This is a genomic window from Algibacter sp. 2305UL17-15 (genome assembly GCF_040720935.1).
GTDB lineage: Bacteria > Bacteroidota > Bacteroidia > Flavobacteriales > Flavobacteriaceae > Jejuia.
In genome coordinates, this window is record NZ_JBFDAE010000012.1 from 1 (window position 1) to 115,343 (window position 115,343).

The window sequence follows — 115,343 nt, forward strand, 5'->3', positions numbered from 1 at the left end:
CAGAGTTTAAAAACGCCAATTTAAAAATAGGTAGAGATACATTATTCAACATACTTAGAAAACACAATATGCTGACACTTAGAAAGAAATACAGTTCAAGAACCACTAACTCATTGCACAGGTTCTACAAGTATAAGAACATCATTAAAGATATTGAGGTTACTAGACCTAATCAAGTATGGGTTAGCGATATAACTTACATAAGAACTATTAAAGGGTTTTGCTATTTGGCATTAATAACCGATATGTATAGCCGTAAAATTGTTGGTTATGACATCAGTAATAGTTTAGAATTAAAAGGCTGTGAAAGAGCTTTAAACAAAGCTTTATATCAAGCTAAAGACACTACTGGGCTTATACATCATTCTGATAGAGGTATTCAGTATTGCAGTAATGTTTACACTCAAATTTTAAAGAGAAATAAGATCGGTATTAGTATGACAGAAGAAAACCATTGCTATGAAAATGCTATCGCAGAACGTGTAAACGGTATATTAAAAGACGAGTTTTATCTCGACCAGACCTTTGATAGCCTACAACACGCAAAAAGAGCAACAAAAAATGCAATTAATCTATACAACGAAATAAGATTACATTTATCTTTAGACTATAAAACACCTAATATGGTATATTTAAAAACAGTGTAAATCAATTTTAACCTGTAGCCATATTTCAGGACAAGACATTCTACAATTAATTTTTTATTCAACAATAATGTAAGTAAATTTAGGGTTTAATAGACTACTATGTTAAAATTGCTGAAAATGAAACCGAATTGGGTAAAAATAATCTTTACACTAAAAGTGAGATGATTATTTTTGTCATAAAGGTTACATCTGACAATTTAAAAAAAATAAAAATGAACAGATGAAAAAATTAAACGCCCTAGTATTAATTGCTGCTGCCCTATTTTTAACAAGTTGCTTTGAAGACGGAGATGACAACACCATACAAAGAATTAGTATAAATGATTTTGTCTGGAAAGGTATGAACTATGGCTATTTGTACAAAAGCGAAATACCCAATCTAGCAGATGATAGATTTGTCAATACAAGTGAATACTCAGAATACTTAGACGGATTTTCTTCTCCCGAAGCCTTATTTGAAAGTTTAATATACCAAAGACAAACAGTTGACAGATTTAGCTGGATTGTAGATAACTATTTTGTGTTAGAACAAAATTTTGAAGGCACTTCAAAAACAACCGGAATGGAACGCATTTTATTTCGTGCACCAAACAGTTCAAACCTTATAGGTGTTGTTCGGTTAGTTTTACCAAATACTGATGCAGATATCAAAGGTGTGAAAAGAGGCGATATTTTTTATGCCGTTAACGGAACTGAGATAACTGAAGCTAATGCTTTCAATTTATTAAATCAAGATGAATACACTATCAATCTTGGTGTTTTTAACGATAAAGGCACTCCAGAAACAACCGATGACAGTATAGATCCAACCGGCGAAAATATTACGCTCACAAAATTTGAATACACCGAAAATCCAATTTTTATATCTGATATCTTAGAAGTGCAAGACGAAAAAGTAGGTTACTTGATGTATAACGGATTTATTGGAGATTCTGAAAATGCACTAAATCCCATTTTTGGTCAATTTAAATCGAATAACATTCAGCATTTGGTTTTAGATTTACGCTACAACCCAGGAGGTTCTGTACCTACAACAACGGCTTTGGCCAGTATGATTACGGGACAATTTACAGGTCAGGTTTTTGAAAAATTAATCTATAACGACAATTTGCAAAGCCAAAATACCGATTATGTTTTTGCCAACAACTTAAATGGAGGTGCTCTTAACAGTCTTGGTTTAAATAAAATTTATGTGCTTACTTCACGAAGTTCCGCATCTGCAAGCGAAGGTATTATCAATGGTTTAAAGCCTTATATAGATGTGGTACAAATTGGTACAAATACAAGAGGTAAAACCCAAGCTTCTAGAACATTTTATGATTCTCCAAATTTCACGCGACAAGGTGCAAACCCTGCACACACCTATGCCATGCAACCTCTTGTAGCTATAGGTCTTAATAAAAACAACGAAACAGTTCCCAGTACTGGTTTAGTGCCTTCCATAGGATTTGAATATCAAGAAAGAGCTTTTAATCTTGGTGTTTTGGGTAACGAAAATGAACCCATGCTCGCTTTGGCTTTAGCAGATATCGCCAGTTCTACAACCAAAATGTCCAAAATAAAATCCGAATCTGGATTACAAAGGCAATTTGAATTAGTAGTGGATGAAAATGATTTTAACCCACGTGAAGGAGGAATGATCATCGATTAATCCTTATGGCTTTGAAAAAACACAAAACCTATTTCAACTGGAGTTCTGGAAAAGATTCCGCTTTGGCGTTATATCATTTATTAAAAGATGAGCGTTTTTCGGTGGAAGAATTAATTACAACAATAAATAGTCATTACAACCGTGTGTCCATGCACGGATTAAGGAAGGAATTACTAATCGCTCAAACCGACGCCATAAATATTCCTGCCAGTTTAATAGAGCTTCCAGAAATGCCAAGTATGGCAATTTATGAACAAAAAATGCTTGAAACGGTTTCAAGATTAAAAAACGATGGGTTTACGCATACTGCATTTGGCGATATTTTTTTGGAAGATTTAAGAGCTTATAGAGAAGAGCAACTTGCAAAACAAGATATAAAATTAGTATTCCCAATTTGGAAAAGAGATACCAAAGAATTGCTAAACGAGTTTTTGGATTTGGGATTTAAAACCATTATTGTTTGTGCAAACTCCAAATATTTCGGCGAAGACTTCGTGGGAACCATAATAGATGAAAATTTCATAGATAACCTACCTGAAAGTGTTGACCCATGTGGCGAAAACGGAGAATTTCACACCTTTTGTTTTGATGGTCCTCTTTTTAAAAACCCCATCAAATTTTCAATTGGGGAAAAAGTATATCGGGAATATGATGCCCCGAAAACAGATGATGATGCTGTTTGTAAAAATGATGCTGAAAAGTATGGTGTTTGGTATTGCGATTTAGTTCCTGAATAAAAAAAGACCTGTCAGCCCCGAAACTTCGGGATTAAAAACATACGTGTTCTGAAGTTAATAATTTGCGATAAGCTGTTCCCCTCCGCGGAGGGGACTAGTGGTGGGTTTTATATCTTCCACCTCTTAAGCTAACTATTTTTATTAATTTACCCACACATAACCGCTCCAAAGGAGGGGAATTAAAATGCGGTTTGGTTTTAAATAAATAAAGACCTCAGGTTAGATACTGAAACAAGTTCAGCACAGGAAACCTGACAGGTCTGAAACATAAATCATTAAGGCTTCTCTCTCACTAAAAATCTATTTTTAAGCCCAACCTATAATTTCTTCCTAATGTTGAAAACCCAAAAAGTTCTTGATAATCTTCATTAAAAATATTACTAATACTGCCATATACTTTTAATCTATTTTTAATAATTGAGTGATTCATATTAAAATTTACCAAACTATAACTGTCTAGAATTAAATTCTCTGTAAAATCTGCATTAAAAGCTGTAGATGTTCGCGCTCCATTATATTGATAATGTAACGATGCATAAGTTACCTTTCCAATAGCGTAACCTAAACTTACATTCGCTTTATGCTTAGGCGCTCTAAAAATAACACCGTCTTTTCGTTCTGTAAAGGTGTAATTTGCATCAAAATCCAGCCCTTTAATGGGCTTATAATTTAACTCCACCTCTATTCCATTTACTTTAAATTCATTTGAATCATTTTGATATTCAGCTTCAAATGTTGTAAAATCCAGGGTTACAAACTCAATAACATTTTCTTGGTCTCTATTAAAATAGACCGTACTTAAACTAAGCTTTTTTCCAAAATTAAATACAAGACCTGCTTCAATAGTTATATCTTCTTGCGGTTGTAAATTTACATTCCCATAATCTGGTGAAAACAATTGAAATAAAGATGGTGTAATATACGATGTGCTATAAGATGATATAATTTTCAAACTTTTAGCATCATTAAATTTAAATACATACGAGGGGTTTATATTATATACTAAATTGCTACCATATTCGCTATGGTTATTTAAACGCAATCCAGCATTAACGTTAAGTCCAAAATCGGACAAATAGGTGACATTAACATAGGGGTCTAAAATATTATCCGTCGCTATTTCCGAGGTTATTGCCGGTTCAAATTCTGTTGCGCCAAAGGGCACGGTAAATGTATCAATTTCATTATCTACGTAGTTTAAACCAACTATAGTATATAACTGGTCATTAAATTTATATTTATTAAATACATCTAAAACATAAGATTTCCCTTCGGAAATTGAACCTGTAAAAAACTCAAATTCAAATTCTCTATCTATATTATTTACCGCAGCATTAAGATGAACACTTCCTTTTTCGTATTTAAAATTTGATCCAAAGCCTAAACGATATTGCTTATTACTAGAGGAATTATTTTGGTCAACAAAACTAAACCCGTCATCGAACTCGGTATCATATTCATCAAAATTCCCGAAAAACACCACATCAAACGCAGTTGAAAATTTATAGCCTAATTTAATATTTCCCGCTATTTTGGAAAATCTATCACTTTCATTTTTAACATCACTCCCCGGTGTTTTTGATGCGGACAACCCATCGGTGTTTTGACTGCTAAAACTTGCTAAATAATTAAATTTACCTAAAGTACCATTAAAACCTACGTTATTAGTAAAATCGGCTACATCTATTCTTGAATCGTCCTGGGAATTATTGGTGGCTAAATAAGTAGCAAAAGTTGCTTTTAATCTATCTTTAGAGGCTTTCTTTAAGGTAATATTTATAATAGCCGTAGATGCCCTGTTACCATATAAAGCACTCGATGCGCCTTTTAAAATTTCTATGGATGCTATCTGGTCCAGAGATAATAGCTGTAAATCATAATTGTTTTCAATTTGAGATGGATCACTTACTGCAATGCCATCAATCAACACAAGAACCTGTCTGTTTTGACCTCCCCTAAAAAAAGTGCTTAAATTTTGCCCAGCATTACTCTGGCTACCATTTATAGTTATTCCCGATTTGGAATTAATAATTTGAGCCACGGTACGCCCTTGATTTCTCTCCAATTCTTCCGCAGAAATTTTAATAACCGTTTTACCTGAATTTTCACGTTTTAATTCGAATCGTGAATCTGAAATTACAACTTCATCAAGTTGCTCTACTTTTGTTGAATCTGCTTTTTGTTGTGCAAAACCAACCAATGAGAATCCTAAACATAGGATGCCCAAAACATTTGTTTTTTTCATTTTAATGAATAATTACTCGAGAATCGCATGGATTATCATACGCAAACTTTTATCCCGAAAGTTTAACTTATTTGTTTTGAAAATGGCAGGTCTCCTGACTTGTTTTTTGCTATTACACCTTCCCAGCATAAAGCCAGTGGTATTGAAGTTAATAACATCCTCTTTTAGAGGTGCTGAAATAAATCCAGCATAAACTTACAGTTGCGGGAACAGCTCAAGAATGAAGCCTAACAAAACTCGATTTTTTGATTTTTGAATTCTTAACTCGTTAATCATCACTCGTTAATCGTTAATCTTTTCACTTGATTCCCTTTTAATCGACGCAGTCGTCTCGAACTTGTTTCGGGACCTCTTTTGAGATTCTTCCACTCGTTCTTAGTGACAACGTCAAACCAAAATTCGCTGCAAAAGTAAACATTCTGTTTAATGTTTCATTAAAAACGTTAAATAATATTACTTTTGAAACAGATTAAAAATTGAATTTTGAAAAAACTCATTATCCTATTAATTTCAGTACTTTTTGTTTCATGTAAAAATGATAAAGAGGCAAAACAAACACATATTTCCTTAGAAGCTGAAACAAGTATCTTAAAATATGCCAAAGGGTTTTCTATAACTAAATATAAAAATTATAGCATAATTGAAATAACCCAACCTTGGCCCAATGCTGAAAAGAGTTATAAATATGTAATAGTTCCAAAAGAAAATGCAGCGAAAACGTCTTTTATGAAAAATGAATTTGATGGCATTATTATAACTCCAATAAAAAAAATAGTTGTCACCTCAACAACCCATATTCCAGCTTTAGAATTATTAAATGTAGAACGAACATTGGTTGGGTTTCCCGGAACAGATTATATTTCTTCGGAAAGGATAAGACATCGCATAGAAAATGGAAATATCAGGGAACTTGGTAAAAATGAAAGCTTAAATACAGAAGTGCTTTTAGAATTAAATCCAGATGTGGTTGTAGGTTTTGGAATTGATGGCGGAAACCGCTCATTAGAGACCATTAAAAACTCTGGAATCCCCGTAATCTTTAATGGCGATTGGGTGGAGAGTTCTCCCCTAGCAAAAGCCGAATGGATAAAATTTTTCGGGGTTTTATATCACAAAGAAAAAGAATCAGATTCCATTTTTAATCGCATTGAAAAAAATTATTTAGAAGTGAAACAACTAGCCCAAAACACAACAACTAAACCACCTGTTTTGAGTGGCGCCATGCACAATGATATTTGGTATTTACCAAATGGAACAAGTACTGAAGCACAACTCTTAAAAGATGCCAACGTCAATTATCTATGGAGCGATACAAAAGGTTCTGGGAGTTTGAAATTGAATTTTGAATCGGTTTTTGTAAAAGCGAAAGAAGCCGATATTTGGTTAAGCCCATCGAATTATACCAGTTTGGAAGCTTTAAAAAATGGCAATGAAAATCACGCGATGTTTAAAGCGTTTCAAAATAAAAACATTTATACATTTACAAATACAACTGGCAAAACTGGAGGTGTTCTGTATTACGAATTAGGCATGACAAGACCCGATTTGGTTTTGAAAGACATTACAAAAATTTGTCATCCAGAACTATTGGAAGATTACGAACTATATTTTTTTAAAAAATTAAAATAATTGAAAATACAGACCCTTCAGGTTTTAAAAACCTGAAGGGTCTTAACAAAGTCACAGAATCATTGCAATGGCAAAAAACTATACATATTCATTTCTTGCACTCATCATCATTTTGATACTGTGTTTTCTAGTGAATATAAGTTTGGGATCAGTATCCATTCCATTAAAAGACATCTTTAACGGACTTCTTGGATATCCCACAGCACAAGAACCTTGGCAACACATTATTCAAAATTACAGATTACCAAAGGCCTTAACTGCACTAATTGTGGGTTCTGGACTGGGTATTTCAGGTCTGTTAATGCAAACCTTATTTAGAAACCCCTTAGCTGGCCCATTTGTTTTAGGTATCAGTTCTGGCGCAAGTTTGGGTGTTGCTTTAGTTATCCTTGGTTCTGGAATTTTTGGAGGTGCTTTGGCTTCGGTTTTTATATCAAAATGGGGCGTTGTTATTGCAGCAAGTTTGGGCAGTTTTTTGGTTTTACTGGCAGTTCTTATGGTCTCTTTAAAAGTACGGGACACCATGGCTATTCTTATCATTGGGCTTATGTTTGCTAGTATCACAGCGGCCATTGTTAGCGTACTCTCCTATTTTGGTTCTGCAGAACAATTGCAACACTACATTTTTTGGGGCTTTGGAAGTTTAGGGAATTTAACTTGGGAAGATCTCGGTATTTTATTCTCAATTTATGGTTTAGGAATAATTCTCGGAATTGCCGCCATCAAATCTTTAAACACATTGCTTTTAGGAGAAAATTATGCCAAAAGTTTAGGATTAAATATTAAGCAAAGTCGTCTCACAATAATTATAGCAACGAGTTTACTTGCTGGAACAATTACGGCATTTACGGGCCCTATTGCGTTTATTGGTTTGGCCATTCCGCATTTAACCCGACAGGTTTTCAATACTTCAAATCATAAAATATTATTGCCTGCGGTATTTTTATTTGGAGCTATTGTCATGCTTATTTGTGATAGTATTGCGCAGTTACCAAATAGTGATTTAACTTTGCCCATTAATGCGATTACATCTTTAGTTGGTGCACCTGTTGTGATTTGGTTATTGGTTAGAAAACGGAAAATGGTGTTTTAAATAATGACAGAAGACCGATGACCGATGACGGATGCAGAGACAGAAAATAGACAATAGTTAATAGACAATAGTTAATAGACAATAGAAAAATAGAAAAATAGAAAATAGAGAATAGAGAATAGAGAATAGAGAAATTCGTGAATTAGTGGAAAACAAACACCAACATATCATTTTAAGGACCAAAAATCTATCCATTGGGTATGCTTCAAAAAAAGCAAAAACGATTGTAGCTTCAAATATTAATATTGAACTAAAAAAAGGAACGCTTGTTGGATTAATTGGTGCAAACGGTATAGGTAAGTCCACACTTTTAAGAACCCTTACTAATGTTCAAAACCCTTTAAGCGGACAAGTTTTTATCAATGATACCGACTTATTAAAATATGCGCCACTTGATTTGGCGAAAGCCATGAGCTTGGTGTTAACAGAACCTTTAGCTTCAAAAAATTTATCTGTTTTAGAACTCGTTGCTTTAGGAAGACAGCCTTACACAAATTGGGTTGGAAACCTTTCAAAAGAAGATATTCGAAAAGTGAATGACGCTTTAGATCAAACTAACATTGCCAACTTAAAACATAAAAAGTGTTTCGAGTTAAGTGACGGTCAACTTCAAAAAGTTATGATTGCTCGTGCCCTAGCTCAAGATACCGATTTAATTATTCTAGATGAACCTACTACGCATTTAGATATGTATCATAAAGCGTACATTTTAAAATTACTTCAGAGGCTGGCTAAGGAAACAAATAAGACCATTTTGTTTTCATCTCATGAAATAGATTTGGCGATTCAGTTATGTGATAATTTAATTGTGATGACTGATACTGAAGTAGTTTCAGATGCACCATGCAATTTAATTACTAAAGGTACTTTTGAAACTTTATTCCCAAAGGATTTAATTGCTTTTGATGAAAAAACGGGAAGTTTTCGAGTGAAGAAATAATAGTTTACTATATTTCTAAACCTTCAACCAAAAATTCTTTTGGCAAAAAATACTCACTAAATTTTTGTTGAAAATGACAAAACCAAATTACCTTGAAAAGTTGTTTACAAACTATCCTTTTAGGTTCTCGATTTGGATAAAATAAATCCTTTTGTTCTTCATTTCTAATTCCTGAAACAATAAAATCTGGTGTTTGAAAAGATGTACCGCTAATTTTTTCATTATTTAAAGCATAAGATTTTCTATGTTCTAATTTCTTTGTTTTGAATTGAACCTGTTTTCCATATTCATAATTTAAAACAGGTATATAACTAGAAACTTCAGTTATTAGGTCTATACTATCTTTAGGCTTTTCAGTTTTTTCTTTTTTAAAATATTTTAATTCTTTATATGATTGAAGGAATGAATGATATATTGTTTTTTCAACAAATTCACTTTTGTTAGCATTAAAATATACACAAGAGTATTTTACTAAATCAGCAATTCTTGAGCCTTCAATTTTATCATCAAATTGAGTTTTGGTTTCTTTATTCTCAAAAACAACTTCTTTTATCAACATTAACGGAGGTACTTGGGCTGAAAATTCACTTATTTTCTGAGGGGTTTTATTTTTCCCTACCCTAAAAAGCGGATGTGATTTTAGAGTAACTATATCACCAATATTAAAAATATCCATTTTTATAAATTAAATTCCGCATAAAAGTAAGAGAAAAATACTATTTTCACATCAAAGTAAGGGAGTTCTTTAGTTAAAAGGAATAAAACATTTGTTGAACTATTGTATTGATTTTTAATCAATCACTTAATCCAACCTTTTTTTAAAAGGGATAATAAATATGGAGATTAGGAAAATTGTATTTCTGTTAACTTTGTTACATTTAATATAAGAAATTATTTTCGGAAGTAACGTTACTACCTCATTAATTCTTATAAAGTCCTTTAGGAACTCCAGAATTTGGTTTATATCTAAGGTCTCTAAGACTAAGTTGATTGTTAATTTAATGAGTGCTATCATATTAGTTATTTATTATTTGACGTAAAATTGCAGCGTGAGTCGAGAATTCGGCTAATGGTTCAATCCTTTAAAAGGTGTAAGTTCTATTCTGTTACAAATACGTGCGAGGACTCCTTTTACTTTTATTGTTTATGAGAATACATAAAGACTGGTATAAAGACAGAGGTTATCCGCATTTTACTAATAAGACACCTATGTCTATTAGGAAAAATATAGAGCGTTATATTACCAATAATAAAAAGGTAGCTCAACATTCTTTTTCCCCACTTATTTTTAAAGAAATAAAACAAAGACGCTATAAGCTATCTAAATTTAAAGGCATTCAAAGGCGTTCTCATAAAAAAACAAAAAAAGGCAGAATAGTTACAAATAAAAAAATAAGAGAAATACTATATGCAACACATATAGATGCTCATATATATTCTTATTACACCCAGCAAATAATATCTCCTAAATACGAAGCTTACATACAAAAAAACGATATATTATCGGAGTCAATAACTGCTTATAGGCAAATTGAAACTAAAGACAAATTAAAATTTAAAAACAATGTTAATTTTGCAAAAGATGTTTTTGATGAAATTAATCGAAGAGAAAACTGTGTAGCACTTGTTTTAGATATTGAAAATTTCTTCCCTAGTTTAAATCATAGAAAATTAAAATTAGCGTGGGCAAAAGTGTTAGGCTATAAAACACTACCAAAAGATCACTTTAATCTTTTTAAAGCAACTACAAGATTTTCTTATGTAAAACTTAAAGATTTAAAAACTAAAAACGGTCATTTTGATGAAAAGGAATTATCTAAACACAGAAAACAAGGAAAACACACCCTTTTTGAAAGCATAAAAGACCTTGTTAATTCTGATATTATTATTCATAAAAATCAAAAAAAAGATGATACCAAAAATTTAATGGGAATACCTCAAGGCTTACCCATTAGCGCCATATTAGCAAATATCTACATGTTAAATTTTGATGAAGCTGTTATAAATGAATTAACTACAAAACACAACATATTTTACAGAAGATATTCTGATGATATTGTGATGCTTTGTAAAGAAAATCAAATAAAGTTAGTTGAGGAATTTGTAAAAAAAGAAATGGCGAGCAACAAATTAATCGTTTCAATAGAGAAAACCGAAAAAACACTTTTCAAAATAAATGATGGAAGATTGCAATGCTATAAGATTAAAAAAAATGGAAAATTAAAAGAGAATATACCTCTAAATTATTTGGGCTTTGAATTTTATGGTTATCAAACATTAATTAAGTCCAAAAACTTAGCTAAGTTTTATAGAGAGTTAAAACAAACTATAAAACGAAAACATAAAAGAGTTGAATCTGTTAAAGAAAAACATCTATTGGATGAAGCCCCTTTATTTAAAAGAAACATATATAGACTTTTTTCTTACAAAGGCGAGAAATCAAGAATATTACCCGCAAAAAGAACTTCTTTTATAGACGAAAAAGCAGAAACTAAATATTTTGAAAGAAAATTCAGAGGTAATTATCTAAGGTATGTATACAGAGCTGCTGATGAATTAAATGCACCCGAAATAAAAAGACAATTAAGAAATCATTGGAAAATACTTCAAAAAACCATGAAAAAATATGATTTCTCAAATGTTAAAAAAGACTATTAAGGAATAAATACAAAACCTATAATTTACTACTTTTACAGTATTAGACTAAAATATTATGAACGACAACCTTATACTTATAATTTCAATCCTAATATCAGCAGCAATTGGCGCATATCTAGGCATGCTTTTTACAAAACTAAAAAGTAAAAGCGAACAAAGCACACTTGAAGAACGCCAAAATCAAATGCAATTAACTATTGATGAGTTAAAGCAAAATTCAACTAAAATTGAAACTGAACGTGAAGAAATTCGTAAAGAGAAAGAGTTTTTAAGTACAGAGTTAGCAAGAAGAAATTCAGAATATGAAAATCTTCAAGAACAAAATTTAAAACGTGATGCTGAAATAGAACAACGCCAAGAACAACTCCGAAAAGATTTTGAGCTGTTAGCCACTAAAATTCTAGATGAAAAGTCTGAAAAATTTACACTTCAGAATAAAGAAAACATCAAAAACATTTTAAATCCGCTTCAAGAAAAAATTCAAGGATTTGAAAAAAAAGTTGAAGATACCCAAATGAGAAGTGTCAAAATGCATTCTGCTTTGGAAGAACAACTTAAAGGCTTAAAAGACCTCAACCAACAAATGACTAAAGAGGCTACCAATTTAACCCGTGCCTTAAAAGGCGATAGTAAAATGCAAGGAAATTGGGGCGAATTGGTTTTAGAGCGCGTTCTTGAAAAATCTGGTTTAGAAAAAGATAGAGAATATTTTGTGCAGCAAAATTTTACAAGAGTGGATGGTTCTCGCGTTCTGCCAGATGTGGTTTTACATTTACCTGATGGAAAAAAAATGATTATTGATAGTAAGGTATCTTTAACCGATTATGAACGTTTGGTAAATGCAGATGAAGATGAAAGACCTCTATTTTTAAAAGCGCACGTTAATTCCATTCGAAAGCACGTAGATCAACTTTCCGCAAAAAACTATCAAGATTTATATGATATTGAATCGCCCGATTTTGTACTCATGTTTATTCCCATAGAACCCGCTTTTGCCATTGTTGTTAATGAAGACAACTCTATTTACAACAAAGCCTTCGAAAAGAATATCGTTATTGTTACACCTTCTACCCTACTGGCAACACTTCGTACTATTGATAGCATGTGGAACAATGAAAAGCAACAACGTAACGCCATTGAAATTGCGCGACAAGCTGGTGCGCTTTACGATAAATTTGAAGGATTGGTAAGCGATTTAACTGGTGTTGGCAAAAAGATTGATGCTGCAAAAAGCGATTATTCATCAGCAATGAACAAATTAGTTGATGGTAGAGGAAACCTCATCACTAGTGTTGAAAAGCTTAAGAAAATGGGAGCCAAAGCTAAAAAATCACTTCCTGAAGCTATAATTAAACGGGCTCAAGAAGATGAATAAGTCACTATATCGCATTTAAACGTGATATATTTGTTTATCACACAAAAACATGATATATTTAACATTCCTTAATTAAGGAATATTTTAATTTATGCTGTTAATATGGAATATTTTAATTTATGCCATTAAAACGGAATGTTAAAACAACAAGTATGACTAGCGTTATTACAGGCGACATTATTAAATCTAGAGTTCGGGAAAACCCCGAGGTCTGGATAAATGCGTTGAAAAATGCATTAACCACTTTTGAACCCAATAACTCCTATTGGGAGATATATCGTGGCGATAGTTTTCAAATAGAACTAAAGGACATCTCTAAAAGCTTTATAGCTGCGGTTTATATAAAAGCTTGCGTTAAAATGATAAAAGGCCTGGATGTAAGACTTGCTATTGGCATTGGAAACAAAACATATCAAGGTAAAAAAGTGAGCGAATCTAACGGCGAAGCTTTTGTGTATTCAGGAGAAACCCTAGAATCTTTAAAAAAAGAGAAACAAAATTTAAGGATTAAAACTTCTGATAATAAGATAGATAAAGAGTTAAACCTCTATTTTAAACTCGCTTTGAGCACCATGGATAATTGGACTGTTAATTCTGCTGAAATTATGAAGTTAAGTATCGAAAACCCTGATGCATTACAACACGAACTAGCAGAAAAAATCGGCACGAAACAAGATGCTATTAGTAAACGACAAAAACGTGCCGGTTTAGAACATATTTTAGAACTAGACGCCATGTACCGACAAAAAATAGCAACGCTATCATGATTTTAATTAAACTATTATTAGCACACCTCATCGGAGATTTTTTTCTTCAACCTCAAAAATGGGTCAAAGAAAAAGAAGAAAAAAAACTAAAATCACCAAAACTCTATGTTCATGTTTTAATCCATATTGCTATAACTGCGCTGTTGCTCTGGAACATCAAACTTTGGCCAATTATCTTAATCATCGGTGTTTCCCACTTTATAATTGATGCCTTAAAACTTTTGGTTCAGAAGAAAAAAACAAAACGTTTATTCTTTTTTATCGATCAGTTATTGCATGTGCTGGTTATTGTTGTTTGCTATTTTATCTTTTCAAAACAAGTATCTATTACACAAATTAGCTTCTCTGAAAACACTCTTATATTAATCACTTGTTTTCTGTTTTTAACAATTCCGGTATCTATAATTATGAAAACCATTTTTTTAAAGTGGAATATTTCAGAACTTACTAAAAATAACCAATCACTTAAGGATGCTGGGAAATATATTGGTATTTTAGAGCGTATTTTAGTGTTTATTTTCATCATAGCAGACCATTGGGAAGCTGTTGGTTTTTTAATTACTGCCAAATCTGTTTTTAGGTTCGGCGATTTAAAGGAGTCCAAAACCAGGCAACTTACAGAGTACATTTTAATAGGCACTTTAATCAGTTTTGGAATTGCAATAATTACGGGTATCATCTTTACCACAATAACCTCATAAGTCATGTTTAAACACGCCAAAGTATCTCAAGTAACAATTACAGAACTAATGCTGCCTTCGCACTCTAACTTTAGTGGCAAGATTCACGGTGGGCATATTTTAAACCTCATGGATCAGATTGCATTTGCCTGCGCTTCCAAACATTCTAGAAATTATTGCGTAACGGCTTCTGTAAATCGTGTTGACTTTTTAAACCCTATTGAAGTTGGCGAATTGGTTACCCTAAAAGCATCGGTAAATTATACGGGCAGAACGTCTATGGTCATTGGTTTAAGGGTAGAATCTGAAAACATTCAAACGGGAAAAGTAAAGCATTGTAATTCTTCATATTTTACAATGGTCGCAAAGGATGAAAATGGAAAAAATGCCGCTGTTCCTGGTTTAATTTTAGATACAGAACAAAGCGTAAGGCGTTTTGCAAGAAGTATTGCCAGACAAGAGCAAGCTAAAAAACGCTCTAATAATTTCAAATCTTCAGAATTTAAAATTGAAGAACATATTGAGTTTATTAAAACCCAAAATGCCAAGGTAGAGTTGCACTAAAAATAGACTCTAAGAAGAACGTTTGGAGTCATCCCTAGTGAAGTCTGTAGCGTTTCGTTAACACTCCCATCTCCTAGCCTAAAAAAATTATTGATCTGGTTTTTCCTATCAAAAACATTCCATATTGAAGCACCAATATTTACTCTAGAACTGTTTCCTATCTGAAAATCATATAAGGCAGAAATATCAACTTTAAAATAACTTTTTAAGCGATTACCATTACTTGCACCAAAATTAATTTCATCATTCAGAATTTCACTCCCAGCAATTGGCAAGGTTGTTGGCTTACCAGAAAACCAATTACACCCAGTTGAAATTTGCAAGTTTTTAAAATTATAAATTGTTCCCAAAGTAACGGCGTGGGTTATATCATAATTACTGCTAAATTCAATTTCAGGTAAGGATTTAAATGTATAGTCATTATTTAAATATGCGTAACTAAGCCATGTATTAAATTTCCTTAATTGCTTTCTCAAAATAAAGTCTATACCACTTGCTTTATAACTTCCACTCGTTTTTACAAACTCATATTGGTTTTGAAATCCTTGACTTTGAGTTGTAATTCCATTTACATTTTTAACATAAATATCCGCCCCTATTTGCCAGCCCCTTCTGTTGTAATTTATACCCAATGAAATTTGTTTACTCGTAATTATTGGAATATCCCTATTGTTTGAAAGTTGCCATCTTCGTTTTTCAACACCCAAAAAATCATTTTGAAAATTGATAATCTGAGATGTATTTTGATGTTTCACTTCGCCCAAAACTTCTAAGCTGAAATTATTAAGAAATTTATGCGTAAAACTTAAGCGAGGTTCCAAAATTTGTTTTTTAAACTTGTTGATATGGTTAAATCTTATTCCTGCTGACAGACTTGTTTTTGCATTAGAAGACAGGTAATTAATTTGTGAAAAAAGTCCATGGGTTATTAACACCTCAGATACCAAGGATTTAAAAATGGGCGTGTCAACATCATCTAAATTGGATACCTTAGTTTCCACTACATGATAGCCGCTCAGTAAATTAAACTGGTCGTTAATTTTATAATTCGTTTTCAGCTTAAAACTGGTCTCTGAAACTTTGTTCTCTTGCAAAAACCGTTGTGAGTCCAAGATATTTGCATTGGTCGCTTTTAGGCTATAATCCGTCTCATAAAGTTCTAGTGATGATTTCCATGAATTATTCCAAGTTCTCGTAAAATAAACTGCACCGGCAATACTGTTTTGATTTATACTGCTTCTTCGTGATTCCTCTAAAGTGTTTTCATTGAATATCAATTCATTAGAAACATTTATAAAATTTATCCTTAGTTCGTCTCTATCATTTAGCCTATAAAGCCATCGGAAGGAAGCATCATAAAAATCGAATTTTTTGTCTGAATTCATAATAGAACCCATACTGTTTTCAACTTCTGTATCTTCTGATATTTTATCGAAAAAGTTACTGTAAGCTGGGGTTTGTACAAAATCGCTAATAGACTTTCGCAACGCCACCTGAATTGATGACTTTCGGTTTATAGGCACATCAACAAAACCATTTGCGTCAATAAAATTAATTCCAACATTGCCCTTAAATTTTGGGTTTACTTTTTTACTGGTTTCCATTGAAATAGTTCCAGAAACACCATCGGTAAAAGAGACATCAGATCCGTTTTTAATTAATGAAACACTTTGGGTAATTTGTGGGTTGTACATCGAAATCAATCCGAAAAAGTGTCCAGATTGATACATTTTAATGCCATCCCAAAGGATAAGATTCTGGTCATGACTACCGCCTCTTATATTGATGTTTGAAACATTTTCATTGATACTCTGTATCCCGGGAAACGCCTTTATAGATTGTAAAACATCTGCCTCTATAAGCCCTGGTAACATTCTAAATTTTGAAAAGTCTATTTTAAAAGAACCATTATTCAATTTTCTGATGCCCCTTATAATATAACTCGGCACTATGATCTCTGGAAGTGCTTGCAATGCTTCTTCTGAAGGTAATGCGCCAGCTTCACTAATTATTATAAAACTATCATTTATGGGTGAAAACTCTAAACCAGTTTGTTCATGCAGATACCCTAGCACTTCGGCAAATGTAAGCTTTTTTAAAGGTGGAATAATTTTATAGTCTTTTATGGTATCCTCTGCATAGTTAAATTGATAGCCATACTGGGTTTGGATACTTTCTAAAACAGAAATCAGAGGCAGTATATTTTTACCTTCTTGTGCTTTTGAAACAAAAGAAAAACTAAAAAATATTACTAAAAGTGCAAAAAACTGGTTAGTTGGTCTTGTCATGGATTACAACGTCTTTCAACGTACTCATTTCATAACCTAATCCCATAGGTTTAGTTATAGAAATAAGTGCTTCATCTATATTGTTGTGTTTAAATCCACCCGAAAACTTTCTTGTTATATCACTGTTTTTCAATGTGATTTCAACATTGTATTGTCGCTCTAGCTCTTGAATCACCAAATGATATGGAACGTTTTTAAAAGTACTGATCTCGTTTACCCAAGTTGGTGCTTCCAAAGTGGTTTTCTCTTCTTGTAAAGTACCATTTATTATCTGGAATGTATCGCCTGCGTAAAGTGTTTTTTCATTTTCATCAGAGTTCACTTTAACCATGCCTTCAAAACATTTTACTTCAAAATAGTTTTTGCGCTGCTTTACATTAAACTGAGTTCCCAATACAGCTACGCTACCATCATCGGTGATGACTTCAAACTTACTTCCTTTTTCTACAATAAAGTAAGCTTCACCCTTAAGTTTTACAAATCTTTTATCATTCCAGTCACGCTTATCATATTCAATATTCGACCCTGCATTCAATACAACTTTTGAATGGTCCGGAAGTTCAATTTTTGTTTTTTCGCTTGCTAAGGTTTCAAAAGTTACAGAACCATCATTAAACGCATAATAATAAACTCCAAAACCAATTAGTAAAACAGCTGCAATACGCAATAAGGGAGTCATCCAATTAGATTTGGTTGACTTTCCTTCTGATTCTATTTTAGTGTTTAAATTATCAAAATCATCAATCTTAGAAAAATCAGAAGCCTTAAAATATTCAGCTGTATCAACAATTTTTTTATTCAATTTATAGTCATCAAGATTTTCAAAAGCCTCTTTCTCCGCTTCTGTCAACTCATTATTCAGCCATTTCTTTACCAAAGATTCTCTATCCATTGTTTGTAGCTTTATAATAAAACAACTTACACATTAAAAATCCTGATTATTTTATATTAAAATTCTCTAAAGTTTCTTTCATCTTGCTAAAAGCACTATAAATTCTATACTCAACAACCTTTTTGGTAACGCCCAATTGGTCTGCTATTTCACTATGCGACTTCCTTTCAACTTTATTTAACAAAAAAGCCACACGCTGTTCTTGGGATAAATTGGACAATGCGTTTTTATATTTTTCCAGAAATTCGCTGTGCTCCATAATAAACTCAGGATGTTCGTTTGTGTGATTTTTTTGGGGATTATTTTGATAGTTTAAAACTACTTTTTGATGTTTTATATCATTAAGTGCCATATTGTTAGCAACAGTAAACAAAAAAGATTTTGCCTTATCCGCGGTCACCCTTTTACAATTGTGCCAAAGCTTGATAAAAGCATCCTGTACCTTATCGTTTGGGTTTACGCGCGTACCATACTTATAGTATAAAAAATCATGTAGATCTTTTGAATACATATTATAAACACGCTCAAAAACTTGCTTTTCGCAAATAGTATGGTTAAGTTTTTTTGGCAACAGCTAGAATAATTTTTCTAAAGGTAAATAAATATTTTAATTATTATTCAGGAGTTTTTAAAAGTCGATTGTTATATAATAAAGTAGAAAAACCTTTCCTTTTCATAAGAATGAATAAAATAGCTCTTTGTGTTAATGTTCTAATTCTTTGCATGCTCTTTGAGTCTTGCAGAAAAGAGGAGCTAGTATTGATTGAAGCTCCTGAAGAAGAAGTATTGGAGGCTAATTCTACTATTGCAGGTTTAATGCAAAAAACTGTGAGTAATGATGGTTCTAATGATAATATTTTAGACAAATCTAATTGCTTCAATATAAAGTTTCCTGTTAGCGTTACAGCAAATGGCGCCAAAATAGATGTAATTTCTAAAAAAGATTACAAGGTTGTTGAATATATTTTTGATGATGACGATGATGATATTGACGTTTTAAACATTATTTATCCAATTACCATAATAATGGAGGATTTTACCGAAATAACCATTAATAACAATTCTGAACTAAACACCTACTCTAGTGGGTGCAATGGTGAAAATGAATTTGATGAAGATATTGAATGTATAGATTTTCAATACCCTATTGAAGCCTCAACATTCAATAAGAATAATGAATTGATAACTGTTGAGACTTTTAAATCGGATAATGAACTTAATGCGTTTCTTAAAAACTTAGATAGTGATAAACTTGTAACCGTAAATTTCCCTATCGAAGTCATACTTTTTGATGAAACCGTAGTTACCATTAATAATTTGCCTGAGCTCGAAAGCACTATCAACGCTCATAAAGACGACTGCGATGAAGATGATGATTATGATTATAATGATGATGATTGTGATGACTGTACTACTGAAGAACTGATTTCCATTTTGACAGATTGTGGTGGTTGGACGGTTGATAAATTGAATAGGGATAACACTAATTACGATAGTGTTTATGACGGCTATAAATTTCACTTCTATCCAAATGGTGGACTAAGAGTGTATTGGGCGGGTCAGAATGAGTATGGCACTTGGGTTGCTTCTGGCACTAAAAACAACATTATTGTTACTATAGATTTACCAGATTTACCGCTTTGCAATAACAATTGGAGACTTCATGAAATAGCTGAATACTCTAAAACAAGAGTAGATTTGCGGGTCACCGATACTGATAGATTGAGATATAACAACCTATGTAACTAAAAATATTAAGCTAGTATTGAGCATCTATGAAAAAGAAAAGATCAATACCGAGGAATTAAAACACTTGGAACTAGCACATCTGCTTCGGTGTTAAAACCGAAGCAGTATTTAACTCAAAAAAAATGAAAAAGAGAATTGGTTTTAGTATTTTACTGATAATAGTAGGCATCTTTTTATATAACTATATATATCAAGACCATAGAGATGTTAAAGCAGAAACGCCAGAGTTTGTGGTTAATTCTAATGATTTAATTTCTCAATTTTCAAACAATTCAGAAGAGGCAGAAAAAAAATTCTTAAATAAAACCATTCAAGTTTCAGGTTTAGTTACAGAAATAAGCAATGAAAAAACTATCGTTATCGACAATAGCATATTTTGTCAATTTAAAAACCCAATACCCCCCAATACTGCTGTACTAAATAAATCAATAGTTATAAAAGGCAGATGCATCGGTTTCGATGATTTGCTGGAAGAAATAAAATTAGATCAATGTTCAATTATTAATAATTAAAATCAAAAGTCATGAAAACAAAATTACTTGTACTGTTATTATTAGGTTTTGCTCTGAGCTTGAAGGCTCAAATTCGATTTATCGAAGTTAATACGTCAACAAACATCATTAAGATTAAAAACTTTGGTGCTTCTACTATTGACATTGGGAGTTATCAATTATGTGATTTCCCTGCATACCCAGCCCTAAACACTCTTACTGTAACTAGTGGTTCTCTAAACTTGGCCGCTGGCGCAGAAGTTACCGTAGATATTTCTAGTGGTATCACAATGAATACCGCAAATGGAGAATTAGGGCTATATATTGGTGGTCCTTTTGGTACAGCTTCCAATATGAGGGATTATATTCAATGGGGCTCTCCAGGACATACTAGAGAAAATGTGGCAAATAATGCTCTTATATGGGTTACTGGCACATTTATATCGCCAAGTGCGCCTTTGCCTTATCAATATACTGGAAATGGCGCCACAAACAATGATGGTGTAGCATACTGGGATCCCACTTTGAGTATAGAAGATTTTGATACCAAAACTAAGTTCTCATTATTCCCTAACCCTGTTGCTTCTAAATTAAACCTGAAATTTTCTAATAATACGGAAAATGAAACAATAACCATTTATAATCTTTTAGGTGAAATAGTATTACGAAAAGAATCAAACACCAATAATTTCTTAGAGATGGATGTTTCCGGTTTAAGCTCGGGTTTATACATGGTAAGAGTTAATACTACAAATAAACGCTTTGTAAAACAGTAAATCAATATCTAACCAACCTTTATTAGCATATGAAAAAGTATTTAATAGCCGCTGTTTTTTTAGTTCCATTAGTGTTTTTTTCGCAAGAGGACTTATTAAATGAAATTGATACAGATTCCGTGATCACACCATACGAAACAGCGGTATTTAAGGGATTAAAAATCGTGAATTTTGAATCCACCAAACTGGTTGCCAAAGACGAATTGAATTTTATTGTATCCCACAGATTTGGAAGCATTAAAAATGGTATCAATACTTTTTTTGGTTTGGATGAAGCCGTAACAAGATTGAACTTTGTGTATGGCGTATCCGATGGATTCAATATTGGCGTATCAAGAAGTTCTCTGTTAAAAATTTATGATATTACTTTTAAATATAGGTTGGTGCGTCAAGAAAAAAATGGGTTTCCTTTTACTATTGTAGGCTATAATGCTATTTTAATAAACACCGCTCTTGATAAAGACAATATGCCTCTCCTAAAGTTTAAACACCGTTTAGGTTACACAACGCAGCTGCTAATTTCAAGAAAAGTGAATACCAATTTATCCTTCGAGCTGGCACCTACTTTTTTTCATGATAACTATGTTGCTGTTGGGAGTCAAAACAACTCGCAATTTGCTTTGGGATTTGGAGGTCGTCATAAACTGGGCAAACGTTGGTCCATAAATGCAGATTATGGTTTACACTTAAATAGAGCGAGTAATTCCCCTTTTAAAAACCCCATATCAATAGGTATGGATTTAGAAACTGGAGGTCATGTATTCCAAATGCATTTTACAAATGCACAACCCATGAACACCAATGGCTTTTTAGGTCAGGGATCTGGAGATTGGGCAGATGGAGATATCTTTTTTGGATTTAACTTAAGCAGACGATTTTAAACATAAACATATTAATAAACACTAAAAATAAATAGCTATGAAATTTAAAAATTTAATTTATGTATGTGCTTTTTCAGTTGTATTATATACCTGTTCTAGTAGTAGTGGAGACGATTTAAATGATGATAAAGGACAAATGCCTGCGGAAAAAGTTACCTACCTCGACGACACTAAATCTATTATTGATAATAATTGCACCCAATGCCATGGTAACACTCCTACAAATGGAGCACCGTTTTCTTTAACCACTTTTGATGATGTAAAAAATAGAATCGACCGAATTATTGCCCGAGTTAATAGCGCTTCTAATCCAATGCCTCCAAGCGGACAAATAAACGCTGATTTAAGAGCTCAAATTGAACAATGGAAAGCTGATGGTTTGTTAGAAAACTAAACTTGGCAGCGTATTTGTACTTACTTATAAAAACAATAAAATGAAAAAGCTACTATACCTCTGTATATTATTATGTCTAAACACATATTCGCAAACCAAGTACATTACAAAAACCGGGACCGTGAATTTTGAAGCTTCTGTTCCTTCTTTTGAGGAAGTTAAAGCGTCCAATAATTCTGTAACAGCTATTATAAATACAGAAAATGGAGAATTTGCTGCTTTGGTTTTTGTTAAAGGATTCCGATTTAAAAATGCCTTAATGGAAGAACATTTTAATGAAAATTACGCAGAATCTGACATGTATCCAAAGGCAACATTCAAAGGAAAAATAGAAAATTTTGATGTTTCTAAATTGAATGAAAAGACCTCCTATAAAATTAGTGGAAAATTAACTTTCCATGGAAAAACAAAGGAACTTAAAGATGTTTTAATTCAGATAACCAAAGAAGGGGACCTCATTAATTTTACTGGAAATTTTAAAGCCTTAGCGTCAGACTATGCTATAAAAATCCCAAAAATAGTGAGTAGTAAAATTGCAGAAGATATTGAAGTCAGTTTTGATTTTAGCATGAAAAAGAAATAAAAATAGCCGCATGTAGCGGCTATTTTTATATATAATTTATATCTTCTTATTTCTTTACAAACTTGAAGATTAAACTAGCTGTATCCGTTTTTAATTTTAAAAAGTAAAATCCACTTGGAAGTTTTGAAACATCAATACCTTCAATAGTATTCACTATTTTTTTTGAATTTAGTTGCTTTCCTGTGATATCTAAAATCTCTAATCTTTTAATTTCAGAATTATTTTTCGATGAAATAGTTAAATAATCTCCAACTGGATTAGGATAAATTTTAAATTGGGACTTTACAAAATCTATAGAATTTAAAGTGTTTGTTACAGTAACCCCATAGTCATCTGCTCTCTGAATAGAGCCACCTCCACATAAGGTTGGAGATTCTAAATATTCAGAAATAACACGCATTCTTAATAACGTTCCCAATGTAGCCGTAGCAGGAGGTGAAATACTTACAGTAGGAGAACCAGTTGCACCTGCCGCGATATCATCTACTAATACTTGCTCATTCTCACCATTACTATTAGAACTTTCAAAGGCTCCGCTATTATCCCAATCAATCCAAACTTCAAGAAATACTGCGCCAGTATTTACTGTTGAAGTTGTATAGTCAACAGTTAAATCATATGAGGTTCCTATATCAAGAGTTGTATTATCAGAGCAAATAAAATTATTTATGGCGTTTGGAGGAATACTCAAATTAGTGTCATTATCAATTGTATTAAAAGAGACATTGGTAACTCCAAGACCAAAACCACTAGGGTTATTGGTAGTATTAAAACTTGTAGGAATACAAGTTGTGGGTTCTACAGCAGCATCAATTATAACAACACTTTCAGTATCTGTACAACCATTTGCGGCTGTTACTGTAACCGTATAAGTTCCTATAGACGTGATAGATGCTGAAGCATTATTGCCCAATCCATTATCCCAACTATAACTAGCACCTCCAGAAGCTGTAACGCTTATAGAAGTTATATCGCAAGTTAGAGCAGTAGTACCAGTATTATTTGTTATTACTGCTGTTGGCAGCGGTTTATTTTCAGTAATTACAATACTTTCATCATCTGTACATCCATTTGAATCTGTAACAGTTACGGTATATGTTCCTGGTTCGGTTACTGAAATTGTAGGCGTTATGCCCATATTGTTATTCCAACTATAACTTACGCCTCCTGTTGCGGTTAAGCTAATTGAAGGTGCCATACAGGTTAAAACTGTAACACCACTATTATTTGTAATGCTTGCTGTTGGCGGTGTGCACGCTGCTTTTATGGTAACACCGTAATCGTCTGCTCGTTGCCCAAATCCGTTTCCACAAACACTAGGAACTGCACTAGCGTTAGAAATAACCCTCATTCTCAGCAACGTGTTTAGGGTTGCAGTTGCGGGTGGGGTTACACTTCCAGAAGGGGTATGAAAACCTCCCGAACCTGATGGTACATTATCAGTTAAAACGCGTTCATTATCTCCATTACTATTAGAGATTTGGAACACCCCATCATTATCCCAGTCTATCCATACTTCTAAATATTGCGAAAAGCCATTTATAGATTCATAAATAACATCCAAATCATAAGAGGTTCCTACATTAACCGTAGTGCTGTTGGAACAAGTGAAATCTTGAATTACAGGATTTACAGGTATAGACGTGCTAGTTGCATTGTTTAAAGTATGAAATGAAACATTAGTTACCCCAGTACCAAAATTGCCATCGTCATTACTGCTTGTAACATTGTTGCATCCCGATGCTCCTGCTATAACTCCAGAACTAGCATTTATGCTTCCCATTTTTGTTAAGCTCGTAGTTCCTTGTGGGTTTGTTACGGCAAGGGTTACATCATAAGTTCCTGCATTATTAAATGTAATGGTAGGGCTTTGAACAGTTGAAGTATATGGTGCATCTACACCATTATCAATGGTCCACAAAAAGGATGCATTATCATAACCACTATTTGTGTATGAATTTGGAGTACAGGCTGATTCATCAGTAAATTCTATAGACTCGCCTAAGCATACGTTGGTTTTATCAGAAGTAAAAAATACAGTTGCAAGAGCAGGAGGTGTTAAAGCTGGACTTGTTAAAAAGGAAGACCTAACTCCGTTAAGTGCAGCCGTAGTTACAGCCCTCTGTCCACCAGTAAACTCTGATGTACAACCTGAGTAATCCATATAGTTATGCATATGATCCTGACGTGTCCCTGTATCCCTTCTAAACCCGGTATCTGGATTTATTTCTTCATCAAAAGTAGGGTCACAAGCATTTGCGTCCATATTATCACAATCATTATAAATTGTATTACCAAAAGCTAGTGTTCTGATATGCTTTGGTGTGTCAGCAATGCCATCGTCACCACCACTCGGACAATTCGTTCCACTATCGTCTCCACTAAAAGTATGCGGCAAATTAAATGCATGCCCCATTTCATGAGCCCATATTGAAGAAGATTCGTTTAAAAAAGTACAAGTTAAAACCACCGATCCATCATTGGGTTGACCATGTGCAGAAGCAAATAATGCATATCCCGCGGTAAATGGACCTGTACTTGAACAATTTTTATTATCAATTTCATCTACCAACCAAACATTATAATATTCGTTTGAATCCCAAATACTGTATTCTTTAAGTGAATTTATACCCCCAGAAGAATCATAATCTGGAAGACCTGTAGAACCACTCAACCTTACACCATCGCTAACATAAGCAGGCACTCCACTCATATCAACACGGTCTATACCATCGGTACAATTACCATTTTCATCTTGAACTGCTAAAACAAATTCAATTTTCATATCTACACCAACACCATCACCTTGTGAACCAGCTACTTTTCTCCAATAATTATTTAAATAACGAAGGCCGTTCTTTACATCTTCGTCTGAAATGTTAGTACCCACGCCTATTGCCTCACCCTTATGCATCACATGTATCACAACGGGCACTTGTAAAATGCCACCTATTAGTGTTCTCTTTTGAGAGCTAATCTTTTGTATGGACTTCATGGCTTTTGTGTGTCTTGCCTTATACAAAGGATTATTATCCATGTTTTGATTATGTAAAAAATCAGTACCACAAAAGTCTGGATTTTCCGGTTGCAGCGTTTGTGCATTCATAAAGAAATTTGAAAAAACGACTGAAAATATCAACAATAAAAAGTAGCTTTTGGTTTTCATTTGGTTAGGTTTAATTAGAGTTTAAAAAGCGAATATATGACATAATTTTATAAAATATCCACAAAAAGCAAAAATATCAGCTGAAATGCTTGTTTTGCATGGTTTTAGATGAATAGACTTTCATAAATAAATCTAAACTATTATTAATTTGTGCAAACAAAAAAAGCCGCAAATTGCGGCTTTTTGATAAAATCTTAAAATACTTATTTACTCAAGTACATTTTTCGTCTAGAATACAAATCGTAAAAGGCGTCATCTTTTAGTCCGTCAATAAATAAGATGCTTTCTCCGGTACTTTTCATTTCTGGCCCCAATTTCTTATTTACATTATGGAATTTATTGAACGAGAATACGGGTTGCTTAATGGCATAGCCTTCCAGTTTTGGTTGGAAATTAAAATCTGTTACCTTCTTCTCTCCAAGCATTACTTTTGTTGCATAATTTACATAAGGCTCTCCATATGCTTTTGCTATAAACGGTACCGTTCTAGAAGCTCTTGGATTGGCTTCGATAATGTAAACCGTATCGTCTTTAATGGCAAACTGAATATTTATCAAACCTACCGTATTAAGTGCCAATGCAATCTTATGAGTATGGTCTATAATTTGTTGCATCACTAAATCACCTAGATTAAAAGGAGGCAATAACGAGTTACTATCCCCTGAGTGAATACCACAAGGTTCAATATGTTCCATGATTCCTATGATATAGACATTCTCTCCATCGCAAATCGCATCAGCTTCAGCTTCAATTGCACCATCTAAATAATGGTCTAGCAGTAATTGATTCCCTGGCATTCTACTTAATAAATCAACAACATGTTTTTCTAACTCTTCTTTGTTGATAACGATTTTCATGCCTTGACCTCCTAATACATAAGAAGGACGTACTAAGATTGGAAAGTCTAATCGATCTGCAATTGCCGAAGCTTCATCTGCAGTAGTTGCAATATCAAATTCTGGATAAGGAATATTATTTTCTTTTAACAATCTTGAAAAATGCCCTCTATCTTCAGCTAAATCTAGAGATTCAAAACTGGTGCCTAAAATCTTAATACCGTATTTCGTTAATTTTTCAGCCAGTTTTAAAGCTGTTTGCCCTCCTAACTGAACAATAACACCTTCAGGCTTTTCATGTTTGATGATGTCATATATATGTTCCCAAAAAACAGGTTCGAAGTATAACTTATCTGCAGTATCAAAATCGGTCGAAACTGTTTCAGGGTTACAGTTTATCATGATGGTTTCGTAACCACATTCAGCGGCAGCTAAAACCCCATGAACACAACAGTAATCAAACTCAATACCTTGACCAATTCTATTTGGACCAGAACCTAAAACGATTACTTTTTTCTTGTCTGTAACAATACTTTCATTATCTGCATAACGCTTACCATCCACAGTTTCCATATCACTTTCAAATGTAGAATAATAATAAGGTGTTTTTGCTTCAAATTCAGCCGCACAGGTATCAACCAGTTTATAAACCCGGTTTACACCCAATTCTTCCCGTTTAGAATATACTTGACTTTCCAAACAACCCAACATGTGCGCTATTTGTCTGTCGCCATACCCTTTTTGTTTCGCCTCAAGCAATAATTCCTTATCAATAGTATCAATAGTGAAAGTTGAAATTTCGTTTCGCAAGAAATGTAACTCTTCATATTGCTTTAAAAACCACATGTCAATTTTTGTAATTTCATGAATTCTACTTAATGGAATTCCCATTGCAATAGCATCATAAATAATAAACACCCTGTCCCATGACGCATTGGTGAGTTTTTCTATAATCTGATCGTAATTCTTGTTTTCTTTGGCATCTGCTCCTAATCCGTTTCGCTTAATTTCAAGAGATTGTGTTGCTTTATGAAGTGCTTCCTGAAAAGAACGACCAATTCCCATAACCTCTCCAACAGATTTCATTTGCAATCCTAATCTTCTATCCGATCCTTCAAACTTATCAAAGTTCCAACGTGGAATTTTAACAATCACATAATCTAAAGTAGGCTCAAATAATGCCGAAGTTGATTTTGTAATTTGGTTTTTCAATTCATCTAAATGGTACCCCAATGCTAATTTGGCTGCAATTTTTGCAATTGGATATCCAGTAGCTTTACTCGCCAATGCCGAAGAGCGCGATACACGAGGGTTTATCTCAATAGCGATGATATCTTCTTTTTCATCTGGAGAAATGGCAAACTGTACATTACATCCACCGGCAAAATCCCCAATATTACGCATCATATGAATGGACATATCGCGCATTTTCTGATAGGTTTTATCGCTTAAGGTCATTGCTGGGGCAACAGTAATGGAATCTCCTGTATGAATCCCAATTGGATCCATGTTTTCTATAGAACAAATAATAACAACATTATCATTTGAGTCTCTAAGTAACTCTAACTCATACTCTTTCCAGCCAATTAAGGCTTTATCAATCATCACTTCATGAATTGGGGAAATCTCTAATCCACGGGTTAATAATTCATCAAATTCTTCCTCTTTGTAAACAAATGAAGCACCTGCGCCACCTAAAGTAAAAGAGGCCCTAATGATTAAAGGAAACCCAAATTCCTGGGCAATTTCCTTACCTTTTAAGAAAGAATTGGCAGTAGCCTGTGGCGCCATTGGAATACCAATTTTAAGCATCAATTCCCTAAATTGTTCTCTGTCTTCGGTAATATTTATGGCATCAATATTAACACCAATGATTTCAACATCAAAATCTTTCCAAATCCCTTTTTCATCGGCTTGAATACATAAATTCAATGCGGTTTGTCCACCCATTGTTGGTAAAACAGCATCAATTTGCGGATGGTCTTTTAAAATTTGAATGATCGATTTTGTAGTCAAGGGCAACAAATAAACATGATCTGCCATAGAAGGATCTGTCATGATGGTTGCAGGATTAGAATTGATCAAAATCGTTTCTATTCCTTCTTCTCTAAGCGAACGTAATGCTTGAGTTCCTGAATAATCAAATTCGCATGCTTGTCCAATTATAATAGGACCTGAGCCAATAATTAGTATCGATTTTAGTTTTGGATTTTTCGGCATTTTTACTGGTTATATGTTGAATTTCAATTTTTTACAAAAATAGTCATCAGTAGATATAAAAAAAGGCGTTACCGTTAAGTAACACCTTTTAATTATCAACAATTGTTAATCATTATTTCTTATGTCTAGATTCAGTTGAAACAGACAATTTTTTTCTTCCTTTTGCTCTTCTTCTAGCAAGTACTTTTCTACCATTGGCAGAAGCCATTCTTTCCCTGAAACCGTGTTTGTTTCTTCTCTTTCTTTTTGATGGCTGAAACGTTCTTTTTGGCATTGTCTTATGTTTTTAAATCTGAATAGTAATTTTTCTGAAATTTTTGACCCGTAGTCAAAACTGGGGGCAAATATACAAAGCTTTTTTATTTCACAAACCTATTTTGAACTTTTTTTTAACAGAAGTAATTTAAACTTTTTTAGGGTGTTAAAAAATGAACTAACAACTTCAAGTTCTCCTATATATCACGGGCTCATTATAATCAACGTTACTTTTTTTTTGGCCACGAATTTTAATAATTGGCACGAATAAGCTAGTTAAAATTTGTGAGATGATTGTTTAAAATGATTGCACGACTAGAAAAATCTAAAGATTTTCAAAAATCACTAAAATTAACAACTTACTGTTTTTATATATTTTTCCTGTTAAACACAAAAAGTTTAAACCAGTTCAGAGAAAAATTTAGTTTCTTTGCAATTCGAAATAAAAAGGGTGGTTTTTCTATGGAAAACAGCCCAAAATCGTAAAATAAACAACAAAATGTACAATAAAATTATAAAGTTAATTATAGCTGCTGGAATTATAGCCTATGCGGTTTATCAATTTACTGAGGGTAATATAGGAAATGGTATTTCACTTATTTTGTTATCAGGAATTTTTATATTTCTTTATTTTAAAAATGAATTCATACTGCTTGCTTTCTTAAGGTTACGTAAACAAGATTTTGCAGGAGCGAAAAAATGGTTGGATAAAATTAAAAACCCTGAAGCGGCTTTAGTAACAAAACAACAGGGATATTATAATTATCTCCATGGTATTATGGTAATGCAAGATAATATGAATGAAGCTGAAAAGTACTTTAAAAATGCGGTGTCATTAGGTTTATCCATGGATCATGATATGGCAATGGCGAAATTAAACCTTGCGGGCATTGCGTTTTCTAAACGCAGAAAACAAGAAGCACAAAAATTATTGTCTGAGGCTCAAAAACTGGATAAACAAGGCATGTTGAGTGAGCAAATTAAGATGATGAAGCAAAATATGAAACAAGCTGTAGGCCCAAATCAACATTATGGCGCAGGTGGTTCTGCTCGGGCTCAAAAAAGAAGAGGCAGATAATACTAAGCTTTTAAGTTGTTTATAATATTCGGATTCACACTTAATAATTCTTCTATAAATTCCATTTTCTCTTTCGGAGATACAATTATTGAATTGTACTCCCCAAATTTCAATTCTATTCTATCGGTCAAAGATGCTGCTGGAGATGATAAAAGAGAATTAGTTTTTGAAACTGATGTGATCTTATCTATTTCCAAATTCTTTTTAAATATGAAACCGCTTCTTATTTTCAAGGTATTATTTTCTATTGTATAATCTGTATTATAAAATGTATAGATTAAGAACAAAAGGGGTAATAAATGAATTAAAGAGACAATTATCACACCTCTTAAACTTGAATCATTACTAAATATGTTAAAATAACTTATGATGCCAAAGAAAATGAAGACGCCAAGCAAAAAGCCATAGCTTATTTTTGATTTATACACTTTCATTCTTAAAAATTGAAATTTAAAGTTAGTAAATTCGAAGTAATAACTGTCCTGTTTTTTTGGAATTCCTCAATATCTTTAAAAGCATTGTTTCCCGTAAATGGCTTATTTACGCATCTCTATCAGGTTGGTCTTAAGTTTGAAATTATTAACACTCATAACGCAGAATAATTTTGTTTTATATTAAAAAAATGTTATTTTTAACACTCTTTTAATATAAAATGAAATACTTAGACTTTGAAAAGACCATGAAGCCGTTTACTATCTTTTCTGTAAAAGATATAAAAAAACGGCACCCAAATTTTGATAATAGACGCCTTGTGGAATGGCAACAAAAAGGGTATATCACCAAAATAAAACGTGGGTTTTATTATTTTAGCGAACAAAAAATAAATGACCATTTTCTCTACTTTGCTGCGAATAAAATTTATGCACCATCTTATGTCTCCTTACAAAGTGCTTTAGCCTATTATGGTTTTATACCCGAGGGCGTTTTTACAACATACTCCATAAGCACCAGAAACACAACAAATTACGATACTAAAGTTACTGCGTTTAAATATAAGCACATAAAAAGTTCTCTCTTTTTTGGCTACAAACTTAAACAAACAGACCGCTATCCCATAAAAATAGCGGATGCCGAAAAGGCCATACTCGATTTTTTTTATATGAATACGCTTAACACAAAAATTGACATTGAAGCCATGAGGTTTAATATGCTTCAGATACAGGAAAAAATAGATTTTAATGTTCTAAAACAATACCAACGCATCTTTAATTCTAAAACTTTAGATAAACGCATAGCACTATTTAAAAACTTACTTAATGCTTAATATAAAAGACATAAAAAGCTATTATCCAAACAACTTACAGGCTTACGAACGCTTTATCCTTAGGGAGTATTTACAATACAAGATTCTGGAAATACTATTTAATAGCGAGTTTAGCAACAAGCTATCATTTTTGGGAGGCACTTGTTTACGTATTGTGCACAATAACACAAGATTTTCTGAAAATTTAGACTTTGATAATTTCAACCTAACTAAAGATGATTTTGCAAGCATTACCGACACTATACATAAAGAACTAGGACAGTTAGGTTATCTCGTTGAAATGCGCAATGTACATAAAGGCGCATACCATTGCTACATACGTTTTCCTGAATTACTTTACAATGAAGGGTTAACAAACCATAGGGAAGAAAAAATTTTAATTCAGTTAGACACAGAGCCTCATAATTTTGCTTATAAACCAGACCAACCTATCCTGAACAAATTTGATGTATTTACCCAAATAAATGCAACACCTAAAAACTTACTGCTTTCTCAAAAATTCTACGCTGTTTTAAACAGAAAAAGAAACAAAGGGAGAGACTTTTTTGATATAGTATTCTTACTAGGACAAAACATAACTCCCAATTATTCTTATTTACATTATAAAACTGGAATTGAAAATCCGGAAGAACTTAAAGCACAAATAATAGAAAAATGCAACACCATAAACATGGAAGATATGGCAAAGGATGTAGAACCGTTTTTGTTTCATATTAAGGACACAAAAAAAATAACACTATTTACTTCTTATCTAGAACAAATAGAACTGTAGAAATTGAATATATAGTTTTCTAAGCGCAGCACAAAAATTATTGTCTGAGGCTCAAAAACTGGATAAACAAGGTATGTTGAGTGAACAAATTAAGATAATGAAGCAAAATATGAAACAAACCGTAGGGCCAAATCAACATTATGGCGCAATTAGTTCTGCTAGGTTTCAAAGGCAAGGAAGGTAATTCTAAGTTTTAGCTTTTTATAAAATTGTAAGTTCAATCAATAAAGGCACCAACTCTTCTTTCAAAGGCAAACTGGGATTATTATAAGTTTCCAAGTTTTTCGCTCTACCTGATTCCACCCGCCCCGATGATTCAGGATTTATAAATAAACTAGAACAAACAAATATTATAAATATTTTTGCTTTGTAATGTGCTATTCAGCCCGTAATTTCGAGCTTTCTTTTTTTAAATATTCCTTAATTTCCTCAAAACTCATTCCTTGCAAGTCTTTTGAAATTCTATCTTTGATTTTTCGAAATGTTTTTACCGTATCAAACTCTTTCTTTTGATTTTCTTCTTTAGTTTTCATAATCGATAATTTCTTTTGGCGAACGTATTTCCAATGTTGGATAATTCATTCTTAAATTTATTGAATTATAGCCCCGTATTCTATAAACGTTCACGATATGTTTAAAATTCCAACTTACTAAAATATCCGCTCTATAAATAGTGGCTGTCGCTATATGGATACAATCATCAAAACTTGTCGCTCCAACCACTTTTTCATCAACATATTTCATTGCGAGGGTTAGGGTTTCGTCCGTGATTTCAACTTTTTCTAAACTCTCTTTTGGTAAGTCTTTAAAATATTCTATTACTTTTTTTGGTGCTTTTACCAGTTCCGTTTCTAACAATTCAGAATATATGCAAATAATTTTTCCGAGTTTAATCCTCTCAAATAATTGCAATGTAAACTCATCAAATTCTTTATCAAATACTCCGCCAAAAACTGAAGTGTCAAGATAAAATCGTTGTTTCATTAAAATATTTTCTTTATAATCAAATTTACGAAATTTTAATTTACAATGATTTGTCCATTTAGCACAGTATTTTGCATGATACTCAACTTAATTAAGTATTACAATTGCTTTAAACCTTCAATTCTTTATAAAATCAATCAATAAAGCCACCAACTCTTCTTTCAAAGGCAAACTGGGATTATTATAAGTTTCCAAGTTTTTCGCTCTATCTAATTCCGAATTCTTTAAAATATGGTTCATGCCTTCAATTATTTTCAACTGTGCTTTTTTATTCGATGTAGCTAATTTTTCAGCATCCAAAACACTCACTTGAATATCGGTTGTGCCTTGAATAATCAATATTGGTTTATCTAATTTCGCCATTTCTTCTTGAGGATTGTACTTAAACCAAGATATCATATAAGGTTGAACGCTTGGTCTAAAAAGCGAGTAGAGCATCTTGGGCACATTCGCAACATGTTCGCCTTTCTCTAGTTTTTCCAGTATTGATAGAGATGGGTTTAAAATATAATCGGGCTGGGATTTTAATTGTGCTTTAAGAATAGTTCCGGCCGGTTCTCCCGCACCAGATATGGAAATATATTTTGAAATATTCTTACTTTGTGAAGCTATCAGTCCTATTAAAGCACCTTCACTATGGCCAGCAATAATTAGTTCTGAAAATTTTTCATTTTGATTTAATGTATCAATCCAACTTTCGACATCTTTAATATAATCTTCAAACCTTAAATCACTTTCGCTCAAAGCTGCTTTTTTACTTTCAGCAATGCCTCTTTTATCATATCTAACTGATGCTATTCCATGATTACCAAGCGCTTCAGCTAACATTTTTAAGCTGTTGTTTTTCATTATTGGATTGTTCCCATCTCTATCGGTTGGTCCCGACCCTGCAATTATTAATACAACAGGAATTTTGCTTGAAGCTAAAGGCATTACTAATGTGCCTTCAATTTTACCCGTTTCGGTTTCCAATATAATAGATGAATCTTCCGTTTGGGAAAAAACAGGAACTGTAAAAATTAATACTATGATAAATGCTAATCTCTTTTTCATTATAGTTAAATTAATGGCGACCACAGTCTGCAATACGATTCTTTAAATTTTTCGATTTTAGGTCTGTTTACCCATCGTTTTTGATCAATTGGTTCACAATGTTCCAAATCACCCAAGAAATGCTCTTTCAAAATTTTACTGTTTTCAATATCATAAATAAAAGCATTGACCTCAAAATTAATATTGAAACTTCTGTAATCCATATTTGAAGTGCCAACAGTTGAGAAAATATCATCTACAACCATAGTTTTCGCATGAATAAAACCCTTTGTATAACGATAGACTTTAATATCGGCTTCCAATAAATGTTCTAAATATGAATTTGTGGCATGTTTTACGACCCACGAATCAGAATTTTTTGGGATTATCAACCTAACATCTACCCCACTTTTTGATGCTACTTGGAGTGCCGTTATTATCTGGTCATTCGGTACAAAATAAGGTGTGGTAATATATACATACTCTTCAGCGGTAGTTATAGCTGTAAAAATAGCTTCCATGATATTTGCCCAATCTGTATCGGGACCACTTGCAGCAATTTGTACTCCGACATTATTTTTACAAGTGACTTCTGGAAAATAAGAGGTGTGAATTTTTAGTTTTTCATTTGAAACAAAATCCCAAGTGGTAAAAAAATTAATTTGCAATGATTTAACGGCTTCTCCCTCAAGTCTTAAATGGGTATCTCTCCAAAAGATAGGATTATTCTCATTATTTACATATTCATCGGAAATATTGATACCACCTACATATGCAATTTTCCCATCTATAACTGCAATTTTACGATGATTTCTGTAATTCATTTTTCCTGTGAAACTTGAAAATAACACGGGCATAAATGGAAAATGACTTACTCCAGAATCGTTTAGCTTTCGTTTCATACCGGAAGATAACTTACTTCCAACATCATCATAAGTAAGCCTTACTTTTATGCCTTCTTTAGATTTAGCGCATAAAATATCCAGTATTTTTGTTCCGATGTTATCATCTTCAATAATATAATATTCAAGATGAATGTGATGCTTAGCGGCCTTTAAATCTTTAATCAGAAAGTCAAATTTCTCGTTACCGTTTTTTAAAATAGCAATTTCATTACACAATGTTAATGGCGAATTTTCATTGCTATAAAGAAGCTGCACTAATTTTACCTTATTGTCAAGATAGTCATCTACTCGACGTACATCCTTGTTATCAAATTCCAATTCTTCGTTAATTGATTTAATGGTAGTCTGATTAAGAACATGCTTTCGACTGAAGATTTTATTTTTTCGATATTCTTGCCCAAATAGGTAATATACAAGCAACCCTAAAAAAGGAAAAAAGACCAAAACGATGATATAGGATAATGTTTTGGTCGGGTTTATGTTTTTAAGTACTACGGTTATAACTGCGGATATCGCTATAACATAATTGAGTATAATTAAGATATTCCAGTAATTATCTTTAAGATAGTCTAACATGACCTCTTAATTATAATAGCCTTCTTTGGGAATTTCAATTAAATACTCCTTTCTGGATTTATTATTCAAATGCGGTTCTCTCAACCAAGGGTTGTGCAATTTTAAAATCTTGTAGTTAACGCCAAATTTTTCGGCAAACTTTGTAAAATCGGTTACGGCTGTATCTACTTCAATTTTAAATGTTGGTACATTAGAGTATAAATCTTTCTCTCTAAAATTAAAACCATATTTATCTGGGTGAGATAATATTTCTTTAAGTGCCACAATTCTAAACAGATAACGTCCCGTTTCTTCGCCTAACAACAAATCGTAATAATTGGTTACATTTTGTTCTTTTAAGCGTCTTGAGACTCCAGCATTTCCAGCATTGTAAGCAGCAGCTGCCAATGTCCATGAGCCTAATTTACTTTTAGCTTCCAACAGATACTTGCAAGCTACTTCTGTTGCTTTTTCCAAATTATAACGTTCATCAACATTCTTATTTACTTCTAAGCCATTTTCCCTGCCCGTAGCAGGCATAATTTGCCAAACACCTCTAGCTCCAGCAGGCGAAACCGCATTGGTTAAGCCACTTTCTATAACTGCCAGATATTTAAAATCGTCTGGCACACCATGTTTTGCCAAAATAGGCTCTATAATAGGAAAGTACTTTTTAGCGCGTTTAAACATTAGTAATCCGTTAGATTGCCAATACGTATTTACCAAAAGCTCGCGATCCATACGCTCTAAAATGTCTGGATTTTTAAGCGGCATGGGCTCTCCAGCAAATGCTAAATTTTCTGGGATTTGTAATGCATACACATTATAGTCATTAATTAATTTCTTTTCGAAATTTTCATCGGTAGGTGCGTCTTGGAGGGCATACGTAAATAACAAACATAAACTTAGTAATCCCACAAGCGCCAATAATTTTTCTATGGTCTTCATCTTTAATAAGTTTGGTTTAAAGGTAAAATTTTTTCTTAGTTTTCTAAAATTATACGTGGTAAATTATCATTGAACCACTTGTATTTGTAGATAATCATGGCATGAGTCCCATTTTTTACTGTTATGCAATTCGAAATATTTTTAATGGGAAAAACAGCATCTTTATCACCGTGAATATGGATAATTTCCGAAGTGCATTTCTGTTGGCCCCAATGTAACATCTGCTCTATTGCCCAATCTAAATATTTACTATCGCTAACCGATAAATACATTTTGTAAAGGTTCAATCGCTTTTTGATTTTATTACTGTAAGCGTATTTTGCAAATAAGTCCACACTACTCGCCAATCGTGTTGGCAACAATTTATAGACTTTAGTTGTTTTGGCGATATGCATTCGTTTTGGTAATTCCGAAACAGATTTTACACTAGAAACGATAATGAGCTTTTTTACACTAACATATTTACACATTTCTTGAACCAACACACCTCCAAAGGAAACACCTAGTAACACAATGTTTTCATGTTTGATATGTTTGGCCATCCTTTGTGCATAATCGCTTAACGATTCGTTTTTCACAGGAACAAACCACTCTAATAAATGAATTTTAAATTGATTTTTGGGCAATTTTATATGCTCGAAGATTAAAGGGCTAGCAGCCATTCCCGGCATTAAATAAACATGTATTATCTCTTGACTCATAAGGTTTTAACCTTAAAATTAATTACATTATCAATTTTTTTTTGTACTTTTGCACAAAGTTAGAGAAATAGTACTCACTATTTTTAGATTTCTAAGAAATAAAACAAAATTTACCATGGTTGAAACTGCAGAATTAATTGACAATGATTTTTTACGTCAATTTGAAATAAAAATTGATGACCATTTGGCAATAATTGAATATTCTTTGCAAGAACGAAAGATTTTTTTAACCAAATTGATAATTCCTGAAGGGATTGAAGATGAAGGATTTCAAAAAGAATTTTTATCGGCTGTATTTGAACAAATTGGAGAACGTAATTTAAGCGTAATGCCTACATGTCCATCTATTGCTAAGTTTGTAAGAGGTAATAGAAAATATAAACGCATGCTTCCTGTTGGCGTTAGGATATAACTAAGTGAGACGTTAGACGTTAGACGTTAGAAAAATATAAAGTCTGAAGTTAACGCTTTAGGCTTTTTTTATTTTATAGCACTAATGATTTCACAAACTCAAATCGCACCAAACCGTCCTTATCAATTTCAGTCAATTCAACCTCATACAAAGTATTCACTAGTTCTGGATTCCAAGGACTTTTAACCTTTACATAGTTTTCAGTAAATCCGTGAATATAACCTTCCTTGTTTTCGCTTTCAAACAAAACAGTTCTAGTTGTTCCTATCTGACTTTCATAAAACGCACGACGTTTTTTAACAGATAATCCTCTCAACATTTTACTGCGCTTACTTCTTACACCCTTCAATACCACACCATCCATAGACGCAGCCTCTGTATTATCCCTTTCAGAATATGTAAACACATGTAAATATGAAATATCCAATTCCGTTAAAAAATGATACGTCTCTAGAAAATGTGCATCTGTTTCTCCAGGAAAACCTACAATAACATCCACCCCAATACAGGCATGTGGCATGACTTCCTTTATTTTTGAAACCCGATCTACATACAACTCCCGCATGTAACGACGTTTCATCTTCTTAAGAATGGCGTTGCTCCCAGATTGCAACGGAATATGAAAATGAGGCACAAAAGCTCTAGATTGAGACACCAAATCTATGGTTTCATTTTTTAATAAATTAGGCTCTATAGATGAAATTCTTAAACGCTCAATACCCTCTACCTTATCAAGTTGGGTCACTAAATCTAAAAACGTGTGCTCATGTTTTTTATTACCGAACTCTCCTTTTCCGTAATCGCCTATATTAACGCCAGTAAGAACAATCTCCTTAATATTTTGTTTTGAAATTTCTCGTGCATTCTCCAAAACATTTGCCATGGTATCACTTCGAGAAATACCTCGTGCTAGCGGAATTGTACAATAGGTGCATTTATAATCACAACCATCTTGCACTTTTAAAAAAGCTCTGGTTCTATCTCCGATAGAATAAGATCCAACATAGAAATCGGCATCTTCTATTTCACAGGAGTGTACTTCTCCAAAATCATTTTTGGATAAATCGTTTAAATAATCTGTGATTTTGAATTTCTCGGTGGCACCTAACACTAAATCAACACCGTTTACATCAGCCAATTCTCGAGGTTTTAATTGCGCATAACAACCTACTGCTGCAACAAAAGCTTCAGGATTTGCTTTTTGTGCTTGTTTTACAATGGTTTTAAAACGTTTATCAGCATTTTCGGTTACAGAGCAAGTATTAATCACATAAATATCTGCTTTTTCAGAAAAATCAACGCGACTAAATCCTTCGCCTGTAAAATTTCTTGCAATAGTAGAAGTTTCTGAAAAATTCAGTTTGCAACCTAATGTGTAAAATGCGACTTTTTTGTTCATTATATTTTCATCCTGAACTTGTTTCAGGATCTTTTAAAAATTATCTTTACTGCTAAAAGATTGCAAATTTACAACTAATAACTTATATGATAAAACGTATAAAGCATCAAATAATTACCTATTTATCAGTTGGTTGTATCACTCTTTTATTTATTTCCTGCGGAAAAGACAAAAATTCAAATAAAGACCATCTTGTTTTTCGGTACAATGAATTTGCAAACATAAACACGCTAGACCCTGCGTTTTCAAGAACCTTGCAGGATAATTCGGTTTGTAATCAACTTTTTAATGGGTTGGTTCAGTTAGATGAGGAATTGAATATTTTACCCTGTATTGCCAAAAATTGGACGATTTCTGAAGATGGACGCAAATACACATTTTCCTTAAGAAACGATGTCTATTTTCATAAACACCATTTATTTGGAAAAGATTCAACAAGAGCCGTTGTTGCAAAGGATTTTGCATATAGCTTAAACCGATTGCGAGATGAAAAAGTTGCAGCTTCTGGAAGTTGGGTCTTAAATAAAGTTGATGATTTTAGAGCAATAAATGACACACTTTTTGAAATTACCCTAACACAACCTTTCCCTGCTTTTATTGGTTTGTTGACCATGAAATACTGCTCGGTTGTTCCAGAAGAAGTGGTTGCACATTATGGCAATGAATTTCGTTCGCACCCCATTGGCACAGGGCCTTTTAAATTTAAACGTTGGGAAGAAAACATAAAACTGGTTTTTAGACGCAACGAAAATTATTTTGAGAAAGATGACCAAGGAAATAGTTTACCATATTTAGAGGCTATCGCGTTAACATTTTTACCCGATAAACAAAGTGAGTTTTTACAGTTTGCACAAGGAAATATTGATTACTTATCAGGGTTGGATGCTTCTTATAAAGATGAACTGTTAACTGCCGACGGACGTTTAAGAGCTTCTTATGCCGAATCTATTACTATGAATCGGGGACCTTATTTAAACTCTGAATATTTAGGTTTTTATCTGGATTCTGAAACTCCCGAAATACAATCCAAACTCATTCGAAAAGCTATTAATTATGGCTTTGATAGAAAAAAGATGATGATTTACCTGAGGAATGGCATCGGGAATCCTGCCAACGGCGGTTTTATCCCTATCGGCCTTCCCGGACACAGTAAGTCTATTGGCTTTACCTATCAACCTAAAAAAGCAAAACAACTTATTGAGCAATTTAAAAAAGAAAGCGGTATTGCCAATCCCCAAATTACATTGGTAACTTCCAGTAATTACCTCAGTTTTTGTGAATTTATTCAACGGGAATTACAAAAATCAGGATTAAAAATCAATGTAGATGTCATGCCCGAAGCTACTTTAAGATCTTCTCGTTCTAGCGGAAAGGTTGATATGTTTAGAAGTTCTTGGGTAGCAGATTATTTAGATGCTGAAAATTATTTATCCATATTTTACAGTAAAAACTTTACGCCTGATGGTTCTAACTATTTTCATTTTAAAAATGATATGGTTGATAGTCTTTACAATAAAGCTTTTACCATTTCTGATATTGAAAAGAGAAAACATTTATATACTAAAATTGATTCTATAGCCATGGAACATGCTATTATGGTGCCTTTGTTCTATGATGAAGTGGTTCGGTTTACTCGAAAAAATGTAAAAGGATTAGGGATTAACCCGATAAATTTGTTGGATTTGAGGTATGTGAAGAAAGACAAGAATTTCCCGAATTAACACTAGTTAATTTCTGAGCTTTTGCCAATATCCTCTATTTCATCTTCAATAATAGCATTCACTTTTCTCCAATGATTTTCTAACAGATAATGAAACAAACAAGCCAACCCAATTCCAAATGGCATCTTTAAAACCCCAACGTTCAATAATGAAAAGAATATATCACCACCTCGATAATTAAAATCTCCTATAAAATAATAAAATACGGCACCTCCCAAAAACAAACTTCCGATATAGAAAGACAGAATACCAAGAAAAGTGTACAACACCTTATTTTGATTATATGCTCTAGCCAACTTAAAAAAATATTTCCCTATAAAATAGACGCATATTGATCCAATCATATATAAATATTACTCAACAATAAAATAATAAATATCATCATCGCCTTGCCCTTTAGGTCTTTTAGAAACGAAATAGCCAGACGTTCCATCGGGAAACATAATCAAAGAAAAATCATCTTTAGTGCTATTGAATGGTTTTGGTAGTTTTTCAGCTTTGGCAAAAGTGCCATCTGCTTTCATTTTGCTTTTATAGATATCATAACCTCCTAAGCCTTTAGAATTATTTGACGAAAAATACAATGTGTTATCAGCGCTAATTGTTGGAAACATTTCTCGACTATATGAGTTTACTCTAGATCCTAAATTTTTAATCTTTCCGAAGGTATTATTTTCTAAAACTTCAACTTTAAAAATATCTGAACCACCTTTGGTAGTTTCCCTACCTCCTTTAACATTGGCAGTAAAATATAATGTTTTACCATCAGCACTTAAAGAAGGATGTGCATAAGAAAATCGGGGCTTACAAAATGGCAGGACTTTAAAATTTGTAAAACCAACGCCTGTTTTAAACTCACCTACTTCAATGTGAAAATTTGCTTTATTGAAATCTCCCTTAGGTCTGTTTTTAGAAGTATATGCTGTAGTAATATAAATAAGATTTCCATCTGGGCTTAAAGTTGCACTTGTAATACTGCCTAATTCGGCATTGGGGTCGATTGCAATTTTGGCGACGTTTAAAATATCGCCTTCCTCGTTAATAGTACCTTTGTAAACGGTAAGTATGCCTTCGCCACTAAAAGCGACTTTAACCTTGCCTTTTCTATTTAGCAAATATGATGTGAAAACAATTTGATTTCCATTGGTGTGCATAATACCAAAATGAGGATATTCATTATTGATATTTACATTTTTAACTTGGTATTTTGGATCTTGGGAAAATCCAAAACTTCCTAATAATAACAAAGAAATACAAAGTACAGATTTAAGCATGTCGAGGGATTTGCATTACAAATATACAAATGTTTTGCACACGTTTACATCAAACCCTTTAGAAATGAGACTATTACTTTAAGAAAGCTGTAATTAAGATTTAACTTCCGTCGAGACCGTAACTGTGACTGTAGGTGCTATTACACGGAGTTTCACTAAGAAACGCAGAGACTCAAAGAGAAAGAAGACACGGATTTCACGGATTTGCACGGATTAAAAAATAGTGCAACTGAGACTGAGACCGAGACTGTAAACCAATCTACTCTCGTCTAAATTTTTTAGTGTCTTCAAAAACGTGTTCTAATATAGCCTCGTCTTGTTCTGTGAGTTCTAGTTTTCGTCTAGCCATAACAACTTTGGCTACTTCAAATGCTTTTTTGGTTAAATATGTGGTATATCCACCACTTCCTCCCCAGCTAAAACTAGGCACGAAATTCCTTGGAAAGCCGCTTCCAAAAATATTTGCGCTAACGCCAACAACGGTGCCCGTATTAAACATGGTATTGATGCCGCATTTACTATGGTCGCCCATCATTAAGCCACAAAATTGCAAACCGGTTTTAGCAAAACCTTCAGTTTGGTAATTCCATAAGCGAACCTCAGCATAGTTGTTTTTTAGATTTGAATTGTTGGTATCTGCTCCTAAATTACACCATTCTCCCAAAACGGAATCTCCTAAATAACCATCATGACCTTTGCTGGAATAACCAAAAATCACCGAATTACTAACCTCGCCGCAAACCTTACTGACAGGTCCTATTGTTGTTGGTCCATAAATTTTTGCGCCTAATTTAATAACCGCACTTTCGCATAACGCTAAAGGCCCGCGTATCATGGAACCTTCCATAATTTCAGCATTCTTACCAATATAAATGGGCCCACCACTGGCGTTTAGTGTTGTGAATTCTAATTTTGCGCCTTTTTCAATAAAAATATTTTCCGGCGCTATAATGTTATTGCTTGAAGGAATAGGTTGCGATGTTCTATCCTTAGTAATTAAGCTAAAATCTTCCCGAATGGCTGCTCCGTTTTTTGAAAAAATATCCCAAGTGTTTTCTATTATTATGATATCTTGAGCAAACTCGATAGCTTGGTAGTTTTCAAAATCAATATCCTCTTGTCCTTCTTCTGCATAAAACGCAATAACATCTTCATCTTTAAAAATAGCTTGGTTTTGTTTTAAATCCTTTACCATTTCAACTAACTCCATATTTGGAAGGTATGACGCATTAATCATTACATTTTCTTCCATTTCAACCATTGGGAATTTTTCAGATAAATAATCCTCTGTAACCGTAGTTGTAGTCGTTTCAAGATAGGATTCCCATTTTTGGCGAATAGTTAAAATTCCAACACGAATATCGGCTACTGGTCTTGTATATGTAAATGGTAATAGATTATTTCTAGAAGGGCCGTCAAAAAGAATGTAGTTCATTTTAAAGTTAGAAGTTAGAAGTTAGAAGTTAGAAGTGAAGCACAACAACTTTAACAAAATTATATATCAAAAGTAGTTTAAAAACAGACAATAAAAAAGCCCTTCAATAAAAATTGAAAGGCTTCATTATATTATAGTGATACCAAGTTTATTTTTTAAACTTAGCGTACTTATTTTTGAACTTATCAATACGTCCTGCAGTATCTATTAATTTAGATTTACCCGTATAAAAAGGATGGGACGTTCTTGAAATCTCCATTTTCACTAGTGGATACTCAACACCATCAACTTCTAAAGTTTCACTTGTATTTGCTGTAGATTTTGTTAAGAACACATCGTCGTTAGACATATCTTTAAACGCTACAATTCTATAATTTTCTGGGTGTATATCTTTTTTCATCGCTTTTACGCTTTAAATCTTATTTTTTTAGAGGTGCAAATTTAAGTATTTTTTATAAATTCACAATACATTTTATATTTTATTTTCATATAATATGTAACGTTTTAATATCTTTAAACACTAACAAACCAGCTAATCACTAAAAAAATAAATATAATGGAAAATTCTTTAAAATCGATTGCTACTAATTATGGGTTGTACTTGGGTGTAGCATTAGCTTTATTAACAATTATTACATATGCTGTTGACATTGGTCTATTTGTTAATGCAGTTTATGGTATTTCATTATATATAATTATGATAGTTTTTGGAATTATTGCAATAGTAAATACAAAAAGGTTTTTTAATGGATATATTACATTCAAAGGTGCATTTACATCCTACTTCATTACCATTTTAATTGGTTTATTAATAAGCGCATTGGTATCCTTCATCCTATTTAATTTTATCGATGTTGAATCTTCTGAAATATTAAGGGATAAAGCTATCGAAAAAGTAGTTCAAACACTTGAAGGTTTTAACGTTCCAACTGAAACAATTGATGAGACTGTTGAAAAAATGGAATCCGAAAATCTTTTTTCTATTGGCAACGTTATACAAAGTATAGCCATAAATTATTTACTGCCACTTACAGTAATTGGTCTCATTGTAGCAGCTGTTATGAAAAAAAATCCCCCAGAGGCAGAATAATTTCAGTATTTTTGAACTTTATTTTGAAACTCTATAAATGCATATATCCGTAGTTATACCACTACTTAACGAAGAAGAATCTTTAATTGAATTACATAATTGGATTGCAAAAGTGATGCAGTCCAATCAGTTTTCGTATGAAATCATTTTTATTGATGATGGCAGTACCGATAATTCTTGGAACATTATTTCTGAATTATCTAATAAAGACAAAAACGTAAAAGGGATCCGATTTTTAAGAAATTTCGGAAAATCACAAGCACTTCATGCGGGTTTTGCAAAAGCCGAAGGCGAAGTAGTTATTACTATGGATGCCGATTTACAGGACAATCCAGAAGAAATTCCAGAATTATACACTATGATAACCTCAGGTGGTTTTGATTTAGTTTCTGGATGGAAAAAAAAACGTTACGATGCTGTTATTTCTAAAAACCTACCGTCTAAACTTTTCAATTGGGCTGCAAGAAAAACATCAGGTGTAAAGTTGCATGATTTTAATTGCGGACTTAAATCGTATCGTAAAGCACTTGTAAAAAATATTGATGTTAATGGCGAAATGCACCGTTACATTCCTGTTTTAGCAAAAAATGCGGGTTTTAGCAACATAGGTGAAAAGGTAGTACAGCACCAAGCCAGAAAATATGGCGAAACTAAATTTGGTATGGATCGGTTTATCCATGGTTTTTTAGATTTAATTACCATTTGGTTTTTATCGCGTTTCGGAAAACAGCCTATGCATTTATTTGGGGCTCTGGGAGTTATCATGTTCGCGATTGGATTTGCATTTGCTTTTTATTTGGGGATAGACAAATTGTTCATTAATCCTTACGGAAGATTAATTACGCAACGCCCTCAATTTTATATCGCACTTTCCACAATGATTATTGGCACCCAATTTTTTGTTGCTGGCTTTTTAGGCGAACTTATTTTACGCAATAGAGCAGATAAAAAACGTTACCTGATTAAGGACGAATTGAATTTATAATCATTAGCCCCCTCTAAATTAACTGATAATAACCCTATAACAACAACTGAATTTCTTATTTTTGTAAGGATAAAAACTAAATTTATGATACACATCGAGCCAAAAATTTTAGACCGAATTAACTCCTGGTTAACACCAGCTTTTGATACTGAAACGCAAAACACTATAAAAGAGAGTATTGCGAACAACCCAAAAGATATTCAAGAAAGTTTTTATAAAGACTTGGAATTTGGTACTGGTGGTATGCGAGGTATTATGGGCGTTGGCACTAATCGTATTAATAAATATACGCTTGGTAAAAGTACTCAAGGATTGAGTGATTATTTACAAAAGCAGTTTCCAAACGAAACTCCAAAAGCAGTTATAGCTTATGATTGCAGACATAACAGTAAAACGCTTGCAAAACTTGTAGCGGACGTATTTTCAGCCAACGGTATCGAAGTGTATCTTTTTGAGGATTTACGTGCTACACCTGAATTGTCTTTTGCAGTAAGACATTTAAACTGCCATTGCGGTATTGTATTAACTGCTTCACACAATCCTCCAGAATACAACGGTTATAAGGTATATTGGCAAGATGGGGGACAATTGGTGCCTCCTCATGATGGCGCGGTAATCCAGATGATTAACGATTTAGATTATGCCGATATAAAATTTGAACCTAATAGTGATTTGATTCATTATATAGGTAAAGACGTAGATGACGTGTTTATTGAAGCTTCAGTCGAAAATGGATGTGTTGGGGCTTCTCAAGATGCCAAGGATAATTTAAAGATTGTATTTACATCGCTTCACGGTACTTCTATAACGGCTGTTCCAGAAACATTGAAACGCGCAGGCTATAAAAATGTTCATATTGTAAAAGAACAGGAAAAACCAGATGGCGGCTTTCCAACGGTAAAATCTCCAAACCCAGAAGAACCTGCTGCTTTAAAAATGGCACTTGAATTAGCTGATGAAGTTGGCGCTGATATAGTTATTGGAACCGATCCTGATTGTGATAGATTGGGTGTAGCAGTTCGTAATTCTGACAATGAACTACAATTGCTCAACGGGAATCAAACCATGGTAATGATGACCGATTTCTTATTGAAAAAATGGAAATCTGACGGAAAAATTAAAGGAAAGGAATTTATTGCAACTACCATTGTGTCAACGCCGATGCTTACTAAACTCGCGGAGAGCTATGGTGTGGACAACAAAATAGTTTTAACAGGTTTTAAATGGATTGCAAAATTGATTAAAGACTTCCCTGAATTAAATTTTATTGGTGGTGGCGAAGAGAGTTTTGGTTATATGGTTGGCGATTTTGTTCGCGATAAAGATGCCGTTACCTCTACCCTATTAGCTTGCGAAATTGCGGCAATTACCAAAGCCAATGGCAGTTCTTTTTATGAAGAATTGATTAAACTTTATGTTGAGCATGGCTGTTTCAAGGAGAAATTAATCTCATTAACTAAAAAAGGGATTGAAGGGGCAGAAGAAATCAAGCAAATGATGACAGATGCACGCGAAAATCCTTTAAAAATTGTGAACGGCTCTAAAGTTGTAAAAATTGAAGACTATGATTCTGCGACTTCAAAAAACATGATTACTGGAGAGAAAACCTCATTGGATATTCCAATGTCAAACGTGATTATTTATTATACTGAAGATGGTAGCCAAGTGGCGCTAAGACCTAGCGGAACTGAGCCAAAAATCAAGTTTTACGTTAGCGTGAATTCTGAACTGGATGCCATGGAAAACTTTAAGTCAACCGAAGCTAAATTAGACACCAAAGCAGAAACCATCTTAAAGGACATGAATCTTATTTAATGAAGCATTATAAAATTATTTTAAAATATTTAAACATGTTACATCTAACCTTTAAAAACAATAAGAATCATTAGATGAGTCATTTTACAAATATTTTAAAGTACGCAAAGCCGTATAAAAGTTATGCCATAGGACACATTATTTCTAATGTGTTTTTTGCTTTATTCAGTACACTTTCAATGGTTGCGTTAAAGCCAATGCTTGACGTGATTTTTGGAAAGGAAATTGCCGCCGCTCCGTCTCAACCACCACAATGGGAAGGGCTCTCGGAACTTGGCACCTATGCTGAAGACTTTTTAACTTATAATATGAATGTCTTTACTGGCGGCGACAAATCTAAAGCACTCCTTTTTGTAATTGGCTTAATTATCATTATGTTTTTTTTTAAAAACATTGCTGGTTATTTGGCAAATTATTTTCTAGTATTTTTAAGACATGGCGTTATAAGGGACATAAGAAACAAGGTTTATAAAAAAACTATTGAACTGCCACTGTCCTATTTATCAGATCAAAGAAAGGGAGATATTTTAGCACGAGTTACTAACGATGTACAAGATTTGCAATATTCGTTTTTATCGGTTTTAGAACTCATCGTTAGAGAGCCTTTAACCATTCTTTTTACCGTTATTGCGATGGTGTATATCAGTCCGCAATTAACTTTGTTCGTTTTTATTTTTATTCCAATTATGGGCATTACCATATCAAGAATTGGTAAAAGTTTAAAACGTAAATCAGATCGTGTTCAAAAGGAACAAGGTGTCTTTTTATCCACGTTAGAAGAAACTTTAACAGGATTACGAATTATAAAAGGTTTTAGTGCTGAAGAAAAATTCAACGCTAATTTTCAAGAATCTACAACTAGATTTTATCATTTTTCGAATAAATTGTTGAATCGTCAAAATTTAGCGTCTCCGGCAAGCGAGTTTTTGGGTATTTGTATGATTGCTGTAATACTGTGGTACGGTGGTAATTTAGTACTTAGTGGCGATGCAGGTTCAATGCTGGATGGTAGTACATTTTTAATCTACATGGGCTTGTCTTATAATATTTTAACACCTGCCAAAGCCATTTCACGCGGACTATATAATGTTAAAAAAGGTGGTGCAGCCGCAGAACGAATCCAAGAAATCATTGATTTACCAAATCCTCTAAAGGATAAACCGGATGCAATTGTTAAGGAAGGTTTTGATTTTGAAATCGTATTCAAGAACATATCCTTCAAATATAAAGATGAATATGTGCTTAAAGATTTCAGCCTAACAATTCCTAAAGGAAAAACTGTGGCATTGGTTGGGCAATCTGGAAGTGGAAAATCTACTATTGCAAACCTTATCACGCGTTTTTATGATGTCAATAAAGGTTCAATTCTTATAGATGGGATAGACATAAAAGATTTAACGACAAGTTCCTTACGTCAACAATTAGGTATTGTAACGCAGGATGCCATTCTATTTAACGACAGCATAAAAAACAATTTAAAACTAGGAAAAGAATCTGCAACAGATGAAGAAATTATAGAAGCGCTGAAAATTGCAAATGCCTGGGAATTCGTTAAAGATTTGCCCGAAGGCATTGATACTAATATTGGCGATTCTGGAAACAAATTATCCGGCGGACAAAAACAGCGTTTAAGTATTGCAAGGGCAGTTCTTAAAAGCCCACCTATCATGGTTTTAGATGAAGCAACCTCAGCTTTGGATACCGAAAGTGAACGTTTAGTACAAGTCGCTTTAGAAAACATGATGAAAAACAGAACTTCGATTGTTATCGCCCATAGGCTTTCAACCATTCAAAATGCAGATGAAATTGTAGTTTTAAGTAAAGGGGAAATTGTTGAGCAAGGAAAACATGATGAACTTATTGCTAAAAAAGGTGTCTATCAAAAGCTTGTTCAAATGCAAAGTTTCGAGTAAAATTCAGAAAGACATTCAGGTATAAAAAATAAAAAAGGATAGAGATTTGGGGCAACTATCCTTTTTTTGTTCATGTCAGACTTGGGGACGACTAACATATATAAGTAGGTTTCTGGTACAAACTTATAATAAAACTTCTAATACCACAAGAAAAAATGTATTTAATCGAACATATTTACACTTAATCGATGAAATTAATTTTAAATATTTGATTATCAGTTAATTAATAATTTCTGATATTTTTAAATATTTTCGCTTTAAACTTTTACTATATTTATTAGTCCAACATCTAAACAATATTTGTGGTTGACGAAGCACAACTAGTAGCACAATTACAATCTGAACAACATAAGGAAAAGGCCTTTAGAGCATTACTATCGCTTTACAAGGAACGTCTCTATTGGCATATTCGAAATATTGTAAAATCTCATGATGATGCTGATGATGTGCTTCAAAATACATTTATAAAGATTTATAAAAACATTCATAACTTTAAGGGCGATAGTAAATTATTTTCTTGGATGTACCGGATCGCTACAAATGAATCTATAACCTTTATCAATAAAAATGCGAAACGTTTACGGATTTCGAGTGAAGAAGTGCAAACATTGGCCATAAATAATTTAACGTCCGATGTGTATTTCGAGGGCGATGCCATTCAACTAAAATTACAAAAAGCCATTGCTACCTTACCGACGAAACAACAATTGGTATTTAATATGAAGTATTTTGAGGATATTAAATATAAAGACATGTCTGAAATATTGGAAACAAGTGAAGGTGCACTCAAAGCATCCTACCATATTGCAGTAAAAAAAATAGAAGCCTATTTAACTAACAATTAAACCTTTTGATTGATTTTTAGTCAAATAAGCAATACGAATTAAAATGAAAAACGAAAATTTACATCATATAAAGTCAACCGGATTTAAAGCTCCTGATAATTATTTTGAGTCTTTCGATGAAAAGATTTTAAAAAAATTGAATATCGAAAGCAATTTAGCTGATATAAAAGCTACTGGATTTAAAATCCCTGATGGTTATTTTGAAACCTTGGAAGATCGTATTATCGGCAAAGTATCTGATAAGAAAGAAACAAAAGTGATTCCGCTTTCCAGCAAGAAAACCTTTATTTACGTGTCCAGTATTGCTGCGGCAATTTTGTTGTTATTTAATCTTTCTATTTTTGATTCGAAACCCTCTTTTGGTAGTTTAGAAACTGAAACCGTTGAAAATTACATTATAGATGAAAACATAAGTTCTTATGAAATAGCTTCGTTACTTACGGAAGAACAAATGAACGAGGACCTTTTTATAGACTATAATTTGGATCACGACAATCTTGAAGAATATCTATTGGATAATGCAGATATTGAAGTATTAATGATAGAATAAAACAATTAAAATGAAAAAATTACTCCCCATAGTTCTGCTGTTAGTGACATTAAACATAACAGCGCAACACAAACACAGAGAACGCATAAAAGCACTTAAAGTCTCTTTTATTACTGAAAAATTAGATTTATCGGCTAAAGAAGCGCAACAGTTTTGGCCTGTTTACAATGAGTTTGACAAACAAACATTCAAAATTAAATTTGAAGACATAAAATCCGTTCGAAAAGAAATCCGGGAAAATAGTGACACAATGACCAACGAGCAAGCTAGTGCAATTATAGCTAAACTCAATGATGCCGAATCACGTATGCACAAACTGCGCATGGATTTGTCTAAAAAGCTTTTGGAAATACTTCCCGCGAAAAAAATAATTCTGCTTAAAATAGCCGAAGACGATTTTAAAAAGAAAATGCTCGAAGAGTATAAAAAACGTAGAAAAGAGAGAGGTTAATGCTTCTCCTTTTTTTTATTGTTCTCGACAATTTCTTTTAGGAAAAAAACGAGCTATCAATCACATCAAACTTCCTTCTTAAGTATCTCTATATGTCGTTTTAAGCGCTCGACATCAATGGGTAAGGTACCGTTATAAACACCTCGTATATAACCATGTTTATCTACTAAAACGAAATTTTCGGTGTGTATAAAGTTACTTTCATCTTGTGTTTTTGTAAAATCTTCATCAGCAAAATAACCGTTTCTTGCGATGTTATAAAGTGCATCTTTATTGCCAGTAACTAAATGCCATTTGCTAGAATTTACATGATGTTTTTCGGCATACGCTTTTAATAAAGGCACAGAATCCCGCCATGGCATCACGGTATGGGACAGCAACATGACGTCATTATCTTCTTTATAAGCGTCTTGAATAGTTGCCATGTTTTTAGTGAGTGTTGGACAAATACCTGGACAGCTCGTAAAAAAGAAATCGGCGATATAAATTTTGTCCTTATATGTTGTATTTGTAATGGTTTCTCCATTTTGATTTACAAAAGAGAATTCTGGAATTTTATGCTTTGGAGTTTCCCATTCTGGAGTAAAATCTGCTGAATTGAAATAGGGCAATTTTGTTATTTTATGAGATATATTTTCTCCATCCTTTCCTTTGCATGAAAACGAAAGGATTAAAATCAATATACCAAAAAGACATTGCGTTCTTTCAATTCTTGAGATTCCTGACTTCGCAGGAATGACGGTTTTATTTAATTTCATCTTCATTCTCTTTTACAGTATAACATTTTTTTAAACCTATCAATCCAAAACGTTCGCCGTTTACAACTTCATAATTGGCTTTAATGGTGCCATCATTTTTCCACATACGTTGACTTCCCAATTCTTTTCCATCGACATAGTTAAAGTCTCTAAAAATCTGTGCGTTCTTGTACCATTCTTTTACAATACCATGAAATTCCCCTTTTTCATTAAAATGATATTCAAACTTTTGAGTGCCATCTTGCCACCAAGATTTATGAATTCCCGTTTTAAAACCTTCTCTATAAAAACGTTCAATCATTTTATCTCCATTTCTATACCATTGGGTTTCCAAACCGTGCTTCTTTCCGTCTGCATATTCAATTTTAGACTTTAGGTTTTCAGGGTCATAATAAGAAACCAATATGCCTTTAAAAGGTACTTCGTCATAAAATAAAATACCATTATCCAGCTTCAAATTTATATCCAAAACATCTACAATTTGTGAGGTAGAAGACGTATTACAACTAAAAGTCATCAAACAAATTAGGGCGATATATAAACTTTTCAATTTCAATTAACGAGAAATATTTCCAGATGTTCCAAAATAGCCGTTACCATTTATATAGGGATCTTCACTTGTAATGTGATAGTGATAAATACCCTCTGGGAAATCTGGTGTTACTGAAGCATGTCCGTGATAAACATCTAAATCGCTATTCGTAATGGTTTTGCCATTTTCAACAGGACCATAAACGGGAAATCCATCTGCCAACAATCCTAAAAAAGCATCTTCTCCAAATTCCTGAGTGAGATATGTGGGCTCGATATGATAATGGTACTGATCTCGACCTGTTGGATGTCCTAAATACTGATCGAAAGAATTAATTTCGTTGGTCAATGGCTGATCTGGGCCGGCATATTGATTAAAAAACACCACACCATTTCTTGAAATACCAATAGGTCCTAAAGGTGTTGCTTGTTTACTTGTTGCTTCTTTTGGATTTAGAGTTATTGTAAATACAATATTTTGCTCTGCTATTTCATTTGGGTTTTTATTCCAACTTGAGTTCGTCCCATTATAAGCTTCATAAAGTGGATTGTTTGTTGGCCAATACGGACTTGTATGATTTGGTAAATCGGCAGTTGTAAATGTTACCGTGTTTCCGTTAACGGCGTACGACAAACCTGTACCTTCAAATTTAGAAAGGATAGCACTAATATCATAATCAGTATCACCAAGCATTTCTTCTTCCTCTTGCATTTCGTCGCCAGCACTATCATCGCTACTACTGCACGATATAAGCGCAAAAACGACTAGAAATAATAGGCTTGCAATAATCTGTGGGCTTTTAAATATCTTTTTCATGTGTTTATAATTTATTGTTTTTTCATTGGTCACATGCAGCATCCATTTAATCTTTCCCTTGGGTGGCAAAACCCTGCCATGGATGTTTCATTTTCTCTAGTTTATTTATTTAGATGCGTTACCCAAAAAAAACTTGCGATTATATCGAAAATTTATCGGTTTCTACGTCGTCTCCCCTTCTGTATTACTTCTTTTTCTAATTCTTCTTGAGTTAAATACCCATCATCATTAGTATCTATTTCAGAAAAATGAGCCTTTAGAGGCCCTTTGATTTCATTTTGAGAAAGCTTTCCGTCTTTGTTACTATCCATTTGTTTAAAATGATCTTCTCCCCTTTGTCTTCCACCGCTACTATTACCTCTTTGTGTTTCTTGAGCAACTTCCCCCATTAAACACCTACTCACATAAGGAAACTCATTGGTCACCAAATACATGTATTTTCCAGCAATGCTAATACCGTTACATTCATCTAAATCCCCCGTGCCTTCAACATATTCAAAATCTGATGTGTATGTGCCATTGTGATGACCATCTACTGCAATATCTAAAGTTTTTTTAGGATTGGTATATGTACAATTTTCGCCCTCGCGAGTACCCTTTACTAATTCATAACTTGGTTTGTAAGCACCGCTTTTTGAGTAATACATCGGGAAACCATCATGTGCAAAACCTACATGCACTAAATCTTCGCCTGTATCAAAATTTTCAATAACTGATGTTGGACTTCCATGATAATGATAAGCACCTGTCGGCTGTACGTGAGCGTTATTAAAATCAAGACCCAAATTTATCATATCTTGAAAAGCTTCAACACGGTAGTTTTCTCCTGTATCACAAACCACAACCTCGGCAGTTCCTGGCTCAAATTTCACGCCATTTAAAGCTACCCCAGGTTCTCTAACCCATTGAGGGGTTCCTGTATATTTTGGATTTACAGGAAACGAATACGATTTGTTTTGTGCCGAAATAGTATTTGGGTTTCCTTTTCTTGGATATTCTCCTGTTTTATGATTTGGTAATGCATTGGTTACCATTTTGCGGGTTTCACCATTAACAACTACAGTTGTTTTAGTTCCAAAATTCTCATCATTGAGGCTGTAATCTCCAAAATAAGCATTCTGTTGCATTGATGTGTTTTCTCTTGCTTGGGAATGAGAATGATTTTCCTCATGATCATGATGATGCATATTAGTAGCTACATGGCTATTGCAGGCCAACAACACACTTGCTGCAATAATTCCTATGACACAAATATATTTACTCATAACTTTAAGATCTTTTGTATTGGCCATTTAGATGCAGTTTCAGCATAAAACTTGTAATATATTACTTATTTAAGTAACTGTTTACAGCTGATGTTCGTGCTGAAACATGACTTTTTAACTGATTAACAGCCGTTTGAAAATCAGCAGGCGAATTTAAAAATGTATATCCTGAAACTTCTGAAGTTGCATATGGCTCTACTAGAGCAGAATATGAATCATAAAGCGTTTGCATACTACCCGTATTAAAAGCACCGTCTATAACTTCTTGAAGATACGTTTCGTATTTAGCTCTGTAAACTTCATCTTGATACATATATCCAATTATAGGCCATTGTGCCGTATTCAAATCTGAAAAATCCAATGCTAATGAACCTTCTCTTTTTCCATCTTGTAACGCTTCATTATTATCCCAAGGAATCCAAGTTAATTTTTCAGTATCTGGATTATTGTACAAAAAATAATTATGTGTCATACGCCCATAGGTATCCCAATTTTGAATGACGGTATTTACTGCTAAGTATTTTAAAAACACGTCCGTATCAAAAACGGTTTCTAGGTTTGCTCTCCAAGTTCCGGCATCTGTAGTTCTAATATTATCATTAATGGCCGTTAATAACGCTTGGACATCCGAGAAATCAGCCTCATCTTCATTGGTTTTTTTCTCATACTCACCTTCATCAAACGTGCCTGCCGCAAAACTTGCCGCATCGCCATCTGGCTTGTATAAATTACCATCATCATCAGAAAACTGCTCATCTATAACCGTATCGTCAACTTCTTCAACTAAAGTATATAACCCAAAATATTGAGGGCCCTCGCCATAATCTACATAAAGCGTATAAAATGCCGTATGAGACCCTACCAATCCTGCATTTCTAAATACGTCACCAGCCACTTTTTCGCGTAGCATAGACCTGTCGTTAAAATTATTTTTAAGGCTTAATTTTTTAAAACCATAAAATCGTTGGTTATCAATTTGTGGATAATCATCTTCAAACTCATCAAAATCTAATTTGAATGATAACTTTAAAATCCCATTTCTCCAACTGGATTGTAAGCTAGAGTTTCCTTTAAAGCGCACACCTACACGATACCATTGCTTATCGTTATAAAACACCTCGGCGGGCACAAAAATTGGATTTTCATCGGTTTCAATTAAACCGCCACGTCCACCAGAACCAAAAGTGCCATACGTTGCTGTCATATCATTCAACATACTTTGCCAACGCGCTTCTGCAATAACTATGTCTAGTCTTTTTACAGTATTGTCTTCAAAAACCTCGCTAAAATCCGGGTCTGCACTTTTACTATGCGTTGCATCTGTCCAATCTGTAGCTTCGAAATCTGTATCATCAATAACAACTTCTTCTTCCTCTTCCATTTCAACTTCTCCCGATGTGTCATCATTACTACATCCAATAACACATAATGCGAACATTATAAAAATTGATGTTTTAGATATCGATTTAAGTTTGTTTATTATTTTCATATGCTTAGGTTTTAGTGTTTTTTTCTAGTTTCTTTCTCTTCTTTTTGGCTTAGGAGCTTTCTTTAATTCCTCTTCTGTAATAAATCCATCTTCATCAGCATCAACTTCATCAAAATTCTTTTTTAAAGGGCCTTTTACTTCTTTCTTTGATAATTTGCCATCTTCGTTGGCATCCATCTTTTCTAGTAATTGTTCAAAAGTTGGACGCTCCTTTCTATCGCCTTTGTTTTCTGATTGTCCAAAAGAACTATTTGCCACAAAACATGTTACTCCTAAAATCAATAGTACGATCCTCAATTTTTCTCGTTTCATTAGTATAAATTTTATTGTTATGAGTTTTTAGATGCTTTACTATTTTTAAACTTGTGGACGCAACTGTTAAAAAACTCATAAATAAAAAAGACGCTCTGAACTGAGCGTCTTTAACATTTTAATCTTATTGATTTGGGCGTGGCGGTGGCCAAATGCCATCCCTGTTTTCAGGTCTAGGGAGTCTATCACCATCTGGTCTATTTCCATGAGGAGGCCCCTGTTCCCTGCCCCCACGCCTGAGTGCATCTTGAATAATTTTTCCAAACTTTTCTTTTTGGCTGTCATTGCATAATTCCTGAACTTGCTTAAAATGACGGTACACTTCCAAATCCTTGGTCGCTTCTAAATCTCCAATCAATGAAGCTATAGAATCCCGATTAATATGTTCCGAAGCCGTATCGGACAAACCACCAAAAAACACATCTTTAAGCTCCCGAATGTCATCAGAAATTCCACGGATTTTTTGCCGATGTTCACGAGTCAATGCCCTAAACTGTTCCTTTTGTATATCATCAAAACCAAGCTCTTTAACCAAAAAAGTTCCTGGAGGTCTATGTTCATTAGTTTGTTGCTTGGTTTCACCTCTGCCTAAATAATTATAAAGAAAAAAGGCATTTACCACAATCAAAAAAATGAGTAAAATATATAAGGGTAAATTTTTTCGCATAATTAATTGTTTAAAATTAAGCTGTAATCTTCACTTTCGGACAAGCCATAAGATGTGGCAAATTCACTTACATTTTCCTCATAATCGGAAGCCGTTTCCAATTTAGTAAACGCAATTACGTTCAAAATCACCACACAAGCTAAAGTGGCCAATTGCAATTGGGGCGTAAACCAAGCCCATATTGTATTTTGCGTCTCCTTATTTTCTGCAAATAAAACGTTCATGGTTTTATCCTTAAAAAAAGGAGACACGTTAACTTCCTTAATGTTATCCAAAACATTTAAGGTCTCGTCAATTTGTTGTTGTAGGTTGTTATTTGTTTCCATATCAAATATTTAGATGCACTAAGTTTATAAAACTTGCGTCAGTTTTCATTTTTATAAAAATTTTCCAGAAGTTTCTGTAAATTCTTTTTCGCCCGAAACATCAAAGACTCCACCGAACTGACACTTTTCTCCGTAATATCACTAATCTCTTGGTAACTTTTCCCGTCCACTTTATGCAAGGTAAACACCACCTTTTGAGCTTCGGGCAACTGATTTATCGCATAAAACAAAGTTTCACTTTTCTCCTTATTTTCCAAAATAATTCCTGGATGATTCATCTCCGTAAAGTAGCTCGTCTTATCCACAGGAATCGCGTTCCCCGTAATCGATTGCATAAACCCAAACCGCTTTTTCGTATTGCGTTTTCTAATAAATTCCAAACACTTATTGGTCGTAATTCGGTAAATCCAAGTCGATAATTTCGAATTCCCTTTAAACTTCCCAATGGAATTAAACACCTCTACAAACACCTCCTGCGCAATATCCTCCGCATCCTCTTTGTTGGGCACAAACGAAATACAAGTCGCAAACACCTTCTGCTGAAAATCATCCAACAACCTCCCATACGCATTCGCATTATGGTTTTTAAGTCCCGCTATAAATTCGTGTTCCGTCAAATATTAAAATTAAACTTGTACAAGTTTAGATGCTTGAAAAAATAAAAACTTGTGCTTGGTAATTATTTTTTGGGCGTTACCCTATCGGGTCAGGCTTTCCGTTACAAGTCCTCGCGCCTCCTACGTCGGGCTGTGGGCTATCCACTTCAATCCTTAACGCGACAAGTCCGCAAAAGCAATTTCTAAAAACAAAGTTAAACCCAATCCGCAAGAGTTAGCAATGTAATAAAAAAAAGCCTCCCCTAACCCCTCCTTCGGAGGGGAAACTCATTAGCAAATCAAACCCCATATTATGAGATGTCCACTGCCCTTGACATGACAAAACGCTCCAATTCATCACAAATAACCACACGTTTTTAAACCCACAAACAAATCAAAAATCCAACATTAAAACGTACCTTTGCACCCTCAATAAAACACCATGCGATTACACAGAAACCTCTGCTTTGCAGTTATAGACGGATTAACCCTAATCTTCAACGAAGGTAAATACGCCGATAAAGTCATACAACAACTCTTGAAGCGCGACAAACGTTGGGGCGCACGAGACAGAGGCTTCGTTGCCGAAACCACATACGACATTGTACGCTGGAAACGGCTATACGCAGAAATAGCAGAAGTAAAAGAACCTTTTGATCGTGATAACCTATGGCGCATGTTTGCCGTTTGGGCAACCCTAAATGGCATCACATTACCAGACTGGAAATATTTCGAAAACACTCCAACGCGAAAAATAAAAGGCCGTTTTGATGAGCTTTCAAAAGTTAGAAAACTAAGAGAATCCATTCCAGATTGGATGGACGACATTGGTTTGTCCGAATTAGGCGAAACCAAATGGACCAAAGAAATAGCAATGCAAAACCAACAAGCAGACGTTATTTTAAGAACCAACACCTTAAAAACCACAAAGGAAAATTTACAGAATATACTATCTGACGAAGGCATAGAAACCGAATTCATAAAAGGTTACAACTCTGCATTAAAACTTGTAGAACGTGCCAACGTTTTTGTAACTGATGCCTTTAAAAAAGGCTATTTTGAAGTGCAAGATGCCTCCTCACAATTGGTAGCCGATTACTTAGATGTAAAACCAGGCATGAAAGTGGTAGATACTTGTGCAGGCGCAGGCGGAAAAACATTGCACGTTGCGTCTTTAATGGAAAACAAAGGACAAATTGTTGCCATGGACATTTACGAAAGTAAGCTCAAAAAATTAAAAATAAGAGCCAGACGTAACGGTGTACATAATGTCGATTTAAAAGTGATTGACTCTACAAAACCCATCAAAAAATTATACGATAAGGCAGACCGTGTGTTGATTGACGCCCCATGTTCAGGTTTAGGCGTTCTTCGCCGCAACCCCGATGCCAAATGGAAATTAGCACCAGAGTTTTTAGACAAAATTAGAGGCGTGCAACAGGATGTTTTGCAACAATACTCCAAAATGGTAAAAACAGGAGGTAAATTAGTTTATGCTACATGCTCCGTATTACCATCCGAAAATCAAAAGCAAGTGGAAGCCTTTTTAAAATCTGAAGCAGGTGCTAATTTTGAGTTTGTAAAAGATAAAAAAGTGTTGGCTCACGAAAGTGGATTTGATGGGTTTTATATGGCTCTTTTGGAAAGAAAAGGTTAATACCTTGTCAATCTGAACTTGTTACAGAATCTTTTAAACTTACAAATAAAATGAGAACCTGAAACAAGTTCAGATTGACGAAAATATGGCTATTTTTAAATCATGAATACTGATTTTAAAATATACTTATCAGATTTACTAAGCGAATCCTTTACCAATATAAGTATTGTAAGCGGTGGCGACATCTCCCAAGCCTACCGCATTGAAACAGCAAACAACAGTTACTTTTTAAAACTAAACAGCGCTCCAGATGCATTAACCATGTTTCAAACCGAAGCTTACGGATTACAAACTATAGCCAAAACCAACACCATAAAAACACCAAACGTTTTAGGTTGCGATAGTTTTGAGAATTCAGCGTTTTTATTGCTGGAGTTTATCGAATCTAAATCACCCTCGGCCAAGGATTATAAAAATCTTGGTGAGCAATTGGCACGACTACACCAATGTACTTCTGAGAATTTCGGGTTAGATCAAGATAATTTTATTGGTCGCTTACCACAAAGCAATACTAAGCATAATACCTGGGAGGATTTTTATACATACGAGCGCTTACTACCCCAATTAGATCTAGCCAAACAAAAGGGCTTGCTTAAAAGTTTGGAATGCCCAAACATAGAACACATAAAAAAACAACTTAAACCTCTTTTTGAAAACATCAAACCCGCTTTACTCCATGGTGATTTATGGAGTGGTAATTATTTAATTTCGTTGGATGGTAAGCCTTATTTGGTTGACCCTTCTTTGTATTACGGACATTATGAGGTTGATATTGCAATGAGTAAATTATTTGGCGGTTTTGGCAGTTCGTTTTACGAGTCTTACCATAGAGATTTTCCTGTTGAAGAACAGACTTCAGCAAGAATAGAAATTTATCAACTGTATTATTTGTTGGTGCATTTGAATATGTTTGGGCGGTCGTATTATGGTTCGGTGGTTTCTATTTTAAATAAGTATTTTTGATACGTTCTGTCATTCCTAAACAAGTAGGAATCAAAACAATTTAAAAAATGATCCAATCTAAACATGGCTTTAAAAGTAATAGCCATAAGAGAGTAAATCTATTCCCCAATGGCTATCAGGACGTATCTCTATCTGTTATCTAACCCAAAAATAGTGCCTTGCAGTTTGTGATACACCGCCTTGATAAAAATCAGTCCCAAGACTGATGAAGATCATTTTTTCTGTTTTTTTTAATCATTACCTTTAATTTAATAAATGTACTATGGTGCATTAAATCATTAATTTAAAACACCCGGTTATGACTATTAGAAATAAATTCTCAATCGATCTTTCGAATTATTTAATGGTGTTTGTCCTGTTATGTGGGAGCTTACTAATAAGCAGCTGTGTTAAGCAGTCGCGTGGATTTGCATTGCCTGAAGGCGATATTGAACAGGGAAAAGCGACCTATAAGAGATTGGTATGTTATGAATGTCATAGTATTCCAAATATTGAATGGAAAGGCGGAAACGATAATCTAAAAATACATCTTGGTGGCGAAGTAACAGCTCCAAAAACCTATGGAGAACTGGTTACTTCAGTAATTAATCCTTCTCACAAAATCGCATCATTCTACAATCAAAAAACCTCTACCGAAGGAGGCCTTTCAAAGATGAAGAATTACAATGAAATTATGACTGTTCAGGAACTTATTGATCTTGTTACTTTTCTTCAATCAGAATATCAAGTGGTATCACCACCAACCTCATACACTCCTTATTATTGAGTGCTTAAGGAACGCGTAAAAATAAGAGGGAAATCTATCTATATTTCAAACAAAATCAGAGAGGTTTTATTACTGCTTAAGGGTATTAAAGAGCCATATTCGAATAACTATTCTTTCAGATCATACCCTGCTGCCGCTAATCTGCGCTTAGTGGCATTACAAATCAAAACATGTCTTTTCCTAAAGTGGTTATATGCCTTCGCAGGAATGACAAAACCATTGGTTAAGCAAGGACCTTGGCGGATAGTTGCGTTAGAATTTTTATGGTTTAAGCAAGTGAATAGTTGTGCTTTTTTTATACATACCCAACTACTACAAGTTTGTAATTTCTGGCGTAAAAAATAATTAAAAATTTCACACCTCCCTTAATCCCTCCTTATTAGGAGGGAAACTGTAGCGTATGAGTTTCCCCTCCTGGGAGGGATTAAGGGGTGGGTCCAACAGAGCCCTTTTCAATATTTATTTACTAATTGAAGAATAAATTATTTGTTTAGCTGATTAGATAGAACTCAATTTTCAAGTACACAAAATGTTTACGGACTGGATACTGCCAACTGCTGACTGGTTTGCGTTAGGGATTGCAGCGGCATCCTTTTTTTTAAAACAATACCAAAACTGAGGCTTAGAACAAAGCTTATACAGATTGCCACGTCGCTCACTCCTCGCAATGACGTTAAAAAAAAGATATAGTGGAAAGCCCGACCCCTTTTCGGGGTAACGCCCAAATAATTAAAATTACAACCCATTTCTGCTTAAGTGTTGTTTTTAAGACTATCAGTTCAACAATTTTTACCCCTTTTTTTTGCGAGAAATAATAAAGCAGGCCATTAAAAAAATCAATTAGTCAATACTTTAAAACTTCATAACCATATTTTAACAATTAACGTTATTTTTGCACTAATCTCTATGAGAACAAGCACTTAACACAACATGAACTTGTTTTATAGGCTTACTAGTAAATTGCACATCTCTTATATATAAAATACATGATTCAAAAAGGTATAGAAGCACAACGATTAGCAGTTGCTGACACTTATAAAAACTGGAAAAAATGGGGACCTTATTTGGCCGAAAGACAATGGGGCACCGTACGAGAAGATTATAGCGAACACGGGGAATCTTGGGAGTTTATAGACCACGAAAAAGCCCGAAGTAACGCCTACCGTTGGGGAGAAGAAGGCATAGGTGGTTTTACCGATAATAAAGAAATTTTGTGTTTAGCACCTGCGTTTTGGAATGGTAAAGACCCCATTTTAAAGGAGCGTTTGTTTGGTTTGACCAACAACCAAGGAAACCATGGAGAGGACGTTAAGGAATTGTATTTCCACCAAGTGTCCTCGCCAACGCACTCGTATAGTAAATACCTCTATAAATATCCGCATGGTGCGTTTCCATATGGCGATTTGGTTAGTAAAAACAGAACGGGTCGGGATCAATTTGAATATGAATTATTAGACACGCCGGCATTTAAAAACAATGCCTATTTTGATTGTTATATTGAATATGCCAAAGCCGATATAGACGATATTTTAATGAAAGTTACGGTTGTAAACCGAGGTAAAAAGGCAGCCACTATTCATGTATTGCCACATCTTTGGTTTCGTAATTTCTGGAAACATAACACTCGACATACACGTCCGAACATAAAATCTGTTTCAGACTCTTCAGTAGTTTCCAAAAGTAAAAGAAATGGGAGCTATTATTTTTATAATGAAGGTGGCGAACAGTTGTTCTGTGACAACGAGACCAATAATAAGCTTATTTACAATTTTAAGAATGATGTTAAATATGTAAAAGATGGTATAAACGATCATGTGGTTAATGGAAAACCGACTGTAAATCCGAAAAAGAACGGCTCGAAAATGGCTGTTTGGCATAAATTCAAACTGAAAGCGGGCGAGGAAAAAACGGTAAAAGTACGTTTAAGTAAAAAGAAACTGGAAAATCCTTGGGTAGATTTTGATGCTATATTTCACGACAGAATTACAGAATGTGAGGAATTCTACAATGAAACTATAGCATCTGAAATTCCTGAAACCCACCAAGCTATTGCAAAAAGTGCGTTTTCTGGCTTATTATGGACCAAACAATTTTACTATAACGATGTGCATAAGTGGCTTTTTGGTGGTCCCGGAGAGAACAAGCCCCATCGATCTAACATGCGAAATTACGATTGGCAGCACTTGACCAACAGACATGTCATTTCTATGCCAGATAAATGGGAATATCCGTGGTATGCAGCTTGGGATTTGGCGTTTCATATGGCGTCGTTTGTAGAAGTAGATCCGTTTTTTGCCAAAGAACAATTGCTTTTGGTTTTAAAGGAAAACTACATGCATCCTAATGGACAAATTCCTGCTTACGAGTGGAATTTTAGTGATGTGAATCCGCCCGTACACTCGTATGCGGTTTGGAATGTTTATGAAAAAGACAAAAAATATACTGGTAAAGGTGATACTAAATTTCTAGAAAAAGCTTTCCAAAAACTACTTATCAATTTTACGTGGTGGGTCAATCAAAAAGATAAAAGTGGTACTAGCTTGTTTGAAGGTGGGTTTTTAGGATTGGATAATATTGGGGTGTTTGACCGTAACCATATGCCTCCAGGCATTGCAAGAATGCAACAAGCAGATGCCACCAGTTGGATGGCGATGTTTACGCTAAACATGTTACGCATGTCGTTCGAATTGGCAAAGACCAATAACATATATGAGGAATCGGCGGCAAAATTCTTTAGGCATTTCTTAAATATTGCTTCGGCAATGCATCATATCGGAAAAAAAGATATTTCGCTTTGGGACGATGAAGACAACTTCTACTATGATGTTGTTGAAATGGAAAACGGCACGACTGAAAGACTAAGAGTTCGCTCTCTAGTTGGTGTTATCCCAATGTTTGCAGCAGAGATTATGCATAAGGACCTATTTGAAGAATTACAGGATTTTAGGGATAGAGCAAACAAAATTATAAGAACCCGTCCAGATTTGGCATCGTTGATAACCAATTTAAACGCACCCAATGAAGATGGTAATTACCTGTTCGCCATTATGCGTGGTTTTAGGTTGGAGCACTTGCTAAAACGTTTATTGGATGAAGATGAATTCTTATCTGATTATGGAATTCGATCATTGTCCAAATACCATGAAAAACATCCTTTTGTGTTTCAACATCATGGGCATCATCAAATTCAATACGAATCTGGTGAGAGTCAATCGAATATGTTTGGAGGTAATTCTAACTGGCGTGGCCCTATTTGGATGCCGCTTAATTATATGATTATTCAGTCGTTACGTAAATATTATACATTTTATGGCGATGAATATCAATATGAATTCCCTACAGGTTCTGGTAAAAAACTGAACCTTAAGCAAATTGCAAACGAACTTACAAAACGATTGGTAAAATTATTTGAGGCTAATGGAGATGGTAAATTCCAATACCATTCTGATAATACGGACAAGCATTTTTCTAAAGATGAACATTTTAAAGACTTGCATTTGTTTTATGAGTTTTTTGATGGAGACAACGGTAAAGGTTTAGGTGCATCGCATCAAACAGGATGGACCGCCTTAATTGCTAATTTGATAATGGACATGGATGAAGATTGATTATAAAATTGTGTAATTGAAAGAATTAAAAAATCCTGATGGGCAACTATCAGGATTTTTTTGGTTTTGATTGTAGGAAAGATTGGTTGTATTTACAGAGTATATGTAACAAAAGCTACTGAATGTCAAGTTAGCTATAAGCCAATAAAACTCAAAATATATTTCATTTACAACTTATTTCAACTCAAAACATATCTTATTTTACATTTTACTAAAAAATAGTTTGTATTTTTGTAGCCTAATAAAGAAATTTAGGACTATGATTCTACAATTTTCAATAAAAAATTACAGAACTTTCAAAGAAAGTGCAGTTTTGAGTTTTATCGCATCTAATTACGATAAAGTTACTCGTGAAAATGAAAATATTTATTATAACGAAAAGTTTGGATTAAGGTTATTAAAAAGCGCCGTGGTTTATGGTGCAAATGCAAGTGGAAAAAGTAAGTTACTTGATGCGTTTGGGTTTATGAGACATTACGTCATAAATAGCTCTAAAGAAGGACAAAAGGGAGATAAAATTGATGTTCATCCTTTTAGACTTAATAGCGAAACTGAAAATCAACCTTCAGAGTTTGAGATAATCTTTATCCACAAAGATGTACAATACAGATATGGATTTGAAGCTACAAAAACTAAAGTTGTTTCAGAATGGTTATTTCATAAACCAAAGACTAAAGAAATTGAATTATTTTACAGAGATAATAATAAATTCGATACTCACGGAAGAAATTTTTCTAAAGGTAAAACCGTAATAAAAGAAGGACTAGTTAGAGACAATGCTCTTCTAGTTTCAGTTGCTGCACAATTTAATGATAAGACTTCGATCAATGTCCTTGATTGGTTTAAAAGATTAAAAACTCTTTCTGGGTTAAATGAATCCGGTTATCAAGGTTATACAATGAGTAAAACAGAAGATCCAATTCACAAAGCTAAAATTCTTGATTTACTTAAAGCGGCAGATTTAGGTATTAGAGATATTCAATTACAAAAATTAGATATAGACAAATTACCAAAGGATTTACCTAAGGAAATTAAGGATAAAATTCTTCGAGAGATTAATGACGAAAAAGCTGAATATATTTCGGATGTTATAACAACACACAAAAAGTATGATGCAAAAGGAAGACCTATTGATAATATAAGCTTTTCTCTTGATGACGATGAATCATCAGGTACTAGAAAATATTTTGCACTAACAGGTCCAATTTTAGATGTAATTGAAAATGGTTACACTCTTGTAATTGATGAATTGGACTCAAAACTTCATCCTAATTTAGTATGTAGAATTGTATCATTATTTAATTCTAATGAACTAAATAAAAAAAATGCTCAATTAATATTTAACACTCACGATACTAACCTTTTAAGTACTGGATTGTTTAGACGAGACCAAATTTGGTTTACCGATAAAAATAAATATGGGGAGGCTAAACTATATTCTCTAGCGGATTTCAAATCTGATGAAGTTAAAAAAAGTGAATCATTTGAAGATAATTATATAAGAGGAAAATATGGAGCAGTTCCTTTTTTAGGTTTTTTCGAAAATTTAAATAATATCCTTTTGCAGTATGAAAATGAAAAATAAAAGGGAGGAACAAATTGCGGCGAAAAAAAGACACAAAGAGCAATTAAAGAAAAAAAGAAAGATCGAACCAGACTTTGAAAGAGCAATACCAATTCTAACAGAAAAGCCTACAATTTTAATTGTATGCGAAGGAGAAAATACAGAACCCTCATATTTTAATCAATTTAGACTGTCTTCTGCTACTGTAAAACCTGTAGGAGAAGGATATAACACAATTTCATTAGTAAATAGAGCTATTCAACTTTCTAACGAAAAGAGTTATGGGCAAGTATGGTGTGTGTTCGATAAAGATGATTTTAGCGATAATGATTTCAACAATGCTATAATAATGGCAAAAGCTAATAATTTTGGAGTTGCTTATTCTAATCAAGCATTCGAATATTGGTTAATACTTCACTTTGATGATCATCAAGGTGGTGGTATGCATAGAAATGATTATGATGATAAAATAAATCAATTAATCAAACCATTTAAAATAGACTACGATGGCAAAAAAAGTAAATTCATTAATGAAGATTTCTTTGAACTGTTAAATGGCTATGATAAAAAAACTGATAAGAAAAGAGTGGATTTAGCAATATATAGAGCAGATAGAAATTATAAACAACACAACCATTCAAATCCTGCTAAAGAAGAATCTACAACAACAGTTTTTGAATTAGTAGAAGAGTTATTAAAACACGTTTAAAAACCCAGCAGGCAACATGCGGATATAACAAATAAAACTCCAATCAAAAACCCTGTTACAAATAAGCATGACTTAATGATAGCAGAGTTTCTATTTCACATAAAAATTCAAGTATTATTTCATTCCTGCGGACGATAGAAATCTCAGCAATTGAAATTTAGCAGAACAAACAACTGTTAAAAATCCTGTTAATAACCGCGTGCGCTTCGACATAAAAAAGCAACATCAAATCGTGAAAAAAGTGTATTTTTGCACTTTCTTTAAACATACACAAATCAATACATAAATGATTCATTTCTTTGGAAACGTAACCAGCAAAGTGTTTGCTGTTCAAACAACAAAAGAATTATCTAGCGAAACCATCTCTAAATTAACGTGGTTATTTGGCAATCAACCTAAAATAAATCAAGCATCTTTAGATGCTTTTTTTGTTGGCCCACGTGCTGCTATGATTACGCCTTGGAGTACTAATGCTGTGGAAATTACTCAAAATATGGGGATTTCTGATATTATCAGAATTGAGGAATTTGAAGCGGTTGCAGAGGATTTTTCGGATTTTGATCCTATGATTTCTGAAAAATTTGATGGATTGAATCAAGAGTCTTTCACCATCGATATTAAGCCAGAACCCATTTTAAATATTGAGGATATTGCAGCTTATAATGCGCAGGAAGGTTTATCGTTAAGCGATGAAGAAGTGGTGTATTTGGAAGGTGTGGCAAAGAAAATTGGTCGCCCATTAACCGATTCTGAAGTGTTTGGATTTTCCCAGGTGAATTCGGAGCATTGTCGCCATAAAATTTTCAACGGAACATTTGTAATTGATGGCGAAGAGCAACCTGTGTCGCTTTTTAGAATGATTCGGCAAACCTCGGAAGCTAATCCTAACGATATTGTTTCGGCATATAAAGATAATGTGGCTTTTGTAAAAGGTCCAAAAGTGGAACAATTTGCACCAAAACGTGCTGATGTTCCTGATTATTATACCACACAAGATTTTGATGCTGTGATTTCGCTGAAAGCGGAAACACATAATTTCCCAACTACTGTTGAGCCTTTTAATGGTGCTGCAACAGGTGCTGGTGGAGAAATTAGAGATAGACTTGCTGGCGGAAAAGGTTCGTTGCCATTAGCAGGAACTGCGGTTTATATGACGAGTTATTCGCGATTGGAAGAAAACCGCCCTTGGGAACAAAAATTTGAAGCTAGAGATTGGTTATACCAAACACCAATGGATATCCTGATAAAAGCGTCCAATGGTGCTTCAGATTTTGGAAATAAATTTGGGCAACCATTAATTTGTGGTTCGGTATTAACTTTTGAGCATAATGAAAATGCAGCGTCTAGCACCTCAAAACCGAGAAAATTAGGGTTTGATAAAGTGATAATGCAAGCTGGTGGCATTGGTTACGGCAAAGCAGAACAAGCTTTAAAAGACACACCAAAAACAGGTGATAAAATTGTAATTCTTGGTGGCGAAAATTATCGCATAGGCATGGGCGGCGCCGCGGTGTCATCTGCAGATACAGGAGAATTTGCTTCTGGAATTGAATTGAATGCGGTACAACGCTCTAACCCAGAAATGCAAAAACGTGCTGCGAATGCGGTTCGGGGGATGGTAGAAAGCGATGAGAATTTCATCGTATCTATTCACGATCATGGAGCTGGTGGCCATTTGAATTGTTTATCTGAACTTGTAGAAGATACTGGCGGAAAAATAAATCTAGACAAACTGCCTGTTGGCGATCCAACATTATCTGCAAAAGAAATTATTGGAAACGAATCTCAAGAACGCATGGGATTGGTTATTGCCGAAAAACATTTAGATACCCTACATAAAATAGCAGATAGAGAGCGTTCTCCAATTTATGATGTTGGAGAAGTGACTGGAAACGACAGATTTACTTTCGAGTCTGAAACCACAGGCGATAAACCTATGGATTTAGCCCTTGAAGATATGTTTGGCAGTTCGCCTAAAACTATTTTGACGGATAAAACTGTTGAACGGAATTATAAGAATTCAAGATATAAAACCAAAAACTTACACATCTATTTAGAACAAGTGTTACAACTGGAAGCTGTAGCCTGTAAAGATTGGTTAACAAATAAAGTTGACCGTTGCGTTGGTGGTAAAGTTGCCAAACAACAATGTGTAGGGCCGTTACAAATTCCGTTAAATAATGTGGGTGTTATGGCACTCGATTTTAAAGGAAAAGAAGGTATTGCGACGTCTATCGGCCACTCGCCTATTTCTGGTTTAATTCATCCAGAAGCAGGCAGTAGAAATTCTATTACTGAAGCGTTAACGAATATCATTTGGGCACCTTTAAAAGATAATTTAGCCTCAATTTCACTTTCTGCAAACTGGATGTGGCCTTGCAAAAACGAAGGCGAAGATGCACGTTTATACAAAGCTGTTAAAGCGATTTCAGAATTTTCAATTGATCTAGGCATCAATGTACCTACTGGAAAGGATTCGCTTTCCATGAAACAGAAATATAAAGATGATGAAGTTATTTCTCCTGGAACGGTTATTATTTCTGCTGCTGGGAATTGTAATGAAATTTCTAAAGTTGTAGAACCAGTTTTAAAACAAAACGGACAACACATCTACTATATTAATATCTCTCAAGATGATTTTAAATTAGGAGGAAGTTCATTCAACCAAGTTTTAAATACGATTGGAAATGAAGCTCCAGATGTAAAAAATTCAAGCTTTGTAAAAGACACTTTTAATACCATTCAAGATTTAATTAAAGCGGATAAAATTTCGTCTGGACACGATGTGGCTTCTGGTGGATTAATTACCACCTTATTAGAACTATGTTTTGCTGATGTCAACTTAGGTGCAGATTTGGATATCTCTGGATTGAACGAAGAAGATTCAATAAAAGTGTTGTTTGCTGAAAATTCAGGACTTGTTTTTCAAGGGGACGCTTTCATAGAAACTGTTTTAGCTGAAAATAATATTGAGTTTTTTAATATTGGAACTGCCAATGACTCTGGAAAGGTAAATATCAAAAACAATGAAGACAACTTTTCTTTTGATGTTTCTGAATTGAGAGATGTTTGGTATAAAACATCTTATTTATTAGACCAAAAACAAACCGCAAATGGTTTAGCAAAAGATAGATTTGATAATTACAAAAATCAACCTTTAAAATATACATTCCCAAAACATTTCACAGGAAAACTTAAAGATGTCATTGCGAGTGCAACGAAGCAATCTTCTGCTTCAAAGGATGAGATTACTTCGTCGCAAACTCCTCGTAATGACGGTAAGCGTCCAAAAGCAGCCATCCTTCGTGAAAAAGGTTCAAACTCCGAGCGCGAAATGGCAAACGCTATGTATTTAGCCGGTTTTGATGTGAAAGATGTACATATGACCGACTTAATTTCTGGTCGTGAAACTTTAGAAGATATTCAGTTTTTAGGAGCTGTTGGGGGTTTTTCTAACTCTGATGTTTTAGGGTCTGCAAAAGGTTGGGCAGGTGCTATTAAATATAATAAGAAAGCGAATAAGGTTATTAAGGATTTCTTCGCAAGAGAAGACACACTTTCAGTTGGAATTTGTAATGGTTGCCAATTATGGATGGAATTAGACCTCATTAATCCAGAGCATGAAGTCCATGGAAAAATGCATCATAACGAGTCGCATAAACACGAAAGCTCATTCACTTCAGTAAAAATTCAAGAGAATAATTCGGTAATGCTTTCAACACTAGCAGGAACTACTTTAGGGGTTTGGATTTCCCATGGCGAAGGCAAATTTAAACTACCATTTTCAGAAGACAACTATCAAATTGTAGCTAAATATGGTTATAACGGCTATCCGCATAATCCAAATGGTTCAGACTTTAACACCGCGATGATGTGTGATAAAACAGGTCGTCATTTAGTAACCATGCCACATATCGAGCGTTCTACGTTTCAATGGAATTGGGCGAATTATCCCGATGGTAGAAAAGATGAAGTGTCTCCTTGGTTGGAAGCTTTTGTGAATGCTCGTCTTTGGATTGAGAAGTAAAACACACCTCATCTAAAATAAAGAAAGCCCCGAAATAAATTAATTTATTTCGGGGCTTTCTGACTACTAAATAATTATGAAAAAGATTTTTAGTTTAACTTTTAAGCAATCTTCAATGCTTCAGCTTCTTCTTCGTCCATCTTCTTATAAGCTCTATTTATATTGCGCTTCATCAATAAGGACACAATTAAAGCGATAATAAATAATCCTGCAAAAACCTCTAGAGTGGTATCTAATGAACCTGTTGCATTTTTAACCATATCGTAAATAGTTGGCCCTACAACACCTGCTAATCCCCAAGATGCTAAGACCATGCCGTGAATGGCACCTAATTGTTTTGTTCCGAATAAATCTCCCAAAAACGCTGGCAAGGTTGCAAAACCCCCGCCATACATGGTTATTACCGTAAACAATACAATCAAGAAACTTAGCTCCATCGTCATTTTTGGTAAGAAGTAAAATGCTAAAATCTGGAATGCAAAAAACAGAATATAAGTGTTTGCACGTCCTAAATAATCAGATAATGTTGACCACATAATTCTACCCAAGCCATTAAAGACGCCAATAAAACCTACAATAGCCGCAGCCTCCATAGGTGTATAATTCAGTTTTTCTTGCATCATTGGGCTTGCGGCCGAAATAATAGCGATACCACACGCAATGTTTATAAACATCATAATCCAGATGTAATAAAAACGTGGTGTTTTTAAAGAGGCGTTAGCAGTAATGTTTGACATATCCTTTTTAATGGTCTTACCTTCCCCTGGTTTGAAACCATCTGGTAAATAACCTTCTGGAGGTCTTTCAATATATCTTGCAGAAGATAAAATTAAGACCATATAAATAAGTCCTAAGATGTAAAATGCATTTGAAACACCTACTGAATCAAAAAGTGATTGCATTACCGGACCGAATATTAAAGCTGCAAAACCAAAGCCCATAATTGCCATACCAGTAGCCAAACCACGTCTGTCTGGAAACCATTTCACTAAAGTACTTACTGGCGTGATGTAACCGAGACCTAACCCGATACCGCCTATAACACCGTAGCAAAGATAAAATAGCCATAACGACTCTAACTGAACCGCTAATCCAGAACCTAAGATACCAACACCGTAAAAAATACCTGCTGTTGTTCCACTTACTTTTGGCCCTACTTTTTCAACCCATCTACCTAAAAATGCTGCTGAAAGCCCTAATAATAAAATGGCTATTTTAAATGCCCATTTAATCACACTTCCATCAACATCAAAAATATCTTTAACGGGGTTGGTCATTACCGAATAAGCATATACTGAGCCTATTGAAATATGGATTCCCACCGCAGAAGCAGCTATAAGCCATCGGTTTTTTAGTTTTTGTGTTTTCATAATACGTATTGTTTGAATGTTGCGTTTACAACACTCATTAATTCACTTTTACTTCTTTAAAATAGTTTTTTAAAATTGCTACTGCAGCATCAAGTTCCTCTCTTGTGTTTTCACGAGCATGTTTCAATTCATAATCCCAACCTAAGGATTCCCATTTATGGATGCCCAATTTATGATAAGGCTGAATTTCAATTTTTTCAATAGTTTTATAATCTTTAAAGTATTCGCCCATAGCATGCAACAATTCAGGTGTGTTTGTGATTTCAGGAATCAAAACATACCGCAACCACATTTTTTTTCCTGATGCTTCTCTATGCTTTGCGAAATTAAACGTCGTTTCTTTGTTACGCTGTCCGGTTATAAACTCATAACCTGCTTCAGTCATGTGCTTAATATCCAGCATGACCAAATCAGCATACTCATCTAATAATTCTTCAGTAAAATGATTTAACAATCTACCGTTTGTATCAATATTGGTATGAATATCTTCTTCTTTAAGTCTCTTAAAAAAGGGAATTAAAGCTTTTGATTGTAGTAAAGGTTCACCTCCAGAAACGGTTACGCCTCCTTTTTTACCAAAGTAAGGTTTCATTTTTACAGCCATTTCTACAAGCTCTTCAATAGGATATGATTTTCCTCCGGCGGTATCAATAGTATCTGGATTATGACAATACAAACATTTTAATTTGCAGCCTTGAAGAAAAATAACCATTCTTACACCTGGGCCATCATGGGTTCCAAATGATTCAATGGAGTGTACGTTTAATATATTATGTTGCGTTTTGATAAGTCTAGTGTTAAAAAAAGCACCCGAAAAAGAAGTAACTAAACTCCTTTTTCAGATGCTTTCAAAATATTAATAAAAACTACATAGATTCGTGGAAAGAACGTGTAATAACTTCCATTTGCTGTTCTTTTGTTAATCTTACAAAGTTAACAGCATAACCAGATACACGAATGGTTAATTGAGGATACTCTTCTGGGTGCTCCATAGCATCAAGTAGCATTTCCTTATCCAAAACATTTACATTTAAATGCTGTGCGTTTTTGATAAAATAACCATCTATAATTGTTGCCAAGTTTTCAATGCGTTCGTCAATATCAGCACCTAATGATTTTGGTACTATTGAGAATGTATTTGAAATACCGTCTAACGAATCTTTATATTCAATTTTAGCAACTGAATTTAATGACGCTATGGCACCATTACAATCACGACCATGCATTGGGTTTGCACCAGGAGCGAAAGGAATGCCGCTTTTTCTACCGTCAGGTGTTGCCCCAGTTTTCTTACCATAAGACACGTTTGATGTAATTGTTAATACAGACATTGTTGGTTCTGCATTTTTATATACTGGTAATTTTTTCAACTCATCATTGAAATCAGCAACCGCTTTTGCAGCTAATTCATCTACGCCATCTTCGTCATTACCAAAGCAAGGAAACTCACCTTCAATTTTAAAATCAGTAGTCAAACCTTCCTCATTTCTAATAGGTTTTACAGTTGCATATTTGATAGCAGAAAGCGAATCGGCTACAATAGATAAACCTGCAATACCGTAAGCAATATTAATGCTTGGATTCGTATCAATTAAAGCCATTTGAGCTTTTTCATAATAGTATTTATCGTGCATGTAGTGAATAATGTTCATAGAATCATTATAAACTCTTGCTACTTCTTTCATTGCTATTTTAAAGTTAGCCATGACTTTATCAAAATCTAAAACCTCACAAGTACAAGGTTCAATACCTTTAACCATTAGTTTACCTGTGTTTTCACAACGACCACCATTAATAGCTAATAATAATGTTTTAGCCAAGTTAGTACGTGCTCCAAAAAACTGAATGGATTTACCTAAATCTTGGTAAGACACACAACAAGCAATTCCGTAATCATCAGAACCACGTTGCGCTCTCATTAAATTATCATTTTCAAATTGAATTGAAGAGGTATCGATAGCGACTTTAGAACAGTATTTTTTAAAATTTTCTGGTAAGTCTTTTGACCAAAGAATAGTCATATTAGGTTCTGGAGAAGGGCCTAAATTGTATAATGTATTTAAGAAACGGAACGATGTTTTAGTTACTTTTGTTCTTCCGTCTTCAAACATACCACCTATAGCTTCGGTAACCCAAGTAGGATCTCCAGCAAATATTTCATCATAAGCACTCATTCTTAAATGACGTACCATTCTCAGTTTCATCACAAACTGATCAATGAATTCTTGAGCTTCTTCTTCTGTAATAAGACCTTTTTCTAAATCATTCTGAATATAGATATCTAAAAATGTCGATGTATTACCTAAAGACATCGCAGCACCATCTTGCTCTTTTACAGCAGCTAAGTACCCCATATATGTCCATTGAACAGCTTCTCTAGCTGTTTCTGCTGGACGACTTAAATCTAGATCATAGTTGTTACCTAATGCAATAATATCTTTTAAAGCTCTAATTTGCTCAGACACTTCTTCACGCAAACGAATTACGGCCTCAGTCATAGGGCCTTTGATGTTTGCCAAGTCTTTTTTCTTGGCTTCAATTAAGAAATCAATTCCGTAAAGCGCCACACGACGGTAATCTCCAATAATTCTACCTCGAGCATAATTATCAGGCAATCCTGTTAAAAACCCTAAAGAACGGAACTTTCTAATTTCTGCATTATAAGCATCAAAAACACCATCATTATGAGTTTTTACATATTTAGAAAATAACTCCGTTAAACCATCATTTGGTTTTACTCCTTGTTCTTCTAATGCTTTTTGAACCACTTTAAAACCTCCAAAAGGCTTCATAGCTCTTTTTAATAATTCATCGGTTTGCAAACCAACGATAACTTCATTTTCCTTATCAATATACCCAGCAGCAAACGAGCTAACTGTTGAAATGGTTTCTGTATCTACAGAACGTACACCATTATTTTGTCTCTCTTCTTTGGTAGCCGCTTTACAAACTTCCCATAATTTTTGAGTTTTTTCACTTGGTCCAACCAAAAACTCATGTGCTCCATGGTAAGGTGTCATGTTATTGAGTACAAAATCTCTAACATTGACTTTCTTAGTCCAAATTCCGTCTTTAAATTGTTTTACTTCCATCTCTTTATTTAATATTTTGTAAAATTTATGTCTGTTTTGATGGTACAAAGTTAGATGCAACAATTCTGAAAAATTATGACATTTGTCAGTAAACCCCAAAAAAGAGATTTTTAAATATTTATCATAAAAAGCATTAAAATTTTGAATTCAATAAAAGAAAACCTCTAAAACCATACGCTTTTATCAATTTATAGTTAAAAAACTATTTATTTTAAGATGAAAACATCATGGTTATCGAGTGAAAATTATTATTTATAAAATCTTAATGATAGGTCCCCCTCCCTATTTATACTTATTTGAAAATCCCATTTATTCCATACTTCCCAATACAAGAACTATTCGAAATTGCAAATGAAAGAAGTAAAAAGATCATTCGATTTTCCGTATCATCAATTAAACAATGTACCATTGGATGCTTTTGCGAAAGCTCGACTTTAGATTGAGAACAAGTTATATTTTTGAATCAAAAAAGCCTGCACAATCAATGATTTCGCGAGGCTTTTTAAATAAAAAAATCTATTAAAATTAGCTATTGAAAAATTATCATTTTAGAAATATTCTGAACTTTTAAGATGTAGGCCCCTGCAGTTAGAGTATTAACTTCAATTTGTCCTTTAGGTGAATCAATATTCTTATTAATTACCGTTCGACCTAACATATCAATAATTTGAACATATCCTAAATTTCGTTTTTCTATGGAAAGATTTAAATAATCTCCCTGAACAGGCATTGGATATATGCGAAGTATGTTTTCAATTTTAATAGTATCATTAACACTCAATGCGGGACTACCCCCAAAACCAACTGTAACCCCTACATCAGATTGTTTATAAGGAAGTCTAGTTCCTCCACTATTAAACTCTTCCGCTCCCGCATCAAAATTAACCGGTCTAGTTCCTCCAATAATATCTTCGGTCAAAAAGGCATAGCTTCCTGCTCCATAATCTATAGCTGCACTTCCGTTTACCATGTTATAAAAATCAGTACCTGAAGCCAATAACCCAGAACTAACATCGATATTTCCTGTGGCTGTTACAGACCCAAAAGAATCGAACGTACCATTCTGTTTGATATTATTCTCGTATTTTGAAGACGTTCCTGTAAGCTGCGTGGTTACCTGAATCGCTTTATTAGTGTTTTCATACATAATATTATTGCCAATTACTACATCTTGAGGCGGCTGATTTTGAGTACCAGAACTAAATGTAGCTCCTACTCTAACACCTAAATCACAATTTACAAAGGTGTTATTTACAATGGTCGCATTTTTTACTTGATAGTATCCATTTAAGGGGCTATTTAATATCCCATTATGAATGTTAATACCAGCAAGACCATTAGTTGACGAATTATTCGGGTATTTAGCTACCGTGCCTTCAATATAATTATTGTAAATTTTATGATTTTCACCCATCATTCGAACACCTCCACTAAATGAGTGACCATTTGCTAAAAAGAAATTATTATAAACTTCACAATTATTTCCATGTCTCAAAGTTAATGCACCCGAATAATCTTCGAATGTATTGTTATAGTACTTATTACTTCCACTTTTGTTAGAAACCACCTCTATTTCACCAACAAAATTGTAAAAGTAGTTTTCATAAACTTCTGTAAATGAATCCGATAAGGAGGTTGAACTACTTCCGATTCTAATGGCATCCTGATCATTTAAATTATTTACTATGCCTACCGGGGTTCTATCTGCAAAATAATTATGGTGTATTTTGTGATAATTAGGAATTGTAGAACTTCTATTATCATTAATGATGCTGCCAACACCATGTTTACCTAAAAATGAACAATAACTTATTTCGTTGTTGGCACCTCTTAACAAAATCCATTTAAACACATTGGCCTCATTAGCCGTACTTTGATTAAATGCATCAACCTTCACATTGCTAACCTTGCAATTATTACAATCGCTGGAAGACTTAAAATCTATGAGAGGTGTATTTGGGTTTATGGCAGTAGAAGCATTTTGAAACACAACGCCTTCAAAATAGATATAACTGCCACCCATTTTCACATTAGTGATGCCCTCAAAAAATACACTCCCGGGAGTTTCGGCTTTAATAGTTATTGGCATGGCCGCTGTACCCGTTTTGTGTATACTAATTGTAGCATTGTTCCAAGTACCGTTTGCCAAAATTATGGTTGTACCCGCAGAAGCCGAAGAAGTAGCTGCGTCTAATTCAGTCTCGTTATTAACAGTCTGCCCATAAATTGATGCTGTAAATAATACAGCAAGAATGCTTAAATAGTTTAAGATTGTATTTTTTTTCATGAATTTAAATATTATTTAAGATTAATTGGATAACCAAATTGGATAACCAAATTGGTTAACCAAATATACATAATTTAACATCAGATAATAGTGTTATGTAAAAAATATTTAAAATATTATAACTCAATTAATTATATAAGATATAGTCTAACTAATTGCGGGTATTCATTTAAAAACAGCTCTAGGAGCTTAAACCATAGTACTAACTAAATATTTAATACTATCGTTTCTTTCTTTAAAATGGTATCAGCAGTTTTCCTAATATTTTTTTCTTCAGCTTAAAACTCTTTCACTCCGCCAAACAAAGGAACCATTATTTCTGGTATGGCTACTTTACCCATTTCCTTACTTATTTGAAAATCCTTTTTAATTTCATACTTTGCAATACTAGAACTATTTGAAATTGCAAATGAAAGACGTAAAAAGATTATTCGATTTTCCGTATCATCAATTAAACAACGCGCCGTTAGAAGCTTCGTTAGTAACGAAATATGATGGCGAATGGGTTGCTACCAGTACCCAGGAATATCTTGATAAAGCCAACGCTTTGAGCAGAGCTTTATTAAAAATGGGAATTAAGAAAGATGATAAAATCGCCATAATATCTTCAACCAATAGAACAGAATGGAATATTGTTGATATTGGTTTATTACAAACGGGAGCGCAAAGTGTCCCTATTTACCCTACTATTTCTGCTGAAGATTATGAATATATCTTAAATCATAGTGAAGCTATTTATTGTTTTGTTTCAGATGAAGAAGTTTTAGAAAAAATAAACAAGATAAAAGCGAAAACGAAATTAAAAGAGGTGTATTCTTTTGACACTATTAAAGGTTGTAAAAATTACTCAGAACTATTTGAATTAGGAAAGGACACCTCAAACCAAAAGGAACTTGATGCTAGAAAGGATGCCGTAAATTCATCAGATTTAGCAACTATAATTTACACATCGGGCACAACAGGAAAACCAAAGGGCGTAATGCTTTCACATTGGAATATCGTGTCAAATGTCTTTGCAGTAGAAAAAAGATTTCCTTTAGAACCAAATGACAAAACACTTAGCTTCCTTCCTGTATGCCACATCTTTGAGCGGGTGTTTTTATACGTATGTCAATATTGTAGTATATCCATTTATTTTGCAGAAGGCATAGATAAAATTGGCGACAATTTAAAAGAAGTAAAACCAAATGTTATCACCGTAGTCCCTAGATTAATTGAAAAAGTGTATGACAAAATTATGGCTAAGGCCGAAGAATTAACTGGGATTAAGAGAAAGCTGTTTTTTTGGGCTGTAGATTTGGGCTCAACATTTCAACCTTACAAACAAAATGGTTGGTGGTATGAGTTTAAACTCTCAATTGCCCGCAAACTTATTTTCAGTAAATGGCAAGAAGCTATGGGCGGCAACATCGTTTTTATGGCTTCGGGTAGTGCTGCACTTCAACCAAGATTAGGACATCTATTTGGTGCTGCGGATATGCCAATTATGGAATGTTACGGACTTACAGAAACATCGCCAGGCGTTACGGTAAGTGATACGCGTAATAAAGGCTGGAAAATTGGTTATGTTGGTAAAGTACTTGATAATGTTGAAGTTAAAATAGCTGAAGATGGTGAGATTCTTTGTAAAGGTCCAAATATCATGATGGGTTATTATAAGGACGAAGAAAAAACAAAAGAAGTAATGACCGGTGATTATTTTCACACAGGAGATAAGGGAGAACTTGATGCCGATGGTTTCCTAAAAATTACAGGCCGAAAAAAGGAAATGTTTAAAACCTCTGGCGGAAAATATATAGTACCAACATTACTTGAAAACGAATTGAAGCAATCTCGATTTATAGAACAAATCATGGTCATTGGCGAAGGCGAAAAAATGCCAGCTGCCTTAATTCAACCTAATTTTGAATTTGTAAAAGATTGGATTGCTCATAAAAACCATGCTATTGGAACCTCATATGAAGAGATAGCCAACTCTGAGATAGTTCAAGCAAGAATTCAGGAAGAAGTCAATAAATGCAACAAAAATTTCGGCAAATGGGAACAAATAAAAGTATTTAAACTGACGCCTGAAATTTGGTCCATTGATGGGGGCCACCTCACACCTACTCTTAAAATGAAGCGAGATGTTATTAAAAAAATGTACTCCAATCTTATTGAAGAAATTTATAGACCTAAATAATTTTACCTTAAATCCCAAAAATACGTTTTCATTTTCCGACTTACAACTACTGAAAACCAAGTAGTTATTTTAAAATACATCTTTTTTTAGTACATTTAAGCCTAACCAATTAAATTAACATTATGAAAACAAAAAATTTCTTAGGTGCTGGTATTGTCGGCGGAATAGTAGATTTCCTTCTTGGATGGTTGTTTTATGGCATTATTTTTATAGACACATTTCCTCAACCAGAAGAAAGTTCCAGTGCTATGTTATTCATATTTTTGGGCTGTATAACTTTCGGCCTATTCGTAGCCTATATTTTTACGCAATGGGCACATATATCAACTGCTGCTACAGGTGCAAAGGCAGGAGCAATTATAGGAATATTCATTGGCCTATTTGCCAACTTTTTTAATTTGGCATTACATACTGAAGCAACAATGCAGTTAGCTGCTCTAGACGTTGGTATATCAATAGTAATGAGTACTATCATTGGTGCTGTAATAGGATTTGTTAACGGTAAAATGGGATAAACACCTAACACATATCATACCATTAAACCTCTTAAATTCTAGGAGGTTTTTTTATGCTATTGCTTGTGTATTTTTTTAAAAAAATATTATGCATGCATAGTATATTTTTACTATATTTGGGAATTCTAACTCTCAAGAATGAAAGATAAGACGATAGATTATGTTTTAAGAACAACGTGGCTAACGGTGAACAAGATGTATAACGAGGAAGCATCAAAATTTGACAGCACCATGGCAACAGGCTTCACATTACTTAACATAGACCCTGAAAATGGGACACCGTCCACAGCCTTGGGACCTAAAATGGGAATGGAAGCTACTAGCTTGTCTCGTATCTTAAAAACAATGGAACAAAGAGGATTAATCGAACGTCGTCCTAATCCTGAAGATGGAAGAGGGGTTTTAATTCATTTGACGGAGTTTGGAAGAGAAAAACGTGATTTATCAAAACAAAAGGTTTTAACATTTAATGAAACCATAAGAAAGCATATCCCTGAAGAAAAAATAAACAATTTCTACGAGGTAGCTGAAACCATAAATGATATGGTTTGTAACAAAAAAATTTATAACAATAAATAATCTCAGCAAAATATAAAATGGGTAAACGTATTATAAAAAAAGTTGCCGTAATTGGTTCGGGTATTATGGGAAGTGGTATCGCTTGTCATTTTGCAAATATTGGTCTAGAAGTTTTGCTTTTAGATATTATTCCAAGAGAACTCAATGAAACAGAAAAAGCAAAAGGATTAACTTTAGAAGATAAAGCCGTTAGAAACCGTTTGGTAAATGATGCGCTCAAAAACTCTTTAAAATCTAAGCCCTCTCCTATTTATCATCAAAAATTTGCGAGTAGAATTACGACTGGAAATCTTGAAGATGATATTTCAAAAATTAAAGATGTAGATTGGATTATTGAAGTCGTTATAGAACGATTGGATATAAAAAAGAAAGTGTTTGAAACCTTAGAAAAACATAGAACTCCCGGAACTTTAATAACGAGTAATACGTCTGGTATTCCAATTCAATTTATGAGCGAAGGTAGAAGTGAAGATTTTCAGAAGCATTTTTGCGGTACGCACTTTTTTAACCCTCCTAGGTATTTAAAATTATTTGAAATCATTCCAGGGCCTAAAACGGATGCTTCTGTGTTGGAATTCCTAAATAGCTATGGCGAACAATATCTTGGCAAAACTTCAGTAATTGCTAAAGATACGCCTGCATTTATTGGAAACAGAATTGGAATTTTCAGCATTATGAGTTTGTTCCATGCGGTAAAAGAAATGGATCTAACTGTAGAAGAAGTTGATAAACTCACAGGACCAGTAATTGGCAGACCAAAATCGGCAACCTTTAGAACGGTTGATGTTGTTGGATTGGATACACTTGTTCATGTGGCAAACGGCATTGCCGATAATTGTAAAGATGATGAACGTCTGGAATTATTCAAACTCCCGGATTTTATAAATACCATGGTTGAAAACAAATGGTATGGCAGTAAGACTGGTCAAGGTTTTTACAAAAAAGAAGTTACAGATGGTAAAAAAGAAATTTTAACATTAGACCTAAAGACTTTAGAATACCGTTCCGCTAAGAAAGCAAAATTTGCAACTTTAGAACTGACTAAAACTGTTGATAAAGTTATCGACCGTTTTAAAATTTTAGTGTCTGGAAAAGACAAAGCTGGCGAATTTTATAGAAAAACATTTGCGCAATTATTCGCTTATGTTACGCATCGTATTCCTGAAATTTCAGATGAAATCTACAAAATAGATGATGCCATGAAAGCAGGATTTGGATGGGAGCATGGACCATTTCAAATTTGGGATGCCATTGGTGTTGAAAAAGGTATTGAACTCATGAAAGCTGAAGGTTTAGAACCTGGGGCATGGGTAAATGAGATGTTAGCTTCCGGAAATAAATCATTCTATACAGTTAAAAACGGAGCAACTAGTTATTACGATATTGGTTCAAAAACACAACAAAAAGTACCAGGACAAGATGCATTCATCATATTAGACAACATCCGTAAATCGAATGAAGTATTTAAGAACTCAGGTGTTGTTATTGAAGATTTAGGAGATGGTATTTTAAACTGTGAATTTCAGTCTAAAATGAATACCATAGGTGGCGATGTTTTAGCAGGACTGAATAAAGCCGTCGATATCGCAGAAAAAGATTTCGAGGGATTAGTCATCGGGAATCAAGGTGCTAACTTCTCAGTCGGCGCAAATATTGGTATGATCTTCATGATGGCTGTAGAACAGGAATACGATGAGTTAAACGCTGCCGTAAAATATTTTCAGGACACCATGATGCGCATGCGCTATTCGGCAATTCCAACGGTGTCTGCCCCTCACGCCATGTCACTTGGAGGTGCTTGCGAATTATCTATGCACGCCGATAAAGTGATTGCTGCTGCCGAAACATATATTGGTTTAGTGGAGTTTGGAGTTGGTGTAATCCCAGGAGGAGCTGGTTCTAAAGAAATGGCACTTCGTGCTTCCGATACGTTTAGAAAAGGAGACGTAGAATTGAATGTGCTCCAAGAATATTTCTTAACTATCGGTATGGCAAAAGTGTCAACTTCTGCTTACGAAGCCTTCGATTTAGGTATTCTTCAAAAAGGAAAAGATGTTGTTGTAGTAAATAGAGATAGACAAATTGCAACTGCAAAGGCACACGCCAGAATTATGGCAGATGCCGGTTACACACAACCTGTAAAACGTAGTGACGTAAAAGTACTTGGAAAACAAGCTTTGGGTATGTTCTTAGTTGGTACAGATGCTATGGAAGACTCAAATTATATTAGTGAACACGATATGAAAATTGCCAACAAACTTGCATACGTCATGGCTGGAGGAGATTTATCTGAACCTACATTAGTAACTGAGCAATATTTATTGGATTTAGAACGTGAAGCTTTCCTTTCGCTTTGTACAGAACGTAAAACCTTGGAACGCATTCAGCATATGTTGACGACTGGGAAACCGCTTAGAAATTAGACAGCTAGACAACTAGAAATTAGACAGCTAGACAACTAGAAAATAGACAACTAGACAACTAGAAACTAGACAGCTAGACAACTAGAAATTAGACAGCTAGACAACTAGACGCTAGAAAATAGACTGATAAATGGGACGACATAATTTTAAAAAATTAAAAGTTTGGCAAGACGGAATTTCTCTTGTAAGAGATAACTATAAATTAACTCGAACTTTTCCAGATTTTGAAAGATATAATCTTATTAGTCAAATGAACAGATGTGCTGTTTCTATTCCTTCCAATATTTCTGAAGGTTCTAGTAAAAGTACTGATAGACATTTTAAGAAATATCTTGAAAACAGTCTTGGTTCAGCTTTTGAGTGGGAAACACAACTAATTGTTTCATATAATGAAGAATATCTTAATAAAAATAAGTTTGACGAATTAAAAAATAAAGTATTACAAATTCAAAAAATGTTAGGAAAATTTATAGATAATCTGGGAGACTAATTAATAAACTCTAGAGTCTAGACTATTAGAACCTGAACAAAGAAATAATAATAAAAGCATCAGTCTAGTTTCTAGCTATCTAGATTCTATAATCTGAAAAAACAAATATAGACAAAGAGAATAAGTCTATTTTCTAGCCTTCTAGATTCTAGACTCTAGTTTTCAAAACAACAATTATAACTATGAGTAAGACCGCATATATAGTAAAAGCATACAGAACCGCAGTAGGTAAAGCACCTCGTGGCCTTTTCAGATTTAAACGTACTGATGAATTAGCTGCAGAAACCATTCAGTATTTAATGAAAGAATTACCAAATTTAGACACCTCGCGTATAGACGACGTTATTGTTGGAAACGCCATGCCGGAAGGTGCGCAAGGATTAAATATGGCACGATTTATTTCTTTAATCGGATTAGATAGTGTGGATGTCCCGGGTGTAACCGTGAATCGTTTTTGTGCTTCGGGAATTGAAACCATTGGCATTGCAACGGCAAAAATTCAAGCAGGAATGGCAGATTGCATTATTGCTGGAGGCGCTGAAAGTATGAGTGCTGTGCCAATGACAGGTTTTAAACCAGAATTAAATTACGATACGGTAAAAGCTGGACATGAAGAATATTACTGGGGTATGGGAAATACGGCAGAAGCTGTAGCCAATGAATTTAAGGTTTCGAGAGAAGACCAAGATGAGTTTGCCTATAATTCACATATGAAAGCTTTAAAAGCACAAGCAGAAAACAGATTTCAAGATCAAATTGTTCCGATTAAAGTAGAACAAATATACATTGATGATAACGGCAAAAAAGCCACAAAAACCTATACTGTCACTAAAGATGAAGGACCACGTGCTGGAACAAGTTTAGAAGCTTTAGCAAAACTTCGTCCTGTTTTCGCCGCTGGCGGAAGTGTTACTGCTGGAAATTCATCTCAAATGAGTGATGGTGCTGCTTTTGTAATGGTAATGAGTGAAGACATGGTCAAGGAATTAAATTTGGAGCCTATAGCTAGATTAGTAAATTATGCTGCAGCAGGTGTAGAACCACGCATTATGGGAATTGGTCCTGTAAAGGCAATTCCCAAAGCTTTGAAATTGGCGGGTTTAAAACAAAACGATTTGGAGCTAATTGAACTTAATGAAGCATTTGCATCCCAGTCTTTAGCTGTAATAAGAGAATTAGGATTGAATCCAGATATTGTGAATGTAAATGGGGGCGCTATTGCCTTAGGACACCCTTTAGGATGTACTGGATCAAAATTATCAGTTCAACTATTTGACGAAATGCGAAAACGTGATATGAAAGGTAAATATGGTGCTGTAACCATGTGCGTTGGTACAGGTCAAGGTGCTTGTGGGATTTTTGAGTTTTTAAAATAAGACGATAGAAAAGAGAAAAAAGAGAATAGACAGGTGTAGCTATGAGTTTCAAAAAGCGTCATAATTATAAAAATCTTAAAATTTGGCAACTAGGTTTAGAAATTGCCAATAATATTTCTGATGTATTAATCAATTTCCCAAAACATGAACGCTATGATTTATCCTCGCAAATAAGTCGATGTTCAATATCTGTTCCGAGTAATATAGCAGAAGGTTCAGCTAAAACTGATAAATCATTCAGCAATTATATAGATATTTCATTGGGTTCTTCTTTTGAATTAGGAACGCAATTGTTAATTGCACATCATAGAAAATATATAAATAATGAAATTTTAAAAATACTTGAAGATAAAATAGAAGAATTTCAAAGAATGACAATGGGACTTCAAAACGGATTGAATCGTTAGAAACACCCCCTCTTTTTTCTCTATTCTATTTTCTTTATTCAAATAAAAAGAACATTTAAAACAAAGTATAACTAAAAAACACACCCCGTAATAGTTCTCCCCCTTTTGGGGGAGTTAGAGGGGGCTTTACTATGGAAAATGATATTTTGAGAGGCGGACAGTTTTTAGTAAAAGAAACGAGCTGCGACGCTATTTTTACACCAGAGGATTTCAATGAAGATCAACTGATGATGAAAGAAGCCGTTACCGAATTTGTGGATCGGGAAATTTGGTCTAAAAAAGCACAATTCGAGAAAAAAGATTATGCGCTAACGGAATCTTGCATGCGTCAAGCAGGTGAACTGGGATTTTTAAGCATTGCTGTTCCCGAAGAATATGGCGGTATGGGTATGGGTTTTGTGGATACCTGTTTAGTTTGTGATTACATTTCTGGTGCTACTGGCTCGTTCAGTACTGCTTTTGGTGCACACACGGGTATTGGTACCATGCCAATTACACTTTACGGTAATGAAGCACAAAAGCAAAAATATGTTCCGAAATTAGCTTCTGGCGAATGGTTTGGTTCTTATTGTTTAACAGAACCAAGCGCAGGTAGTGATGCCAATTCTGGAAAGACAAAAGCTGTACTTTCTGATGATGGCAAAACCTATAAAATTACCGGACAGAAAATGTGGATTTCCAATGCTGGATTCTGTACCATAATGATCGTTTTTGCACGTATTGAAGATGATAAAAATATTACAGGTTTTATTGTTGAATACGATCCTGAAAACCCAAATGGAATCACCATGGGAGAAGAAGAACATAAATTAGGAATTCGTGCATCTTCTACTAGACAAGTCTTTTTTAATGATACTGTTGTACCAGTTGAAAACATGTTGTCCACTAGAGGAAATGGGTTTAAAATTGCCATGAACGCTTTAAACGTTGGAAGAATCAAACTAGCTGCGGCTTGTTTAGATCCGCAGCGAAGAACGATTTCTGTATCTGTTAAATATGCCAACGAACGTATTCAATTTAAAACGCCTATTTCTAGTTTTGGAGCTATTCGTCAAAAAATTGCTGAAATGGCAACTAATTGTTGGGTTGGAGAAGCTGCAACATATCGCGCTGCTAAAAATATTGAAGATCGCATAGAACTTAGAAAAAATAATGGAAAAGATACATACCAAGAAGCTGAATTAAAAGGTGTTGAGGAATATGCCATAGAATGTTCAATACTTAAAGTGGCAGTTTCAGAATTTGTGCAAAATTGTACAGATGAAGGCATTCAGATTTTTGGAGGTATGGGCTTTTCAGAAGAAACACCTGTTGAGTCTGCTTGGAGAGATGCCAGAATTGCTAGAATTTATGAAGGCACCAACGAAATCAACAGAATGTTGTGTATTGGTATGCTCATCAAAAAAGCAATGAAAGGCCATGTGAATGTTTTAGAGCCTGCAATGGCTGTAAAAGAGGAATTAATGGGAATCCCTTCATTCGATGTCCCTGATTTTTCCGAATTATTTTCAGAAGAAAAAAGTATCATTAAAAATCTTAAAAAACTATTCTTAATGGTGGCTGGAGCTACGCTCCAAAAATATGGAGAAAAAATCGATAAGCAACAACAGTTAATGTTAGCTGCTTCTGATATTTTAATTCAGATTTACTTAGCAGAATCCGCAATTTTACGTGCTGAAAAAATGGCTAAGAAAGAAGGCGAAGACAATGTAAAAGAGCAAATAGCAATGGCAAAATTAAATTTGTTCCATGCTATTGACGTTATTGAAACTGCTGGAAAACACTCCATTATTTCATTCTCAACAGGCGATGAACAACGTATGATGCTGATGGGATTGAAGCGTTACATTAAATACGTAAACATGCCAAATATCATTGAACTAAGACATATCATTGCTGAAAAAGTGATTAAAGAAAACAAATATTCTTTTTGAGTGTAAACTCAAAAACATTTCGTGTGACTAACTCAAAATGTAAAAGACGTCTCAAATTAAGTTTTGAGACGTTTTTTTATTTTATATCTTGTATAAGTTTATAAAACAGTATCATAAATTCAAAAAAAAAATGAAGATTTAGTCCCAATTTTAAACACAGCAAACGTCTTAATACTATATAACAATTTAAATTTAAGATCATGAAAAAGTTCAATGCAGTTGCACTACTAATTATTGCACTATTTTTTAGTTTTACATCTAAGGCACAGTCTGAAACAACTCTGGAACCAAAATTAGAAAATATTGCTTGGATATCGGGCAACTGGAAAGGTGAAGCCTTTGGAGGCATTACCGAAGAAAATTGGAGTGAGCCTTCGGGAGGCTCAATGATGGCGACTTTCAAATTAATAAACAATGATGAAGTTTCCTTTTATGAAATAGAGATTATTAGAGAAGTTGAAAATACGCTAATACTGCAACTAAAACACTTTAATAACGACTTAAAAGGTTGGGAAACCAAAGATGAAACCGTTGACTTTCCGTTGAAAAAAATTACCGCTAACAAAGTAGAATTTGAAGGGATCGCTTTTGAGAAAATTAGTAGCAACAAAATGAATGTTTATGTTGACATCAAACAGAAAGATGGCTCCATCAAAACCGTTACATTTAATTACACAAAATAATATGAGATTTCTATTGGTTTCTATTCTGATTATATTTTCCAACACTTTAGTTGCCCAGAACCATTTGAAGATTTATGACATTATAGACGCAGTTTCCGCGGAGCACATAAAAAACGATGTTCAAACCTTAGTGAATTTCGGAACTCGAAACACATTTAGCGATACAATATCTAATACAAGAGGTATTGGTGCTGCAAGACGGTGGATTAAAAAAGAATTTGAAACTATCTCTAAAGATTGTGATAATTGTATCAACGTCTTTTATCAAAAGGATTTCGTGACCAAAGAAGGTAATAGTCGCGTGCCACATGATGCGTGGGTTGTAAATGTAGTCGCCATTCAAAAAGGGACAACATATCCAAATCGGTATATCATTATGAGCGGTGATATAGATTCTAGAGCCAGCGACACCATGGATTTCACAACCGATGCTCCTGGGGCAAACGACAATGCTTCTGGTATGGCAGGTACTATTGAAGCAGCCCGAGTACTTTCAAAATATAAATTCGAAAGTAGTATTGTTTATGTGGGCTTATCAGGAGAAGAACAAGGCTTATTTGGTGGTGCTGGATTGGCAAATTATGCAAAAGATAATAATTGGGAGATTATTGGTGTTTTAAACAACGATATGATTGGAAACATCAAAGGTGTTGATGGTGTCATTGACAACCGCACATTTAGAATTTTTTCAGAACCCGTGCCTCCAACAGAAACTGAACGTCAAAGAAAGTTACGTCGCTTTTATGGTGGTGAGGTTGATGGTATTTCACGTCAGTTAGCACGCTACGTTCATAAAACCACAAAAACATACATGCCAGAAATGAATCCTATGCTAGTTTACAGATTGGATAGATTTGGTCGTGGTGGACACCATCGCCCATTTAATGATTTAGGATTTCCAGGGATTCGAATTATGGAAGCCCATGAAAATTATACACAGCAACATCAAGATATCCGGGTTGAAAATGGCATTAAATATGGTGATGTAATTGAACATGTTAATTTTGAATATGCAGAAAAATTAACCGCGGTTAATGCTATTAATTTAGCAAGTTTGGCTTGGGCGCCTCCTCCACCTTCAAATGTTGCTATTGGTGGCGTTGTAGAACCTTCGGTAAAATTTAAATGGGATAAAGTTGCTGGTGCAAAAGGTTATAAAATTTATTGGCGAGATACCACTTCTCCTACTTGGGATAACAGTCGCTATGTAGGCGATATTTCAGAATTTATGCTGGATGGTATTGTTATTGATAATTATTTTTTCGGAATTGCTTCAGTTGGTCCAAATGGTTTTGAAAGCGTAGTTGTATTTCCTAATCAGGTCATGCGATAAAAAATTAATAAAATGAAAACTATGAAATCAGTTCTACATATTTTACTACTCTTTGTTTCATTTCAGTCATTCTCTCAAGGCCTTCTGAATGAAAAATTGAATTTCACAAGACAGGATACATTAAGAGGAAGCATTACTCCAGAGCGGGAATGGTGGGATTTGACCTATTACCATTTAGACATTAAAGTGAATCCAAATGAAAAATTCATTTCTGGTAAAAACACGATTCAATATAGAGTTTTAAAAAGAGATTCAATCATGCAGATTGATTTGCAGCCCCCATTAAAACTCACAAAAGCCATTCAAAATGAAAAAGAACTGAACATTAAACATGATGGTAATGCACATTTTATTTCATTAATCGATAATCAGAATATTAATGAATTAAATAGTATAGATATTTACTACGAGGGACACCCTAAAGAAGCTGTCAATGCACCTTGGGACGGTGGGATTTCTTGGGAAAAAGACAAAAACGGGAATCACTTTATTGCATCATCTTGTCAAGGATTGGGAGCTAGCGTTTGGTGGCCTTGTAAAGACCATATGTATGATGAAGTAGATAGCATGCAAATTAGCGTAAATGTTCCCGATAAATTAATGAATGTTTCTAATGGCAGATTGAGAAAGGTTGAACGTTTTGGGGACACAAAAACTTACCGATGGTTTGTAAAAAACCCGATAAACAATTACGGAGTTAATATCAATATTGGTGATTACGTGAATTTCTCTGAAGTATATGATGGACAAGGTGGAAATTTAGACATGAATTATTATGTGTTAAGTTACAATCTTCAAAAAGCTAAAGAGCAATTTAAACAAGCTCCAAAAATGATGGAAGCTTTCGAGCATTGGTTTGGGCAATACCCTTTTTATGTTGATGGTTACAAATTAGTTGAAGTGCCATATTTAGGTATGGAGCACCAAAGTTCTGTAACCTACGGCAATCAGTATAAATACGGTTATTTGGGTAAAGATTGGTCAGGTACAGGATGGGGGCTCAAATTTGATTACATCATCATCCATGAATCTGGACACGAATGGTTTGCCAATAACATTACCAATAAAGACATTGCTGACATGTGGATCCATGAAAGTTTTACTAGTTATTCTGAAAGCCTGTATTTGGAGTATCATTTTGGGAAAGAAGCCGCTGCGGAATACGTTATCGGAACACGGAAAAGCATTGACAACGACAGACCCATCATCGGGTATTACAATGTGAACCAAGAGGGTTCCGGAGACATGTATTTTAAGGGCGCTAATATGTTGCACATGTTAAGACAATTAATTGAAGACGATGAGAAATGGCGACAAATTTTGCGCAAAATGAATGTAGAGTTCTATCATCAAACAGTAACAACCCAGCAAATTGAAAATTATTTATCAAAAGAAACCGGTATTGATTTAACCGAATTTTTTAATCAATATTTAAGAACCACTAAAATTCCAACTTTAGAATATTCTATTGATAAAAAGCATTTAAAATATAGATGGACTAATATTATTGAGAATTTTGATATGCCAATTCAAGTAAAAATCAATGATAGGGAAGAATGGCTATTTCCCAAAGCTGAATGGCATACATTAAAATCAGATTCAAAAATAAAAACTTTTGAAGTTGACCCTGATTTTTACGTACTTTCAAAACAACTATAAGTATGGAAGATTTGCCTGAATTGTATTTTGAACGCGATACGGATTGGTATGATTGGTTACTTACTAACCACGACAAACACCAAGCCGTTTACCTTATATTCTACAAACTAGAACTTGGTGTGCCAACAATGCGCTGGGAAGAGGCGGTAAAAGTAGCGTTATGTTTTGGCTGGATTGACTCAACAGTAAAAAGTTTAGGAAATGGAAAACGAAAACAATACTTCTGTCCTAGAAACCCGAAAAGTACTTGGAGTGCCCTCAATAAAAAATACATTAAAGCCCTTGAAAAAGAAAACTTAATTCAAGAAGCTGGTTACAAATCCATAAAACTTGCTAAAAAGACAGGAAAGTGGACTGAAATGGATGCTGTTGAAAATGGAATAATTCCAGAAGATTTACAATTTGAATTTGATAAAAATGAGCGGGCTTTTGAGAATTTCCAAAACTTTTCCAAAGGCTACCGAAAAGCATATTTATCATGGTTGCATAGTGCTAAACGTGAAGCAACAAGAAAAAAGCGCATCACTCAAATTATTGAATTATGCGCTAATAATATTAAAAGTAGAGATAATTGGTAAATAATTAGATTTTCGATAAAAATCAAAACTCTATTCTTTAGATTCCCGCTTTCGCGAGAATGACAATTTCTTAAGAAACTAGGACGTACCGTCCTAGAATTTTTTGGACTAAATACCATTTATAAAACTCCCATAAGGATCTTTAAACTGAATGCTTTTGGTAAACCTATGTTTGTTTAATTGCTTAAACTCCGCCAAAGCCCATAACACAAATTCTTTCACAAAATAACTGTCTTCTTTTTTAAGATTAGGCTGATATTGTCCCAATAAATCATCTAAAGGCGTAATTACATCTAGCATATTTTGGTATTCTTTATCCCTTAAATCATCTAATAATTCAAAACCATCTTTCTGGTTAAAAAACCACGATATAATAGCATCATAAGGTGTTTCTTCATCTTGTTTTTTTAATTTTTCAATCTTTGGAAAAAATTCTTCAAACAAAATTTTAACGGCTTCTCCTATTAAATTGTAAGCCACAACAGCAGCGCCCTCCTGCTCGCCTTCGTAAACCAATTCAACCTTACCTGTGATAGATGGAATAATACCAACAAAATCTGATAACCTTAAAGTGGTTATAGCGTCACCATTTATTAATGCGCGTCGTTCTGCTGTACTTAATAAATTTTCAAAAGCTGTAATACTTAATCTTGCGCTTACCCCACTTTTAGCATCAACATATTCACTTTCTCTCGCCTCAAAAACAATTTGCTCCAACAAATCTTTTGCCAAATCCGGAACTAAAACCATGTCTTTTTGACTCTCAACCACATTAGATTCTTGCTCAGTAATTAACCGAGCGGTTTCAATATCCTCTGGATAATGTGTCAATATTTGAGAACCAATTCTATCTTTTAAAGGGGTAACAATACTACCTCTGTTCGTATAATCTTCAGGGTTTGCAGTAAATAAAAATTGAATACCTAAAGGTAATCTCAGCTTAAACCCTCTAATTTGAATATCTCCTTCCTGCAAAATATTGAATAGCGCGACTTGAATTCTTGCTTGTAAATCTGGTAATTCATTAATCACGAAAATGCATCGGTTCGCTCTTGGAATCATCCCGTAATGAATCACGCGGTCATCGGCATAACTCAATTTTAAATTTGCTGCTTTTATGGGATCTACATCTCCAATAATATCAGCAACCGTAACATCTGGAGTGGCTAGCTTTTCAGCAAAACGCTCACTTCTGTGTAACCATGAAATTGGTGTATTATCTCCCTTTTCTTTTAATAATTCTTTGGCATATCTAGAAATTGGTTGAAATGGGTCATCATTAATTTCAGAACCTTCAACAAAAGGAATATACTCATCTAAAAGATTCAACATTAAACGGGCTAAACGTGTTTTTGCCTGCCCACGCAATCCTAATAAATTAATATTATGACGAGATAAAATAGCACGTTCCAACTCTGGAATTACGGTGTTTTCATAGCCGTGAACCCCTTCAAAAGTCGTCTCTTTATTTTTTATTTTTTGAATAAGATTATCCCTCAATTCATCCTTAATGGATTTGGATTGATACCCTGCTTGTTTTAGTGCGCCTAGTGTTATAGGCCTCTCCCTAACCCTATCCGAAGGAGGGGGAACTGTTACGTTCTTACTCTTCTGTGTCATTTTCATATATGCTTATTTTTTTCTCATTTGATTATTCCTCCTCTTTGGGGAGGTTAGGCGGGGCTTGCCTCTATCCCCTTATCCTCTTCTTCCTATTCGTTTCATAATCCTCAAAAATCATTTCTCCCAAACCTTTCAATCCTGTGTAAAACGCTTTTCCTTGATTGGCATAGGTAAACTCCCTAACAAACTGCATCAAATAAGGATCTTGGGCTATCATAAAAGTAGTTATAGGAATATGTAATTTCCGTGCTTGTTGTGCCATCATATAGCACTTATTAACGATATGCCTGTCTAAACCGTTACTGTTCTTATAATATTGTCCATCTGGTAAACGCAAGCAACTTGGTTTCCCATCGGTTATCATAAAAATTTGTTTGTTGGTATTTCGCTTTCTTCGGAGTAAATCCATTGCCAATTGCAATCCTGCAACCGTATTGGTATGGTATGGTCCAACTTTTAAATAGGGTAAATCTTTAATTTCAATTTGCCACGCATCATTACCAAATACTAAAATATCTAGCGTGTCCTTTGGATAACGTGTTGTAATTAATTCTGCAAGTGCCATCGCCACTTTTTTAGCTGGTGTGATTCTATCTTCGCCATACAAAATCATACTATGGCTAATATCTATCATCAAAACGGTACTCATTTGTGATTTATGTAAAGTTTCTTCAACCACCAAATCGTCTTCTGAAAGTGTAAAATCATTAATACCATGATTGATTTGAGCGTTCTTCAGGCTTTCAGTCATCGAGACTTTATCTAGAGCATCACCAAATTGATAGTTTCTAAAATCGCCAGTATGCTCATCTCCTATCCCTGGACTTTTACTTCTATGATTCCCCTGTCCGCTTCGTTTAATTTTTCCAAAAATGTGATCTAAAGCTTGCTGACGAATGGCACGTTCTGTTTTAGCAGTTATTGTAAGTGAACCATTTCCATCAGGGTCAATTTCTTCACGCAGATAACCTTTCTTTTTTAGGTCTTCAATAAAATCGTCAATTGTATATTCAGCAGTAGTGAGTTTGTATTCCTTATCCAATTCACGCAACCAATCGATTGCTTCATCAAAATCGCCCGAAGTGTGTGTAATCAGTTCCTTAAAAACTTCAAATAGCTTATCAAAAGGCGATTGAAAAGGTGCTTCGTAAGTTTTAAAAATGAAGCCTTTTTTAAAAGTTTTGTCGTTTTTCATAGCTGTATAAAAATACTATATTTATGAAGAAAAACTAAACCCTTGTGATTAGATTTATCTATACTTTAACAAGAATTTTGAATACTATTTATTCAACACGTCTCAAACCATTTAAATCTTCAATTTTAATAAACTTACCTAAAGTAGAAATTAAGCTTTCCTTTCTAAATTGAGATAATACGCGAATTGCAGATTCTGTAGCTGTACCCACAATATTAGCGTAGTCTTCGCGAGATAATACAACACTTAAAGTCCCATCAGGGTTTACACCAAAATTTTCATTAACATAAATCAGGGCTTCGGCTAAACGTTGCCGCACAGATTTTTGTGCCATATTTACAATAATATCGTCTGCATCTTTTAAATCATGAGCCATTTCCTTTAACATATCAAAAGAAAATTTTGGGTTTTTTTGAAGATCAGCAATAATTTCGCTTCGCGGAATAAAACAAACTTCCATGTCATTTAAGGCAGTTGCTTGTAAATTTGAGTTTTCATTTGAAACCAAAGAACGTTGCCCTAACATTTGCCCTTTCACAACCATCTTTACAATTTGGTCTTTCCCATTTTCACTCAATTTTGACAATTTACAAATACCATCTTTCACACAATACAAACCATTGATGGCCTCTCCTTCCTGAAAAATAACCTCACCCTTTTTAATGAATTTAGAAGTCTTACAAGTAGAAATTCGCATTAACTCATCCTTAGTCAAAGACTTAAGCGCATTAAATTGTTTGATGATGCATTGTTCACATTTCCCCATACCCTATAGTTTGTTGGTTCTGTAAAAATAAAGAAAACATGACATATATCATATATTAACTCGCACTAATTTTTCACCTTTGCAAAAGGTATAAATGAGCAAATTTTATGGGGCATACATCATGTTTCCATTGTGGACTAGATTCTACATCTTCTGAAATTGTCTATGATGACAAATCGTTTTGTTGTAACGGTTGCAAAACCGTGTACGAGATATTCTCTACAAACGATTTAACATGTTATTATGATTTACAAAATGCTCCCGGAGCTACTCCAAAAGAAATTGAAGGCAAGTATAATTTTTTAGATAACACTAAAATTGTTGAAAACCTTCTGGAATTTAACGATGATAAAACTCAGATTGTAACATTATATATTCCACACATTCATTGCAGTTCTTGTATTTGGATTCTTGAAAACCTCAATAAATTACATAATTCAATAAGCTCATCAATCGTTAATTTCGGAAAGAAAACGGTTAGGGTGACTTATAATACTGATGATTTTTCAATAAAAGCATTAGTAAAACTTTTAAGTAGTATTGGTTACGAACCTTTTATTAGTTTGGATGATTATAGTGTTGGTAAAAAGAATGTTGATAGGTCGCTTATTTACAAATTAGGTATTGCTGGTTTTGCCTTTGGGAATATTATGTTTTTATCGTTTCCTGAATATTTTCAAGTTTCTGGATTTTGGATTGAAACTTATGCGCCTGTTTTTAGATGGTTGATGTTTGCGTTTTCATTGCCTGTTGTTTTTTACTCTGCTCAAGATTATTTTATTTCGGCCTATAAAGGACTACGCTCTAAAATTTTAAATATTGATGTGCCCATAGCCTTGGGTGCTGCGGTGTTGTTTTTAAGGAGTACTGCAGAAATTGTTTTAGATATTGGCACAGGTTTTTTTGACAGTCTCTCTGGGCTTATTTTCTTCTTGCTGCTTGGGAAATTTTTCCAACAAAAAACCTATACGTTTTTATCATTTGAACGGGATTATAAATCCTATTTCCCTATCGGAATTACTAAGATTTCTTCTGATAATTCTGAAGCTTCCATTCAGGTTTATGATATTGAAAAAGGCGACAGACTTTTAATTAGAAACGAAGAATTGATTCCGGTGGATTGTATTCTGATAAAAGGACAAGCCCGCATCGATTATAGTTTTGTTACTGGGGAATCTGAAGCGGTTTCAAAACAATCTAGCGATAAATTATTTGCTGGCGGAAAACAATTGGATGGCAGTATTGAAGTTGATGTTTTAAAAACGGTTGAACAGAGTTATTTAACCCAGCTTTGGAGTAACGATGTGTTTAGTAAAAACAAAGAAGATGGTTTTACGACATTAACAAATGCCATTAGTAAACGGTTTACCATTGCTGTTTTGAGTATTGCTGTTATTGCTACAACTTACTGGATGTTTGTTGATGCTTCAAAAGCTTTAAATGTATTTACATCGGTACTTATTATTGCTTGCCCGTGCGCTATTGCATTGGCTGCTCCGTTTACATTTGGGAACATATTACGTATTTTTGGAAAACTAAAATTCTATGCTAAAAATGCTACAGTTATTGAGCAATTAGCTACTATTGATACGATAATTTTTGATAAAACAGGAACGATTACAGCCAATAAAGAAACGTCTATTGCATATGATGGTTTGGAACTTTCGGGTGATGAGGAATCGCTCTTAAAAAGCACCTTACGAAACTCAAATCATCCTTTGAGCAGGTCGTTATATGCGCTTTTGAATGACCATAATATTGTCACTTTAAATGATTATGAAGAACATATCGGTAAAGGGATTTCTGGGAAACATAATCAAGATTCTATAAAGGTTGGTTCTGCGCCTTTTGTAGGCTATACCTCTGAAATAGCTACTTTGAATACGGCAGTTCATGTAAGTACGAACAATACTTACAAAGGAAAGTTTACGTTTTATAACCAATATAGAAAAGGACTTTCAAAATTATTTAACAAACTTAAAAAGCATTATGATTTGGTGATTCTTTCTGGTGATAATGAGGGTGAAAAAGAGAATTTGACCAAATTGCTTCCTTCGAAAACCAAGTTGTTTTTTAATCAGAAACCTGAAGATAAGCTGGAATATATTAAGCACCATCAAAATTCTGGCGCAAAAGTGTTGATGATTGGTGATGGTTTAAACGACGCTGGTGCATTGGCACAGAGCAATGTTGGTATTGCTATTTCTGAGAATGTGAATGTGTTTTCCCCGGCCTGTGATGCTATTTTAGATGCTTCAAAATTCAATCAGTTATATCATTTTATAAAAGCTTCAAAATCGGCTATAACGATTATTAAATGGAGTTTTGCACTTTCATTTATTTATAATATCATTGGGCTATATTTTGCGGTTACTGGTCAATTAGCTCCTGTAATTGCTGCTATTTTAATGCCTTTGAGTTCTATTAGTATTGTGGTGTTTACGACGGTTTGTACGAATGTTTTGGGGAAGAAATTGAAGTAGGTTGTTACGCAGAGTTTCGCGGAGGTTTCGCAGAGATTCACAGAGAAAAAAATTGAGAACCGAATTTGGCGGATAGATGCGTTAGGGATTGTAGTGGAAAGCCCGACCCCTTTTTGGGGTAACGCCCAAAGAAAAATTAGAATGATTACAAATAAGAAAACATGATAAATGTCATGTTTTTCAGAACAGCATAAAAGTACTTTTGAACCATAACTTCTAATAGGTATGAGCGTTATATATATTTTACTTGCTATCAGCATAACGGTAGCTATTGGCTTTTTTGTAGCCTTTATTCTTGCTGTAAAAAGCGGACAATTTGACGATAGTTATACACCATCGGTACGCATGCTTTTTGAAGACGAATTGATAAAAGATAAACCAAAGAAAACGATACTAACCAAAAAAGATTAATATTTCAATTATGGAGATGCAACAGTTTCATTACGATAATAAAATCGTAACTAAATTCATTTATGCTACAATAGTTTTTGGCGTTGTAGGGATGGCGGTAGGTTTGCTACTTGCTTTTATGTTTCTATTCCCAAATCTTACCGATGGGATTTCGTGGCTTAGTTTTGGTCGTTTAAGACCTTTACATACCAATGCCGTGATTTTTGCCTTTGTGGGGAACGCCATGTTTGCCGGGATTTACTATTCGCTTCAGCGTTTATTAAAAGCCCGTATGGCAAGCGACCTATTAAGTAATATTAACTTTTGGGGTTGGCAACTTATTATTGTTGCTGCTGCAATTTCGCTGCCTTTAGGGTATTCTACTTCTAAGGAATATGCCGAATTGGAATGGCCTATTGATATTGCTATTGCACTAATTTGGGTGGTTTTTGGTGTTAATATGATTTGGACGATTTTAAAACGTCGCCAACGTCATCTTTATGTGGCTATTTGGTTTTATATTGCCACGTTTGTAACGGTTGCTGTACTTCATATTTTTAATAGTTTAGAATTGCCTGTAAGTGCAATGAAAAGTTATTCGGTTTATGCTGGTGTGCAAGATGCACTTGTACAATGGTGGTACGGACATAATGCGGTTGCCTTCTTTTTAACGACGCCGTTTTTAGGATTGATGTATTATTTTGTTCCTAAAGCAGCCAACAGACCTGTGTATTCTTATAGATTATCTATTGTGCACTTTTGGTCGTTAATCTTTATTTATATCTGGGCTGGACCACACCACTTATTATATACAGCTTTACCAGAATGGGCGCAGAACCTAGGTGTTGCATTCTCGGTTATGTTATTAATGCCATCTTGGGGTGGTATGATAAACGGTCTTTTAACACTCCGTGGTGCTTGGGATAAAGTACGAATCGACCCTGTTTTAAAATTCTTGGTTGTAGCCATTACCGGTTATGGTATGGCAACTTTTGAAGGTCCAACACTATCATTAAAAAGTGTCAATGCTGTAGCCCACTTTACCGATTGGATTATTGCTCACGTACACGTTGGCGCATTGGCATGGAATGGCTTTATGGCGTTTGGTATCATTTATTACTTAATACCTCGCTTATTTAAAACTAAAATGTACTCATTAGCCTTAGCAAATTTACATTTTTGGGTAGGCACTTTAGGTATTATTATCTATGCGCTACCAATGTATGTTGCTGGTTTTACGCAATATTCTATGTGGCAACAATTTAATCCAGATGGCACTTTAGTGTATGGTAACTTTTTAGAAACCGTTACTGAGATTATACCCATGTACTGGATGCGTGCTATTGGTGGTACACTTTATATTGTAGGTATGTTCATCTTGGTTTATAATGTTATAATGACTGTTAAACAAGGTAGTAAAGTTGAAGATGAATTAGCCGAAGCACCAGCTTTAGAACGCGTTACTAAAAAACGTACTTCTGGCGAAGGCTGGCACACTTGGTTAGAGAGAAGACCAATTCAATTAACCATTTTAGCAACAGTAGCTATTTTAATTGGAGGTATTATTCAAATTGTACCGACAATTATGGTAAAATCGAATATTCCAACCATATCTAGTGTGAAACCTTATACACCTTTAGAATTGGAAGGTAGGGATATTTACATCCGTGAAGGCTGTGTGGGCTGCCACTCACAAATGATTCGTCCGTTTAGACACGAAGTTGAACGTTATGGCGAATACTCAAAAGCTGGCGAGTTTGTTTACGACCACCCATTCCTTTGGGGAAGTAAACGTACAGGGCCAGATTTACACAGAATTGGCGCCAAGTATTCTGATAACTGGCACTTTAACCATATGTATGACCCACAAAGTACCTCATCCGGTTCTATCATGCCACGTTATCCTTGGCTAATTACAGGACCATCTAGTAAACTTGATAAATCCCAAACAGAGGCAAAAATGGAAGCTATGGTTACATTAGGTGTACCTTATACTGATGAAGACATTACCAATGCACAACAAAACATGTTAGACCAAGGTGCTCAAATTGAAGAAAACCTCCATAACGACCCAGATTTTGCTAAAACTTATGAAGCAGATAAGAAATATGCTTCTGATAATGGCGAAGAGTTTATAGAAATGAAAAACAGGGAGATTGTTGCCATGATAGCTTATTTGCAACGATTGGGAACTGATATTCATGTAAAACCTGAGCAACAACAATAACCATCAAAATTATTTAAAACCATGTTGAAATACATAAAAAACCATATGGAGAGCATTACGGGAATCGAGGTTTATCCGATGATTTCCCTACTTATCTTCTTTACTTTTTTTGTACTCCTATTTTGGTGGGTTATTACCGCTAAAAAAGACTATATAAAAACCGTAAGCAACCTGCCATTAGACAAACAAAACGACGATATATCATGAGAAATTTAGTTCCATCCTGGATTCGAGTTCCAGTAGTATTTTTTATTATTTTCGGAGCCGTAGAGTTCTTTATAGATTCTGGAGAGAAACCAGCATTTATAGAATATCCCGCAGTATTACTCTTTTTGCTTTTAGTGCTTTTAATTCTTATTGCTATTGAAGCGATTGTTGGAGCCTTAGAAAATGTCATGCTTCAAAAATTAGATGAAGAAGCTAAAGCTAAATTTTTAGCTAAAAAAGAATCCGCTTATAAATTCACTTGGTTAAAAGAAACCTACACAAAACTTTTAGGTTCAAAACCGATTGAAGAAGAAGGCGAAATTATTTTAGACCATAACTACGATGGTATTAAAGAATTAGACAACAACTTACCGCCATGGTGGGTGTATGCCTTTTATATTTCAATTGTTTTTGCATTTGTTTACCTAGCCAAATACCATGTCTTTAATGGCGATACTCAAATAGATGAATTTGAAACTGAATTAGCAGAAGCTAAAATAGCTATAGAGGAATACAAAAAAACAGCAAAGAATTTAGTTGATGCCAATACGGTAACTCAACTTACCGAAGCAGGAGATTTAGCCGCTGGAAAAGCAATATTCCAAACAAACTGTGTGGCATGCCATATGGCAGATGGCGGCGGTGGTATTGGACCGAATTTAACCGATAAACATTGGATTTTAGGTGGCGATATTAAAAGCATATTTACAACCATATCAGAAGGTGGGCGTTCAGGAAAAGGAATGATTGCTTGGAAAACACAGCTTAAACCTTTAGAAATGGCACAGGTAGCCAGTTATGTTTTAACATTTCAAGGAACTACGCCAGCAAACCCAAAAGCCGCAGAAGGTGATGTTTGGGTAGATGAAAATGCTGAAACTCCTACTGAAGCTGTTGAGTAAATGGTAACAGATTCAACATAAACTAAACTAAGTTGAAAAACCTGACAGGTCTAAAAAGCAAAAACCGTGGAAACCCCAGAAAACGAAACATTCAGAGATTCTATTGGTACGGTAACCAAAGAGGGGAAACGTGCTTGGGTATTTCCTAAAAAACCTAGCGGTAAGTTTTACAAATACCGAAAACTGGTTAGTTATGGTTTATTGGCGTTTTTATTACTATCGCCATTTATAAAAATTAACGGCAATCAATTTTTGATGTTCAATATATTAGAACGTCGATTTAATATATTTGGTTTTCCATTTTGGCCACAAGATTTTCATCTGTTTGTTATTTCAATGTTAATTGGTGTCATATTTATTGCACTATTTACGGTGTCTTTTGGTCGGATTTTTTGCGGATGGATTTGCCCACAAACCATTTTTATGGAAATGGTTTTCAGACGTATTGAATATTGGATTGAAGGTGATAGAGGAAAACAAATTCGGTTATCAAAACAACCATGGAATGCAGAAAAAATTAGAAAGAAAGGATTAAAACTGATTATATTTTTAATCATTTCGTTCATTATTGCTAATGTGTTTTTAGCTTATTTAATTGGAAGCGATAAACTTATACAATATATAATCGATGGGCCTTTTAGCCATTTAAGTACACTTATTTCGTTAATTATTTTTACAGCGGTATTCTATTTTGTATTTGCTTGGTTTAGAGAACAAGTCTGTATAATTGCCTGTCCTTACGGAAGGTTGCAAGGGGTTTTATTGGACAAAAAATCAATTGTGGTGGCTTACGACCATAAACGTGGCGAAGCTGAAAACGGCAGAAAGAAATTCAGAAAAAATGAAGACCGGGCAGCCTTAGGTTATGGTGATTGTATTGATTGTATGCAATGTGTACATGTTTGTCCGACAGGTATTGATATTAGAAACGGCACACAATTAGAATGTGTAAACTGTACGGCTTGTATTGATGAATGCGACCATATTATGGAAAGTATTAATCTTCCAAAAGGGTTGATTAGATATGCTAGTGAAGAAAACATAGAAACAAAAGCACCGTTTAAAATTACCAATAGAATGAAAGGCTATATAGCCGTTTTAACTATTTTGGTTGGATTGCTAACAGGGATGCTTTTTTTAAGAAACGATATAGAAGCCAATATTTTGAGGCTACCTGGTCAATTATATGAGCACAAAGACAACAATATTATCAGTAATGTGTTTACTTATAAATTGGTTAATAAAACATCTAAGGATATTGAGGATGTGAGTTTTAAACTGATGTCACATAAAGGCGAATTAAAATTGGTGGCTACGCACGACAGTTTTGTGGTACCAAGTCAGGACCTTGCTAAAGGCACTTTGTTTGTAGAGATAAATAATTCCGCTTTAACGGGCGATAGAAATAAAATAAAGATTGGTGTTTACTCGGGCGATAAATTAATTGAATCGACAACGGCAAATTTTTTAGGCCCTAGGAGTTATAAATAAGTTGGGAAGCACGAAGACAGAAGACAGAAGACAGAAGTTGGAAGTGACTTTGGCAGATGGGTGCATTAGGGATTGAAGCGGCATCCTTTTTTATGTCAGTTCGAGTGTTTTGTGAAGCATGAGCAAAATGTATCGAGAACAAATAAAAAAGATATAGCGGAAAGCCCGACCCGAGGTACGAAGGGAAATGCCATAAAAAAGTCAGCAGTATTTTGGTATGCAGTTGGCAGTCTCCTGCAAGGTTTTGAAAACCTTGTAGGTATAAATATAAATATTAACTAAAAACAGATTCCTGCCTTCGCAGGAATGACAGATATGAAATTTAATTGGGGAACCGGAATTATACTTGCATTTATAGGCTTTATAGCCTTTATCATGTACTTTATTGTAACAATGCTTGTGGACGATAGGTTTGAGCACGAATTGGTTACCGAGGATTATTACGGTGCCGAATTACAATATCAAAACGACATTAATAAGCTCGAAAAATCGAAAGAGTTAGTCGAAAACATTAGTTATTTAAGAACTAGCGAGGGCTTAAAAATTGTGTTTCCCGACAATATTGATTATAAAAAAATTACTGGAAAAGTGTTCCTATATAGACCATCTAACAAACAACTAGACTTTGAGACTTCAATCTTACTGTCTAATTCAAATTTGCTCATACCTGACAAACGTTTGGTAGATGGTCGCTGGAACATTACTGTAGATTGGCAATATAACGGAAATAATTATTTATTTAAAGAATCTATAACGTATTAGCATGCTTTTTTCGGCATTTATATTAGGGCTATTAGGGAGTTTTCATTGTGTAGGCATGTGCGGTCCCATAGCTTTTATGTTGCCCGTAAATCGTAATAATTCGGTTAAAAAAGTCTTGCAGATTGCCATTTATCATTTTGGCAGATTATTAGCTTACAGCATTATAGGACTAATTTTCGGACTCATCGGAAAGAGTCTTTACATTTTTGGATACCAGCAACAACTCTCCATAATTATTGGAATTTTAATGATTTTGGTGGTTTTGATTCCGCAGAAAACATTTAATAAATACAATTTTTCAAAACCTGTTTACAAGTTAATTTCTAAAGTAAAATCTGCTTTGGGTGCTGCTATGAAGAAAAAAACCATGGACACTTTTTTAACTATTGGTTTTTTAAACGGCTTCCTGCCTTGCGGATTGGTTTACATGGCTCTTTTTGCCGCAATTGCTAGCGGAAACGCCTTAAACGGCAGTTTATATATGGCTGTTTTTGGACTTGGAACTATTCCTTTAATGACGACCGCCATTTATTTTAGTCAGTTTTTAAAAGGTACTGCCAGACAGAAAATTCAAAAGGCCATTCCCGTTTTTGTTATTATTATTGGCACTTTATTTATTCTTCGCGGTTTGGGCCTCGGCATTCCTTACCTCTCGCCTGCTCCGGTTTTCGAGCTGGTTTCTGGTGGGGTGGATTGTCATTAAAATAATTTGGGGGTTCCCCTCGTACCTCGGGTCGGGCTTTCGGCAGTCGCTCTCTTCGAGGAGCTCCAACAAATGCCTCAATCCCTAACCCACATATCCGCCAAAAGAAGTCATAAACTCAATTTTAATGCTGGTTTGCAGTCTTAAGTCATAAGTCCTTTTTGTCTTAAGTCTTTTTCTACCTCAAACATTATAACCTAAAAATCAATCGATTACAGCAAAACCCACCAACTCAATAGTATTTCCCAATAACGCATCAATAAAAATAATAGTTTTATTTTCTTTTATAATAGTAATACTATTATATTTGCAATCAAATTAATTAATTATGGATTCATTACTTTCAAATCTGAAGATTGCGGTTCCAGAAAAAATCTATGTCAAAGACCCTGAGTCTTCCGATTTAGGCAAGCGCATTGTTGAACACAGTATTCTCCTAATAGACGATATTGGTTTTGATAGTTTTACATTTAAAAAACTAGGATCGCTCATAGGTTCAAACGAAAGTTCAATCTACCGTTATTTTGAAAGTAAGCACAAATTATTGCTTTACTTATCGTCATGGTATTGGGCATGGATAGAATATCAATTGGTGTTTGAAACCCACAATTTAAACCCTTCCGACAAACTCGATAAGGCTATTGAAATTGTTACAAGAGCTGTAAAAGAAGACTCCAATTTCTCGCATATTAATGAGATAGTCTTAAACCGAATTATGGTTAACGAAAATTCAAAATCATTCCTTACTAAAGAAGTAGATCAAGAAAATAAAGAAGGCTATTTTGTTATTTACAAACGCATTGTACATCGCTTACGGGATATGATTAAGGCTTTACAACCAAATTATAAATTCCCTTCTAGTTTGGCCAGCACCATTCTTGAAGGCAGTTTACATCAGCACTTTTTAAAAGATCATTTTACATCAATAACAGATTGCGATGCAAATATTTCCCCAACTATTTTTATCAAAAACCTAGTGCTTAATACATTGAAATCCTAAATATGGAAAACAAACAAATGACCCCTTGGCAACGTTTAGTAGGCTTGCTTCAATTGGAAAAAAGAGATATCCTCCAAATTTTTTATTATGCTATTTTTGCCGGTATTGTGGCACTATCACTACCCTTAGGAATTCAAGCCATTATCAATTTAATTCAAGGCGCACAAATCTCAACATCATGGGTAGTTTTGGTCGTTATAGTGACTTTGGGTGTTGCATTTTCGGGTGCACTACAATTGATGCAATTAAGAATTATTGAAACCATTCAGCAACGTATTTTCACAAGGTCTTCTTTTGAATTGGCATACCGATTTCCGAAGATAAAAATGGCGGAATTACGCAACTATTACCCGCCAGAATTAGCAAATCGCTTTTTTGACACGCTAACCATTCAAAAGAGTTTATCTAAAATTTTAATTGATGTGCCAACGGCAGTTTTACAGATTTTATTTGCCTTAATTCTTCTGTCGTTTTACCATCCGTTCTTTATCATTTTTGGATTACTGCTCCTGATGTTAATATTTGTGGTTTTCAAATTTACAGCTATTAAAGGCCTTGAAACCAGCTTAAAAGAATCTAAAAACAAATACAAAGTAGCCCATTGGATTCAGGAAATTGCGCGTTCAGTAATTAGCTTCAAATTATCTGGTAGTACTAGTTTAGGGATCAACAAAAACGACGATTTGGTAAGCGATTATTTAAAAGCGAGAGAAAGTCACTTTAAGGTTTTAATGATTCAGTTTATTCAAATGATAAGTTTTAAAGTTATTGTAACCGCAAGTTTATTATTAATTGGTGGTGCTTTGGTTTTAAACCAAGAAATGAATATTGGGCAATTTGTTGCTGCTGAAATCATCATATTATTAGTAATTGCTTCAGTTGAAAAACTAATTTTAGGTTTAGAATCGTTTTACGACACGTTGACTTCTCTAGAAAAAATAGGTCAAATAGTTGATAAAGATTTAGAAAGTCAAACAGGCGAGTCGCCCCAGTTCTCAAAAGGTATAAACATTGAATTGGAAAATGTGACTTATGAGGTTGATAATAGAGATAAACATATTCTAAAAAATATCTCACTAAAAATAAACTCGAAAAGCAGACTATTAATCCAAGGAGAAAGTGGTTCTGGAAAATCTACTTTACTCCGTTTAATCTCAGGAGTTATGGAAGCCACATCTGGTCATGTTTACGTAAACGATATGTCTATCAGTAGTTTACACTTAAACTTTTACAGATCGCAATTAGGTTTATCTTTATCGGACGAAAATCCTTTTGAAGGGACCATTAGAGAGAATCTAACATTTGGTAATTCTAATATTTCTGATGAAAAAATCTATGAAATCCTTGATATTGTCGGACTCAAATCGTTTTTAAAAGAACAACCTGACGGATTAAACACGGTGCTGAATCCAGATGGGAGACAAATGTCTTACTCATTGTCCAAAAAAATTGTTTTGGCCCGTGCCATTTTAAAAGCACCTAAAGTTTTAATTCTTGAAGACGCATTAGATCGTTTTAATAGATCGGAAACAAAAGAGATTGTAGATTATCTATCTCATGAAGACAGACCTTGGGCACTCGTTGTTGTTAGTTTTAGCTCTGTTTGGACAGATAGATGCAACGAAATTATCACGCTTGAAAAAGGCAGAATAAAATCTAAAAACTAAGCTATGCTCAATATATCCCATAACCAATTGAACAAAAAAATAGACTTAGCGGAATATAAGTCTGGAAAAAATATCATGAATATTAGGTACTACCAATACTTCAATAAGTTTTTGCTGGCTGCCGCTATTATTGGCTTTATCGTGTTGTTTTTACCTTGGACACAAAACATTACAGGCCAAGGCATTGTTACCACTTTAAAACCTAATCAACGTCCGCAACACATTCAATCTCAGATACCAGGGCGTATTGAAGCGTGGTATGTACAAGAAGGCGATTATGTAAAAGCTGGCGATACTATTTTAAGAATTTCTGAAGTAAAAAGTGATTATTTTGATGATAAACTGGTTGAAAGAACCAATGAGCAAATTCAGGCAAAAACATCATCGGTTACCGCTTATGAAGCTAAGGTAAGCGCTTTAAACAGACAGATTTCTGCTTTACGAAACGAGCAAAAATTAAAGTTAGAGCAAACCAGAAACAAACTCATGCAATCGCGCTTAAAAGTAAAAAGTGACAGTATTGATTTGGAAGCTGCAAAAACGAATTCAAAAATTGCCGAAACACAGTTTAATCGTATTCAAACCTTACAGGAAGAGGGTTTAAAAGCGGTAAAAGATGTTGAAGAAAAACGCTTAAAACTGCAAGAAACCCAGGCTAAATTGATTTCACAAGAAAACAAATATTTAATGAGTCAGAATGAGGTTGTAAATGCACAATTGGAATTATCAAGAACCAATGCTGTTTTTACAGATAAAATTTCAAAAGCGCAAAGCGATATGTTTACCGCACAATCTAGCGGTTTTGATACCAAAGCTCAAGTCTCGAAACTAGAAAATGCATCTACAAACTATAAACGTCGTAGTGATTTGCTATATGTTACTGCACCTCAAAGTGGTTATATCAACAAAGTTTTAACAGGAGGCATTGGTGTCACTTTTAAAGAAGGTGCAGAGTTAGTAGGTATTATGCCAGCACAATACGATTTGGCTGTTGAAACTTTTGTAAGACCAATAGATTTACCATTACTTCATAAAGGCGAAAAAGTACGTGTACAATTTGATGGATGGCCTGCCATTGTATTTAGCGGATGGCCAAATGTATCTTACGGAACTTATGGTGCAAAAGTAGTTGCCATTGAGCGTTTTATAAGTGATAATGGAAAGTACAGAGTATTACTAGCACCTGACGAGACTGACCATGAATGGCCAGAAGCCATTCGTGTAGGTTCCGGCGCAAAAACCATTGCATTATTAGAAGATGTACCAATTTGGTTTGAACTATGGCGACAAATTAACAGCTTCCCCCCTAACTATTATCAACCCAAAGGGAGTAAAACGGCATCTAAAAAAGATAAAAAATGAGAGTCATCTTAGTAAGTATAGCACTGCTTTTTACTGGCTTGATTTCAGCACAAGACACTACTTCGGTAATTTCATTGTCTGAATATTTAGGCTATGTCAAATCATTTCATCCTATCGTAAAGCAAGCCAATTTGGTAATCAACGAAAGTGAAGCAAAGTTGATGAAAGCTCGTGGTGCTTTCGACCCTAAATTAGAAGTAGATTACAACAGAAAGAAATTTAAAAACACCGAATATTACGACAGATTAAATGCGTCCTTTAAAATCCCGACGTGGTTTGGTGTAGAATTAAAAGGAAACTTTGAAGAAAACACAGGCGATTTTTTAAACCCACAAGCTTTTGTTCCCGAAGATGGTTTATATAGCGCAGGTGTTTCCGTACCTGTGGCTCGTGGATTATTGACCAACAAGCGTATGGCAATGTTAAGGCAATCTAGATTATACGTAAAACAAGCCCAAACAGACAGACAGTTATTGATTAATAACATTTTATATGAAGCCACAGTAAGCTATTTTAATTGGCTAAAAACCTATAACGAAAAACGTGTTTACGAAGATTTTTTAAACAATGCAGAAATGCGATTTAATGGTATCAAGAAAAGTTTTGAAGTTGGCGATAAACCTGCTATTGACACACTTGAAGCTCGAATAGCCTTAAATAACAGAAAACTGAATTTAGAGAAATCTAGAATTAAATTTGTAAAATCGTCTTTGGAATTATCAAACTATTTGTGGTTAAATGACAACACACCTATTGAAATAAAAGAGGGGATTATTCCTGATGTAAATACCTTTGAAACTATTGATGTAACCTTAAACACATCGGGTTTGGATATTGAAAGTTTTGATATTGAAAGCCACCCGAAACTACAATCTTTAGATTATAAATTTCAAAGTTTGAATGTTGAAAAACGATTGAAGCTAAATAATTTACTACCGCAAATAGATTTGCAATACAACTTTTTATCGCAAACACCAGAAGTAGCAAGATCGTTTAGTACTTCGGCATATAAAAGTGGTGTAAATGTTAGTTTTCCGTTGTTTTTAAGAAAGGAACGTGGCGATTTAAAATTGGCAAAAATCAAATTGCAAGACACTAAATTTGATATTCAAAATACCAGAGTGAGTCTTAAAAATAAAATTGATGCGATTAATCAAGAATTAGATTCTTATGTGCTTCAGAATGGCTATACTGAAACCATTGTAAGCGATTATGCTACCATGCTTTCTGCGGAAGAACGTAAATTCTTTTTGGGCGAAAGTTCTTTGTTTTTAGTCAACTCTAGAGAATCAAAATTAATAGATGCGAAGCTGAAAGCTATTGATATTGAAAATAGTTTCTTTAAAACTAAGGCTAATTTGTTTAATGTTTTAGCGCTTTCTGAGGTTGAGATGAACTAGATGGTTTATTCCTGCGAGATTTCAAAAATCTTGTAAGCATATTTTGTCTCATTTTGATCCCTTCAGGTCAAACTTAGACCTAGCAGGATTACAACAATTATCATTTAAATACATTGGTATTATCAGTTGCAAATTTGTAATATCGATTTAGTTTACTGCTTGATTTTATAAAAAATTTCGGCTACCTTCGTTCCTGTCTGCCGGCTAGCAGATAATATTGGATATAAAACACCTGTGCCGAACTTGTTTCAGTATTACAACGATTTTATATTCGTAAAAACATTGTGTGCAATTAAAGCAAACGAGCATCAATGAAAAACCTAGTAATATTTGGAATTTTATTATTCTCAATGACTCTTTTTGGACAAGAGAAACTTGACCCTGATAAATATTATGCGGAATCCAAAACTGTATTTATCAAATCAAAAATTTATGGAAAACAAAGGGAATTGCAACTATTTATCCCTGACGAATATGTTTGGGAAAAAGATAAAAATTTCAAAGCCCTATATCTTTTCGACGCTCAAAACACACGGATTTTTAACTTCATAAGCGGAAATGTTCAGCTTCTATCAATGACCATGATAGAACCAGTAATAATCGTAGGAGTAGTAACAGAAGACAGGTGGGATGAATTTTTACCACCCAACAATCACGAAGAAACATTGGACAGATATAAACCACCAATGGGTCATGCGAACAAATTAATTGAGCATATTCAAACAGAGATAGAACCCTATTTAAAAAAGAATTATCGAGTTGAAGATTATAGGTTGGCAATCGGTCATTCTTTGGCAGCAACCTTTGTAACCTATGCCTCGATGAAAACGGATAATCTATTCGACTACAGCATACTTTTAAGTCCAAACTATAACTACGACAAAAAACAATTCGTGGACAGATTTAAAAAGTTTGTAAACACAGAGTTGCCAAAGAAAAAGGAATTTTACTTCGCGAATGGATTTGGCGACAATTACGAAAAGGAATTTGATGGACCTTTAAAAGAAGTTATCAAAATTTTAGAGAATAGCGACAACAAAAACATAAGTTGGAAATACAAAAAATTGGACATAAATAATCATGGACTAATTTGGTTGGGAGTATATAATGGACTTCTGAACTGGAGAAAATAACTGCTCATAACACAACCATTGTGGAACACCGCTAGTGCTCGTTTGTAACGAATACCGTATTGAGTAAGTTTAAATAACATACTATTTGAATTAAGTTTATAATAGGCTATATTCAGAAACAATTAGCTTAAAACATAATTTATGGGTACTCGTTACAAACGAGTACTAGCAATCTAAAACTATATTAAAAAAAGTAAACATTTATTATATAGAATTTTAAGATGAAAAACCTCCGCAAGTAAAAAATAAATTTTCAGCTATAACAGAACTTAGCAAACAAGCGCGTTAGGGATAGTAGCGGCATCCTTTTTAAAACTATAGAAGTTACAACTTTTGTGTAGAACTAATAATTATGAGATAGCCACGTCCTTCGTCCTCGCTATGACGTTTTAAAAAGATATAGCGAATAGCCCGACCCGGAGGGGAACGCCCAAATTAAAATTATACTTATATATATATTGTGTGGGTTTGTTTATACTATTATCTTTGCTGATGATTTTAATTTGATTTGATGATAGATATTACTTTGCCCGATGGAACCGTGAAGACGTTTGAGGAAAACGTTACACCTATGGATGTTGCGAAAAGCATTAGTGAAGGTTTTGCTAGAAATGTAATTTCGGCTAGTTTTAATGGTACCACTGTTGAAACCGTAACACCTTTGACCACTGATGGCGCGTTGGTTTTATATACTTGGAGAGATGATGATGGCAAGAAGGCTTTTTGGCATTCTTCAGCGCATGTTTTGGCCCAGGCTATTGAGGAATTGTATCCACAGGCTAAATTGACTATTGGTCCTGCAATTGAAAACGGGTTTTACTATGATGTAGATTTTGGTGAGGTCGCTGTTTCTGAAAAGGATTTTAAGGCTATTGAAACTAAAATGCTGGAGATTGCTCGTGGGAAACATGATTTTAGTTTGAGAGCGGTTTCTAAAGCTGACGCATTGTCATTATATAAGGACAATGAATTTAAGACTGAATTGATTGAAAATTTAGAGGATGGCACTATTACGTTTTGTGACCATTCTACGTTTACTGATTTGTGCCGTGGTGGACATATTCCAAATACGGGGATTATTAAGGCCGTAAAGGTGTTGAGCGTTGCCGGTGCTTATTGGCGCGGTGACGAGCATAAACCTCAGTTGACCCGTGTTTATGGGATTTCTTTTCCGAAACAAAAGGAGCTTACCGAGTATCTGGAAATGCTTGAGGAGGCTAAAAAGCGTGACCATAGAAAATTGGGTAAGGAATTGGAGTTGTTTACGTTTTCCCAAAAAGTGGGACAGGGCTTGCCTTTATGGTTGCCTAAAGGCGCGGCTTTACGCGAGCGTTTGGAAAACTTCTTGAAAGCTGCCCAGAAAAAGGCGGGGTATGAAATGGTAATTACGCCACATATTGGACAGAAAGAACTTTATGTAACTTCTGGACATTATGCCAAGTATGGTGAAGATAGCTTTCAACCCATAAAAACGCCTAAAGAAGATGAGGAATTTTTATTGAAACCCATGAATTGTCCACACCATTGTGAAATTTACAAAAGTGCACAATGGAGCTATAAGGATTTACCGAAGCGTTATGCCGAATTTGGTACTGTATATCGCTATGAACAAAGTGGGGAATTACATGGTTTAACCCGTGTGAGAGGTTTTACTCAAGATGATGCGCATTTGTTCTGTATGCCAGAACAGTTGGACAAAGAGTTTAAAGATGTTATTGATCTTGTGCTATATGTGTTTGGTTCTTTAGGTTTTGAGAATTTTACGGCTCAGGTTTCTGTAAGAGATCCTGAAAATCCCGACAAATATATTGGAGATGTGGCTAATTGGGAAAAAGCGGAACAAGCGATAATTAATGCTGCTGAAGAAAAAGGTTTGGATTATGTGATTGAAACTGGTGAGGCCGCTTTTTATGGTCCGAAGTTGGATTTTATGGTTAAAGATGCTTTAGGCAGAAAGTGGCAATTGGGAACCATACAGGTAGATTACACCTTACCAGAGCGTTTTGATTTGACCTATAAAGGTAGTGATAACGAGCTCCACCGCCCTATTATGATCCACCGTGCACCGTTTGGTAGCATGGAGCGTTTTGTGGCATTATTATTGGAACATACTGGAGGAAACTTCCCTATTTGGTTGATGCCAATTCAAGTAAAAATATTATCTCTTAGTGAGAAATATGAAATATATTCTGAAAAAGTTTTAAATTTGCTTGAAAATGACGAAATTCGCGCCCTTGCAGATCATAGAAGTGAAACCATTGGAAAGAAAATAAGGGAAGCAGAAATGCAGAAACACCCTTATATGCTGATAATTGGTGAGCAAGAGGAGAAGGAAAACAAGATTACTGTGCGCAAGCACGGAGGCGAAGATTTAGGGATGATATCCATTGAAGACTTCGTTAACATTATAAAAGAGGACATTAGTAAAACGTTAAAATCGTTTTAAAATAAAAAGTTTAATTAAAAAATAGATAGCCATAGCAATTAGAAGAAGAAGGCAACCCAATAGAAGGGTTGTACAAGAGGACAAGCACAAGATTAACTCTAAGATTACAGCACAAAAATTACGTCTTGTTGGAGATAACGTAGAAATTGGTATTTATACCAAGGGCGACGCTATGAGAATAGCTGACGAACAAGGCTTGGACCTTGTAGAGATTTCGCCTAATGCCGAACCTCCTGTTTGTAAGGTTATGGATTATAAAAAGTTTCTTTACGAACAAAAGAAACGAGACAAAGCTTTAAAATCGAAAGCGACTAAAGTTATTGTTAAAGAAATTCGTTTTGGACCTCAAACAGATGACCATGATTACGAGTTTAAAAAGAAACATGCTGAAAAGTTCTTAAAAGAAGGTGCTAAATTAAAAGCATTTGTGTTTTTTAAAGGACGTTCGATCATCTTCAAGGAGCAAGGACAGATTTTATTATTACGTCTGGCTCAAGATTTAGAGGAACTAGGTAAAGTAGAACAAATGCCTAGACTTGAAGGAAAAAGAATGACCATGTTTATTACGCCAAGGAAGTAATTAAACATATAGTAAACATAAAGATTGATTCTGAAAAAACCTTTCGACTGCGCTCAAGGTTACAATTTTAGAATCAAATATATAAAAGCAATTAAGCGCAATAATTAAAACCTAGGAAAAGAAAATGCCTAAAATGAAAACAAAATCTAGTGCCAAAAAACGCTTTAAGCTAACAGGTACTGGTAAGATTAAAAGAAAGCACGCTTTTAAGAGTCACATCTTAACAAAGAAGTCTAAAAAGCGTAAGCTTAAATTAACTCATGATGGTTTAGTACATAAAGCAGATGAGGACAATATTAAAACCATGTTACGTTTAAAGTAACAGAAGTTTTAATCGGTTAAAAACAATTTATAAACCCTGGAGCGTGGCCATTAAAAAGATTCTGAAACAAGTTCA

Annotated in this window: 100 protein-coding genes and 1 riboswitch; of the genes, 64 read left to right on the forward strand and 36 right to left on the reverse strand. The window is 34.2% G+C overall.

Annotated features, from left to right (window positions below):
- From ABXQ82_RS13250 to ABXQ82_RS13260, 3 genes are all read left to right on the forward strand, one after another.
- A partial coding sequence (locus ABXQ82_RS13250) for an IS3 family transposase (protein WP_367060453.1) occupies nt 1-647 on the forward strand: 647 nt, incomplete at its 5' end.
- Between the two features lie 220 nt (nt 648-867).
- Nucleotides 868-2,298, forward strand: coding sequence for a S41 family peptidase (locus ABXQ82_RS13255; RefSeq protein ID WP_367060456.1), 1,431 nt, complete (start codon nt 868-870; stop codon nt 2,296-2,298).
- Between the two features lie 5 nt (nt 2,299-2,303).
- Nucleotides 2,304-3,035, forward strand: a complete 732-nt coding sequence (locus ABXQ82_RS13260) for an ATP-binding protein (protein WP_367060459.1) — start codon at nt 2,304-2,306, stop codon at nt 3,033-3,035.
- Nucleotides 3,036-3,327: 292 nt separating this feature from the next.
- Here the strand turns inward: ABXQ82_RS13260 and ABXQ82_RS13265 are convergent, their stop codons facing one another.
- Complete coding sequence (locus tag ABXQ82_RS13265; protein WP_367060462.1) at nt 3,328-5,280, reverse strand: TonB-dependent receptor plug domain-containing protein; 1,953 nt, start codon at nt 5,278-5,280, stop codon at nt 3,328-3,330.
- 66 nt (nt 5,281-5,346) lie between these two features.
- Nucleotides 5,347-5,636, reverse strand: a riboswitch (cobalamin riboswitch).
- Nucleotides 5,637-5,763: 127 nt separating this feature from the next.
- Between ABXQ82_RS13265 and ABXQ82_RS13270 the strand changes: the two genes are divergently transcribed.
- From ABXQ82_RS13270 to ABXQ82_RS13280, 3 genes are all read left to right on the forward strand, one after another.
- Nucleotides 5,764-6,909, forward strand: coding sequence for an ABC transporter substrate-binding protein (locus ABXQ82_RS13270; protein WP_367060465.1), 1,146 nt, complete (start codon nt 5,764-5,766; stop codon nt 6,907-6,909).
- A gap of 67 nt (nt 6,910-6,976) precedes the next feature.
- The gene (locus tag ABXQ82_RS13275; RefSeq protein WP_367060468.1) at nt 6,977-8,002 is read left to right on the forward strand and encodes an iron ABC transporter permease; all 1,026 of its coding nucleotides are present in this window, start codon (nt 6,977-6,979) and stop codon (nt 8,000-8,002) included.
- Between the two features lie 145 nt (nt 8,003-8,147).
- Nucleotides 8,148-8,942, forward strand: coding sequence for an ABC transporter ATP-binding protein (locus tag ABXQ82_RS13280; RefSeq protein ID WP_367060471.1), 795 nt, complete (start codon nt 8,148-8,150; stop codon nt 8,940-8,942).
- Nucleotides 8,943-8,949: 7 nt separating this feature from the next.
- Here the strand turns inward: ABXQ82_RS13280 and ABXQ82_RS13285 are convergent, their stop codons facing one another.
- Nucleotides 8,950-9,618, reverse strand: coding sequence for a hypothetical protein (locus tag ABXQ82_RS13285; protein WP_367060474.1), 669 nt, complete (start codon nt 9,616-9,618; stop codon nt 8,950-8,952).
- 470 nt (nt 9,619-10,088) lie between these two features.
- Between ABXQ82_RS13285 and ABXQ82_RS13290 the strand changes: the two genes are divergently transcribed.
- The 5 genes from ABXQ82_RS13290 to ABXQ82_RS13310 all read left to right on the forward strand — a co-directional run bounded on the left by ABXQ82_RS13290 (nt 10,089) and on the right by ABXQ82_RS13310 (nt 14,986).
- Entirely contained in the window at nt 10,089-11,600 is a 1,512-nt protein-coding gene (locus tag ABXQ82_RS13290; RefSeq protein WP_367060477.1) for a reverse transcriptase domain-containing protein, read from the forward strand.
- 55 nt (nt 11,601-11,655) lie between these two features.
- Entirely contained in the window at nt 11,656-12,975 is a 1,320-nt protein-coding gene (rmuC, locus tag ABXQ82_RS13295) for a DNA recombination protein RmuC (RefSeq protein WP_367060480.1), read from the forward strand.
- 152 nt (nt 12,976-13,127) lie between these two features.
- Nucleotides 13,128-13,742, forward strand: coding sequence for a SatD family protein (locus tag ABXQ82_RS13300; RefSeq protein WP_367060483.1), 615 nt, complete (start codon nt 13,128-13,130; stop codon nt 13,740-13,742).
- The gene (locus ABXQ82_RS13305; RefSeq protein WP_367060493.1) at nt 13,739-14,443 is read left to right on the forward strand and encodes a DUF3307 domain-containing protein; all 705 of its coding nucleotides are present in this window, start codon (nt 13,739-13,741) and stop codon (nt 14,441-14,443) included. Before ABXQ82_RS13300 ends, ABXQ82_RS13305 begins: the two co-directional genes overlap by 4 nt.
- A gap of 3 nt (nt 14,444-14,446) precedes the next feature.
- Nucleotides 14,447-14,986: an acyl-CoA thioesterase gene (locus tag ABXQ82_RS13310; protein ID WP_367060496.1), complete on the forward strand. Its 540-nt coding sequence runs from the start codon at nt 14,447-14,449 to the stop codon at nt 14,984-14,986.
- Here the strand turns inward: ABXQ82_RS13310 and ABXQ82_RS13315 are convergent.
- The 3 genes from ABXQ82_RS13315 to ABXQ82_RS13325 are packed head-to-tail and all read right to left on the reverse strand — an operon-like array spanning nt 14,983 to nt 18,737.
- Entirely contained in the window at nt 14,983-17,274 is a 2,292-nt protein-coding gene (locus ABXQ82_RS13315; protein WP_367060499.1) for a TonB-dependent receptor plug domain-containing protein, read from the reverse strand. The genes ABXQ82_RS13310 and ABXQ82_RS13315 overlap by 4 nt on opposite strands.
- Complete coding sequence (locus tag ABXQ82_RS13320) at nt 17,258-18,166, reverse strand: FecR family protein (protein ID WP_367060502.1); 909 nt, start codon at nt 18,164-18,166, stop codon at nt 17,258-17,260. The genes ABXQ82_RS13315 and ABXQ82_RS13320 overlap by 17 nt, the downstream gene beginning before the upstream one ends.
- A gap of 46 nt (nt 18,167-18,212) precedes the next feature.
- A complete protein-coding gene (locus tag ABXQ82_RS13325) occupies nt 18,213-18,737 on the reverse strand; it encodes a sigma-70 family RNA polymerase sigma factor (protein WP_367060505.1) in 525 nt (174 codons plus the stop codon).
- Nucleotides 18,738-18,889: 152 nt separating this feature from the next.
- On the opposite strand from ABXQ82_RS13325, the gene ABXQ82_RS13330 reads away from it, so the two are divergent.
- The 6 genes from ABXQ82_RS13330 to ABXQ82_RS13355 all read left to right on the forward strand — a co-directional run bounded on the left by ABXQ82_RS13330 (nt 18,890) and on the right by ABXQ82_RS13355 (nt 23,040).
- Entirely contained in the window at nt 18,890-19,915 is a 1,026-nt protein-coding gene (locus ABXQ82_RS13330; protein ID WP_367060508.1) for a hypothetical protein, read from the forward strand.
- Between the two features lie 122 nt (nt 19,916-20,037).
- On the forward strand, nt 20,038-20,427 hold the full coding sequence (locus ABXQ82_RS13335; RefSeq protein ID WP_367060511.1) for a hypothetical protein: 390 nt from the start codon (nt 20,038-20,040) through the stop codon (nt 20,425-20,427).
- 11 nt (nt 20,428-20,438) lie between these two features.
- Nucleotides 20,439-21,182 (forward strand): T9SS type A sorting domain-containing protein, encoded by a 744-nt coding sequence (locus tag ABXQ82_RS13340; RefSeq protein ID WP_367060514.1) that lies wholly within the window; start codon nt 20,439-20,441, stop codon nt 21,180-21,182.
- Nucleotides 21,183-21,211: 29 nt separating this feature from the next.
- Nucleotides 21,212-22,063, forward strand: a complete 852-nt coding sequence (locus ABXQ82_RS13345) for a DUF5777 family beta-barrel protein (RefSeq protein WP_367060516.1) — start codon at nt 21,212-21,214, stop codon at nt 22,061-22,063.
- A gap of 37 nt (nt 22,064-22,100) precedes the next feature.
- Nucleotides 22,101-22,457, forward strand: coding sequence for a hypothetical protein (locus tag ABXQ82_RS13350; RefSeq protein WP_367060518.1), 357 nt, complete (start codon nt 22,101-22,103; stop codon nt 22,455-22,457).
- Between the two features lie 40 nt (nt 22,458-22,497).
- The gene (locus ABXQ82_RS13355; RefSeq protein WP_367060521.1) at nt 22,498-23,040 is read left to right on the forward strand and encodes a YceI family protein; all 543 of its coding nucleotides are present in this window, start codon (nt 22,498-22,500) and stop codon (nt 23,038-23,040) included.
- A gap of 46 nt (nt 23,041-23,086) precedes the next feature.
- Here ABXQ82_RS13355 and ABXQ82_RS13360 read toward each other — a convergent pair whose 3' ends face one another.
- The 3 genes from ABXQ82_RS13360 to rpmH all read right to left on the reverse strand — a co-directional run bounded on the left by ABXQ82_RS13360 (nt 23,087) and on the right by rpmH (nt 29,536).
- On the reverse strand, nt 23,087-26,206 hold the full coding sequence (locus ABXQ82_RS13360; protein ID WP_367060524.1) for a GEVED domain-containing protein: 3,120 nt from the start codon (nt 26,204-26,206) through the stop codon (nt 23,087-23,089).
- Between the two features lie 203 nt (nt 26,207-26,409).
- The gene (gene carB / locus ABXQ82_RS13365) at nt 26,410-29,262 is read right to left on the reverse strand and encodes a carbamoyl-phosphate synthase large subunit (RefSeq protein ID WP_367060527.1); all 2,853 of its coding nucleotides are present in this window, start codon (nt 29,260-29,262) and stop codon (nt 26,410-26,412) included.
- A gap of 112 nt (nt 29,263-29,374) precedes the next feature.
- Nucleotides 29,375-29,536 (reverse strand): 50S ribosomal protein L34, encoded by a 162-nt coding sequence (rpmH, locus tag ABXQ82_RS13370; RefSeq protein ID WP_290855697.1) that lies wholly within the window; start codon nt 29,534-29,536, stop codon nt 29,375-29,377.
- Nucleotides 29,537-30,016: 480 nt separating this feature from the next.
- On the opposite strand from rpmH, the gene ABXQ82_RS13375 reads away from it, so the two are divergent.
- Nucleotides 30,017-30,595: a DUF2892 domain-containing protein gene (locus ABXQ82_RS13375; RefSeq protein WP_367060531.1), complete on the forward strand. Its 579-nt coding sequence runs from the start codon at nt 30,017-30,019 to the stop codon at nt 30,593-30,595.
- 2 nt (nt 30,596-30,597) lie between these two features.
- Here the strand turns inward: ABXQ82_RS13375 and ABXQ82_RS13380 are convergent, their stop codons facing one another.
- Complete coding sequence (locus ABXQ82_RS13380) at nt 30,598-31,029, reverse strand: PH domain-containing protein (RefSeq protein ID WP_367060534.1); 432 nt, start codon at nt 31,027-31,029, stop codon at nt 30,598-30,600.
- A 218-nt stretch (nt 31,030-31,247) separates the two neighbouring features.
- Between ABXQ82_RS13380 and ABXQ82_RS13385 the strand changes: the two genes are divergently transcribed.
- Nucleotides 31,248-31,859: a hypothetical protein gene (locus tag ABXQ82_RS13385; protein ID WP_367060537.1), complete on the forward strand. Its 612-nt coding sequence runs from the start codon at nt 31,248-31,250 to the stop codon at nt 31,857-31,859.
- On the forward strand, nt 31,852-32,631 hold the full coding sequence (locus tag ABXQ82_RS13390; RefSeq protein WP_367060540.1) for a nucleotidyl transferase AbiEii/AbiGii toxin family protein: 780 nt from the start codon (nt 31,852-31,854) through the stop codon (nt 32,629-32,631). The genes ABXQ82_RS13385 and ABXQ82_RS13390 overlap by 8 nt, the downstream gene beginning before the upstream one ends.
- A gap of 377 nt (nt 32,632-33,008) precedes the next feature.
- Here ABXQ82_RS13390 and ABXQ82_RS13395 read toward each other — a convergent pair whose 3' ends face one another.
- The 6 genes from ABXQ82_RS13395 to ABXQ82_RS13420 all read right to left on the reverse strand — a co-directional run bounded on the left by ABXQ82_RS13395 (nt 33,009) and on the right by ABXQ82_RS13420 (nt 37,756).
- On the reverse strand, nt 33,009-33,164 hold the full coding sequence (locus tag ABXQ82_RS13395) for a hypothetical protein (RefSeq protein ID WP_367060543.1): 156 nt from the start codon (nt 33,162-33,164) through the stop codon (nt 33,009-33,011).
- Nucleotides 33,154-33,615, reverse strand: coding sequence for a PIN domain-containing protein (locus ABXQ82_RS13400; protein ID WP_367060546.1), 462 nt, complete (start codon nt 33,613-33,615; stop codon nt 33,154-33,156). Before ABXQ82_RS13400 ends, ABXQ82_RS13395 begins: the two co-directional genes overlap by 11 nt.
- Before the next feature lie 117 nt (nt 33,616-33,732).
- Entirely contained in the window at nt 33,733-34,668 is a 936-nt protein-coding gene (locus ABXQ82_RS13405) for an alpha/beta hydrolase (RefSeq protein WP_367060549.1), read from the reverse strand.
- A 5-nt stretch (nt 34,669-34,673) separates the two neighbouring features.
- Nucleotides 34,674-36,128 carry a cardiolipin synthase gene (cls, locus tag ABXQ82_RS13410; protein WP_367060552.1) on the reverse strand — a complete coding sequence of 485 codons (1,455 nt, stop codon included), beginning with the start codon at nt 36,126-36,128 and terminating at the stop codon, nt 34,674-34,676.
- 6 nt (nt 36,129-36,134) lie between these two features.
- Nucleotides 36,135-37,055 carry a lytic transglycosylase domain-containing protein gene (locus ABXQ82_RS13415; protein ID WP_367060555.1) on the reverse strand — a complete coding sequence of 307 codons (921 nt, stop codon included), beginning with the start codon at nt 37,053-37,055 and terminating at the stop codon, nt 36,135-36,137.
- A 35-nt stretch (nt 37,056-37,090) separates the two neighbouring features.
- Nucleotides 37,091-37,756 carry an alpha/beta hydrolase gene (locus tag ABXQ82_RS13420; protein WP_367060558.1) on the reverse strand — a complete coding sequence of 222 codons (666 nt, stop codon included), beginning with the start codon at nt 37,754-37,756 and terminating at the stop codon, nt 37,091-37,093.
- 115 nt (nt 37,757-37,871) lie between these two features.
- On the opposite strand from ABXQ82_RS13420, the gene ABXQ82_RS13425 reads away from it, so the two are divergent.
- Complete coding sequence (locus ABXQ82_RS13425) at nt 37,872-38,168, forward strand: N-acetyltransferase (RefSeq protein WP_367060561.1); 297 nt, start codon at nt 37,872-37,874, stop codon at nt 38,166-38,168.
- 73 nt (nt 38,169-38,241) lie between these two features.
- Here ABXQ82_RS13425 and mtaB read toward each other — a convergent pair whose 3' ends face one another.
- Nucleotides 38,242-39,567, reverse strand: coding sequence for a tRNA (N(6)-L-threonylcarbamoyladenosine(37)-C(2))-methylthiotransferase MtaB (gene mtaB / locus ABXQ82_RS13430; protein ID WP_367060564.1), 1,326 nt, complete (start codon nt 39,565-39,567; stop codon nt 38,242-38,244).
- A gap of 86 nt (nt 39,568-39,653) precedes the next feature.
- Between mtaB and ABXQ82_RS13435 the strand changes: the two genes are divergently transcribed.
- The gene (locus ABXQ82_RS13435) at nt 39,654-41,288 is read left to right on the forward strand and encodes an ABC transporter substrate-binding protein (RefSeq protein ID WP_367060567.1); all 1,635 of its coding nucleotides are present in this window, start codon (nt 39,654-39,656) and stop codon (nt 41,286-41,288) included.
- A 2-nt stretch (nt 41,289-41,290) separates the two neighbouring features.
- Here ABXQ82_RS13435 and ABXQ82_RS13440 read toward each other — a convergent pair whose 3' ends face one another.
- The 4 genes from ABXQ82_RS13440 to ABXQ82_RS13455 all read right to left on the reverse strand — a co-directional run bounded on the left by ABXQ82_RS13440 (nt 41,291) and on the right by ABXQ82_RS13455 (nt 44,397).
- Entirely contained in the window at nt 41,291-41,632 is a 342-nt protein-coding gene (locus ABXQ82_RS13440; RefSeq protein WP_367060570.1) for a hypothetical protein, read from the reverse strand.
- Nucleotides 41,633-41,641: 9 nt separating this feature from the next.
- Nucleotides 41,642-42,562, reverse strand: a complete 921-nt coding sequence (locus ABXQ82_RS13445) for a hypothetical protein (RefSeq protein WP_367060573.1) — start codon at nt 42,560-42,562, stop codon at nt 41,642-41,644.
- A gap of 259 nt (nt 42,563-42,821) precedes the next feature.
- A complete protein-coding gene (locus tag ABXQ82_RS13450) occupies nt 42,822-43,997 on the reverse strand; it encodes a GlmU family protein (RefSeq protein WP_367060576.1) in 1,176 nt (391 codons plus the stop codon).
- Between the two features lie 148 nt (nt 43,998-44,145).
- Entirely contained in the window at nt 44,146-44,397 is a 252-nt protein-coding gene (locus ABXQ82_RS13455) for a type B 50S ribosomal protein L31 (protein ID WP_367060579.1), read from the reverse strand.
- 156 nt (nt 44,398-44,553) lie between these two features.
- On the opposite strand from ABXQ82_RS13455, the gene ABXQ82_RS13460 reads away from it, so the two are divergent.
- The 7 genes from ABXQ82_RS13460 to ABXQ82_RS13490 all read left to right on the forward strand — a co-directional run bounded on the left by ABXQ82_RS13460 (nt 44,554) and on the right by ABXQ82_RS13490 (nt 51,646).
- Nucleotides 44,554-45,087: a DUF4199 domain-containing protein gene (locus ABXQ82_RS13460; RefSeq protein ID WP_367060582.1), complete on the forward strand. Its 534-nt coding sequence runs from the start codon at nt 44,554-44,556 to the stop codon at nt 45,085-45,087.
- Nucleotides 45,088-45,124: 37 nt separating this feature from the next.
- Entirely contained in the window at nt 45,125-46,072 is a 948-nt protein-coding gene (locus tag ABXQ82_RS13465) for a glycosyltransferase family 2 protein (protein ID WP_367060585.1), read from the forward strand.
- 84 nt (nt 46,073-46,156) lie between these two features.
- The gene (locus ABXQ82_RS13470) at nt 46,157-47,887 is read left to right on the forward strand and encodes a phospho-sugar mutase (protein WP_367060588.1); all 1,731 of its coding nucleotides are present in this window, start codon (nt 46,157-46,159) and stop codon (nt 47,885-47,887) included.
- 74 nt (nt 47,888-47,961) lie between these two features.
- On the forward strand, nt 47,962-49,800 hold the full coding sequence (locus ABXQ82_RS13475; RefSeq protein ID WP_367060593.1) for an ABC transporter ATP-binding protein: 1,839 nt from the start codon (nt 47,962-47,964) through the stop codon (nt 49,798-49,800).
- A gap of 302 nt (nt 49,801-50,102) precedes the next feature.
- The gene (locus ABXQ82_RS13480; protein ID WP_367060596.1) at nt 50,103-50,645 is read left to right on the forward strand and encodes an RNA polymerase sigma factor; all 543 of its coding nucleotides are present in this window, start codon (nt 50,103-50,105) and stop codon (nt 50,643-50,645) included.
- Between the two features lie 43 nt (nt 50,646-50,688).
- On the forward strand, nt 50,689-51,195 hold the full coding sequence (locus ABXQ82_RS13485; RefSeq protein WP_367060599.1) for a hypothetical protein: 507 nt from the start codon (nt 50,689-50,691) through the stop codon (nt 51,193-51,195).
- A 10-nt stretch (nt 51,196-51,205) separates the two neighbouring features.
- Complete coding sequence (locus ABXQ82_RS13490) at nt 51,206-51,646, forward strand: sensor of ECF-type sigma factor (protein WP_367060602.1); 441 nt, start codon at nt 51,206-51,208, stop codon at nt 51,644-51,646.
- 65 nt (nt 51,647-51,711) lie between these two features.
- Here ABXQ82_RS13490 and ABXQ82_RS13495 read toward each other — a convergent pair whose 3' ends face one another.
- The 9 genes from ABXQ82_RS13495 to ABXQ82_RS13535 form a co-directional block, all read right to left on the reverse strand.
- Nucleotides 51,712-52,404 carry an SCO family protein gene (locus ABXQ82_RS13495; RefSeq protein ID WP_367060605.1) on the reverse strand — a complete coding sequence of 231 codons (693 nt, stop codon included), beginning with the start codon at nt 52,402-52,404 and terminating at the stop codon, nt 51,712-51,714.
- Nucleotides 52,391-52,921: a hypothetical protein gene (locus ABXQ82_RS13500; RefSeq protein WP_367060608.1), complete on the reverse strand. Its 531-nt coding sequence runs from the start codon at nt 52,919-52,921 to the stop codon at nt 52,391-52,393. The genes ABXQ82_RS13495 and ABXQ82_RS13500 overlap by 14 nt, the downstream gene beginning before the upstream one ends.
- Before the next feature lie 39 nt (nt 52,922-52,960).
- Nucleotides 52,961-53,752: a YHYH protein gene (locus ABXQ82_RS13505; RefSeq protein WP_367060611.1), complete on the reverse strand. Its 792-nt coding sequence runs from the start codon at nt 53,750-53,752 to the stop codon at nt 52,961-52,963.
- Between the two features lie 152 nt (nt 53,753-53,904).
- A complete protein-coding gene (locus tag ABXQ82_RS13510) occupies nt 53,905-55,017 on the reverse strand; it encodes a YHYH protein (protein ID WP_367060614.1) in 1,113 nt (370 codons plus the stop codon).
- Nucleotides 55,018-55,078: 61 nt separating this feature from the next.
- Nucleotides 55,079-56,506, reverse strand: coding sequence for a CotH kinase family protein (locus ABXQ82_RS13515; RefSeq protein ID WP_367060617.1), 1,428 nt, complete (start codon nt 56,504-56,506; stop codon nt 55,079-55,081).
- A 24-nt stretch (nt 56,507-56,530) separates the two neighbouring features.
- Nucleotides 56,531-56,818 carry an EF-hand domain-containing protein gene (locus ABXQ82_RS13520; RefSeq protein WP_367060620.1) on the reverse strand — a complete coding sequence of 96 codons (288 nt, stop codon included), beginning with the start codon at nt 56,816-56,818 and terminating at the stop codon, nt 56,531-56,533.
- A 124-nt stretch (nt 56,819-56,942) separates the two neighbouring features.
- Nucleotides 56,943-57,485 carry a hypothetical protein gene (locus ABXQ82_RS13525; RefSeq protein ID WP_367060623.1) on the reverse strand — a complete coding sequence of 181 codons (543 nt, stop codon included), beginning with the start codon at nt 57,483-57,485 and terminating at the stop codon, nt 56,943-56,945.
- Between the two features lie 2 nt (nt 57,486-57,487).
- On the reverse strand, nt 57,488-57,811 hold the full coding sequence (locus ABXQ82_RS13530; protein ID WP_367060626.1) for a hypothetical protein: 324 nt from the start codon (nt 57,809-57,811) through the stop codon (nt 57,488-57,490).
- Nucleotides 57,812-57,849: 38 nt separating this feature from the next.
- Nucleotides 57,850-58,428, reverse strand: coding sequence for an RNA polymerase sigma factor (locus ABXQ82_RS13535; protein ID WP_367060629.1), 579 nt, complete (start codon nt 58,426-58,428; stop codon nt 57,850-57,852).
- Nucleotides 58,429-58,849: 421 nt separating this feature from the next.
- On the opposite strand from ABXQ82_RS13535, the gene ABXQ82_RS13540 reads away from it, so the two are divergent.
- The 7 genes from ABXQ82_RS13540 (at nt 58,850) to purL (ending at nt 71,701) form a co-directional block, all read left to right on the forward strand.
- Complete coding sequence (locus ABXQ82_RS13540; RefSeq protein ID WP_367060632.1) at nt 58,850-60,064, forward strand: methyltransferase domain-containing protein; 1,215 nt, start codon at nt 58,850-58,852, stop codon at nt 60,062-60,064.
- Between the two features lie 102 nt (nt 60,065-60,166).
- Nucleotides 60,167-61,027 carry a fructosamine kinase family protein gene (locus ABXQ82_RS13545; protein ID WP_367060635.1) on the forward strand — a complete coding sequence of 287 codons (861 nt, stop codon included), beginning with the start codon at nt 60,167-60,169 and terminating at the stop codon, nt 61,025-61,027.
- Between the two features lie 343 nt (nt 61,028-61,370).
- Nucleotides 61,371-61,793, forward strand: a complete 423-nt coding sequence (locus tag ABXQ82_RS13550) for a hypothetical protein (RefSeq protein ID WP_367060637.1) — start codon at nt 61,371-61,373, stop codon at nt 61,791-61,793.
- A 986-nt stretch (nt 61,794-62,779) separates the two neighbouring features.
- Nucleotides 62,780-65,401 carry a glucosidase gene (locus ABXQ82_RS13555; RefSeq protein ID WP_367060640.1) on the forward strand — a complete coding sequence of 874 codons (2,622 nt, stop codon included), beginning with the start codon at nt 62,780-62,782 and terminating at the stop codon, nt 65,399-65,401.
- A 259-nt stretch (nt 65,402-65,660) separates the two neighbouring features.
- Nucleotides 65,661-66,986 (forward strand): ATP-binding protein, encoded by a 1,326-nt coding sequence (locus ABXQ82_RS13560; RefSeq protein ID WP_367060642.1) that lies wholly within the window; start codon nt 65,661-65,663, stop codon nt 66,984-66,986.
- Nucleotides 66,976-67,674, forward strand: a complete 699-nt coding sequence (locus ABXQ82_RS13565; RefSeq protein WP_367060645.1) for an RloB family protein — start codon at nt 66,976-66,978, stop codon at nt 67,672-67,674. Before ABXQ82_RS13560 ends, ABXQ82_RS13565 begins: the two co-directional genes overlap by 11 nt.
- 286 nt (nt 67,675-67,960) lie before the next feature.
- Nucleotides 67,961-71,701 carry a phosphoribosylformylglycinamidine synthase gene (gene purL / locus ABXQ82_RS13570; protein WP_367060647.1) on the forward strand — a complete coding sequence of 1,247 codons (3,741 nt, stop codon included), beginning with the start codon at nt 67,961-67,963 and terminating at the stop codon, nt 71,699-71,701.
- A 101-nt stretch (nt 71,702-71,802) separates the two neighbouring features.
- On the opposite strand, the gene ABXQ82_RS13575 is transcribed toward purL, so the two are convergent.
- From ABXQ82_RS13575 to ABXQ82_RS13590, 4 genes are all read right to left on the reverse strand, one after another.
- Nucleotides 71,803-73,071, reverse strand: a complete 1,269-nt coding sequence (locus ABXQ82_RS13575; protein ID WP_367060650.1) for an OFA family MFS transporter — start codon at nt 73,069-73,071, stop codon at nt 71,803-71,805.
- 37 nt (nt 73,072-73,108) lie between these two features.
- Nucleotides 73,109-73,858, reverse strand: a complete 750-nt coding sequence (gene pflA / locus ABXQ82_RS13580) for a pyruvate formate-lyase-activating protein (RefSeq protein ID WP_367060822.1) — start codon at nt 73,856-73,858, stop codon at nt 73,109-73,111.
- 79 nt (nt 73,859-73,937) lie between these two features.
- Nucleotides 73,938-76,163: a formate C-acetyltransferase gene (pflB, locus tag ABXQ82_RS13585; protein ID WP_367060653.1), complete on the reverse strand. Its 2,226-nt coding sequence runs from the start codon at nt 76,161-76,163 to the stop codon at nt 73,938-73,940.
- Nucleotides 76,164-76,692: 529 nt separating this feature from the next.
- Nucleotides 76,693-78,450, reverse strand: coding sequence for a chondroitinase-B domain-containing protein (locus ABXQ82_RS13590; protein ID WP_367060655.1), 1,758 nt, complete (start codon nt 78,448-78,450; stop codon nt 76,693-76,695).
- Between the two features lie 409 nt (nt 78,451-78,859).
- Between ABXQ82_RS13590 and ABXQ82_RS13595 the strand changes: the two genes are divergently transcribed.
- The 12 genes from ABXQ82_RS13595 to ABXQ82_RS13650 all read left to right on the forward strand — a co-directional run bounded on the left by ABXQ82_RS13595 (nt 78,860) and on the right by ABXQ82_RS13650 (nt 92,609).
- Complete coding sequence (locus ABXQ82_RS13595) at nt 78,860-80,632, forward strand: AMP-dependent synthetase/ligase (protein ID WP_367060657.1); 1,773 nt, start codon at nt 78,860-78,862, stop codon at nt 80,630-80,632.
- Nucleotides 80,633-80,754: 122 nt separating this feature from the next.
- Nucleotides 80,755-81,147, forward strand: a complete 393-nt coding sequence (locus ABXQ82_RS13600; RefSeq protein ID WP_367060660.1) for a DUF1761 family protein — start codon at nt 80,755-80,757, stop codon at nt 81,145-81,147.
- Nucleotides 81,148-81,285: 138 nt separating this feature from the next.
- Entirely contained in the window at nt 81,286-81,726 is a 441-nt protein-coding gene (locus tag ABXQ82_RS13605; RefSeq protein WP_367060662.1) for a MarR family transcriptional regulator, read from the forward strand.
- A gap of 17 nt (nt 81,727-81,743) precedes the next feature.
- Entirely contained in the window at nt 81,744-84,149 is a 2,406-nt protein-coding gene (locus ABXQ82_RS13610; protein ID WP_367060665.1) for a 3-hydroxyacyl-CoA dehydrogenase/enoyl-CoA hydratase family protein, read from the forward strand.
- 130 nt (nt 84,150-84,279) lie between these two features.
- Nucleotides 84,280-84,639, forward strand: a complete 360-nt coding sequence (locus tag ABXQ82_RS13615) for a four helix bundle protein (protein WP_367060668.1) — start codon at nt 84,280-84,282, stop codon at nt 84,637-84,639.
- A gap of 182 nt (nt 84,640-84,821) precedes the next feature.
- On the forward strand, nt 84,822-86,015 hold the full coding sequence (locus ABXQ82_RS13620) for an acetyl-CoA C-acyltransferase (protein ID WP_367060670.1): 1,194 nt from the start codon (nt 84,822-84,824) through the stop codon (nt 86,013-86,015).
- Between the two features lie 41 nt (nt 86,016-86,056).
- Nucleotides 86,057-86,422: a four helix bundle protein gene (locus tag ABXQ82_RS13625; protein ID WP_367060673.1), complete on the forward strand. Its 366-nt coding sequence runs from the start codon at nt 86,057-86,059 to the stop codon at nt 86,420-86,422.
- 131 nt (nt 86,423-86,553) lie between these two features.
- Nucleotides 86,554-88,356, forward strand: coding sequence for an acyl-CoA dehydrogenase family protein (locus tag ABXQ82_RS13630; protein ID WP_367060675.1), 1,803 nt, complete (start codon nt 86,554-86,556; stop codon nt 88,354-88,356).
- A 200-nt stretch (nt 88,357-88,556) separates the two neighbouring features.
- Nucleotides 88,557-89,039 (forward strand): DUF6265 family protein, encoded by a 483-nt coding sequence (locus tag ABXQ82_RS13635; RefSeq protein ID WP_367060678.1) that lies wholly within the window; start codon nt 88,557-88,559, stop codon nt 89,037-89,039.
- 1 nt (nt 89,040) lies between these two features.
- Nucleotides 89,041-90,372: a M28 family peptidase gene (locus ABXQ82_RS13640; RefSeq protein ID WP_367060680.1), complete on the forward strand. Its 1,332-nt coding sequence runs from the start codon at nt 89,041-89,043 to the stop codon at nt 90,370-90,372.
- A 21-nt stretch (nt 90,373-90,393) separates the two neighbouring features.
- A complete protein-coding gene (locus ABXQ82_RS13645) occupies nt 90,394-92,031 on the forward strand; it encodes a M1 family metallopeptidase (protein WP_367060683.1) in 1,638 nt (545 codons plus the stop codon).
- A 2-nt stretch (nt 92,032-92,033) separates the two neighbouring features.
- Nucleotides 92,034-92,609 carry a YdeI/OmpD-associated family protein gene (locus ABXQ82_RS13650; RefSeq protein ID WP_367060686.1) on the forward strand — a complete coding sequence of 192 codons (576 nt, stop codon included), beginning with the start codon at nt 92,034-92,036 and terminating at the stop codon, nt 92,607-92,609.
- 108 nt (nt 92,610-92,717) lie between these two features.
- Here the strand turns inward: ABXQ82_RS13650 and ABXQ82_RS13655 are convergent, their stop codons facing one another.
- From ABXQ82_RS13655 to ABXQ82_RS13665, 3 genes are all read right to left on the reverse strand, one after another.
- Nucleotides 92,718-94,229: a magnesium chelatase gene (locus tag ABXQ82_RS13655; protein WP_367060689.1), complete on the reverse strand. Its 1,512-nt coding sequence runs from the start codon at nt 94,227-94,229 to the stop codon at nt 92,718-92,720.
- Nucleotides 94,230-94,299: 70 nt separating this feature from the next.
- Nucleotides 94,300-95,427 carry a VWA domain-containing protein gene (locus ABXQ82_RS13660; protein WP_367060692.1) on the reverse strand — a complete coding sequence of 376 codons (1,128 nt, stop codon included), beginning with the start codon at nt 95,425-95,427 and terminating at the stop codon, nt 94,300-94,302.
- Nucleotides 95,428-95,515: 88 nt separating this feature from the next.
- Nucleotides 95,516-96,193 carry a Crp/Fnr family transcriptional regulator gene (locus ABXQ82_RS13665; RefSeq protein ID WP_367060695.1) on the reverse strand — a complete coding sequence of 226 codons (678 nt, stop codon included), beginning with the start codon at nt 96,191-96,193 and terminating at the stop codon, nt 95,516-95,518.
- 107 nt (nt 96,194-96,300) lie between these two features.
- On the opposite strand from ABXQ82_RS13665, the gene ABXQ82_RS13670 reads away from it, so the two are divergent.
- From ABXQ82_RS13670 to rpmI, 16 genes are all read left to right on the forward strand, one after another.
- Complete coding sequence (locus ABXQ82_RS13670) at nt 96,301-98,676, forward strand: heavy metal translocating P-type ATPase metal-binding domain-containing protein (RefSeq protein ID WP_367060698.1); 2,376 nt, start codon at nt 96,301-96,303, stop codon at nt 98,674-98,676.
- 225 nt (nt 98,677-98,901) lie between these two features.
- A complete protein-coding gene (gene ccoS / locus ABXQ82_RS13675; RefSeq protein ID WP_367060701.1) occupies nt 98,902-99,087 on the forward strand; it encodes a cbb3-type cytochrome oxidase assembly protein CcoS in 186 nt (61 codons plus the stop codon).
- A gap of 10 nt (nt 99,088-99,097) precedes the next feature.
- A complete protein-coding gene (ccoN, locus tag ABXQ82_RS13680; RefSeq protein ID WP_367060704.1) occupies nt 99,098-101,293 on the forward strand; it encodes a cytochrome-c oxidase, cbb3-type subunit I in 2,196 nt (731 codons plus the stop codon).
- A 21-nt stretch (nt 101,294-101,314) separates the two neighbouring features.
- On the forward strand, nt 101,315-101,500 hold the full coding sequence (locus ABXQ82_RS13685) for a CcoQ/FixQ family Cbb3-type cytochrome c oxidase assembly chaperone (protein ID WP_367060707.1): 186 nt from the start codon (nt 101,315-101,317) through the stop codon (nt 101,498-101,500).
- Complete coding sequence (locus ABXQ82_RS13690; protein WP_367060710.1) at nt 101,497-102,402, forward strand: cbb3-type cytochrome c oxidase N-terminal domain-containing protein; 906 nt, start codon at nt 101,497-101,499, stop codon at nt 102,400-102,402. The genes ABXQ82_RS13685 and ABXQ82_RS13690 overlap by 4 nt, the downstream gene beginning before the upstream one ends.
- Before the next feature lie 66 nt (nt 102,403-102,468).
- Nucleotides 102,469-103,893 carry a cytochrome c oxidase accessory protein CcoG gene (ccoG, locus tag ABXQ82_RS13695; protein ID WP_367060713.1) on the forward strand — a complete coding sequence of 475 codons (1,425 nt, stop codon included), beginning with the start codon at nt 102,469-102,471 and terminating at the stop codon, nt 103,891-103,893.
- Nucleotides 103,894-104,208: 315 nt separating this feature from the next.
- Entirely contained in the window at nt 104,209-104,655 is a 447-nt protein-coding gene (locus ABXQ82_RS13700) for a FixH family protein (protein WP_367060716.1), read from the forward strand.
- Nucleotide 104,656: 1 nt separating this feature from the next.
- A complete protein-coding gene (locus ABXQ82_RS13705) occupies nt 104,657-105,358 on the forward strand; it encodes a sulfite exporter TauE/SafE family protein (RefSeq protein ID WP_367060719.1) in 702 nt (233 codons plus the stop codon).
- 328 nt (nt 105,359-105,686) lie between these two features.
- Nucleotides 105,687-106,358 (forward strand): TetR/AcrR family transcriptional regulator, encoded by a 672-nt coding sequence (locus tag ABXQ82_RS13710; protein WP_367060722.1) that lies wholly within the window; start codon nt 105,687-105,689, stop codon nt 106,356-106,358.
- Nucleotides 106,359-106,360: 2 nt separating this feature from the next.
- Nucleotides 106,361-108,025, forward strand: a complete 1,665-nt coding sequence (locus ABXQ82_RS13715; RefSeq protein WP_367060725.1) for an ATP-binding cassette domain-containing protein — start codon at nt 106,361-106,363, stop codon at nt 108,023-108,025.
- Between the two features lie 3 nt (nt 108,026-108,028).
- Nucleotides 108,029-109,387 (forward strand): biotin/lipoyl-binding protein, encoded by a 1,359-nt coding sequence (locus ABXQ82_RS13720; RefSeq protein ID WP_367060728.1) that lies wholly within the window; start codon nt 108,029-108,031, stop codon nt 109,385-109,387.
- Entirely contained in the window at nt 109,384-110,787 is a 1,404-nt protein-coding gene (locus ABXQ82_RS13725; protein ID WP_367060731.1) for a TolC family protein, read from the forward strand. The genes ABXQ82_RS13720 and ABXQ82_RS13725 overlap by 4 nt, the downstream gene beginning before the upstream one ends.
- Nucleotides 110,788-111,098: 311 nt before the next feature.
- Complete coding sequence (locus ABXQ82_RS13730) at nt 111,099-111,920, forward strand: alpha/beta hydrolase-fold protein (RefSeq protein ID WP_367060734.1); 822 nt, start codon at nt 111,099-111,101, stop codon at nt 111,918-111,920.
- A 511-nt stretch (nt 111,921-112,431) separates the two neighbouring features.
- On the forward strand, nt 112,432-114,366 hold the full coding sequence (gene thrS / locus ABXQ82_RS13735; RefSeq protein WP_367060737.1) for a threonine--tRNA ligase: 1,935 nt from the start codon (nt 112,432-112,434) through the stop codon (nt 114,364-114,366).
- 31 nt (nt 114,367-114,397) lie between these two features.
- The gene (gene infC, locus ABXQ82_RS13740) at nt 114,398-114,946 is read left to right on the forward strand and encodes a translation initiation factor IF-3 (protein WP_367060825.1); all 549 of its coding nucleotides are present in this window, start codon (nt 114,398-114,400) and stop codon (nt 114,944-114,946) included.
- A gap of 124 nt (nt 114,947-115,070) precedes the next feature.
- On the forward strand, nt 115,071-115,268 hold the full coding sequence (gene rpmI, locus ABXQ82_RS13745; RefSeq protein WP_215925145.1) for a 50S ribosomal protein L35: 198 nt from the start codon (nt 115,071-115,073) through the stop codon (nt 115,266-115,268).
- The last annotated feature ends 75 nt before the right edge of the window (nt 115,269-115,343 follow it).

What these genes read in the sequence shown, in the direction of transcription:
- ABXQ82_RS13510 (WP_367060614.1), bottom strand. Translation starts at nt 55,017, where the DNA reads ATGAGTAAATATATTTGTGTCATAGGAATTATTGCAGCAAGTGTGTTG.
- ABXQ82_RS13475 (WP_367060593.1), top strand. Translation starts at nt 47,962, where the DNA reads ATGAGTCATTTTACAAATATTTTAAAGTACGCAAAGCCGTATAAAAGT.
- ABXQ82_RS13595 (WP_367060657.1), top strand. Translation starts at nt 78,860, where the DNA reads ATGAAAGACGTAAAAAGATTATTCGATTTTCCGTATCATCAATTAAAC.
- ABXQ82_RS13700 (WP_367060716.1), top strand. Translation starts at nt 104,209, where the DNA reads ATGAAATTTAATTGGGGAACCGGAATTATACTTGCATTTATAGGCTTT.
- ABXQ82_RS13720 (WP_367060728.1), top strand. Translation starts at nt 108,029, where the DNA reads ATGCTCAATATATCCCATAACCAATTGAACAAAAAAATAGACTTAGCG.
- ABXQ82_RS13450 (WP_367060576.1), bottom strand. Translation starts at nt 43,997, where the DNA reads ATGAACTACATTCTTTTTGACGGCCCTTCTAGAAATAATCTATTACCA.
- ABXQ82_RS13485 (WP_367060599.1), top strand. Translation starts at nt 50,689, where the DNA reads ATGAAAAACGAAAATTTACATCATATAAAGTCAACCGGATTTAAAGCT.
- ABXQ82_RS13600 (WP_367060660.1), top strand. Translation starts at nt 80,755, where the DNA reads ATGAAAACAAAAAATTTCTTAGGTGCTGGTATTGTCGGCGGAATAGTA.
- ABXQ82_RS13350 (WP_367060518.1), top strand. Translation starts at nt 22,101, where the DNA reads ATGAAATTTAAAAATTTAATTTATGTATGTGCTTTTTCAGTTGTATTA.
- ABXQ82_RS13635 (WP_367060678.1), top strand. Translation starts at nt 88,557, where the DNA reads ATGAAAAAGTTCAATGCAGTTGCACTACTAATTATTGCACTATTTTTT.
- ABXQ82_RS13400 (WP_367060546.1), bottom strand. Translation starts at nt 33,615, where the DNA reads ATGAAACAACGATTTTATCTTGACACTTCAGTTTTTGGCGGAGTATTT.
- ABXQ82_RS13390 (WP_367060540.1), top strand. Translation starts at nt 31,852, where the DNA reads ATGCTTAATATAAAAGACATAAAAAGCTATTATCCAAACAACTTACAG.
- ABXQ82_RS13340 (WP_367060514.1), top strand. Translation starts at nt 20,439, where the DNA reads ATGAAAACAAAATTACTTGTACTGTTATTATTAGGTTTTGCTCTGAGC.
- ABXQ82_RS13330 (WP_367060508.1), top strand. Translation starts at nt 18,890, where the DNA reads ATGCTCTTTGAGTCTTGCAGAAAAGAGGAGCTAGTATTGATTGAAGCT.
- ABXQ82_RS13265 (WP_367060462.1), bottom strand. Translation starts at nt 5,280, where the DNA reads ATGAAAAAAACAAATGTTTTGGGCATCCTATGTTTAGGATTCTCATTG.
- ABXQ82_RS13425 (WP_367060561.1), top strand. Translation starts at nt 37,872, where the DNA reads ATGGTTGAAACTGCAGAATTAATTGACAATGATTTTTTACGTCAATTT.
- ABXQ82_RS13490 (WP_367060602.1), top strand. Translation starts at nt 51,206, where the DNA reads ATGAAAAAATTACTCCCCATAGTTCTGCTGTTAGTGACATTAAACATA.
- ABXQ82_RS13345 (WP_367060516.1), top strand. Translation starts at nt 21,212, where the DNA reads ATGAAAAAGTATTTAATAGCCGCTGTTTTTTTAGTTCCATTAGTGTTT.
- ABXQ82_RS13435 (WP_367060567.1), top strand. Translation starts at nt 39,654, where the DNA reads ATGATAAAACGTATAAAGCATCAAATAATTACCTATTTATCAGTTGGT.
- ABXQ82_RS13715 (WP_367060725.1), top strand. Translation starts at nt 106,361, where the DNA reads ATGGAAAACAAACAAATGACCCCTTGGCAACGTTTAGTAGGCTTGCTT.
- ABXQ82_RS13520 (WP_367060620.1), bottom strand. Translation starts at nt 56,818, where the DNA reads ATGAAACGAGAAAAATTGAGGATCGTACTATTGATTTTAGGAGTAACA.
- ABXQ82_RS13565 (WP_367060645.1), top strand. Translation starts at nt 66,976, where the DNA reads ATGAAAAATAAAAGGGAGGAACAAATTGCGGCGAAAAAAAGACACAAA.
- ABXQ82_RS13415 (WP_367060555.1), bottom strand. Translation starts at nt 37,055, where the DNA reads ATGAAGACCATAGAAAAATTATTGGCGCTTGTGGGATTACTAAGTTTA.
- ABXQ82_RS13515 (WP_367060617.1), bottom strand. Translation starts at nt 56,506, where the DNA reads ATGAAAATAATAAACAAACTTAAATCGATATCTAAAACATCAATTTTT.
- ABXQ82_RS13385 (WP_367060537.1), top strand. Translation starts at nt 31,248, where the DNA reads ATGAAATACTTAGACTTTGAAAAGACCATGAAGCCGTTTACTATCTTT.
- ABXQ82_RS13360 (WP_367060524.1), bottom strand. Translation starts at nt 26,206, where the DNA reads ATGAAAACCAAAAGCTACTTTTTATTGTTGATATTTTCAGTCGTTTTT.
- ABXQ82_RS13610 (WP_367060665.1), top strand. Translation starts at nt 81,744, where the DNA reads ATGGGTAAACGTATTATAAAAAAAGTTGCCGTAATTGGTTCGGGTATT.
- ABXQ82_RS13460 (WP_367060582.1), top strand. Translation starts at nt 44,554, where the DNA reads ATGGAAAATTCTTTAAAATCGATTGCTACTAATTATGGGTTGTACTTG.
- ABXQ82_RS13495 (WP_367060605.1), bottom strand. Translation starts at nt 52,404, where the DNA reads ATGAAATTAAATAAAACCGTCATTCCTGCGAAGTCAGGAATCTCAAGA.
- ABXQ82_RS13260 (WP_367060459.1), top strand. Translation starts at nt 2,304, where the DNA reads ATGGCTTTGAAAAAACACAAAACCTATTTCAACTGGAGTTCTGGAAAA.
- ABXQ82_RS13630 (WP_367060675.1), top strand. Translation starts at nt 86,554, where the DNA reads ATGGAAAATGATATTTTGAGAGGCGGACAGTTTTTAGTAAAAGAAACG.
- ABXQ82_RS13300 (WP_367060483.1), top strand. Translation starts at nt 13,128, where the DNA reads ATGACTAGCGTTATTACAGGCGACATTATTAAATCTAGAGTTCGGGAA.
- ABXQ82_RS13625 (WP_367060673.1), top strand. Translation starts at nt 86,057, where the DNA reads ATGAGTTTCAAAAAGCGTCATAATTATAAAAATCTTAAAATTTGGCAA.
- ABXQ82_RS13650 (WP_367060686.1), top strand. Translation starts at nt 92,034, where the DNA reads ATGGAAGATTTGCCTGAATTGTATTTTGAACGCGATACGGATTGGTAT.
- cls (WP_367060552.1), bottom strand. Translation starts at nt 36,128, where the DNA reads ATGTTAGACTATCTTAAAGATAATTACTGGAATATCTTAATTATACTC.
- ABXQ82_RS13320 (WP_367060502.1), bottom strand. Translation starts at nt 18,166, where the DNA reads ATGGATAGAGAATCTTTGGTAAAGAAATGGCTGAATAATGAGTTGACA.
- ABXQ82_RS13665 (WP_367060695.1), bottom strand. Translation starts at nt 96,193, where the DNA reads ATGGGGAAATGTGAACAATGCATCATCAAACAATTTAATGCGCTTAAG.
- ABXQ82_RS13420 (WP_367060558.1), bottom strand. Translation starts at nt 37,756, where the DNA reads ATGAGTCAAGAGATAATACATGTTTATTTAATGCCGGGAATGGCTGCT.
- ABXQ82_RS13575 (WP_367060650.1), bottom strand. Translation starts at nt 73,071, where the DNA reads ATGAAAACACAAAAACTAAAAAACCGATGGCTTATAGCTGCTTCTGCG.
- ABXQ82_RS13560 (WP_367060642.1), top strand. Translation starts at nt 65,661, where the DNA reads ATGATTCTACAATTTTCAATAAAAAATTACAGAACTTTCAAAGAAAGT.
- ccoS (WP_367060701.1), top strand. Translation starts at nt 98,902, where the DNA reads ATGAGCGTTATATATATTTTACTTGCTATCAGCATAACGGTAGCTATT.
- ABXQ82_RS13395 (WP_367060543.1), bottom strand. Translation starts at nt 33,164, where the DNA reads ATGAAAACTAAAGAAGAAAATCAAAAGAAAGAGTTTGATACGGTAAAA.
- ABXQ82_RS13335 (WP_367060511.1), top strand. Translation starts at nt 20,038, where the DNA reads ATGAAAAAGAGAATTGGTTTTAGTATTTTACTGATAATAGTAGGCATC.
- thrS (WP_367060737.1), top strand. Translation starts at nt 112,432, where the DNA reads ATGATAGATATTACTTTGCCCGATGGAACCGTGAAGACGTTTGAGGAA.
- ABXQ82_RS13455 (WP_367060579.1), bottom strand. Translation starts at nt 44,397, where the DNA reads ATGAAAAAAGATATACACCCAGAAAATTATAGAATTGTAGCGTTTAAA.
- ABXQ82_RS13285 (WP_367060474.1), bottom strand. Translation starts at nt 9,618, where the DNA reads ATGGATATTTTTAATATTGGTGATATAGTTACTCTAAAATCACATCCG.
- ABXQ82_RS13405 (WP_367060549.1), bottom strand. Translation starts at nt 34,668, where the DNA reads ATGAAAAAGAGATTAGCATTTATCATAGTATTAATTTTTACAGTTCCT.
- ABXQ82_RS13705 (WP_367060719.1), top strand. Translation starts at nt 104,657, where the DNA reads ATGCTTTTTTCGGCATTTATATTAGGGCTATTAGGGAGTTTTCATTGT.
- ABXQ82_RS13275 (WP_367060468.1), top strand. Translation starts at nt 6,977, where the DNA reads ATGGCAAAAAACTATACATATTCATTTCTTGCACTCATCATCATTTTG.
- ABXQ82_RS13685 (WP_367060707.1), top strand. Translation starts at nt 101,315, where the DNA reads ATGTTGAAATACATAAAAAACCATATGGAGAGCATTACGGGAATCGAG.
- ABXQ82_RS13590 (WP_367060655.1), bottom strand. Translation starts at nt 78,450, where the DNA reads ATGAAAAAAAATACAATCTTAAACTATTTAAGCATTCTTGCTGTATTA.
- ccoN (WP_367060704.1), top strand. Translation starts at nt 99,098, where the DNA reads ATGGAGATGCAACAGTTTCATTACGATAATAAAATCGTAACTAAATTC.
- ABXQ82_RS13500 (WP_367060608.1), bottom strand. Translation starts at nt 52,921, where the DNA reads ATGACTTTTAGTTGTAATACGTCTTCTACCTCACAAATTGTAGATGTT.
- mtaB (WP_367060564.1), bottom strand. Translation starts at nt 39,567, where the DNA reads ATGAACAAAAAAGTCGCATTTTACACATTAGGTTGCAAACTGAATTTT.
- ABXQ82_RS13660 (WP_367060692.1), bottom strand. Translation starts at nt 95,427, where the DNA reads ATGAAAAACGACAAAACTTTTAAAAAAGGCTTCATTTTTAAAACTTAC.
- rpmH (WP_290855697.1), bottom strand. Translation starts at nt 29,536, where the DNA reads ATGCCAAAAAGAACGTTTCAGCCATCAAAAAGAAAGAGAAGAAACAAA.
- purL (WP_367060647.1), top strand. Translation starts at nt 67,961, where the DNA reads ATGATTCATTTCTTTGGAAACGTAACCAGCAAAGTGTTTGCTGTTCAA.
- carB (WP_367060527.1), bottom strand. Translation starts at nt 29,262, where the DNA reads ATGCCGAAAAATCCAAAACTAAAATCGATACTAATTATTGGCTCAGGT.
- ABXQ82_RS13545 (WP_367060635.1), top strand. Translation starts at nt 60,167, where the DNA reads ATGAATACTGATTTTAAAATATACTTATCAGATTTACTAAGCGAATCC.
- pflB (WP_367060653.1), bottom strand. Translation starts at nt 76,163, where the DNA reads ATGGAAGTAAAACAATTTAAAGACGGAATTTGGACTAAGAAAGTCAAT.
- ABXQ82_RS13710 (WP_367060722.1), top strand. Translation starts at nt 105,687, where the DNA reads ATGGATTCATTACTTTCAAATCTGAAGATTGCGGTTCCAGAAAAAATC.
- ABXQ82_RS13440 (WP_367060570.1), bottom strand. Translation starts at nt 41,632, where the DNA reads ATGATTGGATCAATATGCGTCTATTTTATAGGGAAATATTTTTTTAAG.
- ABXQ82_RS13530 (WP_367060626.1), bottom strand. Translation starts at nt 57,811, where the DNA reads ATGGAAACAAATAACAACCTACAACAACAAATTGACGAGACCTTAAAT.
- ABXQ82_RS13470 (WP_367060588.1), top strand. Translation starts at nt 46,157, where the DNA reads ATGATACACATCGAGCCAAAAATTTTAGACCGAATTAACTCCTGGTTA.
- ABXQ82_RS13605 (WP_367060662.1), top strand. Translation starts at nt 81,286, where the DNA reads ATGAAAGATAAGACGATAGATTATGTTTTAAGAACAACGTGGCTAACG.
- ABXQ82_RS13375 (WP_367060531.1), top strand. Translation starts at nt 30,017, where the DNA reads ATGTACAATAAAATTATAAAGTTAATTATAGCTGCTGGAATTATAGCC.
- ABXQ82_RS13730 (WP_367060734.1), top strand. Translation starts at nt 111,099, where the DNA reads ATGAAAAACCTAGTAATATTTGGAATTTTATTATTCTCAATGACTCTT.
- ABXQ82_RS13445 (WP_367060573.1), bottom strand. Translation starts at nt 42,562, where the DNA reads ATGCTTAAATCTGTACTTTGTATTTCTTTGTTATTATTAGGAAGTTTT.
- ABXQ82_RS13555 (WP_367060640.1), top strand. Translation starts at nt 62,780, where the DNA reads ATGATTCAAAAAGGTATAGAAGCACAACGATTAGCAGTTGCTGACACT.
- ABXQ82_RS13550 (WP_367060637.1), top strand. Translation starts at nt 61,371, where the DNA reads ATGGTGTTTGTCCTGTTATGTGGGAGCTTACTAATAAGCAGCTGTGTT.
- ABXQ82_RS13655 (WP_367060689.1), bottom strand. Translation starts at nt 94,229, where the DNA reads ATGACACAGAAGAGTAAGAACGTAACAGTTCCCCCTCCTTCGGATAGG.
- ABXQ82_RS13620 (WP_367060670.1), top strand. Translation starts at nt 84,822, where the DNA reads ATGAGTAAGACCGCATATATAGTAAAAGCATACAGAACCGCAGTAGGT.
- rmuC (WP_367060480.1), top strand. Translation starts at nt 11,656, where the DNA reads ATGAACGACAACCTTATACTTATAATTTCAATCCTAATATCAGCAGCA.
- ABXQ82_RS13645 (WP_367060683.1), top strand. Translation starts at nt 90,394, where the DNA reads ATGAAATCAGTTCTACATATTTTACTACTCTTTGTTTCATTTCAGTCA.
- ABXQ82_RS13725 (WP_367060731.1), top strand. Translation starts at nt 109,384, where the DNA reads ATGAGAGTCATCTTAGTAAGTATAGCACTGCTTTTTACTGGCTTGATT.
- ABXQ82_RS13380 (WP_367060534.1), bottom strand. Translation starts at nt 31,029, where the DNA reads ATGAAAGTGTATAAATCAAAAATAAGCTATGGCTTTTTGCTTGGCGTC.
- ABXQ82_RS13540 (WP_367060632.1), top strand. Translation starts at nt 58,850, where the DNA reads ATGCGATTACACAGAAACCTCTGCTTTGCAGTTATAGACGGATTAACC.
- ABXQ82_RS13690 (WP_367060710.1), top strand. Translation starts at nt 101,497, where the DNA reads ATGAGAAATTTAGTTCCATCCTGGATTCGAGTTCCAGTAGTATTTTTT.
- ABXQ82_RS13465 (WP_367060585.1), top strand. Translation starts at nt 45,125, where the DNA reads ATGCATATATCCGTAGTTATACCACTACTTAACGAAGAAGAATCTTTA.
- ABXQ82_RS13305 (WP_367060493.1), top strand. Translation starts at nt 13,739, where the DNA reads ATGATTTTAATTAAACTATTATTAGCACACCTCATCGGAGATTTTTTT.
- ABXQ82_RS13255 (WP_367060456.1), top strand. Translation starts at nt 868, where the DNA reads ATGAAAAAATTAAACGCCCTAGTATTAATTGCTGCTGCCCTATTTTTA.
- ABXQ82_RS13505 (WP_367060611.1), bottom strand. Translation starts at nt 53,752, where the DNA reads ATGAAAAAGATATTTAAAAGCCCACAGATTATTGCAAGCCTATTATTT.
- ABXQ82_RS13640 (WP_367060680.1), top strand. Translation starts at nt 89,041, where the DNA reads ATGAGATTTCTATTGGTTTCTATTCTGATTATATTTTCCAACACTTTA.
- rpmI (WP_215925145.1), top strand. Translation starts at nt 115,071, where the DNA reads ATGCCTAAAATGAAAACAAAATCTAGTGCCAAAAAACGCTTTAAGCTA.
- ABXQ82_RS13525 (WP_367060623.1), bottom strand. Translation starts at nt 57,485, where the DNA reads ATGCGAAAAAATTTACCCTTATATATTTTACTCATTTTTTTGATTGTG.
- ABXQ82_RS13290 (WP_367060477.1), top strand. Translation starts at nt 10,089, where the DNA reads ATGAGAATACATAAAGACTGGTATAAAGACAGAGGTTATCCGCATTTT.
- ABXQ82_RS13670 (WP_367060698.1), top strand. Translation starts at nt 96,301, where the DNA reads ATGGGGCATACATCATGTTTCCATTGTGGACTAGATTCTACATCTTCT.
- ABXQ82_RS13315 (WP_367060499.1), bottom strand. Translation starts at nt 17,274, where the DNA reads ATGACAAGACCAACTAACCAGTTTTTTGCACTTTTAGTAATATTTTTT.
- ABXQ82_RS13310 (WP_367060496.1), top strand. Translation starts at nt 14,447, where the DNA reads ATGTTTAAACACGCCAAAGTATCTCAAGTAACAATTACAGAACTAATG.
- ABXQ82_RS13615 (WP_367060668.1), top strand. Translation starts at nt 84,280, where the DNA reads ATGGGACGACATAATTTTAAAAAATTAAAAGTTTGGCAAGACGGAATT.
- ABXQ82_RS13355 (WP_367060521.1), top strand. Translation starts at nt 22,498, where the DNA reads ATGAAAAAGCTACTATACCTCTGTATATTATTATGTCTAAACACATAT.